A 115,343-nucleotide genomic window follows, 5' to 3' on the forward strand; every position below is an offset into this window, starting at 1 on the left:
GATGTGTAGGAAACCGTCTCCTACTTTTACTTCTACACGCTCATTATCTAATGCGCCTGCAATTGATGGTAAGTATTGTTTAGAGTACTCAATTACTTTTCCATCGATTTCAACAAGAGTTGCTTTCTTTACACTTGGGTGTTTTAACACTTCACGAATAACACCGCCATCGCCACCACCTACAACTAATACGTTTTCAGGGTTTGGATGTGTAAATAAAGGTACGTGCGCTACCATTTCATGATAAACGAACTCATCTTTTTCTGTTGTCATAACCATGCCATCTAAAATAAGCATGTTTCCGAACTCTTCCGTTTCAACCATATCAAGTTTTTGGAATTCTGTTTGCTCCGTATGTAATGTGCGGTTAATACGCGCAGTAATCCCAAAATGTTTTGTTTGTTTTTCAGTGAACCATAGTTCCATCGTACAATCACGCCTTTCAATGCAAATTTATAATAGGGACATCATTAATGTCCCCTAACAAAAATAAAACAAAACATCCAAAAAGTATAGTTAAAAGTACAAAAATACCGAAAATATATTTTAGTCAGAGGGTTCTAACATATATGTATAAAGAAAACCCTTTCTTAAGAAAGGGCTTTTCTCTCTACTTCTACCGGTTTTCGAATCGGAATTAAAATCATTACACAACCGACTAACACGACAATTCCACCAACTAAAAACGGACTTTGTGGTGAAACAGTGTGGCCGATGATTCCTGATAAGATTGGAGCAATTGCGCCACCTAACCAACGAACGAAGTTATAAACACCTGATGTAACAGATCTTTCATAAGGTGAAATATCCATTACATAACTTGTAAATAATGCATTATTTAATCCCGACGCTAATCCTGATAGAACAATTAATACAATTTGTAACCACATAACTTTCACAAAGAATAGTGCGATTAAGAAAAGCGCAAATACGAGTAAACTACCCTTCAACAATGCTTTCGGCTCATATTTACCTTCTAGCTTATGAGCTAAAATTGCAGAACCGTAAGCTAACGCTAATCCCCATCCGCAAAATACAAATCCTAATTGAATAGCAGATAAATGCATAATCAGTGGTGAATATGCTAACACAACGAAAAATCCATAGTAGTATAACATTCCTGAAATTGCACCTTGCATAAACGGTTTATATTTCACCAGGTTAAGTAATTCACCTACGCCTGCCGCTTTACGCTTCACTTTTCGCTCCGGCTCTTTTACAAAAAAGAAAACTAAAATAAATGCTAAGAAAATTAAAATACTCGTCGCAAAAAATGGGTAACGCCAAGAATGTCCACCTAATATCCCGCCTAATAGTGGTCCGCCTGCCATCCCTAAACCGATAGCTGCTTCATATAATCCTACTGCTTCATGAACTTCTTTACTTAATGCAATCAATAATGTCATCGCCGTTGCGAAAAACATCGCATTTCCTAATCCCCATCCCGCACGGAAAAGAGATAATTGAGCAATCGTTTGCGATATACCACATATAAACGCAAATACAGTTACGATCGCAAGACCAATCGTCATCATTCGTTTATCACCAAATCTCGATGCGAATATTCCAGCTGGTAACATCATAATTGCCATCGTTAAAATATATGCTGTAAATAACATCTCTACTTGCCAATGCGATGCACCAATTTGCTCAGCGATGCTTGGTAAGATTGGGTCGACTACCCCTATACCCGAAAAGGCAAGGAAGGTAGCCACCACTGTAATCAATCTCCCTAGTTTTTGTTTGCTCTCCATTTTGATTACTCTCCTTTTGTATTCTCTAAAAATATAACTGCTCGATTTAAACTTTCTTGTAACTCTGCCTTCACACGCTGCATTTGCTCCATTTTCTCGTCTAGCGTTTGCACTTGTTTTTCAAGCATCTCTTTAATTTCTTGAATCACTTCACGGTCACGGGGATTCTCACTATTTCTTCTTTGCTCCATTCTTTCTTTTAATGATAAGAAATGTTGCATTTCTTGAAGCGTAATCCCTAACACTTCTTTCGCTTCCACAATTCTTTTAATTCTAGCTATATCCTCGTCTGTATACAGGCGAATGTTCCCCTCACTACGTTCAGGGGGATGAATTAAACCAATTTCCTCATAATAACGAAGTGTACGTTTTGTTAAACCAACTTGCTTTGTGACTTCATCAATTTTATACATGTTTATTCCTCCCTTCACTCGATTATTACATTTTACGTTAACGTTAACTTTTGTGCAACTGTTAGACTTTTGTAAATGTTTATCCCATTCAATTGTATTTTTCCAAAAGCAGTTTCATAATGAAAGAAAAGAAACGATAAGGAGATTTCCGTATGAATAAACCACTTATTTTCGCTCACCGCGGGGTAAAAGGAACACATCCAGAAAATACGATGATTGCCTTCCAAGAAGCAGAACGCGTTGGTGCCCATGGAATTGAACTTGATGTCCACCTATCAAAAGATGGTGAACTTGTCGTAATTCACGATGAAACGGTAGATCGCACAACAAATGGCATCGGTCTTGTTTCTGAAAAAACGGTAGCGGAATTACAAGCTTTAGATGCTGGCAGCCATAAAGACCCTTCTTTCCATGAAGCAAAAATCCCAACATTACGCGAAGTATTCATTTGGCTATCTACAACAAGTTTACAACTCAATATTGAATTAAAAACAGACGTGATTCACTATCCAAATATTGAAGAAAAAGTTGTGGCTCTTGTTCGAGAATATCATCTATCAAATCAAATTGTATTCTCCTCATTTAACCACGAATCTGTTTCATTATTAGCAGAGATTGCTCCTGAGATCCCAAGAGCGATTTTATATGATACACCACTTGCTGATGCTATCGCTGAAGCAAAAACTAGAGAAACAACTGGTTTACACCCAAACTTTCAACTGCTAACAAAGGAATTTGTTCAACTAGCGCAAAAACAAGGGTACGTTTTCCGCCCTTATACAATTAACGAATACAAAGATTTACAAACTATGATTGACTATGGCGTAGATGTCATTATTACCGATTGGCCAGCACGTGCTTTTGAGCTCCTTTCTTAATTGAAGGAGCTTTTTGTTTTCGAAATTTCATTGTTTAAAATAATCGAAAACCCTCAATACTAATACAATAATGTTTGTATTAGTATTGAGGGGCTGAAAAAGATGGATCAAACTATGAATCCGAAACTTAAAAAATATAAACGTCTTTTCTTCACCGTAATGTTTTCTTCTGTTCTTTTTTTCGTTTTTTCCTTTTTTGTTATTATTATAGTTGCAAAAATTATGGGACCTCCTCCTGTTGCTGTCCCGCAAACAAGTGTCTTTTACGCTAATGATGACACTGTTATCGGACAAAGTAATGAAATGCAAAAACGTTACAATGTATCTCTCAATGAAATCTCTCCTTATGTAAAAGAGGCGACACTATCTATCGAAGATCAACGATTCTACAAACATCATGGCTTTGACATGAAACGTATTGCTGGTGCTATTGTTGCCGATTTAAAAGCGATGGCAAAAGTCCAAGGTGCTAGTACGATTACACAACAGTATGCTCGTAACCTATACTTAGATCATGATAAAACGTGGAAACGTAAACTATTAGAAGCGATGTACACAATTCGCCTTGAAGTGAACTATAATAAAAATCATATTTTAGAAGGATATTTAAATACAATTTATTACGGGCATGGTGCTTACGGAATCGAAGCTGCGTCTCGTCTATATTTCGATAAAACAGCAAAAGAACTAACATTAGCTGAAGCTAGTATGCTCGCAGGTATTCCGAAAGGACCTAGTGTCTACTCTCCCTTTTTAAAAGAGGATCGCGCGAAAGGACGACAATCTCTCATATTAGATGAAATGGTAGAACAAGGTTACATTACAAAGAAACAAGCAACTTCAGCGAAGAAAGAGGCACTAACTTTCGCCTCATTGGATACGAAAAAAGTGGCAGAGGTCGCACCTTATTTCCAAGATGCTGTACAAGCTTCTCTTCTTCGTGATATCGGATTAGATGAACAAGCATTACAAAAAGGTGGTTTGCGTATTTATACAACGCTAGACCCTAAATTACAATCGGTCGCAGAGCAAGCTGTAAAAGATCACATACCCGACACAACAAACATACAAACTGCGCTCGTCTCTATGAATCCAAAAACAGGTGAAGTAGCTGCCCTTGTTGGTGGAACTGATTATAATACAAGTCAATTTAACAGGGCTACACAGGCTGCTCGACAGCCCGGCTCTACGTTTAAGCCATTCCTGTATTACGCGGCATTAGAACGAGGATTCACCCCTGCTACGCGCTTAAAAAGCGAATATACCGTATTTACTTTAGGTGACGGTGTTTCCAAGTATAAACCGAAAAACTATAAAGACTATTATGCAGACGATTTTGTAACAATGGCGCAAGCTCTTGCGGTCTCTGATAACGTATATGCCGTGAAGACCAATTTATTTTTAGGCGAAGACATTCTTACAAAGACAGCGAAGCAATTCGGTATTACTACCGCATTAAAAGATGTTCCGTCTCTTGCTCTCGGTACATCTCCTGTAAAACCAATTGAAATGGTTAACGCTTATAGCATGTTCGCAAACGGTGGAAAAGAAGTAAAACCAGTGTTTATTCGCCGCATTATGGACCATGAAGGAAATATGTTATACGATGCTCATTTGGAAAGTAAGCAAATTCTTGATAAGAGCAAAGCGTTTGTGATGGAAGAAATGATGACGGGCATGTTTAATAAAAAACTAAGCAGTTACGCTGCTGTAACTGGTCAATCGATGCTATCAAAGCTATCAAGAACATATGCTGGAAAGTCTGGTTCTACTGAAACAGATAGTTGGATGATTGGATTTACCCCGCAAATCGTCACTGGTGTATGGGTTGGATACGATCAACCTAAATCAATTTCAAATGTAGCAGAACAAGGCTACGCAAAAAGAATATGGACCGATACGATGGAAAAAGGCTTAGATGGACAACCTAAAAAAGAGTTTAAACAACCAAGTGACGTCGTTGCAGTCAATATTAACCCTGAAAACGGAAAAATTGCTACAAAAAACTGTCCCATTTCAGTTAAAATGTATTTCGCAAAAGGTACAGAACCAACTGAATATTGTATGGATCATGTTGATGATAAAGAAGAATTTGAAAAGACAACTGAAGAAAAGAAAAAAACAAGTTGGTGGAAAAAATATCTTCCTTGGTAAAAAAAATAGCTGACGGGCATCCGTCAGCTATTTTTTATTCACTTAATAATGCACGGCGCAATTCTTCACTAGATTCGTTCCAAATTGCTTCATTATGTTCTTTCAAGAACGTACCAAGTACTTTTTTAGATGATTCATCCATATGGTCAACCATAATGTGACGCTTCATTGATTTATCCATTTTGTTTACGTGCTCTGGAAGTGATTTATATCCGCGGCGAATTTCACGGTCAACTGTCATTTCACAAGCTGTTACACCTGCATAATAAGCACCTGTCGCCGTTCTTTCAATCGTTACCCACACAAGCCAAAATGGTTTTCCGTTCGGAACTTCATCTTTATTTGTTAAAAACTTAATACCTTTTTCGACTGTACTACGCGCATGCATCGCACCGATATCAACAAATGCTGTTTTCTCTAGTACATCGACAAATACAGGTGAAATGTTTTCTAGACTTAATGCCCCAACGCCAAAACCACCATGTCCATCTGTTGAATCATTTTTCACGATATTAAAACCGATTTTTTTCTTTTTCTCTGTCATATGTAAAGTCCTCCTCGCTTACTGATTAGAAAAGCCTGAAAATAGGCGCAATGATATTTTGTAAAAACATTAATACATGCGGAATAACTACTTGGAAAATAGGTTGGATTGTGTAATTGCTAAGCGGTGTAATAACGAGAATTAATAACGCAATTGCTCCATATTTTTCATATTGCGTCATTTTCGCACGAATATTTGCTGGCGCTAAATCCTCCACGACGCGATATCCATCAAGTGGTGGGATTGGTAATAAGTTGAATACAAGTAAAACAATATTTAACATTATAAAGAGTTCAAAGAATCTCTCTAATGTATCAGCTACTGCAACTGGAATTGCATCAAATATTCCGAATACTATTAAGCTATACAAAATAATTAAACCAATCGCACTTAAAATTAAATTACTAATTGGCCCTGCAATCGAAACTAATATTCCCGCAAGACGTGGTCTTTTAAAATTATACGGATTAACTGGTACCGGTCTTGCCCAACCGAAACCGAGAATTAATACAGCAATCATCCCGATAGGATCTAAGTGTGCCATCGGTGATAAAGTTAAACGGCCTTGCCTCTTTGCTGTATCGTCTCCAAATTTATATGCAACATATGCATGCGCAAATTCATGCACTGATAATGCAATAATAATCGCCATTGCTACCAACGGGATTTCTTGCAATGGATATCTAAATAACTGATCCATACTCCAACTCCTCTTCAATATGTCCAAAAAAGAAAATATTTGTTTTTTCGATTGTTCTTCCCCATAATCCGCTATAATAAGAGTGTAACTTACATAAAAGGAGCGATTATATATGCCATACGTAACAGTGAAAATGCTAGAAGGACGCACAGAAGAACAAAAGAAAGCTCTTGCTGAGAAAGTAACAGCAGCAGTAAGCGAAACAACTGGTGCTCCTGAAGAAAACATCGTTGTTTTCATCGAAGAAATGTCTAAAAATCATTATGCAGTTGGCGGAAAACGCTTAAGCGACAAATAATTTCAAGTTCTTTCATAAGAAGCAGCTCTTAGCTGCTTCTTATTTTTTTCCTTCTAGTAACTCGATGATTCTCTCTTTATATTTTCCTTTTCTTCCATCTTCATAGATTAAATCATGCGGATAGAATAATTTTTGATCTCTTCTCTTCTTGCCAGTAATTGCTTCAACAATATCCGATTCACGTGAAAGCTCTCTAAGCTCCCCATTTGGCATAAGAAGTAAGATTGGCAGACGTTCTTCTTCTTCACCAGCACGGTAAAAATCATACGGTAAGTCGGATGTTGAATCAACTACTAAATAGTATTCTGGATCAAGCCCAATCTTTTTAAATAAACTACTTAATTCCATCCAATTATCTAAACCGTGCTGATCTGTAAACTCTACATATTTAAATAAGTTTCGATTCATAAAACGACGACATAAATCACTTAAAATTGGATCTTCTTCGTCTTGCCATACTTGGAAGTAATAATACATAACGTTCTCGTCTAACTTTAAATAATCCTCTACTGTTACTTCTTCTTCAAATAAAGAATAGAAATGAACCGGATGATTTTTAAATGTATAATACTTCTCGTGCAATGATTTTGCACGGTGTAAAATCTTTGTTAAAATAACTTCGGCACTGCGCGTTACCGGGTGGAAATATACTTGCCAATACATTTGATAACGACTCATAATATAATGCTCAACAGCATGCATACCACTATTTTTAATAACTACTTGATTGCCGTATGGACGCATGACACGCAGTATACGTTCCATATCAAAATTTCCATACTTTACGCCAGTGAAATACGCATCTCTTAATAAATAGTCCATACGATCCGCATCAATTTGACTGGAAATCATGCTAATCGCTAATTTATTAGTAGATGTTTTTGCGATTACATCGGCCACCTTTTGTGGAAAGTCTTTATCCACACGACTTAATACGCGATTAATTTCCGTATCTCCAACGATAATTTTTTGCGTAAATTTCTCATGATCTAATGAAAATACTTTTTCAAACGAGTGAGAAAATGGGCCGTGACCGACATCATGAAGTAAGGATGCACATAAACATAACAATCTATCTTCAGCATTCCAGTTCGGTCTGCCATCAAACACATCATCAATCATACGACGAATAATTTCATATACACCTAACGAATGAGTAAAGCGACTATGCTCTGCACCGTGAAATGTAAAAAATGTCGTTCCAAGCTGCTTAATACGGCGCAAGCGTTGAAATTCTTTCGTTCCGATTAAATCCCAAATAACACGATCGCGCACGTGCACATATTTATGTACCGGGTCTTTAAACACTTTTGTTTCGCTGAGTTTGTCGTTTAAATATACCACCTTCCGACATCCCCCTTTCTTTACTGCATTCTTACTATATATTATAAACGAAATAGGAAACAGAAAGAAATGAAAGACTATATTAATTGCCCTTATATAAAGAAAAAATCACTTTTACCGAAGTAAAAGTGATTTTTTCTTTATACATTATTTCCCTAAAACGAATTCAGCAACTTCATCTAAGATCATTTCTTTACCTAGAGGGAAGTAACCTTTGTTTAAGTCTTCGTTTTTAATTGTAAATACGTGGTTGTTTTTAACAGCATTCATATTTTTCCAAATTGATTCTTCTTGGAATTCTTTTAGACGCTGAGAACCGTCACCAGTTGTAAATACAAATAGGTAATCTGGGTTGTAATCGATTAAAGCTTCTTTTTGTACTTGTACTAATGGTTTATCCGTTGGTGTACCTTTAACTGCTGGTAATTTCAAGTCATTAAAGATTACGCTACCGTAACCGTAGTCACCGTATACACGGAAAGCATTTGGATATGCAGCCATTTTCATGAATGTTGCATCGCCAGTTTTCGCAACGATTTTGTCATGTAATTTGCTTGCTTTTTCATCATACTGTTTGAACCATTCTTTTGTTTCTTTCTCTTTACCGAAGATCTGACCTACTTCTTCAAATTTTGGACGCCATTGGTCTAATGGAGTTTTTAACATAACTGTTGGTGCAATTTTAGATAATTGATCATAGATCTTTTCTTGACGATTGTTTACAAGAATTAAGTCTGGCTTTGCAGCAGCTACTGCTTCGATGTTAATTTTATCGCCCCAAGCAGAGCCAACTGGTTTTACGTCTTTTAATTTCTTTTCAATATGTGCATCAATTTTTTCTTGAGATGTATTAGCAGTAATAATTGGTTTCATACCAAAAATTAATAATTCTTCTGTTGAACCACTAAGGTCAGCAATTTTCTTTGGATTTGCAGGGATTTTAATTTCCCCTTTTACATGTTGTACAGTGCGCTCTTCAGTTTTCGCATCCTTCGCATCTGCTTTCTTCGCTTCTTCTTTGTTAGAACAAGCTGCAAATAGTACAGAAGTAACGACTAGTACCATTGCTAATAGTGCCATTTTAAAATTCTTCATGTTCCCACTCCTTCTAGCTGTATTTCTCTTATAAGTTACAATGAACTATAAGAAACGAGGATAACATTCAATCAATATATACTTATTAATTGTTGTTATTGACCCATTCTAAAGGGCGTTCAACTTCCCATTCGTATATAAGAAGCTCAACGTCCATTAGAAGTCCCCCTCTCTATGAGGGGGGTCTAATTATGCTTTTTTACGTAATTGATTATTAATCATCATTAAATCGTATGTTAAACAAATTGGCTTACAATTTACTGGACATGGAACGATTTGAGCTTCAATCTCAAATACGTTACGAAGTGTTTCACTCGTCATCACTTCGTCTGGCGTTCCTTGTTTCATTAACTTACCTGCTTTTAATGCAATCATATGATCTGAAAAACGAGAAGCATGGTTTAAATCATGGATAACCATAACAATCGTTCTACCTTCTTCTTCATTTAACTTTTTCAATAAGTTTAATACTTCTAATTGATGCGCCATATCTAAGTACGTTGTCGGTTCATCTAATACAAGTAATTCTGTTCCTTGTGCAAGAGCCATCGCAATCCATACGCGTTGACGTTGCCCACCTGATAACGCCTCTGCTGGACGATTTGCGAATTCTGTCATTCCCGTCACTTCAAGTGCCCAATGAATGTAACGATAATCCTCTTCTTTCAACGTTCCAAATCCTTTTTGATGAGGAAAGCGTCCATATGAAACAAGCTCAAACACAGTAAGGCCAGTTGGCACTTCTGCAGTCTGTGGTAAAATCGCCATTTTCTTTGCGATTTCTTTCGTTGGTTGTTTCTCAATTGCTTTTCCGTCAAGGTAAACAGTACCTTTTTTCGCCTTCAAAATACGAGAAGCCGTTTTTAATAATGTGGACTTCCCACAACCATTTGGTCCAATAATTGTTGTAATTTTCCCTTCCGGAATTTCAACTGTTAATCCATCAATAATTAACCCTTCATTATAGCCAACAGATACCGCATCAACCGCTAAAGTTGCCATACAAAAAGCCTCCCTTTATTTTGTCCTCATAAGTAAGTATATGAAATATGGTGCACCAATTACAGAAATAACAAGACCGACCGGTATTTCTGAAGTTGTTAACACACTTCTTGAAATTACGTCTGCGAATAAAAGTAAAAACGTCCCTATTAGTGCAGCAGTAGGCAGCATAATTTGATGTTTACCACCAACAAGACGCCTCGCCAAATGCGGAGCCATTAAACCGATAAAACCAATTCCTCCGGCAACAGCGACAGATGCACCAGCTAAACAAACTGCAATAAATAATAATTTACGTCTTTCTTTTTCTACATTTACACCAAGGCCAACAGCTGTAGAGTCGCCTAGGTTCATTACATTTAATATGTGCGCCTTACTAATAGCAAGTGGCAAGAAAATAACCATCCATGGAAGTACACTTAGCACGAACTTCCAATCTGTGCCCCACAAACTTCCTGCTAACCAAATCGTCGCAAAACGGAAATCGTTAGATGTCATCTTCATAGAAAAAATTAAACTAACAGCACCAAACCCAGCTGCAACAGCGATACCAACTAGTATTAATCTCGTTGATGAAACGCCGTCTTTCCATGCTAGTAAATAAATAATAACTGCTGCTAATATCGCACCAACTAACGCGAAGAATGGAAGGATAAATACAGATAAAAATGTACCAGTCCCAACTTTCCCGAAGAAAAAGTAGACGAATATAACAACTGTTAATCCCGCTCCAGCGTTAATACCGATAATACCTGGATCAGCAAGTGGATTTCGTGATAACCCTTGCAAAATCGCACCTGACATCGCTAAAGCAGATCCGACTAATATAGCAATAACCATGCGTGGCATACGGAATTCAAATAAAATAACAGACTGATCGTCAGCCCCAAGTCCAACCAATGACTTCAATACGTCCATTGGTGGTATTTTAAATGTCCCTGTATTTAAACTTACTAAAAATACAGTAACGATTAATCCTACTAAAATTGTTAAAACCGAAACGTTCTTTTTTGTTAAGACACTTGTCCTCACATTTTCCCTCTCCCTTCGTTACGTGCTAAGTAGAGGAAGAATGGAACCCCAATTAGCGCTGTAATTGCTCCAATTGGCGTTTCAAACGGCGGATTAATAACGCGAGATAACATATCTGCACATTCAATTAACAGTCCGCCTAAGACCGCAGAACATGGAATAACCCATCTATAGTCTGAGCCTACGAGGAAACGAGTCATATGTGGGATTACAAGACCAACAAATCCAACCGATCCTGCCATAGAAACTGCAGAACCTGTTAACACAAGAACAAGTACTGTTCCGATAAATTTAATTAATGTCGTATTTTGACCAAGTCCAATCGCAATTTCTTCACCGAAGCTTAAAATTGTAATATACCTCGACATTATAATCGCAATAAAGAGACAAACAAGACCAATCGGTACTAACATATTAATACTTTCCCATTTCACTCCAGCAACTCCGCCTGCATTCCACATACTCACCTCTTGGGCAAGGTTGAAATATAACGCAATTCCAGATGAAATGGCCCCTAATAAAGCACTAATTGCCGCTCCTGCTAAAGCTAACTTCACAGGCGTTAATCCACCTGGTGAAGAAGACCCAACACCATATACAATGGCCGCTCCAAACGCTGCTCCAATAAAAGATGCGATAACGAACATTAAATAAGGTGAATTAGGGAAGAATGCATACATAATTGCAATCCCAAATACAGCCCCATCTGTAATCCCCATTAATGATGGAGAAGCAAGTGGATTTCGCGTCATACCTTGCATAATTGCCCCCGATACCGCTAAAAAGGCACCTGCAACTACGCCCCCTATTGCTCTAGGCATGCGAAGTTCTTGAATTACGTTATGATGCGTAATAGAACCGTCAAACTGAAACACAGCTTGCCATACAGTCTTTAAACTAATATCTGCCGCTCCAAACGAAATAGAAACTGCCATGCTTAAAGCTAACAAAATTGTACCTACTATTAAAATAATAGAAGCAATGAGCGGTCTGCTCTTAATCTCTTTAACATTCACATCTTGCTGTTCTATACTCCTTGCGCTCGCTTCCATCCCTCAACCATCCTAACCAACAACATATATTTAATGAAATGAAATTTATTCTCAAATAGTAATAAAAAAATTAGATGAATTGTTCTTTTCCTGATAATGATTCTCAGAATCAGACACCTTCTATTCTACCTATCGCTTTAAAAGACTGTCAACCATTATTTTGAAATACAAATTTATATAAATTGAAATTTGAATGAATAGATAATGCCCCTCCTTCATTGAATGTTAATCTACTCAATTGTATTTTCGTAGAATAACTCATTCCTCTTATGGGCATAAAAAAAGAAGAGTAATCTGTTCACTCTTCTTTTTCTTACTTATTTAGCTTTGCTTCAATTTTTACAATTAATTCATCTTCCGTTGGAGCCGCAACTGGACGATTATTTACAAATGCGAATGATTTTTTACGACCAGGGCCACAGTAAGACTGACACGCAACTTCAATCGTTGCACATGAATCTACTTTTTTCAACTTCGGAATCAATGTTTTAACGTTCGTTGCCTGACAATCATCACACACACGAAATTCGTTCCCCATTATATAACACTTCCTCTATTTTAAACTTTTCTCAAGTACATTTAAAAATAAACACTAAATGGTATTTTACCGCTCTTTGAAGCTCGTTGCAAGTTTCCCTATAAAGCTCTTTCTTCATATAATGCTACATATTTATATGTTCTCCTACAGAAGCTTACGTCATTCTTGGCAAAATTTATACCTTTCATCGAAATCTACCATATTTTTAAAAGCTTTGTATAAAAGCTCATTTTTTTGCCCATTATAAAAATAGGAAGTTCATAAAAAGAAAGGGAGTTGAATCTATGAAAGTAAGACAAGATGCTTGGACAGATGAGGATGATTTATTACTTGCTGAAACCGTACTTCGTCACGTTCGAGAAGGAAGTACTCAATTAAATGCATTTGAAGAAGTGGGTGATCAATTAAATCGTACATCGGCTGCCTGTGGTTTCCGTTGGAATGCTGTTGTTCGCTATAGCTATGAACAAGCTCTTCAACTAGCAAAAAAACATCGTAAAGATAAAATGCGTGCTGCAAGCGGTGAACAAGCTAAAAAACGTTTACTTTATACACCACCAGCTTCAGATTCGATAACTGACTATGAAGAATTCGTGCAAGAGGAATCAATTGTACAATATAAAGAAGCTATTCCATATCAAGAACCTACTGTTCCTGCTGCAAAAGGCTCTATGACAATGCAAGATGTTATTTATTTTTTACAAACAGTCGGATCTTCAAATATAAAAGTAACAGCTCTTGAAAACGAGAATACGAGATTGAAACAAGAAATTAAATCACAAATCCTTCGAAATGAAGAACTAGAAAAGAAACTAGAAAAATTAGAAGCACAATCTCATACTGTACAAGAAGATTACGAAACACTTATGAACATTATGAACCGCGCTCGTAAGTTGGCAGTCATGGATGACGAAGAACGTTCTCAAACATCTTTCCGAATGGATCGAAACGGTAATTTAGAAAAAATCGCAGAATAAAAAGGATGCATTACATGCATCCTTTTTATTATTTCACTTCCACCATATGTGCTTCTTCTATGTTAGAACCTTTCTTTATATCTGGGAAAATCTTTTCCTTTGGATTTTCTTTAAAGGCTGCTAATCCAATCGTTTTTACCGGTTCATTTATCTTTGTATATTCGGCATCACTAACAACCGCATACATATCTGTATATTTACGTGCATCACCGATTACTACATTACCTTCATACTTCATTTTCTTTCCATCAATTACTACATCTTTTTGTTCCTCTTTAGCGAATACTACTCCCACTTCATCTGAAACAGATGGCAATGCTTTAATTGGTTCCACATCTTCTTTTACTACCTTTTTCAGCATGTTTTCTTTTACCATTTTTTCAGCTGTTGTTTTATTCATAATTAAAACCTTTTTCTCATTGACAGTACCTAGTTTTGCTTCAAATTTACTTTGGGATTCAATTTTATCTTTATATTGATCCATTGTTTTTTGAACGCCAGTTTCATCTCCGTACATAACAACGCCCTTTGCTTGTGGTGCAATCATATCCATAATAGAACAACCACTAAATACAGCAGCTGACATAATCGCTACGAGTCCTAATTTCACTTTTTTCATTTGTATTCCTCCTGAAATCATAATTACATTTCTTAGTTTAACCACCGCAGCTAGTTTAACCAATTCACTTTCCTTACAACAACCTTACAATTCAGTAAGGTTCCCTCTTAAAAACTAATTTCATTATTTTTTGCTATAATAGAGATTGTCATTTTAAAGATAAGGGGTTAGTTATATGAGCAATTCCCGTTCCATTTTATCTCAGCCAGAGTGGCGTATTGTAGATCAGTCTAGTTTGGGACCAACATTCCATGCATTGCAGTCATTCGCAATGGATGACACACTGTGCACAAGCATTGGAAATGGTCAATCAGCTGCAACAATGCGTTCTTGGGTTCATCACAATACAATTGTTCTTGGCATTCAAGATTCACGCCTACCACACTTGGAAGAAGGTATTTCCTTTTTACAAGAAAACAACTTCAATGTTATCGTTCGTAATTCCGGTGGACTTGCAGTCGTACTTGATGAAGGGGTTTTAAACGTATCACTTTTATTCCAAGAGACGGAAAAAGGTATCGATATTGATCTTGGATACGATACAATGTGGCATTTAATTAAGGAAATGTTAAACGATTACGATGTTACAATCGAGGCAAAAGAAATTGTTGGTTCTTACTGTCCTGGTAGCTATGACTTAAGTATTCGCAATCAAAAATTTGCTGGCATTTCACAGCGCCGTATTCGCGGCGGTGTCGCTGTCCAAATTTATCTTTGTGCTACAGGAAGTGGCTCTGAACGTGCCTCACTCGTTCGTGATTTCTACAACCTAGCAATCCAAGGAGAAGAAACACGCTTTACGTATCCTGAAATTGTACCGAGTACGATGGCTTCACTTTCAGAATTACTTGGCGAAACCATTACAGTACAAGATTTAATGATGCGCCTTTTAAAAACACTGCAGCAATTCGCTCCAAAGTTAACACCATCTCAATTAACAGTAGATGAAGTTCCTTTATATGAGACGAATTTACAACGTATTATTGATCGTAACAATAAAGCACTTGGCTTAGAAAAATAAAGACCGTCGCTATAATAGCGACGGTCTTTATTTCAATTCATTATAGAATTAAAGTGCTTGAGCTGCTGTAATTAAAGCTAACTTGTACACTTCTTCTTCGTTACATCCGCGAGACAGGTCATTTACAGGCATATTTAAACCTTGTAAGATTGGTCCTACTGCTTCGAAGTTACCTAAACGTTGAGCAATTTTGTAGCCAATATTACCAGCTTCTAAGCTTGGGAATACGAATACGTTAGCATCACCTTGAATTGTAGAACCTGGAGCTTTTTTCTCAGCTACAGATGGTACGAATGCAGCATCGAATTGGAATTCTCCATCTAAAGTTAATTCAGGAGCCATTTCTTTTGCAATGCGAGTTGCTTCTACAACTTTTTCTGTTTCTGGAGATTTCGCAGAACCTTTTGTAGAGAAGCTTAACATAGCAACGCGTGGATCAATACCGAATAGTTCAGCAGTTTTCGCACTTTCGATACCAATTTCAGCTAAATCTTGGCTGTTTGGTGCAATGTTAATTGCACAATCAGCGAATACATATTTCTCCTCTTCACGTACCATGATGAATACGCCAGAAGTTTTTGTAACGCCTGGTTTTGTTTTAATGATTTGAAGTGCTGGACGAACTGTATCAGCTGTAGAATGAGCTGCACCACTTACTAAACCGTGTGCTTTGCCCATGTATACAAGCATTGTACCGAAGTAGTTTTCGTCTTTAAGGATTTTGCGAGCGTCTTCTTCAGTTGCTTTACCTTTACGGCGTTCAACGAAAGATGCTACCATTGCATCCATTTCTTCGTATGTAGCTGGGTCGTAAATATCAACGCCTGCTAATGTTAAATTCATGCTAGCAGCTTTTGCGCTAATTTCTTCTTTATTACCAACTAAGATTGGTTTTACTAACTCTTCTTTTGCTAAACGCTCTGCAGCGCCTAAAATTCTTTCATCAGTTCCTTCAGGAAGTACGATAGAAATGCCTTTTCCTTGAACTTTTTCTTTTACTGTTGTAAATAAGTTGCTCACGAATAAACCCTCCTACATATGTTAAAAAACTCTATCTTTAAGAATACTGCTTTTCCTCTATATTTTAAACTTATAGCTCCCAAAAAATAGATAAAATGAAAATGATTATATTTTCATAAAATTCAGCCTAAAAATAAAGTCCCTTTAAGCCTTGTCTCCTCCTATTTTAAAGCAAATTTAAATGTGACAATTTTATGCGCCAAGGTTTTATATAGATGATTTTAAAACTATATATGCTATAGTTAACGTGTAAAACTATCATTAACTGAGGTGAATAGAATGAGTGAAGCAACAACAACGTTAGATGGCTGGTATTGTTTACATGATTTACGTTCTATTGATTGGGCTGCATGGAAAACATTATCTAGCGACGAACGCGGACAAGCTGTGTCTGAATTTTTAAATGTCGTTGAAAAATGGAACAAAGTATCTACTGCGAAAAAAGGCAGTCATGCAATGTATACTGTTGTTGGCCAAAAAGCTGATATTATGCTTATGATTTTACGTCCAACAATGGAAGAGTTAAATGAAATTGAGACAGAATTGAATAAAACAACATTAGCTGAATATATGGTTCCTGCATACTCTTACGTATCTGTTGTTGAACTAAGCAACTACCTTCCAGCTGATGAAGATCCATATCAAAACCCACAAATCTTAGCTCGCTTATATCCAGAACTACCAAAGGCAAATCACATTTGCTTCTATCCAATGGACAAGCGCCGCCAAGGTGATGATAACTGGTACATGCTTCCTATGGAAGAACGTAAAAAAATGATGTACAGTCATAGTAAAATCGGTCGCCAGTACGCAGGTAAAGTACGCCAAGTTATTTCAGGATCAGTTGGATTCGATGATTTTGAGTGGGGCGTAACATTATTCGCTGACGATGTTCTTCAATTTAAAAAACTTATATATGAAATGCGCTTCGATGAAGTAAGTGCTCGTTATGGTGAATTCGGAACATTTTTCGTTGGGAACATTTTACCAGACGAAAAGGTAGAGAAATTTTTACACATATAAAGTGAAACTTTAATCAGCCCTCACCAATCGGGCTTTTACGGGCAGTTGATACCCCTCCTAACTTCTTTGCTTTCACTGAATTGCGAGGTAGGAATCTTACTGCCCGTTAATGCGGAGTAAATCGTAAAAAGGGAACGAATTTCGTTCCTTTTTTTATTATCCTCTATATTTCTCCTCAAAAAACTTCTTTCCTCTGCAAATTTGAACAAAAATCGACAAATCCCTTTCAAATTCCTTACAAAATTGTAACCTTTCTATATCCAAATTTATGCTAAAATGGTACGAGCTACATGCTAATAACGATGCGAAGGTGATAATCTATATGAAGAAAATCTTGTCTATTTTACTAGTACTTTTATTGTCAATTTCTTCCTTAGGAGTAACAACATCCCATGCGGAAGAAAAAATAAACATTGAGGCAGCCGCTGCACTTCTATTTGATGCAGATACAGGAAAAATACTGCATGAACAAAATCCAGATGAATTACTAGCTATCGCTAGTATGTCAAAATTAATTGTTGTTTATGCTGTATTAGAAGCAATTAAAGAAGGAAAAACCACTTGGGATACAAAGGTAAACATTTCTGATTACGCGTATGAAGTTTCACGTAATAATGAATTCTCTAACGTTCCGTTTGAAAAGGGACGTCAATATACTGTAAGAGAATTATATCATTCTATCGTTATCTTCTCTGCAAACGGATCTAGTATTGCCTTAGCAGAACTTCTTGCAGGAAGTGAGAAAAACTTCTTAAATCTTGCAAATGAACATGCAAAAAAACTAGGGTTAAAGAAATATAAATTTGTAAACGCTACTGGGTTAAATAACGCTGACTTAAAGGGAAAACATCCTGAAGGAACGGATCCGAATGGAGAAAATTCCATGTCAGCTCGCGATATGGGTATGCTTTCAAAAGCAATAATTACAAAGTATCCAGAAATGCTAGAGGATACAAAACAAAGATTTAGAAACTTCCCAGATAATCATCCGAAACCAATTCGTATGGAAAACTGGAACTGGATGTTACCAGGTGCCGCTTTCTCTTATGAAGGAACAGATGGTTTAAAAACAGGAAGTTCTGATACAGCTGGATACGGATTTACTATTACTGCTAAACGTGGTGATGTACGTCTTATTTCAGTTATTATTAAAACAAAATCAATGGATGAGCGCTTCACAGAATCTCGTGAATTAATCGAATACGGGTTTAATAATTTCGAAAAACAAAAGCTAAAAGTGAATAAAAACAATACAATTTCTGTAGTAAAAGGGAAAGAAGATCAAGTAACTGTTGCACCGGAAAAAGAAATAACAGTAATTGCAAAAAAAGGTAGCAAAGATCCTTATAAAATTGGGACTGAAGTAGATAAATCTCTTGCTGAAGATGGACATTTAGTTGCTCCTATTAAGAAAGGTGCCAAAGTAGGCTCAATTACTTTAGAATCAACTGATAAGTATGGTTTCTTAGACGGTAGTAAAAGTATGAAAGTTACTGCAAAAACGACAGAAGAAGTTGAAAAAGCAAATTGGTTCGTATTAACAATGCGCTCTATTGGTGATTTCTTCTCAAACTTATGGTCTAAAGTATTTTAATGATGAAAAGCTAGCTCACGCTAGCTTTCTTTATTTTCCTCTCTCCATGTAAAACTTCGTTTGGTTGTCATATCTGAGTCCTTTTCCTCATACGTATGAACTAGTAATTGTTACACACTTCATCTAGAGATAAACCTCTTTCCACAAGGTATTCCAAAAAGAGAGGTGACACATAATGGGCGTTATTGCTTATAACGAAGAAGATGTAAAGTTATTAGCTAGACTGATGCGTGCTGAAGCCGAAGGAGAAGGGCAACAAGGAATGTTGATGGTCGGAAACGTTGGGGTAAATCGTGTCCGCGGAAATTGTTTAGATTTTAAAAAAATACGTAATTTACGTCAAATGGTTTATCAAAACCCTGGAGGTTTTGAGGCAACGCAAAAAGGGTATTTTTATCAACGTGCAAGAGAACAAGATATCGCATTAGCAAGGCGAACGATTCAAGGACAACGTTTTTGGCCTGCCAACTTTTCCTTATGGTTTTTTAGACCTGAAGGCCCTTGTCCACCAACTTGGTATAATCAACAAAACTCTGGTCGCTTCAAAAAGCACTGCTTCTTCCAGCCATCTGGCGAGGATTGTCCTGGCGTATATTAAGGATTGATAATGAGGAGGGATTTTTGAATGGCACAGCAACAAAATCCGTATTACGGAACAGGTTTCTATCAACCATCTGGAACTTACGTACAACCGCAACAAATGACCCCACAGCAACAGCAACAACAGCAAGCAATGCAACAACAAGCTGCGCAAGCACAATATGCTGTTTCTCAAGGCATGCTACCTCTAGAACAGTCATATATTGAAAATATTCTTCGCTTGAACAAGGGCAAGCAAGCCACAGTTGTAATGACTTATGAGCGTGGTAGTTCACTCGGTACACAATCTTATACAGGTATTATCGAAGCAGCTGGTCGTGATCATATCGTAATTAGTGAGCCACAATCAGGGAAACGTTATTTACTATTAATGATTTACTTAGATTATGTAGAATTCCCAGAAGAAATTGCGTATTTACCTAGTCAACAAGCAAGTTATGCTCCAAGACCATAAAAAAAAGCTGGCGTATGCCAGCTTTTGTTTTTTATAATCCTTTTACAACTGCAGTTCCGACTAAGATCCATGCCACAATAAACGCTACACCACCAAGAGGTGTAATTGGGCCAAAGAACTTAATACCTGTCGTACTTAATGCATACAGACTACCTGAAAACATAATAATCCCGGCTACCATAAGCCAGCCAGCAGTAGTTAAAAGTGATGATTGAATTTTATCCATCAATAAAGCAACTACGAATAGTCCACCTGCATGAAACATTTGATATGTAACGCCTGTTTTCCAAACTTCTAACATTTTTGCAGAAACTTTATTTTCTAAACCGTGTGCTCCAAAAGCCCCTAACGCAACAGATAGCCCTGCCGCAATACAACCTAGTAAAAAGAAAATTTTCATCTTAATTCCCCTTTTTATTTTTATAATAAGCAATTTTCACATATAATCCAAACGATTTAATCCTTAAAAATCAAATAATGAATTACCATTTGCACCTTCTTCTTTTATATATACAGGTTCTCCAGAAACCGGCATAACTGGTTGAACTGTCGTCATAGGCTGAGATCCAATTACTTGTGATTGAACCTCAGGTTCTCTATACATAGAAGGCTCAGCTTGTTCATCTAATAATAAATCACATAACGCTCGCACAACTAATAAATGCGCCTTTGATTGTTGTCCTTCACTGCTTTTTGCCTTTGCAATTTCATTCGCCATTTTATTTAAAATCTTATCGCTCGATATTTGCATTCCTTATCACCTCTTACTTTGTAGTTCTTTCTCAAATTGTCCCAGCTTCTCTACTGAACCAAATACTATTATCATATCATGTTCTTGTAGTTTTTCCTGCCCCGTTGGATTATGTATAACATCCCCGTTTCTCAAAATCGCTAAAATTGTTACATCAAATTGATTTCTCACATCACTCTCTAGTAACGATTTACTAGCTAAAATAGAACCTTTTCCGACTGCAATTTCTTCAATTACAAATGACTGCTCCACGCCATACAGTACTGTATCAATATAATGAACTGTTAGCGGATTCGCAATACCTTTTGCAATGTGAATTCCTGCCATGCTAGATGGATTAATCACCTTATTTGCCCCAGCACGCTTTAACTTGTCTTCAGTTTCTGGTTTTTCTGCTCTTGCCACAATTTTAATTGCATCGTTTAATCCCCTTGCCGTTAATGTAATAAATACATTTTCAGCATCATTTGCTACGATAGCAACTAAACCAGCTGCCTTTGAAATTCCAGCATGATGTAACACTTGGTCTTCCGTTGCATCTCCGTGTACAAATAAAAGCTTTTCCTGCTCCAATATACTCTCATCTTTATCAACAACGACAAATGGGATTTTCTTTTCTTGCAATTCATGTACAACTTGAAGCCCCACTCTACCGCAACCACATACGATAATATGATTTTTCAACTGCGCTATTTGTTTATCCATCTTCTTCCTCCGTACTGCATGAAATAAATTCCCTTCAATAATCATAGCTGCCACTACCCCAATTGCATACGTAACAATACCGACGCCAACAGGTATAATAAGGAGTGCAAATACTTTCCCCGCTTGCGTTACAGGAACGGCATCTCCGTATCCAACAGTCAATACAGTAATCATCGTCATCCAAAATGCTTGAAACAAACTAATCTCTTCAATCATCATAAATCCTAGCGTTCCTAGAATTACAACAAAAGTCATACATATAACTGCTATCCATAATTGCTTACGTGCATTCATATCGCGCTTCAACTCTTTTCTCTATCTACAATCTTTGCCAGTAGAAATGAAATACATATATACTAGATACGGAATCTATGAAAGAGGTTGATATAATGAAAACATTTCTTTCCGCCTTACAATGGGCGCTATTTATTTTAGCTGGGAGCCTTATTGTACCAATTAGCGTCGCAACTAGTTATGGCCTCGATGGTGCTGAAGCTATTGCATTCGTACAAAGGACATTATTTGTTCTTGGCTTTGCTGGTCTACTGCAAGCTATATTTGGACATAAACTTCCTATTCAAGAAGGTCCTGCAGGCCTTTGGTGGGGAATTTTCTCCCTTTATGCAAGTTTAGGTGTCGTATTATTTGGATCCAGCAATGAAACGCTTAAAGTCCTTCAGTACGCCTTCCTATTAAGTGGTATCATTTGTATTATTCTTAGTGTTTTTGGACTCATCGATAAACTAGTCCGCTATTTTACACCGACAGTCATTGGAACATATTTATTTCTTCTTGTCGCGCAACTTAGCGGGTCCTTCTTAAAGGGAATGTTCGGCCTTGACGGACAACATACAGAAGTACAAGCTGACGTATTTATTCTTTCACTCATTGTTATTTTACTATCCTTTTTCATCATGAAGCTACCTATTATTGGACAATATTCCGTTCTTTTCAGTATCGTCTGCGGCTGGATATTATTCGCATGCTTCGGATTATCTAATCCAGTAACGCCTGTGACAGATATAATCCGTTTTCCATCTCTATTTGTTTTCGGAACGCCTCGCATTGAATGGAACATGGCAATTACGGTAGTTTTCGTTACACTATTACTTCTAACAAATATGTTAGCAAGTATTCGTGTTGTGCAAAAGATTGTCTCTAAGTATGAAGAGGATGCCGCACCAGATCGTTTCAAACAAGCCGGCATTATAACAGGAATCAATCAATTATTAGGCGGTCTATTCTCAGCTATTGGACCTGTTGCTATTTCTGGATCAGCAGGGTTTATTGCAACGACTAATATTTATAAGCGACTCCCATTTATGTTAGGATCAAGCTTTATTATTGCCGTTAGTATATTCCCACAGATCACTTCATTCTTTGCAGCAATCCCAGTTGCAGTTGGTTATGCTGCTATTTATCCTGTATTTGCAAGTATGATTGGTCTAGCTTTCCGTGAATACGACACAGTACAAAATAAAGAACGATTATTTAAAGTAGCGGGTCTTTCCATCTTTACAGGAGTCGGAGTTATGTTTGTTCCCGCAGGAGCATTTTCTACGCTCCCACCATTTTTAGCATCATTTTTAAGTAACGGGCTCGTTCTTGGGTCTGTAATGGCAATTTTGCTCGAAATACTATTTTCTCGTTCTACAGAAAAACAACCATCGTAAATTGGAAAACTTCCATTATTGCACTCTATCTTTAGAGTTGTTACGATAATGATAAAGTGAGAGCTAATCAAGCGTTAGCCGTATAAATTATCATGGGCAACATGCTCATGGTAATTTATACTAACAATAAAGAACTTCTCCTAGCTTCACATAAAGAAGTTCGATGTCTTACTATATATTCCCCAATATCTTCATAAAACTTTATTTCTATTTCAACAAAGAGAGGAATTTTCAATATGACTTATAAAATGATTGTTTTAGATTTAGATGATACTTTATTACGTGACGACCATACTATTTCACCTCGTACGAAAGAGGCTCTAATGACTGCACAAGAGCAAGGTATAAAAGTTGTACTTGCTTCTGGGCGTCCAACTTTTGGTATGCGCAATGTAGCGAAAGAACTTCGTTTAGAAGAATACGGTAGCTTCATTCTGTCCTTTAATGGTGCAAAAATTATTAACTGTAAAACAAATGAAGAAATCTTTAGTAGTACACTGTCTCCTGAAATCGTTCACAACCTATTTGAAATTAGTAAAACTGAAGATGTATGGATTCATACTTACATTGGTGATGATATCGTAACTGAAGAAAATAATCCTTATACTGAAATTGAGGGCGATATTACTGGTATGCCAATTGTTGTAGTAGATAACTTTAAAGCTGCTGTTAAAGAGCCTGTAGTAAAAGTATTAATGAATAAAGAAGCTGAACGCCTTGTTGAAGTTGAAAAGAAACTACAAAAACAACTAGAAGGCCAATTAAGCGTTATGCGTTCTAAACCATTCTTCTTAGAATTTACTGAAGCTGGTGTTACAAAAGGAACAAGCTTAAACCAACTAATCCAAAAACTTGGAATTAAGCGTGAAGAAGTTATCGCAATGGGCGATAGCTATAACGACCAGGCGATGATCGAATTCGCTGGTCTTGGTGTTGCAATGGGCAATGCACCAGATGATATTAAAGAAATTGCAAACTACGTAACAGATACAAATATGAACGATGGCGTTGCAAAAGTCGTAGAGAAATTTGTACTAAAAAACGAAGTACTTGTTTAATATTTCCACTCACAAAACCTATTTGAAGTCAAACACTTCAAATAGGTTTTTATTTAAATTACCATGCTTTTGTGACTATATTTTGAACTTTGCACTATTCTCGTAGTGTAAACTTTCTTTTTGTATATAATGAAACAAAATAGACTATTTTATTTTGAAAAAGAATACAAATTTACTATATACAAGCACACATTAAAGGAGGCTACTTCATGTTATCTACACCAATCGGACGATTAAGAGCAATTGGACTTGTTGAGGGGATTTCTTTCCTACTACTATTATTTGTAGCAATGCCATTAAAATATTTTGCAGGATTTGCAACAGCCGTTAAAATTACAGGCATGGCTCATGGTGTTTTATTTATTCTATTTATCTTTGCGGTAATTCAAGTAACAATCGTACACCGTAAATCAATTTTATGGGCACTTGGAGCATTCGTTTCATCAGTTATCCCATTCGGTACGTTTGTACTAGATGCAAAATTAAAGAACGAACAACAATAATAACAAAAAGGTAGTTAACGACTGGTTAACTACCTTTTCTATTTATAGGTTTGGAATTTCCCAATCAATTTCTCTCTCGCCCATATTAGCTAAAATCGTATTTACTTTAGAGTATGGCTTACTACCAAAGAAACCACGTCTTGCCGATAGTGGGCTTGGATGTACAGACTCGATAATATGATGCTTCGTATTCGTAATTAATTTTTTCTTCGCCTGTGCATGACGTCCCCACAATATGAAAATAACCGATTTTTCACGTTCATTTAATAGCTCAATTACACGATCTGTGAAATACTCCCAACCTTTTCCCTTATGAGAATTGGCTTCACCTTGTCGAACTGTTAATACAGTATTTAATAATAAAACTCCTTGCTCTGCCCACTTTACTAAATAACCGTTATTCGGGATTTCATAACCATATTCATCTCGAAGTTCTTTATACATATTTAGCAATGATGGTGGCGTTTTAATGCCGGGCTGTACCGAAAAGCTTAAACCATGTGCTTGATCCGGTCCATGATATGGATCTTGCCCTAAAATAACGACCTTTGTATTTTCATAACTTGTATACTCTAGAGCGCTAAAAATATCTTCTATCCTTGGATAAACAACATGGGTACTGTACTCTTCTTTCAAAAAATCAGCCAGCTTGCGATAATATTCTTTCTCAAATTCTGGTGCCAATAATGGCTCCCAATCATTTTTTAAAACATTTTTCATGCTTTCACTTCCCGTCCAATTAATTCACCATATCCTGCTTTGTAAATACTACAAATGAAATAATAAGGGACACAACTGCCCATACCGTTAAATTCATTAAAGAGAACCCCATCGATAAGCCTTGTAATGCAGGTAATTTTCCTGATAGATAATCTGTTAATGATAAATTCACACTAAAAATATATTTCGCGCCTTCCCACGATGTTGCGAACGAGCTTAAAATGCCACCTGCGATTAATGCGGCTAACATAACGCCCATACCGGCTGGTGTATTTCGAATTAAAACCGAAACCATAAATGATATAGTTCCAACAACGATAGCAACAAACCAAGCTAACCCATACGCCATCAAGACGTATTGCCACTGCGGAATAAGATGTACAAAATTCGTATTTAACGTTTCCTTATCAATAACAAACCCAGTTAAAACGGGTAAATTCCATCCCGAGTATCCAAATACAAGCCCAGATAATATGTAAGCAAACAAACCGACAAGAAGCAGTATGAGTGAAATGAAAAATAGCATCGTCATGTACTTACTAAGGAGTATTTTCCAGCGTCGGATCGGCCGTGTAAGTAACATCTTCATCGTCCCATCACTTCGTTCTCCTGAAACAATATCAATAGCGACAATCATTACGAGAAGCGGAATAAACAATGTAATTCCTTGCTCAATAAACGCCCTTACAAAAGTTGGTGCGCCCGGTGCCATCGGGTTAATATCGTGATCTAAATAATATTGTTGTTGCTCCACTCTTACCTTTAGCCAATCACGCCATTCTTCTGGCAACCTAGAGTTATTTAACCGATTCTGAGAATCAACAATTTGTTGTTGCAGTGACACTTTCCAATCAGTTGTCCCAAGTCGTTTTTGTGTCGTTTCTATTTCACGATACTGCGCATATACGAAAAGTGGGATCAAGATTGCTAAAATAAGCATGACAACAAAAATACGTTTCTTACGATAAATCTTTTCTGATTCATTCAAAACTAGATTCGCAAATTCACGCATGCTGCTCACCCCTTGTGAGTTCAATAAATAAATCTTCTAACGTAAATACAAGCTCCTTAACACTATGCACATCTATCTCGTTTTCTACAAAACGTTTATTCCAACTACTTATAGATACAATATCCATGCGACATAGTAATCGATTACCTTCTATACTCACTTCTCTTACTTCCTCAGCATCTTCTAGCATATCTTTCGCCTTAGAAATTGGTGTAACAATCCATTCTACACGATCACTTGCTGTTTTAATTAACTCTTCAACCTTGGCAACTGTTATCATTTTTCCTTTATGAATAATCGCAACCCGATCACATATCATTTGTACTTCGCTTAGTAAGTGACTTGAAATAAACACACTCATATTTTCTTCTTTCACAAGCTTATGTATAAATTCCCTTAGTTCTCTAATTCCAGCTGGGTCTAAACCATTTGTTGGCTCATCTAATATGAGCAACTTGGGATTTCCAAGAAGCGCTTGCGCAATGCCAAGGCGCTGTTTCATACCGAGTGAGTATGTTTTTACCTTATCGTGAATTCTTTCATCCAAATGAACCATTTGAGCAATTTCAATAATACGTTCATCTGATATACCACCTAGCATACGGGCAAATTGTTTTAAATTTTCCCAGCCCGTTAAATATGTATACAGTTCTGGGTTTTCAACGATACTCCCAATTTGACGCATCGCTTCTCTGAAATTTTCCTTAATAGAATAACCACCAATAGAAATCGTACCTTCTGTTTCTTTAATCAATCCAACTAACATTCGAATGGTAGTTGTTTTTCCGGCACCATTCGGTCCTAGGAAGCCAAACACTTCTCCTTGTTTTACATCGAAGGAAATATTCTCTACAATTGTCTTCTTTCCAATTACCTTCTTCACGTCTCGTACGGAAAGTATCGTCGTCATTTTACCCCTCCTTGTTCTAGTTTTAATTTACTCGCAATATTTTGAACTAATCGGTCCGCCATATATGTATACCCTACTTCATTCGGATGGAAATGATCGGAGTATAATAAATCTTTCCCACGGTTTTGGAATAAATCAAATGTCGGTGTAATATACACATTTTTATCATTTACCGCCAGTTTTTCTAAAGATGCATTCCAGTCTACAACAATGTTTGAAGACCCTTTTAAATCTTCTACATCTTCAAAAGGGTTATATAAACCTAGCCAAAAAATAGGGCTATCTGTATTTAACTTACGAATTTCTTCTATAATTTTCTTCGCTTCATTCTGGAATGTTTCTGTATCAGGACGATATGTTTCTAAATCTATCTTTCCAAGCGATTCCCAGCCCGGAAATAAATCATTTCCTCCAATCGTTAAGACGATTACATCTGCTTGCTTAATTGAATATTGAGCGCCACTACTCTCAATTTGTTTTAATAAGTCAGGCATTTTCGCACCACTAACCGCTAAGTTAGTCAAAGCAACCTTTTGCTTATAATCTTTTTGTAAATCTTCCTTCACCCGTCCAATATAGCCAATTCCTTCTTTATCACCAACACCACGTGTTAATGAATCACCTAAACTAACGATTTGTAACGTTCCCGTTTTCTTTTTCTCTTTTGCCACTACATCGGTCTTTTTAATTAAATTTGAAGCTTTCGGATTTAATACATCATTTACACCTGAAACAAAACCATATGCAAATAAACAGAAAGATGCAATTGTAATGAGTAGAATTACTTTTACTACTTTTGATCTCATATCAAAACCCCTTTTAGCCCTCATAGATTGTCCATAATTATACCAAACGCAATTTTGAAAAGCGATTTTCACAACTTCTCTATTATGTTGTTTCCCTATGTACTAATTCTGGTGATAACTCTACATGCTTTACATTTATATTCTCATCATTAATCTTTTCATATAATAATTCAAATGCCTTCACGCCAACATTTTTACTAGAATATGAAATCGTCGTAATGCCTAAAATATCTGCCACATCTTGATCATCACAACCGATAATCGTAATATCTTCCGGAATACGAATTCCTTGTTTTTTTGCTTCCGTTACCATCCCCGCCGCAATATGATTGCAAGATACAAGAAACGCAGTTGGTTTCACTGACATACAGACCCATTCCCTGATTACATTACGTCCATCTTCCACCGTAAAACAACCCTTAAACTTCCAGGCCTCTATCGGTGTTACAGCAATTGGTTGAAGCGAATCCTCATATGCTTGTTTTCTTCTCTGACTATTAATACTATTACTTCTTCCAATGCAATACCCAATACTTGTATGGCCGGCATCTATTAAGCTCTTCATCCCGCGCGAAAAGACTTTATAGTAATCAATATGCACACTTGAAATGAAATTCGATTCTATTTCTTCACACATAACAATTGGGCCAAATTTCGTATATTCTTCAAGCTTTTCCTTACTATTTGCCCGCGAACATATAATAACTCCATCAAGCTTTTTCATTTTTAACATATTCAAAATTTCTAATTCTCTTTCCTCACTATAGTTCGTCTGACAAAGCATCATATTATAATTGTTCTTTGCTGTTTCCTTTGATATTCCCTCGATAATAGCGCTATAATATTGATCATTTACGTGCGGTAATAAAACGCCAATGACATTCGTTTTTCCTTTCACTAAATGAATTGCATTCACATTTTGCGTATAATTTAATTCTTCTATAATTGCTAAAATTTCTTTTCGTTTCTGTTCATTCACATATGGATGATTATTCAGTACACGTGAAACAGTTGAAACAGATACCCCAGCAAGTTCAGCAATCTTTCTTATATTCGTCATCTCTCTTTCCCCTTCTCACAAAAATTCTCCCTTGACCTGGTAAGCTTTCCACAATATATCCTTGCCTAGCAAATACATTTTGAAAGGATATACAACTATGCTTCGATTCAAATTAGAATATATATTTTTCATTGGCGGTCTACTCATTCTCGCCATCGGTATTAATATGATGACGACAATTACTTCTTTTGGACTTAGCCCTTATGATTCCTTCTTTATTGCACTATATCAAAATTTCGGGATAAGTATCGGTTTTTGGATTTTCATGATTAACTTAGCTTTTACCTTTATCGTACTCTTTTGGAATAAAAAACAAATAACAATTGGTACAATCGTAACAATGGTTCTTATTTCTCTTTTTGTTGACTGGGTCGGTTCCATTACAACTATTATGGACGCTATCCGCTCTCTTCCAAAATATATAACACTTATTTGCGGAAATCTATTCGTTGGAGCTGGGATTGGTCTTTACGTCTCTACAAACCTTTGCGCAGCACCTCAAGAAGCTTTCGTTTTAACGGTTGCTGAAAAAAAGAAATGGACATTTAGAAGAACAGAAATTTCGTTAGCGTTTTTATTTTTAACATTAAGCTTCCTATTAGATGGACCTATCTATTTTGGAACAATCATCTTATCCTTTACAACAGGCTGGATTATCCAAGCATTTATTCAAATTGGTACGAAGATTTTAAATAGAAAAGAGCCTATTAAGCAAGCTGCTTAATAGGCTCTTTCTGTTTTACGATAAGGGATACTACTTAGCATCTCCTTCAATCCGATAATTTGCCTTCACACAATCTATTTCTTCATACCCCTGCAACGTATGTAGAATATACTCATAATCAGCAAGAGACGCACGATGCGTTACAATTACAATTTCAGCTTTTCCTTTCTCTTCAAGTGGCATTTGAATAATCTTTTCAAAGCTAACACCACGCTCAGAGAACAATGAAGTAATTTTTGCAAATACACCAATTTCATCTTTTACATGAAGTCTTAAAAATTTCTTCACAACAATTTCGTCTGGCTCTTTTAATACTTTTTTATACTGCGGGGATACCGCACTATTTCCGTTTACACCTAATCGAATATTTTGCATTACAGCTACTAAATCTGAAACAACAGCTGTTGCTGTTGGTAAACTTCCTGCACCTGGTCCATAAAACATCGTTTCTCCGACCGCTTCGCCATACACATATACAGCATTATATTCGTTTTGCACGGCCGCGAGAGGATGTGTATTTGGAAGTAGTGTCGGTTCAACTGTAACCTCTAATTTTTCACCATCTCGCTTCGCAAGACCGATTAATTTGATCGTGTATCCTAAACTCTTACTGTATTCAATATCTTCTTCTGTAATAGATGTAATCCCTTTTACCTTCACATCTCCAAGCTCTACATTTGTAGAGAAACCAAGGGTAGCCAAAATCGTCATTTTTCTTGCTGCATCTAAACCTTCCACATCTGATGTTGGATCTGCTTCTGCAAATCCAAGTTGTTGGGCTTCTTTTAACACGTCGTTATATGCTCTCCCTTCATCTGACATTTTCGTCAAAATAAAATTTGTCGTTCCATTTACAATTCCCATTACTTTCGTAATAAGATCTGAAGAAAGTCCTTCTACAATGCTTCGTAAAATCGGAATCCCTCCGGCTACACTTGCTTCATAAAACAAATCAGCTTTATTATCTTTTGCTACTGCTAAGAGTTCCGCACCGTGCAACGCCATTAAATCTTTATTGGCAGTCACAACATGCTTCCCACTTTGTAAAGCTTGCAAAATATATGCTTTTGCATCATCAATGCCACCCATCACTTCGATGACAACGTCAATATTTGGATTATCTAAAATTTCATTTGCATCTTGTGTTAATAGAGTAGAAGGTACCTCTATCTCTCTCTCTTTTTCAATATTTTGTACTAGTACTTTCGTTACTTTCACAGGACAACCTACTTGGTGTATAAGTCGCTCTTGATGATCTGTAATGATACGAACTACACCGCTACCAACTGTCCCAAGACCTAATAAACCAACTTGAATTTCTTTCATAATACTGTCCACCCCTCAAAAATTGTGTTTAGATGAAATTATATGAGTAAAAAATCTGAAAAACAATGTTTTTCGAACATTCGGAAAAATATAAGTTAATCTTTACAAAGAAAACGTTGCCACGTGTTACACAATCTTTTTTTATAATACATAAGGGGTTTCTTGATACACGTAATAATTTAGCCAATTAGAGAATAATAAGTTCCCATGACTCCTCCACCGTACAAGCGGTTTCTCATTTGGATTATTATGCTTAAAATAATTTTTTGGCACATCAATATTTAACCCTTTTTGGCGGTCTCGTTCGTATTCTTGCTTTAACGTATCACAACTATATTCACTATGCCCGAGCGCAAATACTTGTCTCCCTTCTTGCCCGATAACAAGATGAACACCTGCTTCTTCAGAGTTCGCCAACAATGTTAATTCTTTCACCTCTCTAATATCACTCTCTCGTACTTCTGTATGACGAGAATGCGGGGCGAAAAATAATTCATCAAACCCTTGTAACAATTTCACATGTTGCTCACGGACTTCATGTTCAAATACGCCAAACATTTTTTCCTTCAGAGGATACTTTGGAACGCCATAATGATGATACAAACCAGCTTGTGCTCCCCAGCAAATGTGAAGCGTAGATGTTACATTCGTTTTTGAATACTCCATAATACGCCCAAGCTCTTCCCAATAATCTACCTCTTCAAAAGAAAGGGTTTCAACTGGTGCTCCTGTAATAATAAGTCCATCAAACCTCTCATTCTCAATATCACGGAATGTTTTATAGAAACTCGTTAAATGTTCCTGTGCTACATTACGAGACAAATGTGATTCCATATGAAGTAAATGAACATCTAATTGCAACGGTGTATTGCCAACTAAACGAAGTAATTGCGCTTCCGTTTCTTGCTTTGTAGGCATTAAATTTAATATAGCAATTTTCAAGGCCCGTATATCTTGTGTTTCTGCTCGTTCCTTCGTCATTACAAAAATATTTTCTTCCTGCAACACTTTGCGAGCTGGTAAATCTTTGTCAATTATGATCGGCATGTTCTTTGCCTCCGACTAGCGCTGCTTCTAAATCTGCAATAATATCAGAAACATCTTCTATACCAACCGATAAGCGAATTAAATCTGATGTAACGCCAGCTAAACGCTGATCCTCAGCACTTAATTGTCTATGAGTTGTACTAGCTGGATGTATCACGCAAGTTCGTGCATCCGCTACATGCGTTACGAGAGTTGCTAATTTTACATTTGCGATAAATTCTTTCGCTGCTTCTAATCCTCCCTTAATGCCGAATGTTAACACACCACTAGCACCTTTTTTCAAATACTTTTGTGCTAACGAGTAATTTTCATTATTATCTAATCCCGGATAATTCACCCATTCAATACGTTCATGGTTAGCAAGCCACTTAGCAACTGCAAGAGCATTTTCACTATGACGTTCCATTCTTAAATGCAGCGTTTCTAAGCCAATATTGCTAATGTACGCATTGAATGGGCTCATACAGTTTCCGTAGTCTCTTAATAATTGAACACGCGCCTTCACAATATAAGCTGCTGCACCAAAATTTTGAACATAACTTACGCCGTGATAACTTGGATCTGGTTCGACAAGTTCAGGATATTTCCCATTTGTCCAATCGAAGTTGCCTCCATCAATGACAATGCCACCTAAAGAACTTGCATGACCATCAATATATTTCGTCGTAGAATGAACGATAACATTTGCTCCATGTTCAAATGCTTGGCATAAATAAGGAGTTGCTAATGTATTATCCACGATAAAAGGCACTTCCAACTCTTTCGCTGCATCTGAAAATTCTTTGAAATTTAAAACGTTCATCGCCGGATTTCCTAACGATTCTGCATAAACAAGTTTCGTCTTATCATTAGCAAGGGCCACAATTTCATCAGCAGTTAAATTCGGATTAAAGAAGGTAACATCAATACCAAGCTTACGCAAACTCACTCCAAATAAATTAAACGTTCCGCCGTAAACTGTGGAAGAACAAAGTAAGTGGTCTCCGCTACTACAAATATTCAAAACGGCAAGCATAATAGCAGCCTGCCCAGAAGCCGTTGCAACAGCTCCTACACCGCCTTCTAAATCTGATAACTTTTGCTCAAATGCAGCTAAAGTAGGATTTCCAATACGCGTATATATATATCCTTCTGCCTCTAAATTAAATAGCGCTGCTAAATCATCCGAAGTATCGTATTTATACGTCGTACTTTGATAAAGCGGTAAAACACGTGGTTCACCATTCTTTGGTGTATAGCCACCTTGCACACAAATTGTTCCTTTTCCCCATGATTCTCCCATCTCTCATTCTCCTTTCTTTTATACAAAATAAAAAACTGCTCCTTTCCTGAAAACAAGAAAGGAGCAGTTTGAAAACACGCTCTAAAGGCTCTTTCTTATCTTTCAGGATTATTACCTGCAGGATTTGGCACAATTCCGTTATACGGCTGTTGCCAAGGTTTCATCGGGCCTGTCCCTCCACCTTTTCTTGATAAGACTATGCAATTACCGTTGATTTTATAGCAATAATTTCCTAGTGTCAATTGGTTTTTCTGAATGTTCTAAATTAACCGCAAGGGATTTGACATGCATAACAAAAGAAATATATTCCATATCTATTTGAAAAAGACCTTTTAAAACCCTCGATTACTATATAAAATTAAGTGAGTAGTTTAACTGTATACATTTCAAATTCTCACGAGACCTCAATATATTGAATAAGCCAACCTCTCAAAAAGATACTATACATATTCATTTCATTTCACAGTAGCATATTTAATTTTTTCGACATTAAAAATCACATAAAGGAGGTATAACATGAGAAATACAAAAGACATGCACTATATGCTCGTCCTATATGGCATTCTTTTAGGCTCTATAGTAGGAGCAACAGTCTGGTTATTTTTAGTTACAATAAATATCGGCATTCACTTTATTTGGGGATACTTACCTACTATTTTCTCTTCTCCCCCGTATTACACTATTTGTGTAACAACTATCGGTGGGATTCTCGTTGGTTTAACCCAAAAATACTTCGGCACATATCCACGTCTTATGCCGGAAGTGATGGGTGAATATAAAAAAACAGGTAGAATTGAATACCGTTTTGTACATAAAGCTACTTTAACTGCGATTATCGTTTTAATATTTGGAGCTAGCTTAGGTCCAGAAGCAGCACTTGTTGGAATTATCGGTGGACTTTGTACATGGGTAGGGGATCGCTTTACATTCGCCTTAAAAGGAATGAATGAACTAACAGAGGTTGGAATTGGTGCTACTTTAAGTATAATTTTTAATGCGCCATTATTCGGTTATTTAGCTCCAAATGAAAATGAGGGTGAGCAAATTAACGAATTTTCTAAAGGGAAAAAAGCAATTGTATATTTAGCTACCACTTTCGCTGGTTTTTCCGTTTATTTATTACTTAGTAAATTCGATAATCGTGGATCCTTTATCGTTGATTTCGGAGAAGGTTCCCTTTCTCTCAATGAATGGATTGCCTTTCTACCACTTGCTAGTATTGGTGCTATAGTTGGTTTCTTTTATTTCAAATTAGAATTCACATTAGAAAAGTTCATTCATCCTTTTAAGGAATACAAACTTACACTTGGAATTATCGGTGGTATTTTATTAGGAGTTACAGGAACTTTTCTCCCGTACACATTATTCTCAGGAGAACATCAATTAAAAGATTTAGTCGTTGAATGGAGCCACCTATCCTTCTGGGTACTACTTCTTTCAGGGGTTTTAAAATTATGTATTACTGCCATTTGTTTAAATACAGGTTGGCGCGGTGGACATATTTTCCCAATTATATTTGCTGGATCTAGTATCGGATATGCTATAGCGTCCATTATCCCGATAGATCCAATTGCTTCGGTAGCCATCGTCACGACAGCAATTTCAAGCTACGCATTAAGAAAACCAATTGCTATAACATTACTATTACTCATGTTTTTCCCGCTCAATTTACTATTACCGATGCTTGGAGCGGCAGCGATTGGTAATGCATTTCCACTTCCTAAAAATAACGAAGCTACAAACGAATAAAAATAGGCAGTAGGGACAAAAGTTCCACTGCCTATTTTTATTACACATGTTGCTTCAATAGTGCGTATAACTCTTCAAAATTTCGCACTTCATATGTTGGCACAATCTCGCTTTTATTTGATTTATTTGCTGGATTAAACCAACAAGTATCAATTCCCGCTACATATCCACCTTTCATATCAGCACTTAACGAATCCCCAATAATGAGCCCTTTTTCAGGGGAAAAATTAGGAATCCGTTCAAAAACATAATCAAAATACTCTTTCATCGGCTTTTGGAATCCTGTATCTTCAGAAACGAAAATATCTTTAAACAAGGCATGTAATCCTGCATTACGTAAACGTTTATCTTGCGTCTTAGAAATACCATTTGTCACTATATATAAATCATACTCACTTTGAATTTGATTTATAAATTCAAACGCACCTTGCATAAGTTGGTCTCCTTCTTCTAAGTAACTGCGATAATTATTTTCGAATAATACCCCATCTACTTCTTCCCCGTACTCTTTAAACAAAATCGAAAACCGTGTATTTACAACCTCATCACGGTTTATTTCACCTTCCTCAAAAGCATCCCAAAGACTTTTATTAATTTTTTTATAGTGCCCTTCAACCTCGCTAGTTAGAGGAATCCCTTTCTCTTCAAACAGCATACGTAACGCCACTTTCTCCGCCTTCTGAAAATCTAACAATGTATCATCTACATCAAATAAAAGTGTTTTATATTTTCTCATAAACCCTTCACACTCTCTTTTCTACAAAAACAAATTTACATAAATCGTATCATTCTTTCTTGTAAAAATAATAGGAGATATCTCATACTAAACATGAGGTGAAAATATGAAAGTTAGCAAAAATAGCGAAGAAATCTCTCATTACATGCAAACTTCCAACTTCCATACTCTTTTTTCTTTTAATGTCTTACCGTATGCTGAACTACATTCTTTTAAAAAGAAAGAAAGGATATGTACTGAAGGAGTTGATGTTCCTTATCTTTATTACTTAATTTCCGGGCAGGCGAAAATATATATGAGTCATAAAAATGGAAGAGTCTCCTTAATTAACTTTATTCAAGCACCTTCTTTCATTGGAGAATTAGGGTTAATTGGTGTGGAATCCGTTACGAAAACAGTGGAAGTGATCGAAGATTGTATGTGCTTAGCGCTCCCTCTTAAAGATTGTCGGCATCTTTTGTTGCAAGATGCTACCTTTCTACAGAAACTATGTAAATTTATCGGCGAAAAAACAATTAGCCGAACGGAAAGTTACGCCAAAAACAATAGTTATCCGTTCGAAAACCGATTAGCGGCGTTTATTCTATTAACAGAACAAAATAACAGTTATACAGAAAAACATACCGAGGCCTCGGAATACTTAAATGTCAGCTACCGCCATCTTTTATATGTATTAAACCAGTTTTGCCAACAAAATTACTTAAAAAAAGACGGAAGAACCTATTATATACAAGATCGGATTCAATTAGAAAAACTGGCTGACGAACTTAAAATATAAAAAAAGTAGCATTAGCGTTTACCTGCTAATGCTACTTTTTTCGAGTGACGATTCTATTTTCAATTAAAATTTGCTTGCTACTTTAGCCGCTTCTTCAAGACCAGCTGCAATGATTTCTTCTGCTTTATCTGGGAATTGGTTATGCCCTTCGATAACTACTGTTTCCATATTTGTTGCACCGAAGAAGCCCATCATGCTTGCTACATATTTAACAGCCATTTCTACTTCAGCTGCTGGACCTTCAGAATATACGCCGCCGCGCGCGTTTAATAATGCAATCTTCTTATCCCCGATTAGGCCAACTGGACCTTCTGGTGTATATTTGAACGTTTTACCAGCACGGTTTAAATAATCAATATATGTGTGTAGCACTGCTGGAATCGTTAAGTTCCATAATGGGAAGCCGAAAACAACTTTATCAGCTTCTAGGAATTGATTTAAATACTTATCAGCAACTGCTACTGCTTTTGCTTCCTCTTCAGTTAAATCAAATCCTTTACCTGCTTTGAATGTACCATTAATCATATCTACGCCTACATATGGTAATTCTTCTTTATATAAATCAAGTTCTACTACTGTATCATTTGGATGTGCTTCTTTATAGTTTGCTAAAAATGCCTCGTATAATTTCACACTAACTGCTTGTTCCGCTGGACGGTTGTTTGCTTTTACAAATAAAACTGTTGCCATTGTTTTTCCTCCTAGTACTCACTCTTCTGTTGTTATATGCTTTCAAAAAAGGTATCCCTTGTAATTGTCGTTTTGTTGCTTACAAACATATTTTATATTTATATCAAGACAATTTCGTCCTCACATAGACGTATTTTTCCATAAAAAAAGTCCACCTCCTAAAGGCGAACTAGGTCTTACGACTTTTGTCTTATACAATTCCATTTTTCACTGCATATAATGCCGCTTGTGTGCGATCAGATAAATTCAACTTACTCAAAATACTACTTACATGAGCTTTTACCGTTTTTTCTGTAATAACTAAAACGGAAGCGATTTCTTTATTACTCATCCCTTTCGCTAATAACTGCAACACTTCATTTTCTCTCGCTGTTAACACATCCACTTGAATGGAAGGTTCTTCTTCTTTTTCTTCCACAGGTAATGTTTGAGAGAGGAGAGCATTTGCTATATCTGGATGTAATTGAATATTACCTTTATATGCGCTTCGAATAGCTTCAACAAGCTGATCCGGTTCTACATCTTTTAAAATATAGCCGCTTGCCCCCGCCCTTAGCGCCGGTAAAACATGCGCCTGATCAGAAAAGCTAGTTAATACAATTACTTTCACATTTGGATATTCTTTTTTGATGCACGCCGTCGCCTCGACACCATTCATTTCGGGCATGTATAAATCCATTAGTACCACATCAGGATTCGTCTCCCCTACTTTCACTAATGCCTCTTTCCCATTATTTGCTTCTCCAACTAACGCTAAATCTTCCTGTGTACTTAAAAAAAATGCTAATCCTTTTAAAACGACTGTATGATCATCAACTAACAATACTTTTATTTTCACAAACTTCCCTCATTTTCACATCATAATGGTACGTTTACTTTTACACTTGTTCTTTTCTTATCACTTATAATTTTAATTGTTCCACCAACTAATTCTACTCTTTCACGCATCGTAGTCATACCGAGTGATTTCTTCTCTTTTATATTCTTTTCTACAAAGACGTTTCCTTGATCGACTATTTCTAATGATACATTCTTCTCCGTCACTTTGAAATAAATCGCCGCTTCTCTGACATTCGCATGTTTACTTACGTTATTTAAAGCTTCTTGTCCAATTCGCCATAGCGCTTCCTCTACTACGCGCGGTAAATCACGAACACCTGTAACTTGTTCCCGAATTTTCAATCCCAAACTTTCACCATATTGTTTTAAAGCTGGTAATAGTCCTTTCTCTAATCCTGCTGGACGTAGTTGCCAAATTAACGTCCTCATTTCTTTTAAAGCTCCTTGTGCTAGTTCACGCATCTCATGCAAAGATCGATCCACCTTTTCATTTTGACCTTTTAAAACTGCCTCAGCGCCTTTTGTCATAAAGGTTAACGAAAATAGCTTTTGTGAGACAGAGTCATGTAAATCCCTCGCTAACCTATTTCTCTCTTCCATTCGTACAAGTTCACGTCGTTGCTCATTTAACCTTAAATTTTCTATCACGAAAGAAATATGATTTGTTATTGCTTGAAGTACATCTATCGTATTCACATCAAATTCACCATTATTTGAACTAACACATAAAACACCAAATATATGACTTTGAATCTGTATTGGTGTAGCGATAACTGTCCTATTAGAGGCTATCTTATGACTAATTTGATGGTTTAATAAAATAGGTTCACCTTTTTCTAACGCTTCTTTCGCAGCTTCTTTTATATCCTCTGGCAATTCTTCCTCGCAATAAGATGCCCGCAAGGATAATTCTTTCTCTTCCCTAATAAAGAATGCGACTTGATTCCAGTAAAACACTTCACCTAATTGATTTACAACTTTTTCAGGCAATAGATTAAATTGATGAATCGTCCTTAAAACTTGAATGAACCGTTCTAATTTCACATAATAATGCGCTCTTCGCTTTTCATTTTCATATAACTTTGCTCGTTTTAAAGCCGTTCCAATTTGGAAGGCAACTGATTGAAGCAATACTAATTCTTCTTCTGAAAAATGTGTTTTACCTGGGCTTGCCACATTTAACAAACCAAATTTTTCTCCTCCAGCTTTTAAAGGAACCGTAGCATGATGAAGAATCCCTTCCGTATCACCCCAATTATATTCAATTGCATTATTAATTCTTTTACATTCAATAATATTAACAGCTCGCTCTAATTTCCCATCCACAAAGCCACGTAAACACCAACATTCACCTTCACACATCGGACGTTTGTTTTCATATGTAAGTGCCTCTGGTAACTGGTAATCAATTAATTTTGTGTATCTCCCATTTTCATCCGCAAGAAAAATCCATCCTGTCGTTAAACCTGTTACACTAAGTAATTTTTCTAACACTGCTTGCAATACATGATATGTATCATTTGATGTATTTAGCGTTTCTGCAATTTCTTTTAATATAACTAATTCATTTGTACGATTATCTCGAAACATACCTAATCTCCTACATACAAGATTTTAAATCGCCCCTCAAGTAAATCATCTACTTTTCACTTTGTACTTATTCGTAACATTGATATAATGGTGAAAACATAGTTTTCATTATATCACTTGAGGGGGATTTCATAATGACATTAAATAAAGCACTTACTATCGCTGGTTCTGACACAAGTGGTGGTGCTGGTATACAAGCAGATTTAAAAACATTCCAAGAACTTGGTGTATACGGAATGACATCTCTTACGACAATCGTAACGATGGATCCACATAACGGTTGGGCACATAACGTATTTCCAATCCCAGCTTCTACATTAAAACCACAATTAGAAACGACAATTGAAGGTGTTGGAGTAGATGCTTTAAAAACAGGTATGCTTGGATCAGTAGAAATTATTGAAATGGTTGCTGAAACAATCGAAAAACATGATTTCAAAAATGTAGTAGTTGACCCTGTTATGGTATGTAAAGGTGCTGATGAAGCATTACACCCTGAAACGAATGATTGCCTACGTGACGTTCTTGTTCCAAAGGCATTAGTTGTAACACCAAACTTATTTGAAGCTTATCAATTAAGTGGCGTAAAGATTAATTCTCTTGAAGACATGAAAGAAGCAGCGAAAAAAATCCACGCTTTAGGCGCGAAATACGTTCTAATTAAAGGCGGTAGCAAGCTTGGTACGGAAACAGCAATCGACGTCCTATATGATGGAGAAACATTCGATCTTCTAGAATCAGAAAAAATTGATACGACAAATACACACGGCGCAGGTTGCACATATTCTGCTGCAATTACAGCAGAACTTGCAAAAGGAAAACCTGTGAAAGAAGCAGTAAAGACTGCTAAAGATTTTATCACAGCTGCTATCCGTTATTCATTCAAAATCAACGAATACGTAGGTCCAACACACCACGGTGCATATCGTAAATTCGTTGCATCAAAAGAACTTGTCTAACATATAAATGAAAACACCCACAGAGTTTATATATTTCCTCTCTGTGGGTGTTTTTTTATAAGTACTTCTGGTCATCCTATCTTTAAGATGCAGAACTAACCTGATTTCTACCATTTCTTTTGGAGTAATATAATGCATCATCAGCAGCTTGAATAAATCGCTCTGGTGATTCTTCATACACTGAAATTCCTACTGAAACTGTAATTTTTATTTTTGTTCCATTTAGCAATTGAAATGGATGGTTTTCAACAGCCGTGCGAACTTGTTCCCCCATACGCATTCCATAAGCTAATCCCTTCTTTGGTATCAAAAGCGCGAACTCTTCTCCACCCTTTCGAAAAGTCAAATCCGGAAACATTGAAACTTCTCGTAAAATATGCCCCATTTGTTTTAATACTTCATCTCCCGCAGGATGCCCATACGTATCATTTACACACTTAAAATGATCAATATCTATAAGTAGTAAACAAAGTGAATCATTTTTCATGCGCTTATTACCAATATGACGATTCATCTCTAAATCAAACTGTCTTACGTTTCCTAGACCTGTCAATGCGTCTATCGTTGCATATTGCTTCATCGTTTGAAATAACTCATTGGATTGTAAAACGTAATTTGCACTTATGAATGTTATGTAGCCTGTAATAATACTAGAAATTAAATATAATCCCACGATGGTAATATCTTTAATTAACCATATATATAGTGAGGGGATTAGAATAGATAAAATATATGTATGTAACCATGCCCACTTTTCTCCTAGAGAAAGATTTAGACGTGAAATAAAAATACTACCTACTCCTATCGCAACAATTGTATAAAAAGCTACTTGAGAAGCTAATGAATAATCCATAAATAATAACCTAGTTACTAAAATCATACTAACAGCTATAGTACTTGCTATTGGACCTCCAATTATAACGGCTAGAATAACAGCTAAGTAGCGCAAATCCAATAGGATGGTACCAACATGAACACCAAAATACATTAGTAATATACCTAATATTCCAGTAAGAATACCTACTACACATTTCTGCCAAAAAGAGAACCCTTCTTTTAACGGTTTATCTCTTAAGAGCTGACCTCCAACAAAAATAAAGGAAAGAATAATTGTCGTGTTTACAAATAAGTCCCTTAACATAAAATAATCTCCCTACTTTTCTATCTATCCCTTTCCTTATTTTATTGTATACGAGATACCTATAATTCCCAAAGCTTTTTATTTTTTGCTGTTCCACGTGAAACAGCAAAAAATAAAAAAGGACGAAAATTCGCCCTTTTTATTAACAACAGCGTGATATCTTTCCGCCCTTTGCATTAAATCTAGCCTCTTGCGCTTCTGCAAAAAATTGTTTTTGACAGACAACCTCTTCTTCTGGATGATGCTTTTTCATATGCTCTACATATGTTTCATAACTTGGTACCCCAACAAGTAAACTAATAAAGTGTTTTCTTTGTCCCCATACTTTCCATAGTCGTTTAAGCATAATAGTTCCTCGACTCACTTTCATCTCTAGAAATATATGGCGCCTCTTTTAGCGGCATCGGCTTATTTCTTAATACTTGAATCCAAATTCGAATTGCAGAAATTAATACAGCGATTACAACTATCATAAAAATCCCGCAAAGCGCTGCATCAATATAATCATTGAAAATAATTTGCTTCATTTGAGCGATATTTTTAGCTGGTGCTAACACTTTTCCTTCATCTAATGCTCCCTGAAACACCTTTGCATGAGATAGAAATCCTATTTTAGGATTTTCATGAAATAGCTTTTGATACCCCGCCGTCATCGTTACAATAAGCAATCCGACAGTTGGAATAAGTGTTACCCAAACATATGCCTTTTTCCCCATTTTGAATAAAATTGTCGTTCCAAGTAATAATGCAATCCCTGCTAACATTTGATTTGCAATACCGAAAAGTGGCCATAATGTATTAATTCCACCAAGCGGATCTACTACCCCTTGGTATAAGAAATAACCCCATCCTAATACACATAACGTTGTAGCTATCACATTCGCTAATGTAGAATCCGTTTTCCCAAATGGCTTATATACATGCCCTAAAATATCTTGAATCATAAATCGGCCTACACGCGTTCCAGCATCAATCGTTGTTAAAATGAATAGCGCTTCAAAGAGAATCGCAAAATGATACCAAAAGGCCATCATGGCCGTTCCACCTATTACTTGTGAGAAAATATATGCCATACCTATCGCTAACGTTGGTGCACCACCTGTGCGTGATAAAATTGTTTGTTCTCCAACGTTTACAGCAAGATCTTTTAGTTCATTTGGTGTAATAGCAAATCCCCATGAAGAAATAACTTGAGCTGCCTGCGAGACATCCGTACCGATAAGTGCTGCGGGACTATTAATTGCAAAATACGTTCCTGGTGTTAATACACAAGCTGCAATCATCGCCATCGCCGCTACAAATGACTCCATTAACATTGCCCCATAACCGATTGGCTGTGCATGTCCCTCTTGTTCGATCATTTTTGGCGTCGTACCTGATGAAACGAGAGCATGGAATCCAGACACCGCACCACAAGCAATTGTAATAAATAAGAATGGGAATAAGTTTCCAGAGAAAACAGGACCTGTTCCATCGATAAATTTCGAAACTGCTGGCATTTGTAAATCTGGTGCTACAATTAAAATACCGATTGCTAATCCAACAATTGTTCCAACTTTTAAAAATGTGCTTAAATAATCACGTGGTGCTAAAAGCATCCAAACTGGTAAGGCCGATGCGATAAATCCATATACAATAAGCATAATAGCAATCGTTTCACCGCTAAACGTGAACATGCTTGCAAGCGTTGGATGTTCTGCTACATACTGTCCTCCAATAAGAGACAGTATAAGTAGAATAATTCCGATTACTGACCCTTCACCAACCCGGCCAGGCCTAATGTAGCGCATATACACTCCCATTAAAATAGCGATAGGAATCGTTGCTGCTATTGTAAACATTCCCCACGGACTTCCGACAAGCGCCTTTACTACTACTAATGCTAATACCGCTAATAAAATAATCATAATGCCTAAAATGCCTATCATTGCAATAAGCCCTGTAACAGGACCGATCTCATCTTTAATCATTTCTCCCAAAGATTTACCATTCCGTCTCATCGAAGCAAATAAAATTACAAAATCTTGTACAGCTCCAGCGACAACTACCCCAACAATAATCCATATTGTCCCTGGTAAATATCCCATTTGCGCTGCCAAAATAGGTCCTACTAAAGGGCCTGCCCCAGCAATTGCTGCAAAATGGTGCCCAAATAATACCCACTTATTTGTCGGAACATAATCTTTTCCATCGTTTAATGTATGGGCTGGCGTTTGCCGATTATTATCTAAACCAAATACCTTTCTCGCTATAAATCTACTATAAAATCGATAAGCAACTGCATACACACATACCGCAGCTACTAAGAGCCACACGGCATTAATGGTTTCACCTTGTGATAAAGCTATTACACCAAAAGCACCTGCGCCTACTGCTGCAATAACTCCCCATAGTAAAATCGACTTCAATGTTTTCACATACAATCCCCCCAATACTATTGCTTAGTGGGATTGTACTAAATTTTCTGAATATTTAATTTGAATCCTCCTTATCATGAAGGATTTTTAGTTTATCATGTTAAAAATTTCGCATTATCTACTATAATTCTATTTTATTTCGAAGTTTTTTCACGTAATTCCGACTAACTGGAATCGGTTGCTCATCATATTTATCTAAATACAAATTATATGTGCCATTATAATAAGGTTTTAGTTCTTGTACATATGACATATTAATTAAATAACTTTTATGTACGCGTAAAAAATCATATGCATTTAACTTATTTTCCAGCTCCTGCAGTGTATATGTTGAAATATACTGATTATTCGTTGTATAAATTGAAACCGTTTTGTTTTCCTTATTTTTGCTTATATATACAATATCTTCAGGGAAAATATATCTAATCCCCTCTTGACCTTCTATCGGTAGTTTTCGCAAATAACTCTTTGCTTTCTCGCCTTGCTCTTTACACATTCTATATAAAAGGAATTGCAAATCTTCCTCACGAAATGGGCGTAGTAAATAATAGAATGCTTGAAAACGAAATGCCGTAATCGACTCTTCTATATCTTCACCCATAAAAATCAATTTCGTATAACAATTTACTTCCCGTAATAAACTCGCATATTCAAAACCAGTTCCATCTAATAATTTTGAATTCAAGAAAACAAAATCTGGTGTATGCTTTTTCATGATAAATAATGATTCTGTTCCCGTATTCGCTTCAAAACATTCTACATTCTTTATATTTTCAGTGAATTTCTCAGCTAAACTTCTTCGCTCTTCTACTTCTTCCATGATCAGTAAAATTTTCATTTCTTCAACCACCTAATTCTTTTGTCCATATGTCCTGTTGTATACATTCGCTTTTATAAGAAACATTCCCTTTTTCTTACTATACCATTATTTATCTAAAAAAACAGAAAAAAGGAAACCACGACGGTTCCCCCTGCCCTTTTATTCCATTATTTGTAGGTAATAAAACTCACTGAATGCGAAATTTTACTGCCCCAAAAACGCAATTGGTGCTGGCTAATAATCAGTGAGAGATACCCCCTCACCTTATGCTAATTCTCGCTGCTTCGTTTCTTGCCCAAGCGCAATTACAGCAACTACACCAATTAAAATTGATCCACAGAAAATCGTAAATATTAGTGATAATGAAGCCTGTGAAGCAACTAAATATCCTACTAATAGCGGCCCAAGAATACCACCAATACGACCGAATGCTGCTGCCATCCCTGCACCTGTACCACGAATAACCGTTGGATACTGTTCCGGTGTATAAGCGTATAATGCACCCCAAGCACCTAAATTAAAGAAGGATAGTAACATGCCTGCTACGATTAATACTGTTAATGACTCCGCCACACCAAACAAGTAAGCACTACACGCTGTACCGATTAAATACGTAACTAAAACAAACTTACGACCAAGTCGTTCAATAAACCAAGCCGCTGTGAAATATCCTGGCAATTGAGCTAACGTCATGATAAGTACATACTGGAAACTTTTTATTAAACTAAATCCTTTTAATACCATTACACTAGGTAACCAAAGGAACATCCCATAATAAGAAAAGACAACAGAAAACCATAGAATCCATAACATAATTGTTGCCCTACGATATTCCCCAGACCAAACTGACTTTATATTTTCAATAACGGATGGTCTTTTTTCAACCTTTTGGAATCTCGGTGAATCCGGTAAATTCCATCTTAAATATAAAGCATATAGTGCCGGAACCGCGCTCAACACCATTGCAACTTCCCAACCATATTTCGGAATTACAAAATACGAGATAAGAGCTGCAATTAACCATCCACCCGCCCAAAAGCTTTCTAATAGCACAACTATTTTGCCACGTTCATGTGCTTCAACACTCTCTGATACTAATGTAGAAGCAACTGGAAGCTCTCCGCCAAGCCCCATACCAATTAAAAATCGTAACACAAGGAACATCGCAAATGTCGTCGTTAAAGCAGTTAAACCACTACCGATAGAAAATAGTAATAATGTAATAATAAAGACTGATTTCCGCCCTATTTTATCTGATAGTATTCCAAAAACGAGTGCTCCGACAGCCATACCAATTGAATTAACGCTGCCTATCCATCCCATTTCTTGCGTACTTAATCCCCAATCTTTTTGCAATGCTACCATTACAAATGAAAGCATTCCAACATCCATTGCATCAAATAACCAACCAAGCCCTGCTATACCAAGTAGCTTTCGCTTCGAAATTTCTTTCACCTTGCCCATAAGAAGTCCTCCTTACACAGCTGTCTTTACACATCATTTTACATGTGTGAATTGTATAAGTAAAATACTTTCGTACAAAAAAATTCTCCTTCATCATTCCCAAAAAGTAAAATACTTATCCCACTATTTGAGGGCAGTAAGACTCCCATCTCAAAATTCAGCTGAAGCAAAGAGGTTAGATAGAAGATCAACTGCCGTTAAACATCCGATTGGTGAGGGATAACGATCAGTGGTGGATGAGCAAAACCTCGTTTTATTAAAAATGACCAAATAAAAAAGTAGCGATATTTCGCTACTTTTTCGAACGCATGACTTCTTTTAAAAATTCCGCTAATACTAACTGACGACGCCAGCGCGTCGGATTACTACACAATCTATAAAACCACTCTAAGTTAATCGCTTGAATCCATTTTGGTGCACGTTTTACCTCTCCAGCCCATACATCTAAACTTCCGCCCACTCCAACAGCCATCTTCGTTTCTAAACGATGCTTATTAGTTTGGATAAAGTTCTCTTGTCTTGGGAAACCAAGCGCGACAAGTAATAAATCTGGTTTTGCTTCTTGAATACGAGAAACGATATTCTCTTCTTCTTCTTGTTTAAAGTACCCATCTTGTGTACCCACAATAGATACAGCTGAATACGTCTTCTTTAAATGATCTGCTGCAGCTTGTACAACATGCGGTTTTGCACCAAGTAAGAACACAGATACCGGTTTCTTCTCTTCTGATAGCTTCGCAAATAGATTACACATTAAATCAAAACCTGCTACACGTTCCTTTACGGGTGTACCAAGTAGACCACTTGCTTTTACAACTCCAATACCGTCAGGTGTAATTAAATCTGTATTTAATAATGTTTTATGGAATGTTTCATCCTTTTTTGCACACATAACAATTTCAGGATTTGCTGTTACTACCTGAAAAGTATGAGTTCGCTCTAATTCTAGTTGTCCCTTCAAATATTGGATCGTTTCATCCATTGTCATTGTAGAAAAAGGAACACCTAGAATATCAACCGTTTTTACTTCCATGATTAACTATCCTCTCTATTTCAGTAAAAGTTTTTTATATGCATTATAAGTATCTTCATACAAATTCTTTAGCGAGAAATGAGTAGATGCATGATTATATAAACGATTTCCCATCGCTTCTAATTCACCATTCAACCATTTTTCATAAGCATTTTCTAACGCGCTTGCTAACGAATTCGCATCACCGATCGGTACAATCCATCCATACGTATCATCAACTATTAACTTTTTCATATCACCTACATTTGTTGCAATAGATGTTAAGCGTTGATTAGCTGCTTCTAATAAAACAAGAGGGAAGCTTTCGCTATAAGAGGTTAATAAATTAATGTGTGCAGATGCATATAATTCTTTTGAATCTGTACGAAAACCTAGAAAAATCACCTTATCCTCTAAGCCCTTTTGTTTCACCATCTCTTTTAATTCTGCTTCTATAGGCCCATCACCAAGCAAGAGCACCTTTATATTTGGAATTTTAATTTTTTGCAACGCTTCAAATAAAATATCGTGACCTTTAACAGGATGAAGACGCGCTACTTGAACCGCTGTAAATACTCCTTCATCGATACCAAATTCACTTTTATCATAAGGTTTTGCTGGAGTATTATCATACTCGATTCCATTATAAACCGTACAAATCTTCTCTTCTGGTACACCTAGTTTTATTATGTTTCTCTTAAAATTTTCCGTAATTGCAAAGAATAAATCTACCTTCCTGAAAGAACGTAAATTTAACTTCGTAAATACCCATCCTTTTAATCCCCTCTTCATAAAATCCAAAGTTGGATCACTGTGGACAGTCATTATCCATTTCGCTTTTATACCTTTTTTCAAGAGGGAGAGATAGAAATTTGCTCGTGCGCCATGTGTATGCACAATGTCAAATTGATTTTCATTAATAAATGCTTTTATTTTTGAAAGAATTGATAGGTCGTACCGAGATGATTGGGTAAAAACATGCACTTGAATACCAAGGTTTCTCGCCTCTCTAGCAATCGCACCTTCTTCAAATACCATTAATTCCACTTCTTCCTTTGAAAATTGAGATAAAAGTGAAATAATATGTGTTTTCCCCCCACCTTCTTCTGCACCAGCATTCATATGCAACACTTTCATTTCTTACATCCCCCATTTTTTCTTTTTATTTACTATAACAAAATAAAAGCTAACATATGCTAGCTTTTATTTTTCTATCATTCAATTTCCAAGTCAACTATTAAATATGCCATGATTAATACTAAGTAGAAACTCACTCCAGGTGCAATTAAAATATGACCAGCCATGAATGAAATACCTAATCCAAGAAGTATTGCTGCAATCATCATTGCATATTTCACTGTGAATATTTGTTTAAATTTAGTAAATATACATGCAATAAATTTAATACCAAAGTATAAGAATGGAATTACAAGTAAAATGAACCCTATGATTCCGAAAGAATAGAACCAGTCATGGAAGTCACGTTCAATTAATTTCGGCTGTTCTTTATAGTTACCAGCATAACCCATTCCTAATAATTTTTGAGACATTGGGGCTTCATTATAGAAATCTTTATACATCTGTTCAAATAATTGACGCCCACTAAAAATAAGAGCTTGCGTTTCTTCTTTCTTCTCCGCTACTTTTTCTTTTGCTTTTTCTTTCTCTTTTTCTTGCTCTGTCACAGGAGGTTTGTGCTCTTTAGCTTCCTCCTTCTTTTTCTCTTCCTTTTTCGCACTCTGTTCTTGTTCAATTAATTGGAAATGGAATCCCATATTTTTCATAAACGGTGAAAAAGGTGTATATGCCAATATGCCTACAAATACAGTTATTGCAAGAAAACCATTTAATAAATAGGCATGTTTCTTTCCATCTTTACGCTGTGTAAATGCTTGAATAAAGCACATAACAACTGCGATAGCCATTGATCCAAAGATTGCTCCTACGCCAACCTTTGTCCCAATTGCAAATAGTGAATAAACAACTAAAATTGAAGGAATCCAATAGTATGCTTTACCTATACTTTTTGTTTTTTCGATTGAATACAAAATAACAATTGGACACATAATGGCTAAAATAGATCCTAGCTCGTTACCTGCATAAAACCAACCGCGTGATCCTAACTTTACCCATTCATAACTATTATAATCTGTTCCAGTAGTAATCGAAGCTACCATTACTACTCCTATAATTAGCGATGCATACGTAATATAGTCACGCATTTTTGAATTTGAATGGCTTTTTTCTTTTAAAGACTTAAATACAAACACATAACAAGTAAGCATAACAAACGGATATAATGCTTTTGCTATAAACTTAATTTCCTCTGTAAGTACCATAGGATCTTTTGTAAACTTATTATTTACCAATCCGATGGTGAAGACTATTCCTACTAAAATTATATACAATATATATTTTATATTTCCTTGTTTCTTCGTTTGAATTAAAATATATATCCCGCTTAGGAACATAACGAATAAGCGTGTAATAACTCCAATGGTCGTATCAATTTTTAAAACCATTATACAGAATGCCGTGAGCAAATCTAAAATTGGTTGCAACAAAATAAAGATTAATAGAAAATTTTCAAATTTATTACTTTTACTATTTTCGCTTAACATCTAGAACCTCCATAACTATTACCTAATTTCAATCTATACTGTTAATATTTTTTTCTTATCTCAAATATTTATTATAACATATATTTTTTAATTAAACGTCTCACATTTCTCCCCAATCTTACCTTATAGAAAAAAGCATATTTGCATTTTCAAGCGCTTTCTTTCCTCATTTTTTCTTTTTTTCTACATGTAAAGAAAATGCATTGTTATTTACATAACTTTAGTGTATATTTTTTCTCTGGAACATCTTTAGGAGGAAGGGATTACAGCAATGTTATTAATCGACATATTTACGTTTCTTGGCATTATCGCCGCTGCTATTTCCGGTACATTAGTTGGTTTAAAAAAAGATTTAGATTTATTCGGTGTCCTTTGTTTAGCTGTAGCTACTGCGCTCGGCGGCGGTATTATTCGTGATATTATGATCGGTAACCTGCCTCCTGTCGCATTTGTTAAACCCATTTACTTTTTCGTAAGCGTATTATCAGCATTATTCACTTGTATGTTTTTTGAGCGTATCAATAAACTGCAAGTCGTTATTATGCTTTCTGATGCTGTTGGCCTAGGTGTTTTTACAGCCATTGGTGCAAATGCGGCAATGTCACATCATGTTGACGCCTCATTCCTAGTTGTTTCAATGGGAGTCATTACAGGTATTGGAGGCGGTATTTTGCGTGACATTTGTGCTCAAGATATCCCTTACGTATTCCGAAAAGAGATTTACGCAATCGCTTCTATTTTAGGAGCAATTAGTTTCCTAATCACATATGCAATGGGGGCACACGTATTAGCTTTCTATGTTTGTTTATTAGTAACATTCACTATTCGTGTTGTCACTGTAATATATAATGTACATTTCCCAGTTTTCTTTAAAACACATGCTAAAATTAATAAAGGCCATTAAGAGAATTCTACATAGAATTCTCTTAATTTATATACTATTCTACACACTAATGTAGAGTAATTGTATATAAAAATATATAATTATAATATAACTAAAAATGAAAACGCTTTATATACAGGAGGGAAGAACGATGCTTGGGGTTTTTAAAAAACATACAAATAAAACACACGCCAGTATACTTGAATTAAGTAAGGATCAACAAATCACTTTTAACGTGCCTACTAATTCTGAATTGAAAATTCAAATGGATATGCTACATATTTCAAAGGAAGATTTACAAATCGTAAAGATACTACAGCCCTTTATTTATGAAGAAATTGATTGGATTACGGAAAAATTCTATGCCAATATTACAAAACAGCCAAATTTAATTACTATTATTGAACGTTATAGTTCTATTCCAAAACTAAAGCAAACTTTAAAAACACATATAAAAGAATTATTCAGCGGAGATATGCATGAAGATTTTATTGAACAACGTGTTCGAATTGCAAAAAGACATGTACAAATTGGCTTACATAGAAAATGGTATACTGCCGCTTATCAAGAATTATTCCGCTCTATCATGAAGATATTGCAAACAAGATTTAAAACAATTGACGACTTTTCACATTCTATAAACGTGATAAATAAATTATTCACCCTTGAACAAGAACTCGTTATTTCGGCTTATGAATCTGAATATGAAAGAATGCAAAAAGAACATGAAAAAGAAAAAGAAATAACCGCTATGACCATTACGCATATTGCCACAGAACTAGCATCTGTATCTGAAAAAACGAGCGCTTCTATTCAACAGTTAACCGCTAAATCTGAAACTATTGTAGAAATTGCCAAAACAGGTACTTCATTAGCTACAACATCGGAAGAAAAAGCGAATAAAGGGAAAGAGCAATTAAATCAGCAAAATAAACGAATGGAATACATTCAAACGAACATGGAAACGATCATTACAGATACTCATGAACTTCTCAATATTTCTAACAAAATTAATGAAATCATAGATATTGTAAAATCAATTGCAGAGCAAACAAATTTACTCGCACTAAATGCTGCTATTGAATCTGCTCGTGCTGGGGAATTTGGTAAGGGCTTCTCTGTTGTAGCTGGAGAAATTCGCAAGTTATCGGAGCAAACGAAAGAATCTATATTCAACGTTACAAAGCTCGTTGAAAAAACAAATGAACAAATTATTCGTGTCTCTTCTTCAGTGAAACAAATCAGCTCCCTCGTATCTGAAGGAACGGATGGTATGTCTGCAACAGATCAATACTTCCAAGAAATTGTAAAAGACATGTCTAACTCGAAAGAACAGAATAAAAAAATTGAAAATGAGTTAGAAACCATTTCACAAGTAATGAAAGGAATTCAAGACGATTCCTCAAAAATGGCTCTAACAGCTGATAGTTTACAACTGGAACTAAACCGATAGAGTGAAACTTATGTCAGTAGAGATTCTTTATCTCCGCTAACTCTTAGTCTTCATCTTCCATCCATAAAAAAAGAATCCAAACTGGATTCTTTTTATTTTCTAAAGAATATTTTTTGACAATACACATAACTCATATACACACCAAAGCTTTGCAAAATAAACAAGGCTGGCACGATAAGATTGTAATATGCCATATCTACTTGGAAGAGCCTTAACAATACGTATCCGCCAATTAACAAAACGAACAACATATACCCTTCGTTTTGTTGTTTCTTAATAAGAAAGTGTAATAAAGCTATAGACATAAATAATGTTACCGCTATGTATATAAGTTTTTCACATTTAAATAGAATAGAATGTATTCCCTCACCTGAGAATTGATTAATTACTGGCTTTAAAAGTTTAAATCTTTCTTCTTCAATCTCTTTTAGCTTTTGATCAATATGCTCTGTTACGCTTTGATTCTTTGTTGTTTTTTCCTCATTTTTACTTTTCCCAATTAAAACAGATTGAACATACGTCTCATTTGAAATTGTATATTGTGACATTCCCATTGTCTGAATTCCATAACTCACACCAAAATGAACACTATAAAATAGAATAAGTATCCCTATCATCTTTAATAGTACTTTTTGCTTCGTTGCTGATTGAAAGAGTTCAATTAACAACACATATACAGCAATAAAAATAGGAAGAAATAACCCCATTGGGAAAATCATATTACTACATGCAAATAAAATTGCTGAAAGTACCCACATATAAGGATGATCTAAACCTTTATATAAAAGTATGTAACAAGCCAAATAAAATAAAAATATTGCGAGCGATTCTGATGTTAATAAGGAACTCATAAATATATTCGGAATATATAAAGCGTAAAATACAGAGGCAATACGGCCGCATTCTTCTCCAAAAACCATTGCTGCAATACGATAAATGAAAAATGCAGTCCCTGTGCAAAATAAAATATTAAATAACTGCAATGCGAATACTGTATCGCCAAATACACGAATAATAATTGATTCATAAATAATAAAGGGCAACTGCGCTATGTTCTCTACGTTATTACCAATTGCAATCTGCTTTGCAGACTCAAACATAGCTTTCATATCACCAATTATTGGAACATCTACAAATAGAACCATACTAAGCCTAACAATTATAGATGTACTTATAAGAAAAACAAGAAATTGTTTTTCTGTAAAACGATACTGTAAAATCGATGCTACTAACAGCATGAGAATAACAAAAATAACCAATACGATTGTTACACTTGTTGTACTGTCGCCAAAAAATTGTTTACTTGTTTCAAATGCTGACCAACAACTATAAACAAAAAATGCGAGCATCGCACCAATCATTATTTTACTGAAAAAAGACGAAAAATTTGTTTGTATATGATTCATATGTCCATTGCACCTCTATTTCCATTCATAACAAAACGATTCTATCATGAATAGGTACACAGCTGATAGGGAATTTCTATGACAAATACAGGGTCCTAATTTTTTCACTTGCAATGTAAGCGAATCCTCTTTTACACTACACTTTATATAGTAATAAATTTTCTTTCAGTTACATGAATACAAATACAGAAGTTTTACTAACCCTCTTCTGGAATTCTTTACTTCATTAAATATCTATCGATTTTTAATTTTTTGTACTCCACTTACAATACATGGAATTCTGATTGAAAACAGGAAATAGGGGCTGACCATATGGAAAAGAAATTTATGCGAGAATCCAAAGCAATTAAAACAACACGTGTTTTTCCAAACGATTTAAATAATCATCAAACACTTTTCGGAGGAAAATTATTAGCAGAAATTGATAGTATCGCTTCAATTGCAGCTGCAAGACATAGCCGGAAACATTGCGTAACGGCATCTATCGATTCTGTTGATTTTTTAACTCCAATTCACCAAGCTGATTCTGTTTGTTACGAAGCATTCGTATGTTATACAGGAAAGTCTTCAATGGAAGTGTTCGTAAAAGTAATTGCAGAGAATTTATTAGCTGGCGAACGTAGAATAGCTGCAACATGTTTCATTACATTCGTTGCATTAAAAGATGGAAAACCTTCATCTGTCCCACAAGTACTACCGGAAACTGAAGAAGAACATTGGCTACACACAACTGGTTCTGAGCGTGCAGAAAACAGGAAAAAAGGACGTGTAAAAAGCAAGGAAATGGCTGAAGTTTTAACTTTAAGTAAACCTTGGAGTATATAGACTTTCACCATTAAAACATCTTCTGAGCGAATAGCTATCACATATTCGCTCATTTTTTATAAACAATTCCACACCTTCATACAACCATTACTCCTTTTCACACATATTATGTAATATTTTTATACATACCCGCTCACTATTAACTTTTTCTAATTGATAAAATCTCATTTATCCCGCTATTTTCGAGCTGTAAAACTCCCATCTTAAAATTCGGCAGGAGCCCCGTTTCCCGTAAATGCCCGATTGGTGAGGGCTGATAATCAACGTGAGATGAACAAAACCCCACTGATTAAAGTTTCACTTTATAATACGCTTCTATCCCATCAACAGTTGCTTTACAAAGTTTATGTAGGGTACACTTATACGGGTGGTCAACAAAACAATTTAAGGATTTGTAAACAGTGTAGAAAACACCTTACACTTCATTATATTGAGAGAATTAACTCTAGTAAAAAAACCTTACTATGACATAGCAAGTATTTTAATGAAACTGGATTATTTTAATGGAAAGGTGAAATTATGCAGAAATCAATTGCTTCAAATATTTTTTATAAAATACTGCTCAACACGTTTAATATTATACTTCCAATTTTAGTTGGTCCTTACGCATATCGAACGTTAGGAGCAAGTTCAATCGGCACCGTTAATCTTGCTGAAACTTTTTTCAATTACTTCTTCGTGTTCGCCGTATTTGGTGTATATCAATATGGTTTACGTGAAATTAGCTTAATTAAAAACGATAAAAAGAAAGTTTCTAAATTATTTACAAGTCTCTATGTAATTAATTTCACAACTAGTATTTTGGCTTTATCAGGCTTTGTGCTCTTTAGTTATATTGGATACGGACATGAAAGTCTATTTCCTGTTCTTCTTATTTTCGGTTTTAACTTTATATCTAATATGTTTTATGTGGAATGGTTCAATGAAGCATATGAAAATTATGACTTCATCACTAAAAAAACAGTTATCGTTCGATTAATCTATGTCGTACTTCTTTTCTCTTTCATTCATGGGGTCGACGATTACAAAACATATGCTGGTTTATTAGTATTATCGACATTTTTAAACCACTCTATTAGCTTTATATATGTGAAACGCCAAGTGAAATTTGATTTTTCCGACTTAACGATTATTCCTCATTTGAAACCGTTACTATTAGTCTTAATTTTTTCAAATGCTAATATTTTATATACTCAATTAGATCGTCTTGTTTTAGGGGTATATGTTGGAAAAGAAGAAGTTGCATATTACGTAATGGCTTTTCAAATTATGATGATTATTAATACACTTATGTTAAGTGTTGTACAAGTAACCGTTCCAAGACTGTCTTACTTATCAGGGAACGCATCTGAAATGGAATACGAATCATTATTAAACAAAATTTCAAAAGTATATTTCATTACCCTATTCCCTGCCTCAATTGGTTTAATGCTCATTGCTCATGGAGCTGTTGTTATTTACGGTGGACAACAATTTGCTGAGGCTGGTAATACATTAATTGTTTTCGCCTTCTATATGATTACAGTCGGTATTGAGTCCATTTTATCGAATCAAATTATTTATGTGAAAAAGAAAGAAAGCATTTTAGTGCGATTTTTATTCATTTGTGGATTTATCAACTTAGCATCCAATATTGCACTAATATACTTCCATGTACTTACACCAACAACCGCAATTTTCACAACAACAATTGCGAATTGTTTCTTAATCACATTTGAATATATTTATGTGAAAAAGAAATTAAAAGTGAATTATACGTTATTCGATATACAAAAACTTAAATATCTATTTTATTCACTAACATTTGTACCGATAGCATTCGTTATTGATATGCTCGTATCCGGACAAATACTACAAGTTATCCTAGTAATAATGACGTGTGGATTAACATATGCTCTCATCCTCTTTATAACAAAGGATGAAATTCTCTTTTCACTACTTGAAAAGATACTGGCACGATTCAAAAAAGCTTAAACGCAATCTCTAAAAGGAGCTGTTAAACTTGAAATTTTCTTTAATCATGGCTACTTGTGGCAGACGTGATGATATTCTTGACTTACTAAAATCACTTGAACAACAAACTTACAAAAACTTTGAACTTATCGTAGTAGATCAAAATGATACGCCAATCTCTGATTTATTTGATGAATATAAAGATAAATTTTCTATTCACTACATTTATACACCTATTAAAGGCCTATCGAGAGCTCGAAATGCAGGCTTAAAAGTAGCAGATGGTGATTTCATCGCTTTTCCAGATGATGATTGTATTTATGAAACAAATGTTTTAGAGAGTATATTAGAAACTTTCAACTCTAATAAAGATGTTCATTTCATCTCAACAAACACTACAAATGTGGAAGGAACGGGTTCTTTAATACACGCACCGGATACAGACATTATTTTAAATAATAAGTATGGATTCATGGGACCTTCTTTCACGCTATTCTTCACAAAGCAATTTGTACAAGATGTAGGTACATTTGATGAAGATTTAGGTGTTGGTTCTGGCACGATTTATGGAGCTGGTGAAGAAACTGACTTTGTGCTACGTGGAATGAAACAAAATTACACTGGTTTATTTAGAAAAGATCTGTTCGTATACCATCCTGTAAAAGAGGAAATTATTAATGAACAATCATTAAAACGTGCTATTTCTTATGCTGGTGGTTTTGGTAGGGTTATTCGCTTACACTATGGATTCCCTTATTTCTTACGTGCTGTCGCTGCCGCAACATTCCGTATGACACAAAACATTTCTAATGATAAGCGTAAATTCCACGCAAATCGCTTACGCGGTATTGTTCGTGGATATTTAAAATAAAAAAACAAGGTGTAACCACTTTTATTAAATGGTTACACCTTATTTTTTATTTCTCTTGACCGCTTATTTCTGGAAAAGCAACCCATCATTCTTTGTAATTGCATCCCCCGCTGGTCAATTACATTATATATTTTTGAAATGATAGCATTATATCGAAGAATTTAGTATCATGATTCAAGACACTATTTAGAATTGAACGGAGGACATTATGAGCTTATTAACTGTTGAAAAATTAGGCCATACATTTGGTGATCGTACATTATTTAAAGATGTATCCATGCGCTTACTCGCAGGAGAACACGTTGGATTAGTTGGAGCAAACGGTGTTGGTAAATCAACATTTATGAATATAATTACTGGTCAACTTATCCATGATGAAGGCCGAGTTGAATGGACACCTGGTACAAATTATGGTTACTTAGACCAACATACAATTTTAACACCTGGCCGCACAATTCGTGACATATTAGCAGATGCATTTTTACCTTTATTTGAAAAAGAAAAAGCTTTAAATGAAGTTACAGAAAAAATGGGAACTGCTACACCTGAAGAATTAGAAGAGCTTCTTGAGCAAATGGCAGAAATACAAGATGCTCTTGAAGCAGGCGGTTTCTATTTATTAGATATGAAAATTGAGGAAGCAGCGCGCGGTCTTGGAATTGACGCAATTGGTTTAGATCGTGATGTTGCCGCATTAAGTGGCGGACAACGTACAAAAGTGTTACTTGCAAAGTTACTACTTGAACAACCAGAAGTATTACTATTAGATGAGCCTACCAACTATCTAGACGTTGAACATATTCATTGGTTAACAAATTATTTAAAAGAATATCCACATGCATTCCTATTAATTTCCCATGATACGGAATTTATGAATAAATGTGTCGATGTTATTTTCCATCTAGAGTTTACAAAAATGACGCGTTATACAGCGACATATGAAAAATTCCTAGAACTAGCAGAAATTAATAAAAATCAACATATTAATGCTTACGAAAAACAAAAAGAATTTATTAAAAAGCAAGAAGATTTTATTGCAAAAAATAAAGCCCGTTACTCAACTACAGGCCGTGCGAAGAGCCGTCAAAAACAACTTGATCGCATGGAGCGTATCGATCGTCCTGAAACAGCTATTAAGCCTGAGTTCTCCTTTAAAGAAAGTCGCGCAAGTAGTCGATTTGTCTTCGAAGGGGAAAATGTAGAGATTGGATATACACATGCGTTATTACCAAAATTAACAATGACAATTGAACGTGGTGAAAAAATTGCAATTGTTGGATGTAATGGTGTCGGTAAGTCAACACTATTAAAAACGATTTTAGGTAAAATTAAACCATTAAGCGGAAAAACAAGTCTTGGTGACTTCTTAAACCCATCATACTTCGAGCAAGAAGTAAAAGCTGATAATATAACACCAATTGATGATGTTTGGAATACATTCCCTAGCTTAGACCAACATCAAGTACGTGCAATGTTAGCGAAATGCGGTTTAAAAAACGAACATATCTCTCGTCCACTGAATCAATTAAGCGGTGGCGAACAAGCAAAAGTTCGTTTATGTAAACTAATGGGCGAAGAAAGTAACTGGCTACTCTTTGATGAGCCAACAAACCACCTTGATGTTACGGCAAAAGATGAGCTGAAAAAAGCGATGAAAGCATACAAAGGAACAATTCTTCTTGTATGCCACGAACCAGAATTTTATGAAGATTGGATAACAAAAACTTGGGATGTAGAAAAATGGGCCCAAGAAAATTCTTAATCCCCTAAAAAATATCCCTTTACACTGCTATTTAGCGTGCAAAGGGATTTCGTTTTAAAATACCATAAAGTTTGATAAGGAGTTTTTATATATAATGCAAAGTACATTTTTTCTAAAACTCAATACATTTTTTGTGAAATGTTTATTAGTACTATGTCTAATTATTTCTGCAGCTATTACATTGGACTCAATATCCGTGGTTAGAGCACAGGCCGACACTCGTTTACTTATTATAATCCCAAGTATCATTTTAATAGGCCTTCTATTTATATTTATTGGCTATATTGCCAATAAATATATGTCAAAACTACTATTCACTATTTCGCTTATCATTTTAGCCTTCTCTATTCGATTCATCTGGTTTCTTAATATCCAAACTCCCATCGAATCCGATTTTGCTATGATGTACAATGGAGCCGTGCAAGCAACTAAAGGCGATTTTAGTTTTGCTCAAAGCATATATTATACTTCTTGGGTTTATCAGCTTGGATTTACAATGTACCAAGCTTTGATTATTAATGTATTCGGTGAGGGGACTTTCTTTCTAAAGTTCTTAAATGTGTTATATTGCACAGGAACAACATTATTAGTTTACAAAATAACTTCTCACATATTTAATGAGTGGACTGGACGCGTGGCGGGATTAATATATGCATTATATATCCCAAGTATTGTATTAAGCTCAGTCCTAACAAATCAGCACCTTGCCACATTCCTATTTTACCTTGGATTTTATTTATTAATTACAAAAGGCTTAAGCCATAAATATATGTGGATTTTTATAGGGATATCGCTTTCTTTAGGGGACATTATGCGCCCACTTGGTGGCATCATCCTAATTGCAGTAACTATTTATTTCTTTTTACACGGTATGTTAGGGAAATCGAAACGAGATATTTTCACTTCTATTAAAAAACTTTGTGGGATTTTCGTCGTATTTTACCTTGTTCATTACATTATAAGTTATTCATTTATATCTGCCGGAATTACACAATACCCACTATCCAACCGTGATCCTCTCTGGAAATTCACAGTAGGACTTAATCATGAAACAAAAGGTGGTTATTCTACAACAGATGCAGAATATATGATGTCCTTTGAGATTGGCGAAGAACGAAAAGCCGCTGAAAAGAAACTGATTCAAGAGCGACTAGCTGATCCACAGAAGGTTTTATCGTTATTCGGTGATAAGTTTACACTCATGTGGGCAGATTACGACTCCGCTCCATCATGGAGTCTACTAACACTGGGGAATACAGATAATAATATGATTACTTTACAAAATGACCTTACGAAATATGAAAAGTATATGTATATGACAGCTATGCTATTTGGTACGCTAGCACTTCTATATCTCATATTTACTAAGCAAAACAACACGCATTACACAATATTTTTACTATTAATAATTGGTTATGTAACTGTTCACTTCTTGATTGAATACCAAACAAGATATCGATACTTTATCATTCCTAGCTTTACAATCATTCAAAGTTATGGACTATATTTGTGCTATCGATTTATATCAGACAGAAAAATCTCCAAAGTACAAAATTAAACTTTAACCAGTGAAGAGTTAATCATCAAAACACATTAAAACGAACTAAAAAGGCATGAGCCCGGTGCAATACCGTGCTCATGCCTTTTCATGTATATCTATATTTTCTTTTTTATTGTAAGCATGATTTATACCAAATGCAGCCAAAATGATCATTGAAATGGTGGCTGAATAATGATATCTTGATGCCACTTCTACTAACAACTGTGCCATTATTAATCCTATCGCGTATAAGCAAATAATAAATAGAGACGATTTGTTTTTATTTTTAATAGCCACCAATACACCTACTAATGAAGTAACAATTAAGAAGTAATAAAACATATTAGATGCTACTGTATATCGTACTATATGATCTAATGCAGAATCAGCATAGGAAACTGCTGCACTATCCTCACCTAAAAGCTCAAAGAATTTATTGGAGAATAATTTCACAAAATCAATATTATCATTTTTTATCCTCTCTTTTGCTTCTTCTAGCATTTTCTGTTGAGCATCATTCGCATTCCATCCTGGTTTATTACTATAATGAAACAATAGTTCAGCATCGGGTCGATTCCATTTCCCCGAGCTTTCTTCATTAAATCCTACATAAATGTTATACCCTGGGGTTGACGCTATCTCTTCACCTAAACGTACTGTTATATACTGATTTATTACTGAGGAAAAAATAAGGTATCCTACAACAATAACTCCTACATACGTTATCTTATTTAACCATATTTTTTTATTCCCTATATGCTTTGTATCTATAATAAAAAACCATATCAATAGAGCAATAATTGGAACTGCTGCAATTGGTCGCACCATATTCATAAATGCAAGTAACGCTGCTATTAAAACGGAATAAACAAGTAATCGTTTTATATTTATATTGGCGATTTTTTCATGAGTCATTATCATAATAAGCCAAATCAACAACAGTACTGTACAATAGAGCGGTTCTGACATTGCAAACATATTATAAATCGTTTGAGAAGGTAACGCTATCCATAAAACACTTGCTGTTATTGCAGTTTTAACCCCACCAATTTTTCTAGATATAGCATATATTAATCCCATTGATATTGTAGTTAAAATAACATTTAAAATAGGTGGTATCATATAACTAGACCCAAAGATTTTCATGAAAACACTTAAAAACGAAGCATATCCAAAAATATGTGGAAATAATGCGATGTATCTATTATCAATGACAAAGTTTTCACTTAGTGCTTCTGCAGTATAATAAAACGTAGCATAATCAACCAATGGTTGAATTTGGTACCTAAGCACCCACGCTAATTTGAATGTAAAACAAACGATTACTAAAACAAAAAAGCATTTTTTTTCACTTAATTTTTCTAGATATAGCGAACTTTTTCTAAGGATAAAACTTCCCACTGTAGATAATAATAAAACACCCACTAATAATGTTACATAATTATACTTTTGAATATCTGAAAAATAATTAATAAGTAATACTAAAGTAAAAAAAACGTATATAACATATACCGCACGTGTAGAAAAATTAGACATATCTTTAAAAAATAATTTCAAAACAATTTACTCCTTTAAAGATTAGTATTCAAAATAACGTTATCTCCATTACAAAAACATAATGAAAATTTAGGACTATTCATTTTTACCACAAAACAAAAAATACACATATTATTTTTGTTCGCACTATACTTTTTAATTGTCGGTGGTACGTAAAGCATATCATATATTTATCTATATTTTGTATATAATACCTATTTTTTCTAATTATTAAAAAAATCACTCTAATCAAAATAAATAACGTTTCATCATAAAATATGCTATAATAAGTATTTGTTATGTACGAATAACCTTTCTACATTTCCTGTTTTATTTATATATTTTATAAAGATGAGGATACTATTATGGAGAAACTCTTAAAGTTTGGTTTAGTAGGAATCTTTAATACGCTCATTACAATTATTAGCTTTTGGATATTGTTAAAATTTGGGATGAACTACCTGATTGCGAATACCATTGCCTATTCAATTGGTGTTGCCAATAGCTACTATTGGAATAAAAATTGGGTGTTTAAACCTAATAATAAAAGCACGTCAATGTTCTTTAAATTTCTAACTGTAAATTTAATTGTATTTGCTTTTAATACATTATGTTTATTTATATTAGTAGATAAACTTACCCTTAATGCGTTAATTGCACAGATTTTCGCAATTGGTGTCGGAATGGTTATCAATTTTGTCCTTAATAAAATTTGGACATTCAACCAAACTGAAAAGGCTACTAATTAAACTTAAACAACTTATTAAAACTACGGAGGATACAACATGCAAAAATTAATTTCGGTTGTAGTTCCTATGTACTTCGAGGAAGAAGTAGCGCAGGAATGTTATAACCGTCTAAAGTCCGTTATGCTTCAAAATGATATTAATTACGAATTTGTCTTTGTAAACGACGGTAGTACAGACCGTACAATGGAAATCTTATCTGAGATTGCAGCAAATGATTACCGTACAAAAATCGTCAATTTCGCACGTAACTTTGGACACCAAATAGCCGTTACAGCTGGAATTGCTGCTGCAAAAGGGGACGCTATTGTAATTATCGATGCAGACTTACAAGATCCACCTGAAGTTATTCCTGAACTTATTGCAAAATGGGAAGAAGGATATGAAGTTGTTTATGCGAAACGTAAACAACGTAAAGGTGAAACTTGGTTTAAACTTTTAACAGCTAAATATTTCTATAAATTCTTAAACTATATGTCTGATATCGATATCCCAAAAGATACTGGTGATTTCAGAATCATCGATCGCAAAGTAGCTGATGTTTTCAATCAAATGACTGAACGAAATCGCTTCATCCGCGGTATGATGTCTTGGGTTGGCTTCCGTCAAACGTATGTTGAATATGAACGTGATGAGCGCTTTGCTGGTGAAACAAAATATCCATTGAAGAAAATGATTAAATTTGCATCTGATGGCATTATTGCATTTTCGACAAAACCATTACGCATCGTTATGTCTTTAGGTTTATTATCAGTTCTTATTTCAATAATTGTCTTACTATATACAATTACTGTGAAAATTATTGGCACTGGTACGCAAACAGGTTGGGCATCTATTATGGTTGCTATTACATTCTTTAGCGGTATTCAGTTACTTGGTCTTGGAATCGTTGGCCAATATATTGCTCGTATTTATGACGAGAGTAAAAACCGTCCGATTTATATCGTAAAAGAAACAATCAATATTGAGCAAGAAGAGACTACACGAACAAAAGAAAAAGTGAATGCATAATAAAAAAGGTAACAATGAAAACTATCATTGTTACCTTTTTATATTGTAATACCCCATAAGCCTCAAACGAAATTCTTTTAAATTTGGATATACCTCTAAATTAGATAACATCCCTTGAATGACCGGAATTCTTGGATTTTGCAATCTCATTTCTGCCTCCAAAACATCTAATGTCACAAGTAATTCCTCATCTTCTAATTGATCAGCTAATGTACGTTTAAAAACGATAATTTCTTTTAAAAAGTGTTCCTTAACCTGCTCCTTAATAAGCTCTGATTTGCAAAGAAATTCTCCAAGCTTTTCTTCATGTAACACAGGTTCTTCCGAAGATCCTACCAATCCATCTACTAAATCATCTACTCTTTTCAAAATAAAAGCAGAAACATAAGATAAGTCAATTTCTGACGCTTGTAAAATAATTAACTCTAAATATCCACGGCATATGCCTTCTACCATAATGACTAAATCTAATAAATAAGGCATAACCTTTTCACCATAAATAGACAATAAACTATTCCGATAAAATGCGTGAGACTCTAACTTCATCCTCATCATAAACTCTTCTACTTCTTTATTAAAAGGTATAGCATTTTCCCTCGCATGCATAATAATAAATTCTTTATGCTTTTGTATATCGTTAAACTGGCAATGCAATTGTTTTGCAAATTTTTCACGTGGTAATAATGATTCTTTTTCAATATCCATCATTTTTTTTTGAATCTTGTCATAGTAATATCGAAGTGTTGCTAATAAAAGCTCATCTTTCGATTTAAAGTATAAATAGAAAGCTCCCTTAGATATGCCACAAGCTGTCACAATTTCCTGTACTGATGTCGCATTTACACCCTTAGTCGCAAATAACTTCATAGCCATCTCTATAATTAAACGCTCTTTTTCTTTCATATCATGTCTCTCCTAAATTTAATCTCGCATCTTATTATGAATTTATTATACCATCCCTTTTCATTGACGGCTGACCAATCAGTCAGTTATATTATGTATTAGACTGACCAGTTGGTCAATACAATACAAAGGGAGCGCAAACATGAACAAAATCATTAATTTCTCGTTAAAAAATAAGTTCGCAGTTTGGCTACTAACCATTATTGTTACCATTGCAGGTATTTATTCTGGGCTGAATATGAAGCTGGAAACAATTCCTGATATTACAACACCGGTTGTAACAGTAACTACGGTTTATCCTGGTGCTACACCAGAAGAAGTAGCTGACAAAGTTTCAAAACCGATGGAAGAGCAACTACAAAATTTAAGTGGTGTAAATGTTGTTAGCTCATCATCTTTTCAAAACGCATCTTCTATTCAGGTAGAATATGATTTTGATAAAAACATGGAAAAAGCTGAAACAGAAATTAAAGAAGCTCTCGCAAACGTGAAGATGCCAGAAGGCGTAAAGGACCCTAAGGTTTCACGTGTAAACTTCAATGCCTTTCCAGTGATTTCGTTAAGCGTAGCAAGTAAAAATGAATCTTTAGCTACCTTAACTGAGAATGTAGAAAAGAATGTTGTTCCAGGTTTAAAAGGACTTGATGGAGTCGCATCTGTTCAAATTTCAGGTCAACAAGTAGATGAAGTACAACTTGTCTTCAAAAAAGATAAGATGAAAGAATTAGGTTTAAGTGAAGATACTGTAAAAAATGTGATTAAAGGATCGGATGTATCTTTACCACTTGGCTTATATACATTTAAAGACACGGAAAAATCAGTTATTGTAGATGGAAATATTACAACAATTAAAGCATTAAAAGAGCTAAAAATCCCAGCTGTACCTTCAGCCCCTAGCGCTCAAGGTAGTCAAAATGCTGGAGCTAGTGCACAAACGCCGCAAATGAATCCAGCCGCTATGAATGGAATTCCAACCGTTACATTAGACGAAATTGCTGACATTAAAGAAGTTGGGAAAGCAGAATCTATTTCTCGAACGAATGGAAAAGAAGCAATTGGAATTCAAATTGTGAAGGCCGCTGATGCAAATACGGTTGATGTTGTAAATGCAGTGAAAGATAAAGTAAAAGACCTTGAGAAAAAATATAAAGACTTAGAAATCATCTCAACATTCGACCAAGGTGCACCTATTGAGAAATCAGTAGAAACAATGCTGAGCAAAGCCATTTTCGGGGCTATCTTTGCGATTGTTATTATTATGTTGTTCCTACGAAATATCCGAACAACATTAATCTCTGTCGTTTCTATACCACTTTCTTTATTAATTGCTGTATTAGTCATAAAGCAAATGGATATTACGCTTAACATTATGACACTTGGAGCGATGACAGTCGCTATCGGGCGTGTTGTTGATGACTCCATTGTTGTTATTGAAAATATTTACCGACGTATGTCGTTATCAGAAGAGAAACTGCGCGGAAAAGATTTAATTCGTGAAGCTACGAAGGAAATGTTTGTCCCAATTATGTCTTCTACTATCGTAACCATTGCTGTATTCTTACCGCTTGGGCTAGTAAAAGGTATGATTGGTGAAATGTTCTTACCATTTGCCTTAACTATTGTCTTCGCTTTATTAGCATCATTACTAGTAGCAGTTACAATCGTACCAATGCTAGCTCACTCTTTATTTAAGAAAGAGAGCATGAGGGAAAAAGAAGTACATCATGAAGAAAAACCAAGTAAATTAGCAAACGGGTATAAACGCATACTTGCATGGGCTTTAAATCACAAAATTATTACATCAAGTATCGCTGTCCTTCTATTAGTTGGTAGTCTTGCACTAGTGCCAATTATCGGTGTAAGTTTCTTACCATCTGAAGAAGAAAAGATGATCATTACAACATACAACCCTGAACCAGGGCAAACGTTAGAAGACGTTGAAAAAATTGCAACGAAAGCTGAGAAGCACTTCCAAGATAATAAAGACGTCAAAACAATTCAATTCTCATTAGGTGGCGAAAACCCAATGAGTCCTGGTCAATCCAACCAGGCAATGTTCTTCGTGCAATATGATAACGACACGAAAAACTTCGAAAAAGAGAAAGAACAAGTCGTTAAAGATTTACAGAAGATGTCTGGAAAAGGCGAATGGAAAAACCAAGATTTCGGAGCAAGTGGCGGTAGTAATGAAATTAAACTATACGTTTACGGAGATAGCTCGGAAGACATTAAGCCTGTCGTAAAAGATATTCAAACTATCATGAAAAAAAATAAAGACTTAAAAGATATAGACTCCAGTATTGCAAAAACGTACGCAGAGTATACTTTAGTCGCAGATCAAGAAAAACTAAGTAAAATGGGTCTAACGGCTGCACAAATTGGAATGGGACTCTCTAATCAACATGATCGCCCTGTTCTGACAACAATTAAAAAAGACGGTAAAGATGTCAATGTATATGTAGAAGCTGAAAAACAAAATTATGAAACAATCGATGACTTAACAAATCGAAAAATTACAACACCACTTGGTACTGAAGTGGCTGTGAAAGATGTTATGACTGTAAAAGAAGGTGAAACTTCTAATACAGTGAAACACCGCGATGGCCGCGTTTATGCGGAAGTAAGCGCAAAACTAATATCTGATGACGTTTCAAAAGCATCTGCCGCTGTTCAAAAAGAAGTAGATAAAATGGCTCTTCCTTCGGGCGTAGATGTTTCTATGGGCGGCGTTACAAAAGATATTGAAGAATCATTCAAGCAACTTGGCTTAGCGATGTTAGCTGCGATTGCCATTGTATACTTCGTTCTTGTCGTTACATTTGGCGGTGCTCTTGCACCATTCGCAATTTTATTCTCGCTACCATTTACAATTATCGGAGCTCTTGTTGCCTTATTAATCTCTGGTGAAACGTTAAGTGTATCTGCAATGATTGGTGCGCTTATGTTAATCGGTATTGTTGTAACAAACGCAATCGTGCTTATCGACCGCGTTATTCATAAAGAAAATGAAGGTCTATCAACACGTGAAGCTTTATTAGAGGCTGGTGCTACACGCCTTCGCCCTATTTTAATGACTGCAATTGCAACAATCGGGGCTCTTATCCCGCTTGCATTAGGATTTGAAGGTAGCGGCTTAATTTCTAAAGGCCTTGGTGTAACAGTAATTGGTGGATTAACAAGTTCAACGTTATTAACACTTCTTATTGTTCCAATCGTTTATGAAGTATTAAGCAAGTTCAAAAAGAAAAAAGCAAAATAACAAAAAAATAACCTCGCTAACTGCGAGGTTATTTTTTATTTCCAAACAAGATTAGAAAATCACCATAACCTTCTTTTTCTAATTCCTCTTTTGGAATAAATCGAAGAGCTGCGGAATTAATACAGTAACGAAGACCATCTGGTCCTGGACCGTCTGGAAATACGTGCCCCAGATGTGAGTCTCCTTCCTTACTTCTCACTTCTGTACGCGTCATATTATGACTCACATCCATTTTTTCTTTCACACTTGCTGACATAACTGGCTTCATAAAACTAGGCCATCCACACCCGCTATCAAATTTATCTATAGAAGTAAACAAAGGCTCACCTGAAACGATGTCTACATAAAGACCTTCTTCTTTATGATTCCAATACTCATTTCGAAATGGTGGTTCTGTACCATTTTCCTGTGTTACATAAAACTGCATCTCATTGAGTTCTTCTTTTAAATGAGCATTATCTTTTGGCCAATGTTGTTTAATAAACGCATCTCGCCCTGAACCCTTACGGTATAACTCGTAACGAAATGTGTTTTTCTTATGATATCCTTGGTGATATTCCTCAGCCGGATAAAACGTAGTAGCTGATAATATTTGAGTCGCAATCGGCTTTGAAAAGCGTCCACTCTTTGCAAGCTCTTCTTTTGAAGCCTCTGCTTTTTTATGTTGTTCTTCATTATGATAAAAAATCACCGTTTCGTAAGACTGTCCGCGATCGTGGAATTGTCCACCTATATCAGTCGGATCAATTTGTCTCCAATATATATTTAATAACTCTTCATACGGCATTTTATTTGCGTCAAATGTAATTTGTACTACCTCATAGTGTCCCGTCGTTTCTGAACATACTTCTTTATACGTTGGATTCTCTTTATGACCACCTGTATAGCCAGAAACAACCTTTATAATCCCTTCCATCTCTTCAAATGGCGAAACCATACACCAGAAGCATCCTCCAGCAAATGTAGCTAACTCTACCTTTTCATTTACAGCCATTATTTCACCCCTATTCTATCTTCTGCTTACAGTATGGCATAAAAAACATCATGTTATAAAAGAAAAAGCATCGAACATCGATGCTTTTTCTTTACTTCACCTTGTTTTTTTCCAAGTCCTGCTCCATTTCATCACTTGTTACATCTAAAACATCTAATAAGAAAATGAAGATTGGAATACCGATAATTAGTCCCCATACACCTAAGAAGTGTTCTGAGAAGATTAATACCATAAATGTATAGAAAATCGGTAAATTTGTTTTTTGCGACATAAACTTCGGATTTAGCACGTAACTTTCAAGTGCATGAATTACTGTTACGATAATTAAAATATAAACAACGTACATAATACCGCCGATATTGTAAGCAATCATACAAAGCGGGAATAACGAAATGATAACCCCAGCTACTGGAATTAAACCGAGCAAGAAGATCATTAACGCTAAACCTAATAATTGCGGAAATCCTAATATCCATAGTGCAATAACGGATAAAACACAGTTAACAACTGCAATTAAAAATTGTGCTTCGATTACTTTTCCGAATGAACGTGCAAATTTCTTACCGAAGTACTCAATTTCAGTATAGAAAATTGCAAGTCGGCTTTCTTTAAACTTTGCAGTAAAAGCAACAATACGAGCTTTCTCCAATAAGAAAAATAAACTTAAAATTAAAGAAAGTAACACTTGAAGGCCAAATTTCCCAACATTCGTAATCGATTTATACAAAATGTCAACGCCTTGTCCTACATATTTCGAAAGTTCCATATGATTAACAGCATTAACTGCATACTTAATTAATTCACTATCCGGTGGGTTTCTTAAAAATACGTTAAATTGATAAATCAATTGTGAAATTTGTATCGTTAATACTGGTAAATATTTAAATAGCGTAATAGCAATTCCACCAATTAACATTACATATAGAAATGCTATAATAATTTTTCGGTTAATGGGCATGAAATGATCTAATTTGCGGGAAATAAACTTTTGGAATCGATCCATTAAATACGTGAGAATAAACGTAATTAAAATTAAATTCAACATACTTTGCAGCCCGTATAACACGAGAGCAAGTATTACTAATACGAGAAACCTCTGAAATCCTTTGCTTTGAAACAGGTTTTTTATTTGCATAATCGACGAGTACTCTCTCCTGTCCTATAAAGTAAAACGTTAATAAGTAGATTTTTTCTCTCTTCTCTACCTTTAATTATTTATTCATATAAAGATTTTTACAAGCTTATTATAGATCTCCCTTAGCAGATCCTATAGTAGCTTACTTCTTATTTTACAATACAATGACCTAATTCAAAACGTATTCTACACAGTATTAATGAAGATTTAAGGAAACTTACATTTTATTAAAATAGGTCTTACCACTACTGTAACATAAAAAGCAAGCTATCAGTAGAAATCTGTCCTACAAATAGCTTGCTTTTCTCATTTTTTAAGTAAGTTTTACTAGCCAATGAATGGCATAAACATCGGTATGACAACTACAGTTACAACCCCCACTACTGTTACAGCAATACTTGCCATAGCTGCCTCTACTTCACCCATTTCAATTCCTACTGCCACTCCTAATGCGTGACCCGCTGTTCCAAGTGCTAAACCTTTTGCAATTGGATGCTTTACTCTAAATGTTTTTAAGAATAATGCTCCTAATGCGTATACAATAACCGCGTTAAAAATAACTGCAAACGATGTAATTGCTGGTATACCACCAATACTTTCAGAGATCGGTAACGCAATTGCTGTTGTTGCTGCTTGTGGTAACATTGAATTCATTACCGCTGTATCTAGACCAATTGCTTTTGCAACAATGAACACGACAATTACTGAGCAAATAGATCCAACCACAATAGCCGATAAAATTTGCCACCAATATTTTTTTAACTTGTCCACTTGTTTATATAATGGAATTGCAAACGCGATTGTTGCTGGTTCTAAGAAGAAACTAATCATTTTTCCGCCAGTATTATATTCTTCAAAAGTAAAGTTACCTACTTTTAGAAAGACAATCCCTAATACCATAGCTACGAATAATGGTGTGAATAAGAAGAATCCTTTTGAATGCTTAAATAATAATGTTCCGATTCCGTATGCAATTAATGAAACTACGATTCCGAAATATGGAGTCATTGTGCTTGCCATGTTCATTCCCTCCTAACAATATATACTGAATTGGTTACGCAACTTTTCCGTGCTTGCGTCCTTTATTTACTACTTTCAATTCTTTCGTATCTTCTATTTCTTTGTCATCTTTTCCTAAAATGAATTGTGCAAATAACCCTGTTACAGCGAGTAAAATAATTGTTGCAACAACAATTACAGTTAAAATTTGTACAAAATATTGTCCCATTACACCGAGAGAATTAATAACCGAAATACCTGATGGAACGAAAAGGAATCCGATAATACCTGTTAAAGCTGTTCCGAGTGATTCAACTTGTTCCAATTTAATAACTTTTAAACATAATAAGCTAAATAGAATAACTAATCCGATCACTGATGAAGGCATCGGAATTGGTAAATGTGTTGCAATAATATTAGAAACTAACATAATAGCTGAAAATATGAATGCTTGTGATAAGAAACTATATACTTTTTTCGTACTCATTTTGGCCACCTCTTTCGATTTGGTACCTTAATTGTATAAGATACAAACAAAACTGTAAGCGTTTACATAACAGAACGTCAAATATACAAAATTAGTTACAGAAATAGGCAGATGAAATACAAAAAGCTACTTCTTAAATACGAAGTAGCTTTTTGAGTTCTTTTGCATATGTACGGCTAACAGGTACTTTTGATCCTTCTTTCATAATTAAATTATATGTAGAATTGAACCATGGTTGTATTTCTGTAATATGATTAATATTTGCAATAAAACTACGATGGACACGCATAAAACTTGCTTGCGGCAACTTTTTTTCCAAAATGACAAGTGTATCGTGTGTTACATATGTTTCTCTCGTCGTTTTTACTGTCACCTTTCCGTCTACAAGTCCTACATATATAATATCTTCAATATTCACAAGTACAATCGATTCTTCAATTGGTAATGCTAATTTATGCATCTCGGTCGTTACGTCTATACTCTTTACTTCTTGTTTTGTTTCTAATTTTATTTGTTTTTGCTTTTTATATTTCTTTAATGTCTGTACGATACGTTCTTCATCAAATGGCTTTAAAATGTAGTCTAACGCATCTACTTCAAATGCTTGCAATGCATATTGATCATAGGCAGTAGCAAAGACAATTGCAGGGGGATTTTTCATCTTCTTTAATATATTTGCGATTTCAAATCCGTTATCATCAGATAATTGAATGTCTAGGAACACAATATCTGGCTTGTTTCTCATTAATTCCTCTAATGCATCCTCTACACAATCCGCCTCACCAATTATCTCTACTTCTTTCGTTTGCTCTAATAAATATTTCAATTCATCACGCGCTAACATTTCATCATCAACTACTAATACTTTTAACACTCCGTTTTTCCTCCCCTACTTTTTTCGGAATTACAAAGAGGATCTTTGTCCCTTGCTCTAATTCACTTTCAATTTGAAGCATTGTCTCTTTCCCAAATAACCCGATAAGTCGTTCATTAATATTATATAAAGCCGTTCCAGTCCCTTTCTGTGATGGAACTACCATTTTTCCTAATTGTCCGAGACGTTCACTCTCAATCCCTTGTCCATTATCTTGGACTTCAAAATGCACCATCCCCTCCTTTTCAAACACATGTACCTCAACTTCGCACACTGGCTGCTTTTTCGGAAAAGCATGGCGCAATGCATTTTCAACTAATAGCTGCAGTACAAATGGTGGAACTAAAGTCGTCTTTAACTCTTCCTCAATGTACATCTTCACTTCATACTTATTTGGGAACCGTGCTTGTTCCAATGATAAATATGCATGTACATGGTTTAATTCTTGTTCTAGCGGAATCAATAACTGACGTGCCCCTTGTAAATTACAACGAAAATACACGCTAAGCTGTAATAATAACTTCCTTGCTTTTTCTACATCTGTTCGGCATAAAGCTGATACTGTATTAATCGCATTAAATAAAAAGTGCGGGTTAATTTGTGCTTGTAATGCCTTTATCTCTGCATCTTGTAATAATTTGCTTTGCAACTCAGCTTCACCTAATTCAAGCTGCGTGGAAAATATTTTTGCTAACCCTTCTGCTAGCTCCTCTTCAACACGACTTAACTGGTTAGGGTTCTTGAAATACAGTTTTAATGTCCCTATCGTATTTTCATGTGACGTTAATGGAATAACAATAGCTGCTTGCAGAGGACAGCCTTCATGTTGGCAATTAATAACCTCACGTGATTTCGCTTTCATTATTTTCCCTGTATGTAAAACCTCTTTCGATAAACCTGTTATTAAACTGTGAGAAGGAATATGATGATCTGATGCTAATCCAACGTGAGCTAATATTTTCTCTGTATCTGTTAAGGATACCGCATCCGTTCCCGTAAAGCGGTGAATAATTTGTGCCACATGTTTACAAGACTCTTCTGTTAATCCTTGGCGAAAATATGGTAATGTCTTATCAGCAATTCGTAATACCTTATGTGTTTGCAAAGCTTTCGCATTCTCTTCCTGGCGCAAAATAGCTTGTATCATAGAAAGTAAAATAAAACTTCCGAAACTATTTACAAGGATCATTGGTATCGCAATTGTTTTCACGATACTAATTCCATCCTCTACGATTAATAGGATCATAATCATTTCTAAAGAAACGATAAACACGCTTAAAACCGCCGAAAACTTAGGCGTAATTGTACGATTATATTTTTTAAAAATGTATCCAATATACCCCGTTATAACACCTGCTAAAATTGACGAAATTGCACAACTTAGCGCTGTCGTCCCGCCAAGCATATAACGGTGAATACCAGCAATCGATCCTACTCCAATTCCGACGATAGGACCACCAAGCAATCCACTAATCCCAACACCCATAATACGTGTATTCGCAATTGTACTCGATGATGAAACACCTTGTAGCCAATTTTCATTCATAATTGTATTCCCTGCAATTTCAATTCCCGTGTAATTACTTACAATTGTAAACACTGAAAAAATACAAATAAGCTTAAGCTTATCTACATACCCATCTTGTCTATGAAGAAGGCGCCTGAACGTTTTAATATGAGAAAGTAAAAACCCTAAAATAACAATAAGTCCGACACGTTCAATCATCATAAGTACTAAATTTAGCATCTGTGATTCATTCCTTTTTATATGAGTTAGTTTTATTATGGGAAAATAATGAAGTGGGCGTCAAGGAGAATGAAGTATCTTTTGAAATATTTTACACATAACAATACACTCTTTATTTGACAATCTAATAGAAGAGTGCTAAAAATAAGGTAATATAATACAGTCCTTTAACCCAACCCCGTGAGGTTGAGAAGGAAGTCGGAATATACTATACGTATGGTCTTTTTTAGGGATACGTATGCTTTTTTGGCCTTCTCATCATATCAGGTGAGAAGGCCTTTTGTTATTCTTCCATAGCGACTGTAGAAGAAAATAAGGAGGAGTAATGATGAACGTCACTACCGATGTACAATCAACAACAGAGGAGACGAAAGAGAAAAGATATAAAACATTATTTGGCTCTGCGCTAGGATATGCAGCAGAAGGTTTAGATATGTTGCTCTTATCTTTCGTACTCGTCTACATTTTAAAAGAATTTCATTTAAGCCCTGTTGAAGGTGGAAACTTAACATTAGCTACCACAATAGGAATGCTGATCGGGTCTTATTTATTTGGATTTATTGCTGATTTATTTGGGCGTATCCGTACGATGGCCTTTACAATCTTACTATTCTCACTAGCAACAGCACTTATTTATTTCGCAACAGATTATTGGCAATTATTAATTCTTCGCTTTTTAGTTGGAATGGGAGTTGGTGGTGAATTCGGGATTGGGATGGCCATCGTAACTGAAACATGGTCTAAAGAAATGCGTGCTAAGGCGACATCCGTTGTTGCACTTGGATGGCAATTTGGCGTACTAGTCGCTTCACTCCTTCCAGCATTTATCGTCCCGCATTTCGGATGGAGAGCTGTTTTCTTATTTGGACTCATTCCCGCTTTACTAGCTGTCTATGTTCGCAAAAGTTTAAGTGAACCGAAAATATGGGAACAAAAACAACGATACAAAAAAGAATTGTTACAAAAAGAAGCTGAAGGCAATTTAACAACTACTGAGGCAGAACAACTAAAGCAAATGAAAAAGTTCCCACTTCGAAAGTTATTTGCCAATAAAAAAGTAACGATAACAACAATTGGTCTTATTATTATGTCATTCATCCAGAACTTCGGATATTATGGAATTTTCACATGGATGCCAACTATTTTAGCAAATAAATATAACTACACTTTAGCAAAAGCGAGCGGTTGGATGTTCATCTCTACGATCGGCATGCTAATTGGAATTGCGACTTTTGGTATTCTAGCCGATAAAATTGGTCGCCGTAAAACTTTTACAATCTATTATGTCGGTGGTACTATATACTGTCTCATTTACTTCTTCTTATTCACAGACTCAACATCATTGTTATGGGGAAGTGCATTGCTTGGATTCTTTGCCAATGGCATGATGGGAGGATTCGGAGCAGTTTTAGCTGAAAACTATCCTGCTGAAGCTCGCTCGACAGCAGAGAACTTTATTTTCGGAACAGGACGCGGTTTAGCTGGATTTGGGCCTGTTATTATCGGCTTACTTGCTGCAGGTGGAAATTTAATGGGAGCACTATCTCTCATCTTCATTATTTATCCAATCGGTTTAGTTACAATGCTACTATGTGTCCCAGAGACGAAAGATAAAGTATTAGAATAGATTGAAACTGTACAGAATATGATCCCCTTCGAGAAAAGTAGTTAAATAAATAGTAAAGAGGAAGCATCTCAAATGAAATGCTCCCTCTTTTTATATAACTACAATTATTTATTTTGATTTACTAGCTTTTTGGAACAAGAAGGAAGTTTTCTCTTCTTCTTTTACAATACCTTGTTTTAAGGCTAATTCCCCTGCAACTTTAGGCGCTAGCCATAGCATTGGGAATAACAGAATGGATACCGGGACAGCTGTTACTACGATGAATGATTGTAATGCATTAATACTTCCCTCACCCATGTATAAAAGAATCGCTGCAACTGTTCCCATAATAAGTGACCAAAATACTCGCAAGCTAATTCTAGGATCTCCATCTCCAGTCACTGCCATTGAAATCGAATAAGCCATTGAATCTCCTGTTGTCACTACAAATAAGATTGTTAATAAAAGAAATGCAGGTCCAATAATATTAGATAGTGGCAGTTGCTCTGTAATTGCAATCATAGCCGCTGGCATACCAGATTCACTTAATGCGGTCGAGATAGAACCAGGCTTCATTAACTCATAAAATACACCTGATCCCCCTAGTATAGTAAACCAAAACGTTGTAATAATAGGTGCAATAATTCCAATTGCAACAATGATTTCTCGGATTGTTCTCCCTCTTGAAATACGGCTCACTAAAATTGCCATCATCGGTCCATATCCAATAAACCATCCCCAGAAAAAGATTGTCCACGACCCTAACCAACCTGTATCACCACGATATGTGCTCATTGGAATAAATTCATTTATATAAAATCCAAACGAAGAAACAAATGAATCAATAATAAACCCACCTGGTCCAAACAGTAATACGAATACCATTAATAAAACTGCTAACCTAACATTTAAATTACTTATAATTTGAATCCCTTTATCAATTCCCGTTACCGCAGATATAGTAGAAACAGCTACTACACAAACAATAATGGCTAATTGAGTAGTAAACACATCAGGAATGTTAAACAATGCTTGTAACCCATAACTTGCTTGTAGTCCTAAAAATCCGATTGGACCAATTGTACCTGCAGCTACCGCAATAATAGCAAATACATCGATCATTGTTCCAAGCCAACTCTTTCGCAATTTCTCTCCAAAAATAGGATATAAAAGTGTTCGAGGTTTTAACGGCATACCTTTATGATAATGTCCGTACATCATAACTACCGCACTAATTGTACCTAAAATCGTCCAAGCGAGGAAACCCCAGTGCATATAGCTTTGTGCTAAAGCAGGCATTACCGCTTCTTTCGTTCCAGCAGTTATACCTTCATGTATTGGTGGCACCGTCATCAAATGGTACATCGGCTCTGCAGCTGCCCAAAAAACGCCACCTCCGGCAAGTAATGTAGACATAATAATAGCGAGCCATTTTGTCGTACTAATCTCAGGTTTTTCTAGCCCCCCAAGTTTAACTCTCCCATATTTCGAAAACGCCATACACATTGCCACAATAAATGTACCAATTAATAAAACCTGCCAAAAGGCACCAAAATATTTAATTGAAGCTGCAAAACTGCTATTAATGACTCCCTCTACGTAACTTTTATTTAAAATAACTGCAATTACAAATAATAAAAGTGAGCCACCACTAATAAGAAATACAGGCCAATCCGTTTTTCGACTCTTCATTCTCATTTACACTTCCTCCTTCCTCAGCAATCTAAAAAAACAACTTTATTATGTTTTATCGTTTACACCCAAAACATAATGATTATATAAGCATAACAATTCATCGATTTTCTACACACTTATGTTGTCCCTAAAAATATGCTAAATCCCTTATTTAAAAGAAAATTTCTATTCCTATTACATAAAAAAGCAAAACAAAAGACCTTATATTTCTATAAGGTCTTCGAAACAGAAATTTGATTATAACATAAGGAACTCCTTGGTTCAAAAAGCTCCTTCCAAAAATAACCGAGAGTAAAGGCTTCCATTTGCTACGTAACAGTAATTAAAAAAAATTATATTTTGCATAAAAAACTATACTAAATATCATTTATGAAAGAAATTCGGCTTCAAAATTTCATTTGGATACGGTTTATGATAAATATGAGTGGTAGCTGGTGACAACGGTGGAATGAGCCACACCCAATTGCCTGTTACAACCCGTCCACATGCTGCTTCTTGCTTCTCGAATTGTTGAAATTGTTGTGCAGCTGTATGGTGATCTACAATACTAACTCCTTGTTTTTTGAAGGAATGTAAAACAGCTACGTTTAATTCAATTAACGCCTTATCTTTCCATAACGTACCGTTTCTCGATGTATCTAACTCCATCATCTCCGCAACAGCTGGAAGTAAATTATAACGATCATGATCCGCTAAGTTACGAGCCCCGATCTCCGTTCCCATATACCATCCATTGAACGGAGCTGCCGTATAGGAAATACCTCCAATTTCTAAGCGCATATCTGAAATCATTGGAACCCCATACCATTTTACTCCAAGCGACGAAATCGGGTATTCTGGATGTTCAATTGGTACTTCTTTCACTTCTTCTTTTGGAATATCTTTATATACAGTTGCATTTCTATCTATAGAAAACACAAGTGGTAATACATCGAAATTCGTACCTTCTCCTTGCCAGCCAAGTTCCTGACAAAAATCCGTAAATGCAGCGGCATGAGAGTCACCGATTACTCCCATTTCTGTTTTATATCCTGCATATCGAATCAATTGGTGATTATAAATTCGTATATTATTTTCTTCACCTTGATATTGCTTAAAAATCGTAATTGTCGGTTTAACTTTTCCGTCGTTCGTTGCATATTTAATATGATGAATTAATGCATTATAAACACCTTCCTCATCATTTACTTCACGTGCATCTAATATGTGCATCTTACTCCAAAATAGTCTTCCGATACATCGATTACTATTGCGCCATGCCATTCGAGATCCATGAACAAGCTCTTCAAATGTATGCTCATACGTACCAGTTTTCTCTATCTCAACTTGAATTTCTTTCATGCGCTCTTCTATGAATTGTTCTTTATTCAGCTCTTTATAGCAAATCGTAATAAAATGACTCGCTTCCTTTATTAATTGTTTCGTTTTACTCATAAACGATCTCCTTCTATTTCAACAAAACGTTACTACTTTACAGTATAAGCAAAAAGAATAAGAGTCACAAATGAAAGTCGAAGTGTTACTTTTATTGTAATATTTTTCAGAAAATTAAAGAGATTACTATTGACTTGTATGAAAAACAGGTGTATTTTTGACTCAGGTAAAGTATTTTTACCTAGACCAACTTTTAGAAGGAAGGAGGGAATGTTATGTCTTCATTTCAATTGCCAAAGCTTTCATATGACTATGATGAACTAGAGCCATATATCGATAGCAACACGCTTTCTATTCATCATGGGAAGCACCATGCGACATACGTAAATAATTTGAATGCCGCTTTAGAAAACTATACGGAATTACATAATAAATCTTTAGAAGAATTACTATGTAATTTAGACACTTTACCAAAAGAAATTGTTACAGCTATCAGAAATAACGGTGGTGGACATTATTGTCATAGTCTTTTTTGGGAAGTAATGAGCCCGCGAGGTGGCGGCGATCCTAATGGAGACGTTGCAAAAGTAATTGATTATTATTTCAATACCTTTGACAACTTAAAAAATCAGCTGTCCAAAGCAGCTATTAGTCGTTTTGGAAGTGGATATGGATGGCTTGTCCTTGATGGTGAAGAACTTACTGTTATGAGTACACCTAATCAAGATACACCTTTGCAAGAAGGTAAAATTCCATTACTCGTCATCGACGTATGGGAACATGCCTATTATTTAAAGTATCAAAATCGGCGTCCAGAATTTGTTACCAACTGGTGGCATACAGTGAACTGGGACCGGGTAAATGAAAAGTATTTGCAAGCAATTCAATCACAAAAACATTAGTCGTGCGTATAAGGTAAGTTTGGTAATGTAAAATTAGTATTGTCGAAATCCTCCAGAATCCCCCGGATTGCCACCGGGGGATTTATGATTATTCCATTGCATGTATGTAATAACGTAATACTTGTTCTATTTCTATTTTCAACTCTCGGAACCGGTATCCTAATTCACTAGCTTTTCCATTATGTAATGTACAATTAATAACTTCATTATACGGCGCTACATTATCTCCTACTTCTTGAACGAGTGCTTTTATTCCCGTATTTTCTTCTATGAAATGAATAATTTCTCCAGTAGAAACTATCCCGTTGCTACAAGCATTAATTGGTCCTTCTATGCTTTCTGTCCCGCACCAGGCTAAAAATCCCCCTGCTGCTTCTTCATGTATAAATGACAACTCTCCATCTACATGAGTCACCGCGACAGGTTCTTGCCTCACAATATGTTCAACGTAAAATTGTAACCTTTTCGTATAATCGTTTTCTCCAATAACAACTGGAAAACGCACTGCAACGACTGGGAATGTTGCTTGTTGAAATAAAACCGATTCGGCTAATCGCTTGCCTTCGCTATAATTGAAGTCATTTCTATCTCCATACGTAATAGCATACTCGTACGGATTAAAGTTCTCTTCTAACAAGCCTATCGCTGGCTCGTAAACAGCCATTGAAGATGTCATAATATACTTCTTTGTTTTTCCTTGTAACACTTCACATATTATCTTCGCTGCATTCGAGCTATAGCATAAATTATCGTATACGATATCATAACTTTTATCTTCTAGACGCTCTGCTAGTTGTTTTTCGTCTTCTCTATCTACAATAAATCTTTTTACCGTACTTCCAAAAGAATCTTCCGTAATTCCTCTCGTCGCGATCGTTACATCGTGTCCATCTTGCAAAAGAGCTTCTACTAAATGTTTACCAAAAAATCTTGTTCCCCCTAGTACCAATACTTTTTTCAACTTCATCATCCCCATTTTGATAAATTGTAAAATACTACCTCTATATTATAAATGCTAATATATAAAAAGCATGGAATTAGTTTAACGATTCCATGCTTTTCTACAGAAAATATATTAACGTACTCGATATTTATAAATACAATAACAGAAGTATAAAATGGAAATTACGGATACATAAACCCATAGTTCATATACGAATCCCTCTCCCCATACTCCCATAAAATAAAAGAGTGAAGGCAATGTCAATGTTACCCATGATTGTACAAAAGCAATTCTGCCAAGGTATTGATTAATATTCTTTTTTTGCGCATTTAACACAAAGAATAAATACCAAAGTAATGCCCACATAAACCATGTTAACGCATTAACAATATCATGGAATTGAACAAATGAAACGACCATATAGAATAAAGCAATAATTGCTACCCACATACAGAACCAGCCTAGCCCACTACTATCCATTCCTTTAATAAACGTAACGCCTACATATAAATAAGTTAAACCAAATAAAAAAGTAGCTGCATATGAATATACCGTCCAATTACTTTGATCAGAAATCATAATTAAATAAAACGGTATAATAATTTGTAATGCCCCTACAAATAAATTAAAAACACCTGCGCTTTTCATCTCTATTTTTCCCAATATAACAAGACTATTTAAAAATAAAGCTGCACCTGAAAGTAATAATCCTACGTAACCCATATATCCTCATGTGAAAACCTTACATTTTCACACTGTCCCTCCCCATCTTGTAAAAATTATACTATTCCTTATTCTCTTTCTTACTTACAACTACATACAAAGTTTTTTCGAAAATAAGTCAGACTTCCTACCTTAAAAAACGATAAAAAAATCCCTTCGATACATGTCATACAGTAATCATGTCCATCGAAATGTATCACATAATAAAAACGCTTTCAATAATGCGTAACGCAATCAGAAAGCTAATAGGATTATTTGATTATAAACGCACTTTACCAATGATACAAGTACTGGAATATTATTCAATATTTCATTTTTTATTTCTATAAAAAATTACTAGAATAATGCATTTTCCCTATCTCATTCTATCAATGATCTGCATAGAATATTGTACAATCATATTAAATTAGAAAGGTCTGATATTTATGCCTCTTCATTATCCACATCAATCTGTTATTCATTCAACAGGTGTATTAACAAGAGAGCCTGCAACAGTTTCAGCAGTAATAAACATTGTAAATTTAGATGCATATTACGCACACTACGTAAATATAGAAGTGTGGGATTGGTCTAACTATTCTAATCCTGTAAAATTACCTGTACTAATTGGTGAAGATACAGTAGTAGAATTCCCCTACCTTTTACAAGGCAACAACCTAGCAGTATTTTATGCTAATTTAGATGAAGCTATTAATTTGTATGAAATTCGTATTTCTTATCCTACTCACTCCAATATTATTGCAAATTGTTTCGGACGAAGCGTACCGCCTTATACAAGCCAAGAAGGTAATACAGTATATCATAAACAACTTGTTCGCATTCATTAAAGGTCTCTTTTTCCTATCAACAATTTATAAATACATTCAATAGAGATGATTCTATTGAAATACTATGGTCAGTAATATTTCATTCATTTCTCTTTCCTAAAATGAGCATATTACTGACCTCAGGTAACATCATAAAAAACAGAATTCATTATATACATACAATAAAAATAAAGTATCCTATAAAAGAATACTTTACTAACTACCCTAAATCATTTGATAGCCATTTTTATTATTTACTTGCCATCTCCAAGAATCTACACACATCTCTTCTAACCCATATTCCGCTTCCCATCCTAATTCTCGTTTCGCTTTAGATACATCAGCGAAACAGATTGCTACATCACCAGGACGACGCCCTATCACTTTATAAGGTATTTTTTTACCCGAAACCTTCTCAAAAGCCTTTACCATCTCCAATACACTATACCCTTTACCTGTGCCAAGATTATATGCCTCTATTCCTTTCGTCTCAAGTACTTTTTTAAGTGCCTTTACATGTCCTTTTGCAAGGTCAACAACGTGAATATAATCACGGACACCTGTCCCGTCTTTTGTTGGATAATCATTTCCGAATATATTTAACTCATTTAACTTACCTACCGCCACCTGCGTTACATATGGCATTAAATTATTCGGAATCCCATTTGGATCTTCTCCAATACGGCCACTTTTATGTGCTCCAAATGGATTGAAATAACGAAGTAACGCAATACTCCATTCATCATCAGCTTTTGCTACATCACGCATAATTTGCTCAATCATTAATTTTGTTTGCCCATACGGATTTGTCACACTTAGCGGAAATTCCTCTGTAATTGGTGATGTTTTTGGAACTCCATATACAGTTGCAGATGAACTAAAAATAAATTTTTTAACATGATGTTTCTGCATCACATCACATAGTATAATCGCACTTATTATATTATTATAATAATATGTAATAGGAATTGCAGTCGATTCCCCTACTGCTTTAAATCCAGCAAAGTGTATAACCGCTTCAATGTTATTTTCCAAAAAAATCTCATTCATTTTTTCACGATTTAAAACACTTTCTTTATAAAATTTAAATTGTTTTCCTGTTATTTCTTTTACTCGGTTTAAAGACTCGATTGAACTATTTGAAAGATTATCTACGACTATAATTTTATAATTATTATTTAATAATTCTATACACGTATGACTACCAATATACCCTGCTCCACCCGTTATAAGTATCGCCATATATAGAGTCCCCCACTTATTATTAATTATAAAATTTTATAACCTCAATACACATCTATCCTACCACAAAAAAGACTGATAATTTTAAAAATTTTTAAATTATTTTTTATATAAAAAAGAGCCACATAACCTTTACGTTATGTAACTCTTCAACATACATATGTGTCTATATATTTATTTATTAATCAAGAAAAATAAAAATCACTCGGAAATTTCATATGGTTAAATTACGTAGCAATATACACTTAAAAAGTGGGCAAGGCTTCCCAATAACACGAACACGTGAAAAATTTCATGATGCCCCATATGCTTAAACTCTAACCATTTTGGCTTTGTTCCATAAATAAATCCACCAATTGTATAAAGAATACCTCCAAACACTAGAAGCACGATACCTCCTGCACTTAAGTTAGCAGCCAACGGTGCAAAGAACAGAACAATTAACCAGCCCATTGTAATATAAATTGCTGTTGATAACCATCTCGGGCAACTAAACCAAAACATTTTAAAAACAATACCACAAATGGCAGTTGCATAAACTAAACAAAATAATAATAAACCGTTTGCGGAATGTAATGTAATTAAACAAAATGGTGCATATGTACCTGCAATCAATATAAAAATCATAGAGTGATCAAGCTTCCGAAAGAAATAAATAACACGTTCACTGGCTACAACGCTATGATATACAGCTGATGCTGTATACAGAACCATCATTCCGATGCCAAACAAAATAACAGCTGTAATTGCCGCAAAAGATGGCGTCTTAATAGAAACTTTTACAAGCATAGCTAATAATGCAATAAATGATAATACAGCTCCTCCCAAGTGGGTAAAAGCATTAACCGGTTCTCTTATATAAGCATTCATATATACACCCCTCATATAATTACATGTAGTTTTAATAACTACATGTAATTATATACGCATTATTATTAGAGGTCAACATTTACAATTCATTTGTTTCGTAATACCATATTTAGAGATAAACTAAACATTATGCTCCACTAAGTTATAAAAGTGAGGGGTTCTACGTGGAAAATATAAATAAATTGCTTGAAACATTACATTTAGAAAAAAATATTACGCTTGAGGATATTCCAAATGTCGACTTGTATGTAGACCAGGTTGTCCAATTATTTGAAAATACTTATGCAGATACAACAAGAACCGATGATGAAAAAGTATTAACAAAAACAATGATTAACAATTACGCAAAAGGTAAACTGTTTATTCCAATCAAAAATAAAAAATACTCAAAAGAGCATATGATTTTAATTAGCTTAATTTATCAATTAAAGGGGGCCCTTTCCATTAACGACATAAAAAGCTCCTTAGCAAATATAAATGAATCCTTATTAAGCGATGATTCATTCGAATTAAATACGCTATATAAAGATTATCTTTCCCTTACCGAAAACAACGTCGAAAGCTTTACACAAGACGTAAATAACCGTATTTCAGAAGTAAGTGAGATTTCTTCCTTAGAAGATCAGAACCTAGAGAAATTTTTATTACTAACATCATTTGTGTCGATGAGTAATATGTATAGACGCTTAGCTGAGAAATTGATCGATGATTTAGAAGAAGCCTAATAACTATAAAACGCTACCTACTTTTAGGTAGCGTTTTATAGTTATTAGAATGAACTTCAACTATCCGAATGATTGTAGTATTTTAGAAGTTATATTTTCTAAGTATCCTCTCCTGTTTATTTTTTCTATTGGGATTTTACTATTTCAATAGAAAAAAGCACATTCTGCATATTAGCAAAATGTACCTCCCCTTAAAATTATAATTTTTACTGTTTCTTTATTAGCAATTCAAAGCGATCATAATACTCTTTTACTAATAATTTACACATAGCGTAGAAAATGAAAACATTAATAATAACAATGAACATTCCCATATTCGTATTAGATCCCGCATACAGAACCATTACTATATTTAAAAAGATTGTTAACGTTAATCCTAGTGCTATTCCTGTCCACTTCATTTCATATATCAGTAAAAAGATGACAAATACTAATGCTGGGAAAGCATATCTCTCATGCATTTGCGTAGGTAACATAAAGAACGCAAAACTTATAAAAGTCGCTGCTTTTAATAGAACTGCCGTATTCATCTGACGATGGAAAAAGACATATAAACAAGTTAATGCCGCCGCAATAGACAAGAGTATTAATCCAACTGTTTTCAATGTAATATGCGGTAAAATTTGAATAGTATCCACTGTATTAGGATCCGTACCAATCGCGTAATACCAAATATTCATAGCAAATACAGTTACTGTTGGGAATGTACCCACCGCATTTAAATATGCTTGTTTTAACATCGTGATAAATGTTCCATGCGCTGCGAAATACAGGCCGAATATTAATAAAGGAATACAGAACCCGATTACAAATTTGGTTAATTGCTTGCCCTCTTTTTTTTCCCAAATGATTTTTAAGAAATACATAGCAAACACAGGCGCAATTACGATTGATTGGAATTTAGCTAGTAATGCTATAGCGTAAATAGCACCAGACCAAGTTGGCTTAGACATTAGTAATAAAATAGAACTAACCATCAATATACTATGTAGCATATCTACTTGACCCCAAATAGTCCCATCCACTATAACCGCTGGGCTAAATGCAAAAAATGTTACTAATGCTGCTCTCATAATCGAATTGTCTATCCTTTTAGAAACTATAGCAAAAATAATTATAGCTACTACTTCAAATACAATGGATGGGACTCGAATTAAAACACCAGCAGCATCCACGTATATATTAAAAAATGACAATATTACTCCATAAATACCTAAAAGAGCTAAGAAAAACGGCGGGTAGTTTACTAAATCTCCATGTGCATACACATCACCTAATCCATATTTACCTACCGTATTCATCCAATCCACAAAAAATAGTTGATCTCGTTCATATCCTTCTAAATGAAATGCTAAATATATACGTAATAACAGAGATGCAACAACTACTACAATCAAATAAAAATGAAGCCATTTCAAACTCCACCTATCTTGAGTAAAATTCATTTAATAAACACCGTCCTTACTTTTTATAGCTTACAACAATTAAATTAAAAATTGATTTACTTATATAGAAATATACCCCTAAATGAATTAACAATTTCCCCATTCAATGGTAGAAAAAATTAAATGAAAATACTAACATACAAAAAAATAATCGTCAATCACGTATTAGTTAAAGTCCATTCAAATTGTCCGCTCTATAAGTAATCCTCAAAAAAATATCCACCTTTAAAGTGGATATTTTCATTTATTTAATTGCTTCATGAACTTTTAATTGTTTACCTTTTATCGTTGTATTTCTCATAACCTTTAAAACAAGTGGCCCTTTTCCGTTTAATATTTCAACATACGAAACATTATCTTGTATTGTAATAATACCTATATCATCAGCAGAAACACCTTGAATTTTAGCAATTGTACCAACAAAATCTACCGCCCTAATTTTCTTTTTCTTTCCGCCATTAAAGTACAATTTCATAATGCCTTTGTTTAGGTCTGCATTTTTATCTTTCTTTATAATTGGTTTAGCATATATCTTTTCTTCAAATACTGCTTTCCCTTTTATAACTTCTTCTTTTGAAGGTGCCAGTTCCTTTGGAATTTCAAATCCGATATACTCCTCAATCTCTTCTAAAAATCTATTTTCATAAGGCGTTATAAATGTAATAGCTTTTCCATTATTACCAGCTCTTCCTGTTCTTCCAGTACGGTGCACATAGCTTTCTTTTTCTAATGGAATATCGTAATTAATAACATGTGTAATATTATCAATATCAATTCCTCTCGCAGCTACATCAGTTGCTACTAAATAACGGAACTTTCCTTTTCTAAAATCATCCATAACTTCAAAACGATCTTCCTGTACCATACCACCGTGTATTTTGTCACAAGGATAATTAACTCGTTTTAGCTGTCTATATACATGGTCTACGTTTTCTTGTGTACGACAAAAAATAATACAACTGTCTGGATTTTCAATCATAGTTACATCCTTAAGAAGTGAAAGCTTCTCTTCTTCCCTAACTTCAAAAAGGGTATGTTCGATTTTATCTGTTGTAATCCCAGCTGCTTTAATTTCAATATGAGTTGGTGCATTCATATATGTACGAGATAACTTTTCAACGTCTTTCGGTAGGGTTGCTGAAAATAGCATTGTCATTCTTTTTGTAGGTAATTCATCAATAATTGCCTCTACTTGATCAATAAAGCCCATATTTAGCATTTCATCTGCTTCATCAATCACTAAATATTTCAATCGCTCTAAAGAAAGGGTCCCTTTTTCAATATGATCCAACACACGTCCTGGGGTCCCCACTACAATATGCGTCTTTTGCTTTAACTCTAATTTTTGACGTGCAAATGGAGATTTACCATAAATTGCAGCAGCTTTAATTCTTTTGAATCGTCCTATATTCGTAATATCTTCTTTCACTTGAACAGCAAGTTCCCTCGTTGGTGTTAAAACTAATGCTTGTGGTTTATTCTCTTCCCACTCTACCATTTCACAAAGTGGTATTCCGAACGAAGCCGTTTTTCCACTTCCCGTTTGCGACTTTACAACAAGATCCTTCTTTTGCAATGCAACTGGAATAACCTCTCCTTGCACTTCTGTTGGATGCTCATATCCTAAACCAGTAAGTGCTCGTCTTACTTCTTTACTTAATGCATAATTACTAAAGCTTTTTTTACTCATATATTAACCTCATTTGATTTTTATATTTAACCTATTATGTTCTTCATACCTCACTTTAGACTATAGTAAGATACTATATTAATCCACTGTTTTCAATTCGTTTCAATCTAAATTTATCTAAGTATAACTTTAAAATAGGAAAGGGCAGCCTTAATAATAAGTCTGCCCCTTCTATACTATATTCATTTTTTACGGAACTAATTTTTTCACAACTGGTATTCTTTGCAATACTAACGTGATTATCAGACTAAGAACAATTGTAATCGTTACATTAATAGGTATTGCCAATATTGCATGTACACGCTCATTTACCTTAGGGAAAACCATGTACAACAAGTTATTTAACAAGAAGAAGTGAAGAATATAGATTCCAAGGCTTGCTTGATTTATAAAACGGAATAACAATGGTAATTCTCGTTCTGACTTTTGGAAAGCATATTTGAAAAATACAAATAATCCAATTGCCATCAGTACAACACCTGGTGCGAAATATCCGTACCAAAACTGCTCTAACTGTCCATTTGCTTTTACTGTATAGTAATATGTAATAAAGAATGTACTAATAAACCCTACAAGTCCTCCAACGTAAGAAATATTTCTCCATTTTTTTGAAATATCGTAATTAGATAAATAATAACCAAGTAAGAAATACCCTACATAATTTGTAACGTAAAATAATTCAATGTTAAAGTTGATAGGATAATAATATTTCACTAAATTGACTACAACAGACGCATATAGCCATAAAATTAAAAAGTACTCTATCTCTCTTTTTTTAGCATTCTTCACAAATATTTTCAGTAAAGGTGTAATTAAATATATCCCTACAATCATGTATAAGAACCATAAATGTCCACCAATAGTATCCGTTAAAAAATGCTTTATCCCTTGCTTTAAAGATGCCGGGAAATATCCTGCATATGCTCCATATGCATAAAATATAGCGCTCCAAGCTACAAAAGGTATAATCACTTTACTTGCACGCTTCTGTAAAAATTCCCCGACTGAAATATCTTTCGTTCCTTTTAACAATAAGGCTCCACTAATCATCACAAAAATCGGGACACTCGCACGTGAAATCGATTCAAATAAGTTACCAGCCATCCAGCGTGATACGTTATTTGCATCTAACATAGAAACATAACCAGCAGAAACGTGAATTGTAACCACTGCGATTGTTGCTAATACACGCAACCAATCCATATATACTAAGCGCTTCATTAACAGCCCTCCTAAATTTACCTATTTAACTTTTCTTTTCCAAACATAATTTTACATCAAATAATGCTATGTTTAAACACATTTTAGTTATATGAACTTACAACATAGGCGGCTAAATTTTAATTTTTAAATATAAACATGAAAACCTTTGACTTATGAGTGAAAATAATGTAAATTATCTTTTGGACGAACATTTTTAAACAAACTGAATAAAATATTCGTATTTTAGGGGTGTAAATGATGGAAAACGTATTCGACTATGAAGATATTCAATTAATTCCTGCAAAATGTATTGTAAACAGCCGCTCTGAATGTGATACAACTGTCACTTTAGGTAAACATAAATTTAAATTACCTGTCGTACCTGCAAATATGCAAACGATTATCGATGAAAGAATCGCAACTTATTTAGCTGAAAACAATTACTTCTATATCATGCATCGTTTCCAACCAGAGAAACGTATCTCATTCATTAGAGATATGCAATCACGTGGATTAATCGCTTCTATTAGCGTTGGTGTAAAAGAGGACGAGTATGAATTCGTACAACAATTAGCTGCTGAACAGCTTACACCTGAATACATCACGATTGATATTGCACACGGCCATTCTAATGCTGTAATCAACATGATTCAACATATTAAAAAGCATTTACCAGAAAGCTTCGTTATTGCTGGAAACGTTGGAACTCCAGAAGCGGTAAGAGAATTAGAAAACGCTGGTGCTGACGCAACAAAAGTTGGTATTGGACCTGGTAAAGTTTGTATTACTAAAATTAAAACAGGCTTTGGTACTGGTGGCTGGCAACTAGCTGCACTTCGCTGGTGCGCAAAAGCTGCAAGTAAGCCAATTATCGCTGACGGTGGTATTCGTACACACGGCGACGTAGCTAAATCTATTCGATTTGGGGCGACTATGGTTATGGTCGGTTCTCTATTCGCTGGTCATGAAGAGTCTCCAGGGGAAACAATCGAAAAAGACGGCAAACTTTATAAAGAGTACTTCGGTTCAGCTTCTGAATTCCAAAAAGGCGAGAAGAAAAACGTTGAAGGTAAGAAAATGTTCGTTGAGCATAAAGGTTCTTTAGAAGATACTTTAATCGAAATGGAACAAGATCTTCAATCTTCTATCTCTTATGCTGGTGGAACAAAATTAGATTCAATTCGTACTGTAGATTATGTAGTCGTGAAAAACTCTATTTTCAACGGTGATAAAGTATATTAATTTTAAAATTTAACTCGAAGGACAAGCATTTTTATGCTTGTCCTTCTTTTCATATATAGAAATATAAAATCTTTTCATTTTACTGAATTTTCTAGTATCATGTTTTTAGATACTTATAATGAGGGGGATATAACAAATGAAAAATGTAATTGAGAAACGCCATATTCGCGCAGAAGTCCCTACTGAACTAACATGGGACCTCTCTGATTTATTCGAATCTGATAAAGATTGGGAAACTGCATTACGTGTATTAACAGACAATATAAAAAAACTTGATGCGTTTAAAGGACAATTACATACTAGCCCCACTACCTTATTACATTGCCTACTTTTAGAAGAAGAGCTTTTAATGAAGTTAACAAAACTATACTCCTATGCAAATTTAAAAGAATCAACTGATCGTACAAATCCAGTTATTCAAGCGAACTCTTCCAAAATTTCTGCTTTATGGACGAAAGTACATACTGCACTATCCTTTATCCATAATGAAATCCTCTCATTCGATGAAGGAACAATTGAAAAGTATTTACAAGAAGAAACAAAACTCGAACCTTTCCGTAAATCATTACTAGACATACTCAAAAAAAGGCAGCACACGCTCTCTCCTGAAACAGAAGAAGCCCTTGCTGCACTTGGCGAAGTACATAATTCTCCATACAAAATTTACGGTATGACTAAATTAGCCGATATGGATTTTACCTCCATACAAGATGAACAAGGAAACGAACTCCCTGTATCATTTGCATTATTTGAAAGCAAATATGAGTTCTCTCCAAGCGCAGACATACGTAGACAAGCATACTCATCATTTGTCTCCACCTTGAAACGATATAAAAATACAGTGGCAACAACATATGCGACTGAAGTAAAAAAACAAGTAACACTCTCTCGTTTACGCAAATTTGAATCTGTTACTCATATGCTTTTAGAACCTCAAAAAGTTCCACTTGAAATGTATAACAATCAACTTGATATCATTTATAAAGAATTAGCGCCTCATATGCGCCGTTTTGCAGATTTAAAAAAGACAGTATTAGGACTCGATCAAATGCTGTTCTGCGACTTACATGCGCCTTTAGATCCTGAATTTAATCCAACCATCACATACGAAGAGGCTGGAAAACTCATTCAAGACTCTTTACAAGTATTGGGCGATGAATATGGTTCCATTATCGAAAAAGGATTTAAAGAGAGATGGGTCGATCTTGCAGATAATGTAGGGAAATCAACAGGGGCATTTTGTTCAAGTCCATATGGTTCCCATCCATACATTTTAATTACATGGCAAAATACGATGCGTGGATGCTTCACATTAGCCCATGAATTTGGGCATGCTGGTCATTTTTATTTAGCAAATAAAAACCAGCGTATTATGAATGTACGTCCATCTATGTACTTCGTTGAAGCACCATCTACGATGAACGAATTACTATTAGCCCAGCATTTATTAGCGACAACTGACGATAAGAGAATGCGTAGATGGGTAATTCTGCAACTACTCGGCACATATTATCATAACTTCGTTACTCACTTACTTGAGGGAGAATATCAAAGAAGAGTATACACGCTGGCAGAAGAAGGCGGAGCACTTACAGCTACAACTTTAACTGAAATAAAAACAAATGTACTTTCTACATTCTGGGGAAATTCTGTAGAAATTGACGAAGGCGCTGGCTTAACTTGGATGCGTCAACCTCATTACTATATGGGCTTATATTCTTACACCTATTCCGCAGGCCTCACTGCATCTACTGCGGTAGCTCAAATGATTAAAGAGGAAGGGCAACCTGCCGTTAATCGCTGGTTAGATGTACTTCGCGCTGGTGGTACAATGAAACCACTTGAATTAATGAAACATGCCGGAGTAGATATGTCAAAACCAGATGCAATCCGTAAAGCTGTTTCTTACGTTGGTTCCTTAATTGATGAATTAGAACGCTCTTATCAAGAATAAAAAATAAGCCCTCGCTTTATGAGGGCTTGTTTCATATTTATTTTCCAAATCTTTTACGGTATCCACATTTCCTGCATAGCTCTTCGACTGCAACTCTTTTCGAAAATCCATCGACAATATTTGTTGCTCTTTCACCTTCTATAATATTAGAAAATGAGTCATTATTAATATTCCCAAGGTTAATAATCCCCTCACCATCTAAACAACAAGGAATAACCGTTCCGTTCGCTAAAATACCTGCTTGATTTCGAAGACCATGACAGAATCCTTTTCCATCATCCTCTTCTTCATGTAATGCCGGCCACTGGAATTCATAGTCTTGATTAATAAAGACACGTTCCGCAATTTTTATACCTTTTCCTGGTGTAAGCTTCTCTTCGATTTGATAAGATAGACCAAACTCATTTTCAATGATGGATAATAAATCTCTATTTTTCTGGATTTCAGCATTCGTTTTATTATCCTGAGTTAAATTCCATAACCGTAGTGAAACAATTAAATCCGATTGACTTGTCGCCTCTCTAATAAAGGAAAGTATACTTCTTACATAACCCTCTTTATCTTGCGAACCTGGATGTCCATCAAAACTGTGCAGTGAAAAATTCATTTGTCTTAACGCAGGTTTATTTAACAGTCTATGCCTTCTCTTATTAATTAACGTTCCGTTCGTTGTAATATTAACTTTAAACCCTTTTTCATGGCTTAAATCTAACAATTGATCTATTTTTGGATGGAGCAATGGCTCACCCTTCACGTGCAAATAAATGTAGTCTGTGTGAGGTTTAATTTGGTCTAATCTTTTCGCAAAATCCTCCACAGAAATGAATTGCTTCTGCCTTTCCGTCGGCGGACAAAAGCTGCACGCAAGATTACATACACTCGTAATCTCCAAGTAAAACTTTTTAAACTTCTTCACCTTTAATTCCTCACTTCTATGACTACTTATACTTTTTTCCTCTTCATATTACATCACACTTTTTTAGAAATAGAAACATACTTATTTCAGGAAATAAAAGTTTACTACATAAAATACTTCTTTAACCTCTTTTTAATTTCCAGAAGTTGCATATAACTATCATGTTTTCTATCTTTAATCTCTTGAATACCTCTCTCAAGGATTTCTTTCGCTTTCTCTTCTTGCCCTGACATCATATAAAAATCACATACTTTTTCATAAAAAATAATCGGACTTCTTGTAGCATACTCTGCCGCAGTATTCCAATCATCAATTTGCGAATAATAGGGAATCCCAATATTCATTACATTCCCTACAAACACACTAAATTCCGTTTTATCACATTCTGAATTCGTGAGCTTCCAGTACTGGGCCTTCCCTTTCCATCCTGGAATATTCCACTCTGCATCTCCAGCTATTGCATCATTGACTGGTCTATCTCCCCATTGGTCTTTATACCATTTTGCATACTTTTTTGACGTAACATCCCACATAGTCCAAAACTCACAATAATTTTCAGATTTCCATGTACTGAGCGGAAAGCTAAAGTTTAGTTCAAAGTCACCTTGTTTACGAGAAAATTTAGGTACACTCTTAGCATAACGAAAGCCCCATCTTTCTAGTTCATCCACTAAAAATTTTTCTATATGTAAACTTAGTAGTTGTTTTGGCTTCATACAGTTCCCCTATTACATATTATGAAATATAGAAAACGGCCACATCTGTAGCCGTTTGAATGTACTATTACTATTTATGATACGGTTCACCACGATTAATACGAAATGCCCTATACACTTGCTCAAGCAATACTAATCGCATTAATTGGTGTGGTAATGTCATCTTTGAAAAAGAAAGAGATTCATTTGAGCGCTTCATTACTTCTGAACTTAGTCCAAGTGATCCTCCAATTACAAAGGCAACTTTACTCTTTCCATATGTAGCAAGACGATCTAAGCTTACTGCAAATTCTTCTGATGATTTTTGCTTTCCTTCTATCGCTAACGCAATCACATGCGTATCATCAGAAATTTTATCCAGTATACGTATACCTTCTTTTTCTTTTACAATTAACATTTCTGCTTCACTTAAATTTTCTGGTGCCTTTTCATCTGGCAATTCAATTACTTCTACTTTTGCGTAAGAAGATAATCGTTTTAAATATTCTGCTATACCTTGTTTTAAGTACTTTTCTTTTAATTTCCCAATTGAAATAATCGAGATATTCACATTTATTCCCCACCTTACAAACACGTTATCCACAGGACTTATCCACATATCCACAAATGTTACCCACATATTGTGTGAGAATCTGTGTTCGATACAACATATGTCGCCTCGTTTTGACAAAATTCACATGTTTTTTTCTCTTTTTTTGAGTTATCCACATTGTTGATAACCGGCGCGACTTCACACTCATCCACAATAATATCTAAAGCTAACTCAACATGCTCTAAACAACAAGGTAAATTCATATTCTTCACCTCACTTTTCTACAATAGAAAACAGGAGGTAGGCCCTCCTGTTTTTAATACTTTTGAATGCCTAGTTTAACCGTTGTTGTTGCTCGTTTTGTACCACGATAAAACGTAAGAGTCATTTTATCATTAATTTTTTTATCATATAAGGCCGTACGGAATCCGATAATATCGCGAACCGGTTTTCCATCTACTGCTACAATCACATCGTGTTCTCGTAAACCAGCATCTACACCCGGCGAAGGACTTTTCACATCTAAAATGCAAACTCCCTCTGTTACATTGCCTGGTAGATGCAATGTTTTTGCCCAATGGTAATTTGGAATCTCATTTAACGATCTAAGTTCAATTCCAATATACGGTCTCCTTACTTTTCCGTACTTCTCTAATTCATTCATAATTGGAACAGCTCTAGTAACTGGAATAGCTAGCCCAATTCCTTCTACTTCTTTTGCTGCAATTTTCATTGAGTTAATGCCAATTAATTGACCTGCCGCATTTACAAGCGCACCACCACTATTACCTGGATTAATTGCTGCGTCTGTTTGCAATACTTCTACTTGCCAATCGTAATGTCCATCTTGATCCAAATCTACAGGAACAATACGTTCCTTAGCCGAAATAATGCCTTGTGTGACGGTTCCAGAAAATTGCAGCCCGAGTGGGTTTCCAATCGCAATGACCGGTTCTCCTCTACGAACAGTATTAGAATCGCCAATCTCAATTATTTTTTTCACATGCTTTGCATCTATTTCTAGTACAGCCAAATCTGTGACTACATCGGTTCCTAATACTTTTCCCGGAACCTTCTTACCATCACTTAAACTTACTTCAATACGATTTGCTCCAGCAACAACATGATTATTCGTTACAATATAAGCTTGGCCATCTGCTTTTTTATAAATTACACCCGATCCTGTACCAGCTTCTGAATCTGCCTCTGAAAAATTATCTCGTTGAATATTAATAACACCAACAACAGCTTCAGATGCACGATCAACAGCATCAACAAAGCTAATCTGTTTAATTCCTTGAGCTTCGGCCATATTACTTCCACTTGCTTCAGCTTGCGGAAGCGCGCCCCCATCATTTGCAAATAAAGGAGCTCCAAATGCAAATAACGAAGCTCCTACAATTGTTCCTGCTATGCTAGAAATAACAATACCTTTATGCTTCTTTTTCCCTGCACGTTTCATACGATAATTTTCTTCATCAATAAAGGACATATTTGTTCACCCATCTTCCTGAAAACAACTATATTCACCTTTATTGTTTACTAAAATGAAGAATTATACGTATTGAATTTTTGTAGGCATTTTTGGATCTGTATCATGGATTTCAAAGGCTTCTCCTACTCCGAACCCTTTTTCCTCTAACACTTGTGATACTGACATACGCGCTAGTTCCTTCATGTTATTATCTAAACTTAAATGGGCTAAATAAATATGTTTTGTCTCATCTGTAATTACATCTGCCATCGCTAATGCAGCGTCTTCATTACAAACGTGCCCCACATCACTTAAAATACGTCGCTTAATACTCCACGGATAACGTCCCATACGAAGCATTTCCACGTCATGATTACTTTCAAACACGAAAGCATTAGCCCCCTTAATCACACCTTTCATACGGTCACTCACGTATCCCGTATCTGTAATAAGGGCTAACTTTCTATTATTGTTATGAAAAGCATAGAACATCGGCTCTGCCGCATCATGAGAAACTCCAAATGATTCAACCTCAATATCACCGAATGTTTTCACATCCCCAACTGAGAAAATAAACTTTTGCTCAGTTGGGATATTTCCTATTAAATGTTCCATTGCATTCCATGTTTTCTCATTTGCATAAATAGGTAAATCATATTTACGTGCCAATACACCTAAACCTTTAATATGATCACTATGTTCATGTGTTACAAGAATACCTGATACATCATTTATATTTAGTTCTGCCTGTTTAAATAAAGCCTCTGTTGCTTTACCACTTAAACCTGCATCGACAAGTAATTTTTTTTCATCTGTTCCTACATATAGCATATTCCCTGTACTTCCACTTGCAAGTACGCTAAAGTGCAAACCCATTCTTTCTCACTCCAGTATGTTCATCAAACACTTGATTTTCCCTTTCCCCTAATTCCATAATTTGTCCTTCAATTGCATTTACAAAGAAGTCCTGCTTCTGCTCCGTTTTTAAATTCCATGTTGGAGCGAGCACTTGATTATTAGAAGTAGATGCGGTAAGGGTCGCATAACCAATTTGTGCTTCTTTTACATGTGTATTCCCATGAACTTTATTTTTTAAATACAGATTTTCTAAAGCCGTTTGGGCAGTAATAATTTCTTGCTGTTTCGTTTTTTCACTTTCGCCCATTTCTTTTAAATCAGTTAGCATCGTCTGCGTGTACGACACAAGTTCATTTTTTTCATTTAAGTCCACAACAATCATTGCCTGATCGTTATAGAAAATAGGCTTATCTTTATATTTTTGGAAGAAGTAAATTTTGGAGTCTTTCATCGCCCCATACTCATACTTTTGTCCATCCAATACATAGTTCTTCAAAAAATCACTATACTTATCTTTAGATAATGATTTTGTATTTAAAAAGGGCTCTTTTAGCTTACTTTCTATCTTGTACATATTTTGTATATGCGCCGTTTGATTCTTTAAAGACTGTACATCTTCTTCTTTAAATGCCTTGTTTTCCGCTCTAATAAATGACTCTTTTTTCGGTTCTTTAGGGAAATTACCCATAGTAATTTTGTTTGCTTTTAATTCTTGATCTATCTTTGTTTCTGCAATAAGCTCCAATTGATTACTATCTTGCTTTTGAATGAATTGAAAAATGAGAAAGAGGTCCAAAACAAAAAAGGTCACAATAAATATGGTTTTAATCCGATCCCAATCCATTTAGTCCTCCCTCACTCCACTCATATATTTTTTGTTTGCCAGCTTCATCTTCAACAAACTTTACATACCAAATTGGCTGTAGTCGAGCTACCTGCCCATCTAGTGATAATTTGTATCCAATACCAACGTCTTTAATGAATCGTTTATCTACCGCGGCATTATTTTCTAAGGATGCTATTACAACGTGACCTGATGGAAGAGTAACCTTCTGTTCTATGCCTTTCGTATTTAAAGACAACAACGGTCTTTCATATTCCATTACTTCTTCTGATCCCCATACTTGTCTCAGTTCAGCTAATCCATCTGTATTGAATACGGAGTATCCATCTTCGTGTAAACGGAATACCGTCTGTCCTTTATTCATATAGTCCAAACGATATGAATTCAAACTCCCACTGTGACCATTTACAAAATCAAAGCTTTTTTGTAAAAGCATTAAATTATCTGTCGTTTTCTCACTTGAAACAGAAGAATTTTTATACTTTAACATATGCTGATCGTTTTCAATCTCCATGGACCTAATACCATCTGTAAATGTTTCTTTTGATTTCTCAGTAATAGGGCTTAAATAACGTGGGTCACTAAAAAGGGCATTCTTAAATGTATCCACCGCTAAATTAGATGAAATATATGTTATATTACTTAATTCTGTCGTTCCATCTGGTAAAAATAGCTTTTTCATATCATTAATTTGATAGTCAAAATAAGGTTTTGCCGATACTATAAATTGATTTTGTGCATTTACAATATCTTTTAAATACACACCACTTAATTTTGCTTCATATATTCTAGAGTTATCACCATCAGAAACAAAATTAATTTTAATTTCTTGATCTCTACTTCTAGACGGGTCAAGAATAATCCGATTAAAATGTTTAGGTTTATCTATACTTTTTGCTTTCATATTAAACATAGATTTAACTGCATCAAATGGGATGTTGGTAGGAAAAATAAGTTCAATTTTCCCTTCACCATGCACATAAGAAAGGAAATCAGCTTTAGCAATCGATATCTCTTTGAAATCATATAATTCCCCTGCTTCCAAAGGTTTATAGATTGATTCTATATCTCCCTCTCTTTTGCTCCCGTAATGATTTTTATCTTTATGCACGATGATAGAAGTAGGGCGGACAACATCAGCGATTTTAGTTTGAGTAGTTCCTTCATTCCCCTGCACAAATTTTGCGTTTTGCATGGACGTGGAATCTGGCACATACGTCCATAAGTTAAAAGTAAGAAATAGACTAATTACAACTAAATTAATTAAAACTATCGTTTTAACATTTTCCATACTCATTCCCAATCGTCCTCTTCATCCGCTGCCATTGGCAATGTGAAGTAAATAGTTGTCCCTTTTCCTTCCTCACTCTTTGCCCAAATCGAACCACCATGTGCCTCAATCATTTCTTTCGCAATTGCTAATCCAAGTCCTGTACCACCCATTTGTCTTGAACGTGCTTTATCTACGCGATAAAAACGTTCAAAGATTTTATCGACGTTTTCTTTTGGAATACCCATTCCTTGGTCACTTACACTAATCTCTAATAATTCCCCGCGATCACGTAAGCGATATGTTACTGTTCCACCTTCTGGTGAATACTTTAATGCATTCGAAATAATGTTATACAAAACTTGCGTAATTTTATCCGTATCCATATCAATAAATCGGGATTTCTTAGAGAAAGATCGTTTAAAACTTACGTTTTGCTCTTTAGACATTTCAAAACGATCAATAATGTTATTAAAGAAGTCAGTAAAGTCGACCCATTCTTTCATTAAACGATGCTCTGTACTATCGAGTTTAGAAAGTTGCAATAACGCATTTACAAGTCTAATCATTCTTTCAGTTTCTTCTTGTGTAACTGTTAAAAATTGCGGTGCAATATTCGGATCTTGCCACGCGCCATCCGTAAGTGCCTCTAAGTAACTACGCATCGTTGTTAATGGCGTTCTTAATTCATGGGAAACGTTTGCTACAAACTCACGGCGTTCCCTTTCTATACGCTCCTGCTCAGTTACGTCATATAATACGGCTATTAAACCATTTGCTTTCCCTGTCTCTTTTTGAATAACAGAGAAACTAGCACGTAAAATATATGGTTCATTTCTCGTACTAAAATCTAACAAAACAGAATCAGGCTCTTCGTATAAATGATCGAGCGTAAACTCTTCTTGTATCCCTAATACTTCTAAAACAGATTGATCGAGCGCCGTTTCACGCGAAACATTTAGCATCTTTTCCGCAGGATCATTTAATAAAATAATGTCCCCTTTTCGGTCAGTAGCAATCACTCCATCTGTCATATGTGATAAAACGGATGATAATTTACGTCTTTCACTTTCCGTTGAAGAACGAGCTTGTTGTAATTTTTTTGATAAATTATTGAAAGATAATGCTAATTGTCCAATTTCATCATGGCTATGCACTTTTACTTTTCTTGAATAATTCCCTTTTGCCATTTCAATCGCTTGTCTTCGCATATCTGAGATTGGTCTCGTAATCGTTTGAGCTAACAAAATTCCAAGTACAGCTGTTACGAGTAATGCAATAACAGTTCCAGTCGCAAAAATTTGATTAATATCCTTCATCTGTTTATAGACATCTTCCATAGATGCAACAATGTAAATAACACCAAGTGCATCTTTGCCGTTATCATCTATAATAGGCGTAAGCATAACTTGTACACGATGGCCTGTACGACCATCCTTCTCAATTTTCACTTCTGGCTTTTTCTGTACCAATACCCGCTGAACAGCTATATCAGTTGATGTTCTATTTACCTTGTTTTGCTTTGACTCATCTGAAATAGCAAGTAACTTTCTATTCGAATCAAATACTCTTACCTCTTGGATATCTTTCTTTCGATCAGAGGCAAATTTTCGAATTGAATTTTTAATCGTTTCATCTGTTGATTCTGTTTCTGCTTTTGTATGACTTTTTTTAAACTCTTGTTTCAAGTTATACGCTAATAAGTTCGTTTGCTGCGTTAAAGAATCCCTAAAGCCCTGTACAAGACTCTTTTCTAACTCCCTTACGAAATATACCCCAATAACTTGCATAGCTATTAATATTAATAGCATATATATGAGTACAAATTTTAAATGAATAGATTGAAAAAAACCAACTTTCTTCATATACTATTCCTGCTCTGGGTCACGCAAGTAATACCCTACTCCACGTCTAGTTACAATTAAAGTGGGGTGACTTGGATTATCTTCAATTTTTTCACGTAAACGACGCACTGTTACATCCACTGTACGTACATCTCCAAAATAGTCATAACCCCAAACTGTTTGCAATAAATGTTCACGAGTCATAACTTGTCCTAAATGTTTTGCTAAATAATGTAGTAGCTCAAATTCACGATGTGTAAGTTCAATATTTTCCTCACGTTTCGTTACACTATACGCATTTGGATTGATAACTATTGGTCCAATAACCATTTCCGTATTTTCTTCTTTTTCTGCAGCACCACCTTGTTGATGGCGACGTAAATTCGCCTTCACACGAGCAAGTAATTCCCTCGTACTAAATGGCTTTGTTACATAATCATCTGCTCCAAGCTCAAGCCCTAATACTTTATCAATTTCAGAGTCCTTTGCTGTAAGCATAATAATCGGCATTTCTGAGCTTTTACGTATTTCACGGCAAACCTCTAAGCCATCCTTACCTGGTAGCATAATATCTAATAAAACCATATCTGGCTGCTCTTCATTCGCTTTTTCAATCGCTTCATCACCATCATGCGCCATTACAATTTCAAAACCTTCTTTTTCTAGGTTGAACTTCAAAATATCCGCAATCGGCTTTTCATCATCAACTACTAAAATTTTCTTTCCCATCATCGTCTATTTCCTCCTTATAAAGTGAAACTTTAATCGGTGGTGGGGGCTTCTTCATCCCCCACTGATTATTAGCCCGCATCAATCGGGCATTTACGGGCAGTTGATCCCGCACCTAACTTCTTTACCACCGCTGAATTTTAAGTTAGGGTCTTACTGCCCGTTGATGCGGTTGAAAAATATGGTCAATATCCCTAAACACATTGATGTCTACATAGTATGTCCCCATATGACCGCATCTTTTGCTTAAGTACTTTCTCCTCTATTCTCACAGACTCATGTATAATCCACTTTTACACGGAATCCTATACGATCTATAGAAAAACCTCTAGCTTCAACTGCTAGAGGCTCCTCGTTCTATTTTAAAATAACTACTCAGTTTTGTAAAATTACATAAATAAAAAGGATATTAAGTGGGCCCACTTAATATCCTGAGAGTGGCTCGGGACGGAATCGAACCGCCGACACGAGGATTTTCAGTCCTCTGCTCTACCGACTGAGCTACCGAGCCAAAACTATATATAAAACCACTAATGGTGGTATAAACAAAAGTGGCGGTCCCGACCGGGGTCGAACCGGCGATCTCCTGCGTGACAGGCAGGCATGTTAACCACTACACCACGGGACCAAAAATAAGCATAAAAAAACATGACCCGTACGGGATTCGAACCCGTGTTACCGCCGTGAAAGGGCGGTGTCTTAACCACTTGACCAACGGGCCACGAAAAATAAAATGGTGAGCCATGAAGGATTCGAACCTTCGACCCTCTGATTAAAAGTCAGATGCTCTACCAACTGAGCTAATGGCTCATACTCACCAACGTCATATTTTCGTGACGACAAGATGTATCATAACATGTTTTCTTTATTTTTTGCAACATCTTTTTTTATTTTTTTTATAAAAGATAAGAAAAAACTCATGCGGACATGAGTTTTTTCTCAAAAATATCAATTAAGCTTCGTATACGTTACGAACGATATTTGTTTGGTTACGATCTGGTCCAACTGAGAACATAGATAATTGAATTCCTGTTAACTCAGAAACACGTTCTACGTATTTGCGTGCATTTTCAGGAAGCTCGTCTAATGATTTTACACCAGTAATATCTTCTGTCCAACCTGGAAGTTCTTCGTATACAGGCTCACATTTTGCTAAAATGTTTAAGTTTGCTGGAACTTCATCGATAACTTCGCCATTGCATTTGTAAGCAACACAAATTTTAAGAGTCGGAATACCCGTTAGAACGTCGATAGAATTTAACGATAGATCTGTTAAACCACTAACACGACGTGCATGTCTTACAACAACGCTATCGAACCAACCTACGCGGCGTGGACGACCAGTTGTTGTTCCGTACTCACGGCCAACTTCACGAATTTGATGACCAATTTCATCATTAAGTTCAGTAGGGAATGGACCGTCACCTACGCGGCTTGTATATGCTTTACATACACCTACAACGCGAGTAACTTTCGCAGGGCCAACCCCAGTTCCAACTGTTACACCACCAGCAATCGGGTTAGAAGATGTAACAAATGGGTACGTACCGTGGTCGATATCAAGCATAACACCTTGTGCACCTTCAAATAATACACGGTGATTGTTATCTAGTGCATCATTTAATACAACAGATGTATCGCATACATATTGTGCGATTTGTTGTCCGTACTCGAAGTACTCTTCGAAGATTTCTTCTACACTGAAACCTTCTGTATCGTACATTTTTTCAAATAAACGATTTTTTTCTACTAAATTGCGCTCAAGCTTTTCTTTAAATGCTTCACGGTCTAAAAGATCAGCCATACGAATACCAATACGAGCAGCTTTATCCATATATGCAGGACCGATACCTTTTTTCGTTGTACCGATTTTGTTATCACCTTTACTCGCTTCTTCTAACTCATCTTGTTTTAAGTGATAAGGTAAAATAACGTGCGCACGGTTACTTACACGTAAATTATCAGTACTTACACCACGATCATGTAAGTATTTTAACTCTTCAAGTAATGCTTTCGGATCTACTACTAAGCCATTTCCGATTACACAAATTTTCTCTTTATAGAAAATACCAGATGGAATTAAGTGTAATTTATATTTAACTCCGCCGAAAACAATTGTATGTCCCGCGTTATTTCCACCTTGATATCTTGCAACTACTTCCGCATGCTCAGAAAGAAAATCAGTGATTTTACCTTTTCCTTCGTCGCCCCATTGTGTTCCTACAACTACTACTGAAGACATTATTAAAGCACCTCCGCGATTTTCAAACGATCTATTCAAACAATATAATTGTACCAAAACCGAAAGAGAAGTCAACCAAAAAGCGAACATTTTTTTATTAAAAATCATTTTCGTTCGTAAGAATTATATTTTCACCTTATGAAAGCCTTATCTTTACCCCATAAAAAAAGAAACACATCTTATTATAAGAAATGCGTTTCTTTTTTATACTGCCTTTATGCCCCATCCTCAAAGCGTCGTTCTAAATTGACGAATTTATTAAATTCTTTAACAAACGCAAGCTCTACTGAACCTACCGGACCATTACGTTGTTTTGCAATGATAATTTCAATCGTATTTTTATTTTCCGTTTCACGGTCATAGTAATCTTCACGATATAGGAAAGCTACAATATCAGCATCCTGCTCAATACTTCCAGATTCACGAATATCAGACATCATCGGGCGTTTATCCTGACGAGATTCTACACCACGAGATAACTGTGATAAGGCAATAACAGGCACTTGCAATTCACGCGCAATCCCTTTTAATGTACGAGAAATCTCAGATACTTCCTGCTGACGGTTTTCTCCTGATTTCCCACTTCCTTGAATAAGCTGTAAATAGTCAATCAAAACCATCCCAAGACCTTGTTCTTGTTTTAATCTACGACATTTCGCCCGAATCTCATTTACTTTAATCCCTGGTGTATCATCAATATAGATACCAGCATTAGAAAGGCTACCCATCGCCATCGTTAATTTCGCCCAATCATCAGAAGTCAATGAACCGGTACGAAGTCTTTGTGCATCAATATTTCCTTCTGCACAAAGCATACGCATAACAAGTTGATCAGAGCCCATCTCTAGACTAAAAATCGCTACATTTTCATCCGTTTTCGTCGCTACGTTTTGTGCGATATTTAATGAAAATGCAGTTTTCCCTACTGAGGGACGTGCCGCTACGATGATTAAATCATTTCGCTGGAAACCTGCGGTCATCTTATCTAATTCAGTAAATCCAGTTGGTATCCCAGTAACTTCACCTTTTTGATTATGCAAAAGTTCAATTTTATCGTAAGCATCTACAAGAACATCTTTAATGTTTTGGAATGCTTTTGCATTCGTTTGGTGAGATACTTCTAATATTTTTTTCTCAGCCTCATTTAAAAGGCCATCCACGTCATCTTCTCTCTCATACCCATCAGACACGATATGAGTCGCTGTTCGAATCAAACGACGTAACAGCGCCTTTTCAGCGATGATTCGTGCATAATATTCTACGTTAGCAGCGGTTGGAACAACTTCTGCTAATTCTGCTAAATAAGACACTCCACCAACTTCTTCTAGTAATCCTTGATCAGCCATCGCTGATGTCATTATTACTAAGTCGATCGGTTCTCCTTTATCAGATAACCCAAGCATGACTTCAAAAATCTTTTGATGTTTCGTTCGATAGAATGAATCAGGTACCAATAACTCCGATGCTGACGTTAACGCATCTTGATCAATTAATATGGCCCCTAAAACCGCCTGCTCGGCCTCTATATTATGCGGAGGGGTACGATCAGCCATTACATCACTCATACGCAATCCTCCTTGCTTAACTTATTTTTATTGTTCACTAACATGAACTTTTACTGTTGCTGTTACTTGCGGATGCAATTTCACAGTAACGTTTGTATAGCCTAATGCACGAATTGCATCATCCATTTCAAATTTACGTTTATCAAGTTTAATTTTATGTGATTTTTGCATTGCATCTACAATTTGTTTACTTGTGATTGAACCAAATAGACGGCCACCTTCTCCAGATTTCGCCTTTACTTCTACAGTTAGTTTCTCTAACGTTTCTTTCAATTCTTTTGCATTTTCAACCTCTGCTGCTGCATCTTTTTCTTCTTTTCGCTTTTGAGCTTCTAAAGTTTTCATACTGCTATTTGTCGCTTCAGCAGCTAATCCTTGTTTTAGTAAGAAGTTATTTGCATAGCCATCTGGTACGTTTTTTATTTCCCCTTTTTTCCCTTTACCTTTTACGTCTTTTAGAAAAATTACTTTCATGATTGTGTGCCTCCCTGTAAATAGTCATCAATAACAAATCGAAGCTTCTCCTCAGCTTCATCTACTGTAACATTTTTCATTTGTGTGGCTGCATTCGTTAAATGCCCGCCACCACCTAAATTTTCCATAATTAGCTGCACGTTCACTTCACCTAAAGACCTGCCGCTAATTCCAATGAAATTCTCGCCACGTTTTGCAATAACAAATGATGCAATAATTCCTGTCATCGTTAATAATGTGTCCGCTGATTGCGCAATAAGCACTTGATCGTAGTAATCATCACTATCAACTTTCGCAATCGCAATTCCATTTGTATAAATGTACGCATTTTTAATAGCTTTTGCAACCCGCAAGTACTGATCCATATCTTCTTTTAAAAGCTCTTGTACAAGTACAGTATCTGCACCATGTGAGCGTAAATAAGAAGCAGCATCAAAAGTACGAGCACCTGTCCGGAATGTAAAGCTTTTCGTATCAACAATAATACCCGCTAACAATGCTGTTGCTTCTAACATTGTCATTTTTAAATTTTTTGGCTGGTATTCAAGTAATTCTGTAACAAGTTCCGCCGTAGAAGAAGCATATGGCTCCATGTAAACAAGCAATGGATCTTCAATAAAATCTTCTCCTCGGCGATGATGGTCAATAACAACTACATTTTCAATTTTGTGTAACAGCTTTTCTTCCATCACCATTGAAGGTTTATGCGTATCAACAACAACAAGTAAAGAATCATCATTTGCAAATTCCATCGCTTGTCCTGGTGTAATAAAGTGAGACCATAACTCTTCGTTTTGTTTCACTTTATCCATCAAACGCTTAATTCCCTTATCAGAATCATTTTCATCTAACACAATATATCCTTTGCGCTCATTTAATTGCGCTACCTTTAAAATACCAATCGCAGCACCAATTGCGTCCATATCAGGAGCCCTATGCCCCATTATAATGACGTTACTACTTTCTAACACTAAATCCTTTAATGCATGCGAAATAACTCTGGCACGTACACGAGTACGTTTTTCAACTGGATTTGTCTTACCACCATAAAACTTAACTTTACCTGTCGCTTGTTTAATAGCTACTTGATCTCCACCACGGCCAAGCGCAAGGTCTAAACCGGACTGAGCCATTGCTCCAAGCTCTGATAAAGGTAAATCACCTGATCCAACACCTACACTTAAGGTGAGTGGTATATTCCTTTTGGATGTTTCCTCACGCACCTGATCTAAAATACTAAATTTACCTTTCTCCATTTGTGCTAAAATACTCTCATTTAGTACAACGAAGAATCTTTCTGAAGATGCACGTTTTAAATATGCCCCATACTTAACGGCCCATTCATTTAATCGTGACGTTACAAGACTTGTTATATTCGTACGTAATTGATCATCTAGCCCTTGTGTAACTTCATCATAATTATCTAAATAAATGACAGCTAAAACAGTGCGTTGATCCTCGTACATTTTTTCAATCTCTGTTTGTTCCGTTACATCAAAGAAATAAATTAACTTTTCTTCTTTCCTTACAAAAACGCGAAACTTTCGGTTATTTAAAGAAACTATATCGTCGGAAGTTTCTCCCTTAATAAAAAGAAGTAACGTTTCTGATACATCATAAAGGTGCCATCCAGCTAATGCATGCTGTCCTAGACATGAAGATAAATAAGGATTCGCCCAATCAATCCCATAATCCTTATTGTATAACAAAATACCAATCGGCATTTGGTTAAATGCTTCATTACTCACTTTCTTTACTCTTGTAATCATATCTGTCGTATACTTTTCGAAATTCCTTTGAAAGGTCAGTTCAAAGCGTATAACAACAAAAAGTACAATGCAAAAAATAAAAAATGTGGATATCCCCATAATTAAATGAAAATAACAGAGGATCGCAATGAGCACAAACACGAAAAATGCCAATACATAAACAGGATATAAAAACCACTGTTTCTTATAAAATTCAGGCATGTATACAACTCCTATAAAGTAAAACTAACTCTCCTTCCAGTTAGTTAAACAGATTAAAATAGTATAAGGAATATTACTTTATCCTCCTATTTTAGAACGCAATGAAATCCCTAAATCAATTATACCTAAGATTGTCACAAGAGGAAACAGCATCGGAATAAACATGCAGACAATAAAACTAATAATAGGAACCCCTTTCGTAAAACCTTTGCTATGCGCTATAAAAGCGATAAATGTCAGACCTTGCAGTACTAGTAGTAAAGCAAATATGACATATAGGTTAGAAAATACCATATGTAAATATGATGTCGGTTCTACTTTTATAAAAGTTGATAGCAAAATAAATATAACGTAATACCAAACAATACTCTTTGGTAATTGTATATCTTTAAATTTAGGCCAAGGTATAACATCATGCTTTAGTTTTCTCAAAACACTACCTGATATCATAACTGTAATCCAAGAAAAACATACCGAGAGCATTACAAGCAAACTTGGGAATAACGTTTGTAACACATCATTAAATTGTGCAAATAATTCTTTTTGCTCTTTACTAATAGGCATACCAGCAGCAGTGACTATCTTTTCACTTTGCGCCATACTTTCAGTAAGCATATTTTGCATTTGCTTCATTAAATCTATGTTAAAAAACTTTATACTTGCAACATAAATGAGCATAATACCAATTAAGTACGCAAGTGTCCCCGCCATCAAAATTTCTACCGGTTTTTTTTGTTTTTTATACATATATCCTAAAACGATACCTATCAATCCAAACATAGTTGTCTTCACTAGGTTCATCGGTTGACTGACAATAACAGTAATAAAAAGCGCCGCCGTAAAAATTACAAAGGCGTTAGATAATCTATATCTTATCGTTAGCAATATAAACGGCAATGGCAATGCAAACGTTACAACTGTACCTAAAATTGGAACATACATAGATATAAGTAATAACATTGCATATATCGCTAACAGCGCTGCACCCTCAGTAATAAATTTCGTATTTTTCATCATCTAACCTCTCTTTCAAAAAAGAAAAGCATAGCAAAATGCACAGTAGAGTCCGACTCTACTGTGCATTTCATACGCTATTATTCACCAACATATGGTAAAAGTGCCATTTGACGAGCACGTTTAATTGCAACTGTAAGTTTGCGTTGGTATTTTGCGCTTGTTCCTGTTACACGACGAGGTAAAATTTTACCACGCTCAGAAACGAAACGTTTTAATAAATCAACATCTTTATAGTCAATGCGAGTGATGCCGTTAGATGTGAAGAAACACACCTTACGACGCTTCGCACGTCCACCTTTGCGTCCTGCCATGTCTATTCCCTCCATTCTTTGTTAAAACTAACTAATTTACTGTATTAGAACGGTAAATCGTCGTCGGAAATGTCGATCGGTTGACCTACATTTGAAAATGGATCGTCATTCTTCGTAAATCCAGAGTTACCTTGGTTACCTTGGTTACCTTGGTTGCCTGAATTACTAGATTGACCAAATGGGTTAGAGCTTTGGTTACCGAAACCAGCTCCTGATGGTTGCTGATTAAATGAACCACGTTGCTCCCCACCGCCATTACGCGGCTCTAAAAATTGTACGCTTTCCGCAAGAACTTCTGTTACATATACACGTTTACCATCTTGTCCATCGTAATTACGAGTTTGAAGACGTCCATCTACGCCTGCTAAGCTACCTTTTTTCAAATAATTTGCTACGTTTTCTGCTTGTTTACGCCATATTACACAATTAATAAAGTCAGCTTCACGCTCACCTTGTTGATTCGCAAATGCGCGATTCACAGCTAACGTAAAAGTAGCTACTGCAACACCATTGGGCGTGTAACGTAAGTCAGGGTCCTTAGTTAAACGACCAACGAGGATAACACGATTCATCAATCGAACCACTCTCCCTTATATATCAATTATTTTTCTTCTTCTTTAACAACGATATGACGAAGGATGTCTTCGTTGATCTTAGCTAAACGGTCGAATTCGTTAATCGCTTCTGCGTTAGAGTTCACGTTTAAGATCATGTAGAAACCTTCACGTAAGTCGTTGATTTCGTAAGCTAAACGACGCTTACCCCACTCTTTCGTGTTAATGATTTCTGCACCATTGTTTGTTAAAACACCTGCGAAACGTTCAACTAAAGCTTTTTGAGCTTCTTCTTCAACGCCAGGACGAATGATGTACATAATTTCGTACTTTCTCATTACACTTTCACCTCCTTTTGGTCTAAACGGCCCATAATGGGCAAGGAGCAATTAATTTATAGTAATTACTCACGAGTTTAGATTATATCATAGTAAGTTAGATGAATCAACTCACCCATGCATAAAAAACTTGGCAAACACATAATATATTCGCCAAGCTCATATCTTTATTTTTCCTAGGAAATATTAAATTAAACGTTGAAGCGGAAGTGCATAACGTCTCCGTCTTTTACGATATACTCTTTTCCTTCTAAACGAACTTTACCAGCTTCTTTTGCAGCTGTCATAGAACCGTTTGTCATTAAGTCTTCGTAAGAAACTGTTTCTGCACGAATAAATCCACGCTCAAAGTCTGTATGAATTACGCCCGCACATTGTGGTGCTTTCATACCTTGTTTAAACGTCCATGCACGTACTTCTTGCACACCTGCTGTGAAGTAAGTAGCAAGTCCTAATAAATCATATGCAGCACGAATTAATTGATCTAAACCAGATTCTTCAATGCCTAGTTCTTCAAGGAATACTTTTTTCTCTTCCTCGTCTAGCTCAGCGATTTCTTCTTCGATTTTTGCACATACAACGATTACTTGAGAATTTTCATTTGCAGCAAATTCTTTTACCATTTGTACGTATTTGTTTTCAGAAGGATCGATAATATCGTCCTCACTTACGTTTGCTACGTACAACATTTCTTTCGTTGTAAGTAAATGAAGACCTTTGACAATCTTCATTTGCTCTTCTGTAAATTCAACAGTACGAGCTGGTTTTCCCTCTTCAAAAGCTTCTTTTAAGCGAACTAAAATTTCATGCTCATATACTGCTTCTTTATCTTTTTGTCTTGCTAATTTCGCAACACGTTCGATACGTTTATCAACAGATTCTAAATCCGCTAAGATTAGCTCTAAGTTGATTGTTTCAATATCATCGATTGGATCTACTTTCCCTGAAACGTGTGTAATATTTTCGTCTTCAAAACAACGAACAACTTGGCAAATTGCATCTACTTGGCGAATGTGAGATAAGAATTTATTACCTAAACCTTCACCTTTACTAGCACCTTTTACGATACCTGCAATATCAGTAAACTCAAATACAGTCGGAACAGTTTTTTTCGGTTCTACTAATTCCGTTAATTTATTTAAACGCTCATCTGGTACTTCTACAATTCCTACGTTTGGATCAATTGTACAGAATGGATAGTTTGCAGATTCTGCTCCTGCTTGTGTAATTGCATTAAATAAAGTGGACTTCCCTACGTTAGGTAATCCAACAATCCCAGCCGTTAATCCCATATTTTTCACTCCTATGTCTTAATCTTTCATCATTATAGATAGTAACGAAAAAAATGACAAGTTTCCTCCAAACGAAAAAAAGTAACAGCTACCCACTGCAACTGTTACTTTCTCTCTATTCTTCGTGCTTCACAAGTATTTTTTTCACCTTACGATCAAACTCTCTTCGAGGAATCATTACTGAATGGTCACATCCCTCGCACTTAATGCGGATATCCATTCCCATACGAATAATCTTCCAGCGATTCTCACCACATGGGTGGGCTTTCTTCATTTCCACAACATCGTACAAGTTATACTGCTTTTGCTCCATTCTCCAAACCCCTCTCCATACTAAAGTGCTTTTCCACTCACCAATTCTTCACGATTATATAAAACCATACGTGGATATGGAATTTCAATACCATGTAAATCTAGACGATTTTTAATTTCTTTACGAAGTGCTCTTGCAATAACTGCATGTTGCATCGGTTCTACCTCAGCAATAACACGTAATACAACTTCCGATGCAGCTAATGTTTGCACACCTAATAGTTGAGGCGTCGTTATCATTTTCTCGTATTTTTCAGGTAATTCTACTAATAAATCTTCAATAACTTGCTCTGCTTTTGCTATGTCACCTTCATACGAAATAGATACATCAACAAATGCTACACTATTACTAACTGAATAGTTCGTAACTTGAATGATACTTCCGTTTGGTAAAGTATGAATTTCGCCTGTCCAGCTCTTTACTTTTGTTGTACGAAGTCCAATTTCTAGAACGACACCTTCAAACTGACCAATTTTTACATAGTCACCTACTGAAAATTGATCTTCTAGCAAAATAAATAACCCCGTAATAACATCTTTCACTAAACTTTGAGCACCAAATCCGACTGCTAAACCAATTACCCCCGCACCCGCTAATAAACCAGATGCATTAATATTAAACACACCCAAAATCGCAATTAACATAATGAACATAACAACGTATGCCACAATATTTTCAAGTAACTTCGCTACTGTAACTGTACGACGTTCTGAAATTTGAATTGGCGAACGGCTTCCCATACGAAACGCATTTCGTACAATTGCACGCGCAACTCGCACAATAATTGCACCAAGTATTAAAATAACGACTATTTTTAGTGATTTCACACCTATATTCGTCCAATCAATGGACTCAAACCATTTCAACGCTAAATCCATGTACCTCTACCTCTCCAGCTAAAATTCCTTTTTAATTATCCTTCTCATTGTATCAGAAGTCACCCTGATTTCCGCAAAGTTTTTATGACTTTAATTGTATTTGTTAACTTCTGTGCAGGTATAAAATGGAACGAATATATATATACTAGTACTATTATTTCCGTTTTCACTCAAGTTTTACAGGAAATACGCACTTATAGTTTTCCATTTTACTCACCATATAACATATTTTGAAAATTTATTAAAAGGATGGATGCTTCATGAATATTGGAAGTTTTCGCTTACCCTTTTTCGAAAAAGAAACTCAAAATGTTATGCACCAAGACGTAGAAGCCTCCGAGACAATTAGTAACTTCTTACTTTCCCATATCCCTATTAAAACAACTATACCGATTATTCTCGTTTGTATCGGAACAGATCGTTCTACAGGCGATGCACTCGGTCCGTTAGTCGGTACGAAACTAGAACAAGTAGGAATTACAAACTTCCAAGTGTTCGGCACACTAGATGAGCCAGTGCATGCGCTAAATTTAGAAGAAAGAATTCAGAATATACAGAAAGATAATCCTACTTCATTTATAATTGCGGTTGATGCCTGTTTAGGAAAGTCTCAAAGTATCGGTTCCATCACTACCGGAATGGGGCCTAGTAAACCTGGAGCTGCTATGAATAAAAAATTACCTGCAGTTGGTGATTTACATATTCATGGCATCGTAAATCTAAATGGTTTTATGGAGTTTTTCGTCCTGCAAAATACAAGATTAAGTTTAGTCATGAAAATGGCTGATGTAATTGCACAAAGTATAAAAGAAACAGACCAAAAATTATCTGTATTAAAAAAAGCAAACCATCTATAAATAATAAGATGGTTTGCTTTTTAGTTTTTCTGCGCTAATAATTCTAAAATACGATTTAAATCTTCTTTATTGAAAAATTCAATTTCGATTTTACCTTTTTCTCTTTTTGTTTCTTTAATTTTCACATCTGTGCCAAACTTTTCTCTTAAGAACGTTTCGCGTTCTACAAAAAATATGTTTCTCTCTTTTTTCACTTGTTTTGTTTCACGTGAAACGCGTTGATTAATCTCCTGAACAATTTTCTCTAATTGACGAACATTTAATCCTTCTTTTTCGATTCGTTTCAATAAAGATTTCAATTGTTCTTCATCTTTTATCGTAAGCAAAGTTCTCCCATGAGCCATTGAAAGTTGCCCATTTGCAATCATATCTTGCACAAATGGAGGGAGGCTTAATAAACGCGTATAATTTGCAATGTAAGGTCTGCTCTTACCAAGACGTTTTGCTAATTGTTCTTGCGTTACATTTAGCTCATTCATTAACATTTGATATGCCATTGCTTCTTCCATTGGGTTTAAATCTTCTCGTTGTAAGTTTTCAAGCAATGCAAACTCCATCATTTGCTGCTCATTTAATTGTCTTACAACGGCAGGTACCTTCTCGAGCCCCGCCTCTTTGGCAGCACGATATCTTCTTTCACCTGCAACAATTTCATATCCTTTAATACTCTTCCTAGCAATTAACGGTTGCAATATGCCATGCTCTTTAATAGAAGCCGATAATTCTTGAATTGCCTCTTTATTAAAGTGTTTACGTGGTTGATATGGATTCGGTCTTAATTCAGTTATCATAATCTCCTGAATTGCCTCTTCTTCTTTCACATCTAAATCAGGAAAAAACACATTAATTCCTCTTCCTAATCCTTTAGCCACCTGCAATCACTTCCTCTGCTAAATCTATATATACTTCTGCCCCTCTTGATTTAGCGTCATACTGCATAATTGGTTTCCCATGACTTGGCGCTTCACTTAAACGAACATTACGAGGAATAATCGAACGGTATACTTTATCCCTAAAGTATTTTTTCACTTCATCTATA

General features: G+C 35.4%; 110 protein-coding genes, 4 tRNA genes, 1 pseudogene and 1 riboswitch (2 of these 116 cut by a window edge). Of the genes and pseudogenes, 34 read left to right on the forward strand and 81 right to left on the reverse strand.

What is annotated here, in order from left to right; translation table 11 throughout:
• The 3 genes from speE to KZZ19_RS26325 form a co-directional block, all read right to left on the reverse strand.
• A protein-coding gene (gene speE, locus KZZ19_RS26315) for a polyamine aminopropyltransferase (RefSeq protein WP_000424696.1) crosses the window boundary here: on the reverse strand, positions 1-426 show its 5' portion. The gene continues 402 nt to the left of window position 1, outside the view; only the first 426 of its 828 coding nucleotides appear in the window; its start codon is at positions 424-426; the stop codon falls past the left edge of the window.
• 164 nt (positions 427-590) lie between these two features.
• Positions 591-1,754, reverse strand: coding sequence for an MFS transporter (locus tag KZZ19_RS26320; RefSeq protein ID WP_088098533.1), 1,164 nt, complete (start codon positions 1,752-1,754; stop codon positions 591-593).
• A gap of 5 nt (positions 1,755-1,759) precedes the next feature.
• Positions 1,760-2,167, reverse strand: coding sequence for a MerR family transcriptional regulator (locus KZZ19_RS26325; protein WP_088098534.1), 408 nt, complete (start codon positions 2,165-2,167; stop codon positions 1,760-1,762).
• A 152-nt stretch (positions 2,168-2,319) separates the two neighbouring features.
• Between KZZ19_RS26325 and KZZ19_RS26330 the strand changes: the two genes are divergently transcribed.
• Entirely contained in the window at positions 2,320-3,045 is a 726-nt protein-coding gene (locus KZZ19_RS26330; protein ID WP_237981188.1) for a glycerophosphodiester phosphodiesterase, read from the forward strand.
• 102 nt (positions 3,046-3,147) lie between these two features.
• Complete coding sequence (locus KZZ19_RS26335) at positions 3,148-5,199, forward strand: transglycosylase domain-containing protein (protein WP_237981187.1); 2,052 nt, start codon at positions 3,148-3,150, stop codon at positions 5,197-5,199.
• A gap of 34 nt (positions 5,200-5,233) precedes the next feature.
• Here the strand turns inward: KZZ19_RS26335 and KZZ19_RS26340 are convergent, their stop codons facing one another.
• The gene (locus KZZ19_RS26340) at positions 5,234-5,743 is read right to left on the reverse strand and encodes a YwhD family protein (protein ID WP_000136683.1); all 510 of its coding nucleotides are present in this window, start codon (positions 5,741-5,743) and stop codon (positions 5,234-5,236) included.
• A gap of 25 nt (positions 5,744-5,768) precedes the next feature.
• Positions 5,769-6,443 (reverse strand): site-2 protease family protein, encoded by a 675-nt coding sequence (locus tag KZZ19_RS26345; protein ID WP_088098537.1) that lies wholly within the window; start codon positions 6,441-6,443, stop codon positions 5,769-5,771.
• Between the two features lie 112 nt (positions 6,444-6,555).
• Between KZZ19_RS26345 and KZZ19_RS26350 the strand changes: the two genes are divergently transcribed.
• A complete protein-coding gene (locus KZZ19_RS26350; protein WP_001147171.1) occupies positions 6,556-6,741 on the forward strand; it encodes a 2-hydroxymuconate tautomerase in 186 nt (61 codons plus the stop codon).
• 39 nt (positions 6,742-6,780) lie between these two features.
• Here KZZ19_RS26350 and KZZ19_RS26355 read toward each other — a convergent pair whose 3' ends face one another.
• The 6 genes from KZZ19_RS26355 to KZZ19_RS26380 form a co-directional block, all read right to left on the reverse strand.
• A complete protein-coding gene (locus tag KZZ19_RS26355) occupies positions 6,781-8,085 on the reverse strand; it encodes an HD domain-containing protein (protein WP_088098538.1) in 1,305 nt (434 codons plus the stop codon).
• A gap of 147 nt (positions 8,086-8,232) precedes the next feature.
• Positions 8,233-9,180, reverse strand: a complete 948-nt coding sequence (locus tag KZZ19_RS26360; protein ID WP_237981186.1) for an ABC transporter substrate-binding protein — start codon at positions 9,178-9,180, stop codon at positions 8,233-8,235.
• Positions 9,181-9,369: 189 nt separating this feature from the next.
• Entirely contained in the window at positions 9,370-10,182 is an 813-nt protein-coding gene (locus KZZ19_RS26365; RefSeq protein ID WP_000212061.1) for an ABC transporter ATP-binding protein, read from the reverse strand.
• 15 nt (positions 10,183-10,197) lie between these two features.
• Positions 10,198-11,214 (reverse strand): FecCD family ABC transporter permease, encoded by a 1,017-nt coding sequence (locus KZZ19_RS26370; protein ID WP_237981185.1) that lies wholly within the window; start codon positions 11,212-11,214, stop codon positions 10,198-10,200.
• Positions 11,211-12,266, reverse strand: coding sequence for a FecCD family ABC transporter permease (locus tag KZZ19_RS26375; RefSeq protein WP_061680058.1), 1,056 nt, complete (start codon positions 12,264-12,266; stop codon positions 11,211-11,213). The genes KZZ19_RS26370 and KZZ19_RS26375 overlap by 4 nt, the downstream gene beginning before the upstream one ends.
• Positions 12,267-12,579: 313 nt before the next feature.
• A complete protein-coding gene (locus KZZ19_RS26380) occupies positions 12,580-12,804 on the reverse strand; it encodes a DUF1450 domain-containing protein (protein WP_000526075.1) in 225 nt (74 codons plus the stop codon).
• A gap of 284 nt (positions 12,805-13,088) precedes the next feature.
• Here KZZ19_RS26380 and KZZ19_RS26385 point away from each other — a divergent pair, with 284 nt between their 5' ends.
• A complete protein-coding gene (locus tag KZZ19_RS26385) occupies positions 13,089-13,781 on the forward strand; it encodes an RsfA family transcriptional regulator (protein WP_098342295.1) in 693 nt (230 codons plus the stop codon).
• 28 nt (positions 13,782-13,809) lie between these two features.
• Here KZZ19_RS26385 and KZZ19_RS26390 read toward each other — a convergent pair whose 3' ends face one another.
• Entirely contained in the window at positions 13,810-14,400 is a 591-nt protein-coding gene (locus KZZ19_RS26390) for a lipoprotein BA_5634 family protein (protein ID WP_237981184.1), read from the reverse strand.
• Between the two features lie 175 nt (positions 14,401-14,575).
• Here KZZ19_RS26390 and KZZ19_RS26395 point away from each other — a divergent pair, with 175 nt between their 5' ends.
• On the forward strand, positions 14,576-15,421 hold the full coding sequence (locus KZZ19_RS26395) for a lipoate--protein ligase family protein (protein WP_237981183.1): 846 nt from the start codon (positions 14,576-14,578) through the stop codon (positions 15,419-15,421).
• Between the two features lie 48 nt (positions 15,422-15,469).
• Here KZZ19_RS26395 and pta read toward each other — a convergent pair whose 3' ends face one another.
• The gene (gene pta, locus KZZ19_RS26400; RefSeq protein ID WP_000067216.1) at positions 15,470-16,441 is read right to left on the reverse strand and encodes a phosphate acetyltransferase; all 972 of its coding nucleotides are present in this window, start codon (positions 16,439-16,441) and stop codon (positions 15,470-15,472) included.
• A gap of 279 nt (positions 16,442-16,720) precedes the next feature.
• On the opposite strand from pta, the gene hemQ reads away from it, so the two are divergent.
• From hemQ to gerQ, 4 genes are all read left to right on the forward strand, one after another.
• Entirely contained in the window at positions 16,721-17,464 is a 744-nt protein-coding gene (gene hemQ / locus KZZ19_RS26405) for a hydrogen peroxide-dependent heme synthase (RefSeq protein WP_088098544.1), read from the forward strand.
• 322 nt (positions 17,465-17,786) lie between these two features.
• Positions 17,787-19,058: a serine hydrolase gene (locus KZZ19_RS26410; protein WP_237981182.1), complete on the forward strand. Its 1,272-nt coding sequence runs from the start codon at positions 17,787-17,789 to the stop codon at positions 19,056-19,058.
• A gap of 175 nt (positions 19,059-19,233) precedes the next feature.
• Positions 19,234-19,656 carry a cell wall hydrolase CwlJ gene (gene cwlJ / locus KZZ19_RS26415; protein ID WP_000538163.1) on the forward strand — a complete coding sequence of 141 codons (423 nt, stop codon included), beginning with the start codon at positions 19,234-19,236 and terminating at the stop codon, positions 19,654-19,656.
• A gap of 27 nt (positions 19,657-19,683) precedes the next feature.
• Positions 19,684-20,112 (forward strand): spore coat protein GerQ, encoded by a 429-nt coding sequence (gene gerQ / locus KZZ19_RS26420; RefSeq protein WP_088098546.1) that lies wholly within the window; start codon positions 19,684-19,686, stop codon positions 20,110-20,112.
• A gap of 31 nt (positions 20,113-20,143) precedes the next feature.
• On the opposite strand, the gene KZZ19_RS26425 is transcribed toward gerQ, so the two are convergent.
• From KZZ19_RS26425 to KZZ19_RS26435, 3 genes are all read right to left on the reverse strand, one after another.
• Positions 20,144-20,512, reverse strand: coding sequence for a DUF423 domain-containing protein (locus tag KZZ19_RS26425; RefSeq protein WP_000688322.1), 369 nt, complete (start codon positions 20,510-20,512; stop codon positions 20,144-20,146).
• Positions 20,513-20,575: 63 nt separating this feature from the next.
• The gene (locus tag KZZ19_RS26430) at positions 20,576-20,863 is read right to left on the reverse strand and encodes a YwdI family protein (RefSeq protein WP_088098547.1); all 288 of its coding nucleotides are present in this window, start codon (positions 20,861-20,863) and stop codon (positions 20,576-20,578) included.
• Between the two features lie 6 nt (positions 20,864-20,869).
• Positions 20,870-21,862 (reverse strand): potassium channel family protein, encoded by a 993-nt coding sequence (locus tag KZZ19_RS26435; RefSeq protein ID WP_237981329.1) that lies wholly within the window; start codon positions 21,860-21,862, stop codon positions 20,870-20,872.
• Positions 21,863-21,957: 95 nt separating this feature from the next.
• On the opposite strand from KZZ19_RS26435, the gene KZZ19_RS26440 reads away from it, so the two are divergent.
• The 3 genes from KZZ19_RS26440 to KZZ19_RS26450 all read left to right on the forward strand — a co-directional run bounded on the left by KZZ19_RS26440 (position 21,958) and on the right by KZZ19_RS26450 (position 24,802).
• A complete protein-coding gene (locus tag KZZ19_RS26440; RefSeq protein WP_237981181.1) occupies positions 21,958-23,241 on the forward strand; it encodes a purine/pyrimidine permease in 1,284 nt (427 codons plus the stop codon).
• A gap of 236 nt (positions 23,242-23,477) precedes the next feature.
• A complete protein-coding gene (locus KZZ19_RS26445; RefSeq protein WP_226545826.1) occupies positions 23,478-24,299 on the forward strand; it encodes a Cof-type HAD-IIB family hydrolase in 822 nt (273 codons plus the stop codon).
• A gap of 209 nt (positions 24,300-24,508) precedes the next feature.
• The gene (locus KZZ19_RS26450; RefSeq protein WP_000953396.1) at positions 24,509-24,802 is read left to right on the forward strand and encodes a DUF3817 domain-containing protein; all 294 of its coding nucleotides are present in this window, start codon (positions 24,509-24,511) and stop codon (positions 24,800-24,802) included.
• A gap of 42 nt (positions 24,803-24,844) precedes the next feature.
• Here KZZ19_RS26450 and KZZ19_RS26455 read toward each other — a convergent pair whose 3' ends face one another.
• From KZZ19_RS26455 to KZZ19_RS26475, 5 genes are read right to left on the reverse strand one after another with little or no spacing between them, the layout of a single operon-like run.
• Positions 24,845-25,522 (reverse strand): uracil-DNA glycosylase, encoded by a 678-nt coding sequence (locus KZZ19_RS26455; protein ID WP_088098551.1) that lies wholly within the window; start codon positions 25,520-25,522, stop codon positions 24,845-24,847.
• Positions 25,523-25,541: 19 nt separating this feature from the next.
• Positions 25,542-26,534 (reverse strand): ABC transporter permease subunit, encoded by a 993-nt coding sequence (locus KZZ19_RS26460; RefSeq protein WP_237981180.1) that lies wholly within the window; start codon positions 26,532-26,534, stop codon positions 25,542-25,544.
• Complete coding sequence (locus KZZ19_RS26465) at positions 26,527-27,444, reverse strand: ABC transporter ATP-binding protein (protein WP_088079990.1); 918 nt, start codon at positions 27,442-27,444, stop codon at positions 26,527-26,529. The genes KZZ19_RS26460 and KZZ19_RS26465 overlap by 8 nt, the downstream gene beginning before the upstream one ends.
• The gene (locus KZZ19_RS26470; RefSeq protein WP_237981179.1) at positions 27,441-28,322 is read right to left on the reverse strand and encodes an SGNH/GDSL hydrolase family protein; all 882 of its coding nucleotides are present in this window, start codon (positions 28,320-28,322) and stop codon (positions 27,441-27,443) included. The genes KZZ19_RS26465 and KZZ19_RS26470 overlap by 4 nt, the downstream gene beginning before the upstream one ends.
• A gap of 10 nt (positions 28,323-28,332) precedes the next feature.
• Positions 28,333-29,310: a LacI family DNA-binding transcriptional regulator gene (locus KZZ19_RS26475; protein WP_088098554.1), complete on the reverse strand. Its 978-nt coding sequence runs from the start codon at positions 29,308-29,310 to the stop codon at positions 28,333-28,335.
• A gap of 97 nt (positions 29,311-29,407) precedes the next feature.
• Here KZZ19_RS26475 and KZZ19_RS26480 point away from each other — a divergent pair, with 97 nt between their 5' ends.
• Positions 29,408-30,034 (forward strand): YczE/YyaS/YitT family protein, encoded by a 627-nt coding sequence (locus KZZ19_RS26480; RefSeq protein WP_088098555.1) that lies wholly within the window; start codon positions 29,408-29,410, stop codon positions 30,032-30,034.
• Between the two features lie 30 nt (positions 30,035-30,064).
• Here KZZ19_RS26480 and KZZ19_RS26485 read toward each other — a convergent pair whose 3' ends face one another.
• From KZZ19_RS26485 to KZZ19_RS26495, 3 genes are all read right to left on the reverse strand, one after another.
• Positions 30,065-31,360, reverse strand: coding sequence for a homoserine dehydrogenase (locus tag KZZ19_RS26485; protein ID WP_237981178.1), 1,296 nt, complete (start codon positions 31,358-31,360; stop codon positions 30,065-30,067).
• A 141-nt stretch (positions 31,361-31,501) separates the two neighbouring features.
• A complete protein-coding gene (gene metA, locus KZZ19_RS26490) occupies positions 31,502-32,407 on the reverse strand; it encodes a homoserine O-acetyltransferase MetA (RefSeq protein ID WP_098342288.1) in 906 nt (301 codons plus the stop codon).
• Positions 32,391-33,689, reverse strand: a complete 1,299-nt coding sequence (locus tag KZZ19_RS26495; protein ID WP_237981177.1) for a bifunctional O-acetylhomoserine aminocarboxypropyltransferase/cysteine synthase — start codon at positions 33,687-33,689, stop codon at positions 32,391-32,393. The genes metA and KZZ19_RS26495 overlap by 17 nt, the downstream gene beginning before the upstream one ends.
• A 92-nt stretch (positions 33,690-33,781) precedes the next feature.
• A riboswitch (SAM riboswitch) is annotated at positions 33,782-33,886 on the reverse strand.
• Between the two features lie 319 nt (positions 33,887-34,205).
• On the opposite strand from KZZ19_RS26495, the gene KZZ19_RS26500 reads away from it, so the two are divergent.
• Complete coding sequence (locus KZZ19_RS26500) at positions 34,206-35,438, forward strand: chloride channel protein (protein ID WP_237981176.1); 1,233 nt, start codon at positions 34,206-34,208, stop codon at positions 35,436-35,438.
• 40 nt (positions 35,439-35,478) lie between these two features.
• Here KZZ19_RS26500 and KZZ19_RS26505 read toward each other — a convergent pair whose 3' ends face one another.
• The gene (locus KZZ19_RS26505) at positions 35,479-36,174 is read right to left on the reverse strand and encodes a YjjG family noncanonical pyrimidine nucleotidase (protein ID WP_237981175.1); all 696 of its coding nucleotides are present in this window, start codon (positions 36,172-36,174) and stop codon (positions 35,479-35,481) included.
• Between the two features lie 106 nt (positions 36,175-36,280).
• Between KZZ19_RS26505 and KZZ19_RS26510 the strand changes: the two genes are divergently transcribed.
• Positions 36,281-36,952: a transcriptional regulator YeiL gene (locus KZZ19_RS26510; RefSeq protein ID WP_237981174.1), complete on the forward strand. Its 672-nt coding sequence runs from the start codon at positions 36,281-36,283 to the stop codon at positions 36,950-36,952.
• A gap of 63 nt (positions 36,953-37,015) precedes the next feature.
• Here KZZ19_RS26510 and KZZ19_RS26515 read toward each other — a convergent pair whose 3' ends face one another.
• From KZZ19_RS26515 to KZZ19_RS26525, 3 genes are all read right to left on the reverse strand, one after another.
• Positions 37,016-37,642 carry an FMN-dependent NADH-azoreductase gene (locus KZZ19_RS26515; protein ID WP_000246724.1) on the reverse strand — a complete coding sequence of 209 codons (627 nt, stop codon included), beginning with the start codon at positions 37,640-37,642 and terminating at the stop codon, positions 37,016-37,018.
• 190 nt (positions 37,643-37,832) lie between these two features.
• Positions 37,833-38,480 carry a response regulator gene (locus tag KZZ19_RS26520; RefSeq protein WP_237981173.1) on the reverse strand — a complete coding sequence of 216 codons (648 nt, stop codon included), beginning with the start codon at positions 38,478-38,480 and terminating at the stop codon, positions 37,833-37,835.
• Between the two features lie 20 nt (positions 38,481-38,500).
• Positions 38,501-40,072, reverse strand: coding sequence for a GAF domain-containing sensor histidine kinase (locus KZZ19_RS26525; protein WP_237981172.1), 1,572 nt, complete (start codon positions 40,070-40,072; stop codon positions 38,501-38,503).
• A 134-nt stretch (positions 40,073-40,206) separates the two neighbouring features.
• On the opposite strand from KZZ19_RS26525, the gene pdxK reads away from it, so the two are divergent.
• A complete protein-coding gene (gene pdxK, locus KZZ19_RS26530) occupies positions 40,207-41,031 on the forward strand; it encodes a pyridoxine/pyridoxal/pyridoxamine kinase (RefSeq protein ID WP_237981171.1) in 825 nt (274 codons plus the stop codon).
• Between the two features lie 82 nt (positions 41,032-41,113).
• On the opposite strand, the gene KZZ19_RS26535 is transcribed toward pdxK, so the two are convergent.
• The 8 genes from KZZ19_RS26535 to KZZ19_RS26570 form a co-directional block, all read right to left on the reverse strand.
• Positions 41,114-42,172, reverse strand: coding sequence for a GGDEF domain-containing protein (locus KZZ19_RS26535; RefSeq protein ID WP_237981170.1), 1,059 nt, complete (start codon positions 42,170-42,172; stop codon positions 41,114-41,116).
• Between the two features lie 142 nt (positions 42,173-42,314).
• Complete coding sequence (locus KZZ19_RS26540; protein ID WP_063223950.1) at positions 42,315-42,518, reverse strand: YbdD/YjiX family protein; 204 nt, start codon at positions 42,516-42,518, stop codon at positions 42,315-42,317.
• Entirely contained in the window at positions 42,511-44,589 is a 2,079-nt protein-coding gene (gene cstA / locus KZZ19_RS26545; protein WP_237981169.1) for a carbon starvation CstA family protein, read from the reverse strand. Before cstA ends, KZZ19_RS26540 begins: the two co-directional genes overlap by 8 nt.
• A gap of 121 nt (positions 44,590-44,710) precedes the next feature.
• Entirely contained in the window at positions 44,711-45,427 is a 717-nt protein-coding gene (locus KZZ19_RS26550; RefSeq protein WP_088098565.1) for a LytR/AlgR family response regulator transcription factor, read from the reverse strand.
• A 246-nt stretch (positions 45,428-45,673) separates the two neighbouring features.
• The gene (locus KZZ19_RS26555) at positions 45,674-46,873 is read right to left on the reverse strand and encodes an MFS transporter (protein WP_237981168.1); all 1,200 of its coding nucleotides are present in this window, start codon (positions 46,871-46,873) and stop codon (positions 45,674-45,676) included.
• A gap of 292 nt (positions 46,874-47,165) precedes the next feature.
• Positions 47,166-47,906, reverse strand: a complete 741-nt coding sequence (locus tag KZZ19_RS26560) for a WecB/TagA/CpsF family glycosyltransferase (RefSeq protein WP_348638017.1) — start codon at positions 47,904-47,906, stop codon at positions 47,166-47,168.
• 15 nt (positions 47,907-47,921) lie between these two features.
• On the reverse strand, positions 47,922-49,022 hold the full coding sequence (locus tag KZZ19_RS26565) for a glycosyltransferase family 4 protein (protein ID WP_237981167.1): 1,101 nt from the start codon (positions 49,020-49,022) through the stop codon (positions 47,922-47,924).
• A gap of 77 nt (positions 49,023-49,099) precedes the next feature.
• Entirely contained in the window at positions 49,100-50,506 is a 1,407-nt protein-coding gene (locus KZZ19_RS26570; RefSeq protein WP_237981166.1) for an O-antigen ligase family protein, read from the reverse strand.
• 271 nt (positions 50,507-50,777) lie between these two features.
• On the opposite strand from KZZ19_RS26570, the gene KZZ19_RS26575 reads away from it, so the two are divergent.
• From KZZ19_RS26575 to KZZ19_RS31235, 3 genes and pseudogenes are all read left to right on the forward strand, one after another.
• A complete protein-coding gene (locus KZZ19_RS26575; RefSeq protein WP_088098570.1) occupies positions 50,778-51,410 on the forward strand; it encodes a trimeric intracellular cation channel family protein in 633 nt (210 codons plus the stop codon).
• Positions 51,411-51,660: 250 nt separating this feature from the next.
• A pseudogene (locus KZZ19_RS31230) lies at positions 51,661-52,038 on the forward strand (protoglobin family protein); the annotation flags it as partial.
• On the forward strand, positions 52,033-52,842 hold the full coding sequence (locus KZZ19_RS31235; RefSeq protein ID WP_432442731.1) for a methyl-accepting chemotaxis protein: 810 nt from the start codon (positions 52,033-52,035) through the stop codon (positions 52,840-52,842). The pseudogene KZZ19_RS31230 and the gene KZZ19_RS31235, both read left to right, overlap by 6 nt.
• Before the next feature lie 92 nt (positions 52,843-52,934).
• On the opposite strand, the gene KZZ19_RS26585 is transcribed toward KZZ19_RS31235, so the two are convergent.
• Positions 52,935-54,248 (reverse strand): ArnT family glycosyltransferase, encoded by a 1,314-nt coding sequence (locus tag KZZ19_RS26585; RefSeq protein ID WP_088098572.1) that lies wholly within the window; start codon positions 54,246-54,248, stop codon positions 52,935-52,937.
• 312 nt (positions 54,249-54,560) lie between these two features.
• Between KZZ19_RS26585 and KZZ19_RS26590 the strand changes: the two genes are divergently transcribed.
• From KZZ19_RS26590 to KZZ19_RS26610, 5 genes are all read left to right on the forward strand, one after another.
• Positions 54,561-55,073: an acyl-CoA thioesterase gene (locus tag KZZ19_RS26590; protein WP_048560471.1), complete on the forward strand. Its 513-nt coding sequence runs from the start codon at positions 54,561-54,563 to the stop codon at positions 55,071-55,073.
• A gap of 519 nt (positions 55,074-55,592) precedes the next feature.
• Complete coding sequence (locus tag KZZ19_RS26595) at positions 55,593-57,047, forward strand: oligosaccharide flippase family protein (protein ID WP_001172393.1); 1,455 nt, start codon at positions 55,593-55,595, stop codon at positions 57,045-57,047.
• Between the two features lie 28 nt (positions 57,048-57,075).
• A complete protein-coding gene (locus KZZ19_RS26600; RefSeq protein ID WP_088098574.1) occupies positions 57,076-57,897 on the forward strand; it encodes a glycosyltransferase family 2 protein in 822 nt (273 codons plus the stop codon).
• 208 nt (positions 57,898-58,105) lie between these two features.
• Positions 58,106-59,659 (forward strand): ABC-F family ATP-binding cassette domain-containing protein, encoded by a 1,554-nt coding sequence (locus KZZ19_RS26605; RefSeq protein ID WP_098342277.1) that lies wholly within the window; start codon positions 58,106-58,108, stop codon positions 59,657-59,659.
• A gap of 94 nt (positions 59,660-59,753) precedes the next feature.
• Positions 59,754-61,217, forward strand: a complete 1,464-nt coding sequence (locus KZZ19_RS26610; protein WP_237981164.1) for an ArnT family glycosyltransferase — start codon at positions 59,754-59,756, stop codon at positions 61,215-61,217.
• A 78-nt stretch (positions 61,218-61,295) separates the two neighbouring features.
• On the opposite strand, the gene KZZ19_RS26615 is transcribed toward KZZ19_RS26610, so the two are convergent.
• Positions 61,296-62,756, reverse strand: coding sequence for a glycosyltransferase family 39 protein (locus tag KZZ19_RS26615; protein WP_237981163.1), 1,461 nt, complete (start codon positions 62,754-62,756; stop codon positions 61,296-61,298).
• 344 nt (positions 62,757-63,100) lie between these two features.
• On the opposite strand from KZZ19_RS26615, the gene KZZ19_RS26620 reads away from it, so the two are divergent.
• Both KZZ19_RS26620 and KZZ19_RS26625 read left to right on the forward strand, forming a co-directional pair.
• Positions 63,101-63,484 (forward strand): GtrA family protein, encoded by a 384-nt coding sequence (locus KZZ19_RS26620; protein ID WP_237981162.1) that lies wholly within the window; start codon positions 63,101-63,103, stop codon positions 63,482-63,484.
• Between the two features lie 36 nt (positions 63,485-63,520).
• Positions 63,521-64,492: a glycosyltransferase family 2 protein gene (locus KZZ19_RS26625; RefSeq protein ID WP_237981161.1), complete on the forward strand. Its 972-nt coding sequence runs from the start codon at positions 63,521-63,523 to the stop codon at positions 64,490-64,492.
• A 30-nt stretch (positions 64,493-64,522) separates the two neighbouring features.
• On the opposite strand, the gene KZZ19_RS26630 is transcribed toward KZZ19_RS26625, so the two are convergent.
• Positions 64,523-65,395: a TetR/AcrR family transcriptional regulator gene (locus KZZ19_RS26630; RefSeq protein WP_088098577.1), complete on the reverse strand. Its 873-nt coding sequence runs from the start codon at positions 65,393-65,395 to the stop codon at positions 64,523-64,525.
• Positions 65,396-65,537: 142 nt separating this feature from the next.
• Between KZZ19_RS26630 and KZZ19_RS26635 the strand changes: the two genes are divergently transcribed.
• The gene (locus tag KZZ19_RS26635; protein ID WP_237981160.1) at positions 65,538-68,654 is read left to right on the forward strand and encodes an efflux RND transporter permease subunit; all 3,117 of its coding nucleotides are present in this window, start codon (positions 65,538-65,540) and stop codon (positions 68,652-68,654) included.
• Positions 68,655-68,682: 28 nt separating this feature from the next.
• On the opposite strand, the gene msrB is transcribed toward KZZ19_RS26635, so the two are convergent.
• From msrB to lytS, 6 genes are all read right to left on the reverse strand, one after another.
• The gene (msrB, locus tag KZZ19_RS26640) at positions 68,683-69,648 is read right to left on the reverse strand and encodes a peptide-methionine (R)-S-oxide reductase MsrB (RefSeq protein WP_098342275.1); all 966 of its coding nucleotides are present in this window, start codon (positions 69,646-69,648) and stop codon (positions 68,683-68,685) included.
• A gap of 91 nt (positions 69,649-69,739) precedes the next feature.
• A complete protein-coding gene (locus KZZ19_RS26645; protein WP_088098580.1) occupies positions 69,740-70,783 on the reverse strand; it encodes an AI-2E family transporter in 1,044 nt (347 codons plus the stop codon).
• A gap of 327 nt (positions 70,784-71,110) precedes the next feature.
• On the reverse strand, positions 71,111-71,803 hold the full coding sequence (gene lrgB / locus KZZ19_RS26650) for an antiholin-like protein LrgB (RefSeq protein ID WP_000168869.1): 693 nt from the start codon (positions 71,801-71,803) through the stop codon (positions 71,111-71,113).
• Between the two features lie 34 nt (positions 71,804-71,837).
• Positions 71,838-72,269 carry an antiholin-like murein hydrolase modulator LrgA gene (gene lrgA / locus KZZ19_RS26655; protein ID WP_000104908.1) on the reverse strand — a complete coding sequence of 144 codons (432 nt, stop codon included), beginning with the start codon at positions 72,267-72,269 and terminating at the stop codon, positions 71,838-71,840.
• 133 nt (positions 72,270-72,402) lie between these two features.
• Positions 72,403-73,143: a LytR/AlgR family response regulator transcription factor gene (locus tag KZZ19_RS26660; protein ID WP_088098581.1), complete on the reverse strand. Its 741-nt coding sequence runs from the start codon at positions 73,141-73,143 to the stop codon at positions 72,403-72,405.
• A complete protein-coding gene (gene lytS / locus KZZ19_RS26665; RefSeq protein WP_237981159.1) occupies positions 73,121-74,890 on the reverse strand; it encodes a two-component system sensor histidine kinase LytS in 1,770 nt (589 codons plus the stop codon). The genes KZZ19_RS26660 and lytS overlap by 23 nt, the downstream gene beginning before the upstream one ends.
• 328 nt (positions 74,891-75,218) lie before the next feature.
• Here lytS and KZZ19_RS26670 point away from each other — a divergent pair, with 328 nt between their 5' ends.
• Positions 75,219-76,517 carry an MFS transporter gene (locus tag KZZ19_RS26670; RefSeq protein ID WP_088098586.1) on the forward strand — a complete coding sequence of 433 codons (1,299 nt, stop codon included), beginning with the start codon at positions 75,219-75,221 and terminating at the stop codon, positions 76,515-76,517.
• A 108-nt stretch (positions 76,518-76,625) separates the two neighbouring features.
• Here KZZ19_RS26670 and KZZ19_RS26675 read toward each other — a convergent pair whose 3' ends face one another.
• Together KZZ19_RS26675 and KZZ19_RS26680 are read right to left on the reverse strand one after the other, a co-directional pair.
• Complete coding sequence (locus KZZ19_RS26675; protein WP_237982824.1) at positions 76,626-78,194, reverse strand: BCCT family transporter; 1,569 nt, start codon at positions 78,192-78,194, stop codon at positions 76,626-76,628.
• 360 nt (positions 78,195-78,554) lie between these two features.
• A complete protein-coding gene (locus tag KZZ19_RS26680; RefSeq protein WP_237982823.1) occupies positions 78,555-79,625 on the reverse strand; it encodes a nitric oxide synthase oxygenase in 1,071 nt (356 codons plus the stop codon).
• A 215-nt stretch (positions 79,626-79,840) separates the two neighbouring features.
• Here KZZ19_RS26680 and sodA point away from each other — a divergent pair, with 215 nt between their 5' ends.
• Positions 79,841-80,467, forward strand: a complete 627-nt coding sequence (gene sodA / locus KZZ19_RS26685) for a superoxide dismutase [Mn] (RefSeq protein ID WP_088098589.1) — start codon at positions 79,841-79,843, stop codon at positions 80,465-80,467.
• 88 nt (positions 80,468-80,555) lie between these two features.
• Here the strand turns inward: sodA and KZZ19_RS26690 are convergent, their stop codons facing one another.
• Both KZZ19_RS26690 and KZZ19_RS26695 read right to left on the reverse strand, forming a co-directional pair.
• Positions 80,556-81,437 carry an NAD-dependent epimerase/dehydratase family protein gene (locus KZZ19_RS26690; RefSeq protein ID WP_237982822.1) on the reverse strand — a complete coding sequence of 294 codons (882 nt, stop codon included), beginning with the start codon at positions 81,435-81,437 and terminating at the stop codon, positions 80,556-80,558.
• 105 nt (positions 81,438-81,542) lie between these two features.
• Complete coding sequence (locus KZZ19_RS26695; RefSeq protein WP_237982821.1) at positions 81,543-82,133, reverse strand: AmiS/UreI family transporter; 591 nt, start codon at positions 82,131-82,133, stop codon at positions 81,543-81,545.
• Between the two features lie 425 nt (positions 82,134-82,558).
• On the opposite strand from KZZ19_RS26695, the gene KZZ19_RS26700 reads away from it, so the two are divergent.
• Positions 82,559-82,960, forward strand: a complete 402-nt coding sequence (locus KZZ19_RS26700) for a hypothetical protein (protein WP_088098591.1) — start codon at positions 82,559-82,561, stop codon at positions 82,958-82,960.
• Between the two features lie 204 nt (positions 82,961-83,164).
• Here the strand turns inward: KZZ19_RS26700 and galE are convergent, their stop codons facing one another.
• Both galE and trhA read right to left on the reverse strand, forming a co-directional pair.
• Positions 83,165-84,181, reverse strand: coding sequence for a UDP-glucose 4-epimerase GalE (gene galE / locus KZZ19_RS26705; RefSeq protein ID WP_237982820.1), 1,017 nt, complete (start codon positions 84,179-84,181; stop codon positions 83,165-83,167).
• Between the two features lie 222 nt (positions 84,182-84,403).
• On the reverse strand, positions 84,404-85,051 hold the full coding sequence (gene trhA, locus KZZ19_RS26710; protein WP_088098593.1) for a PAQR family membrane homeostasis protein TrhA: 648 nt from the start codon (positions 85,049-85,051) through the stop codon (positions 84,404-84,406).
• Between the two features lie 164 nt (positions 85,052-85,215).
• On the opposite strand from trhA, the gene KZZ19_RS26715 reads away from it, so the two are divergent.
• Positions 85,216-85,776, forward strand: coding sequence for a DUF1836 domain-containing protein (locus tag KZZ19_RS26715; protein ID WP_237982819.1), 561 nt, complete (start codon positions 85,216-85,218; stop codon positions 85,774-85,776).
• Positions 85,777-85,982: 206 nt separating this feature from the next.
• Here the strand turns inward: KZZ19_RS26715 and KZZ19_RS26720 are convergent, their stop codons facing one another.
• The 3 genes from KZZ19_RS26720 to KZZ19_RS26730 all read right to left on the reverse strand — a co-directional run bounded on the left by KZZ19_RS26720 (position 85,983) and on the right by KZZ19_RS26730 (position 90,132).
• Positions 85,983-87,221, reverse strand: a complete 1,239-nt coding sequence (locus tag KZZ19_RS26720; protein WP_237982818.1) for a hypothetical protein — start codon at positions 87,219-87,221, stop codon at positions 85,983-85,985.
• Positions 87,222-87,465: 244 nt separating this feature from the next.
• Complete coding sequence (dbpA, locus tag KZZ19_RS26725) at positions 87,466-88,911, reverse strand: ATP-dependent RNA helicase DbpA (protein ID WP_088098596.1); 1,446 nt, start codon at positions 88,909-88,911, stop codon at positions 87,466-87,468.
• Between the two features lie 189 nt (positions 88,912-89,100).
• Complete coding sequence (locus KZZ19_RS26730; protein WP_237982520.1) at positions 89,101-90,132, reverse strand: acyltransferase; 1,032 nt, start codon at positions 90,130-90,132, stop codon at positions 89,101-89,103.
• Between the two features lie 240 nt (positions 90,133-90,372).
• On the opposite strand from KZZ19_RS26730, the gene guaC reads away from it, so the two are divergent.
• Together guaC and pepF are read left to right on the forward strand one after the other, a co-directional pair.
• Positions 90,373-91,356: a GMP reductase gene (guaC, locus tag KZZ19_RS26735; RefSeq protein ID WP_087983463.1), complete on the forward strand. Its 984-nt coding sequence runs from the start codon at positions 90,373-90,375 to the stop codon at positions 91,354-91,356.
• Positions 91,357-91,492: 136 nt separating this feature from the next.
• On the forward strand, positions 91,493-93,310 hold the full coding sequence (pepF, locus tag KZZ19_RS26740) for an oligoendopeptidase F (RefSeq protein ID WP_237982521.1): 1,818 nt from the start codon (positions 91,493-91,495) through the stop codon (positions 93,308-93,310).
• A gap of 37 nt (positions 93,311-93,347) precedes the next feature.
• Here pepF and KZZ19_RS26745 read toward each other — a convergent pair whose 3' ends face one another.
• The 25 genes from KZZ19_RS26745 to KZZ19_RS26865 form a co-directional block, all read right to left on the reverse strand.
• Entirely contained in the window at positions 93,348-94,226 is an 879-nt protein-coding gene (locus tag KZZ19_RS26745; protein WP_000713629.1) for a radical SAM/SPASM domain-containing protein, read from the reverse strand.
• A 104-nt stretch (positions 94,227-94,330) separates the two neighbouring features.
• Complete coding sequence (locus KZZ19_RS26750; protein ID WP_237982522.1) at positions 94,331-94,942, reverse strand: hypothetical protein; 612 nt, start codon at positions 94,940-94,942, stop codon at positions 94,331-94,333.
• Positions 94,943-95,012: 70 nt separating this feature from the next.
• Positions 95,013-95,492 carry a 23S rRNA (pseudouridine(1915)-N(3))-methyltransferase RlmH gene (gene rlmH / locus KZZ19_RS26755; protein ID WP_237982523.1) on the reverse strand — a complete coding sequence of 160 codons (480 nt, stop codon included), beginning with the start codon at positions 95,490-95,492 and terminating at the stop codon, positions 95,013-95,015.
• Positions 95,493-95,551: 59 nt separating this feature from the next.
• Positions 95,552-95,737 (reverse strand): CxxH/CxxC protein, encoded by a 186-nt coding sequence (locus KZZ19_RS26760; RefSeq protein ID WP_002183021.1) that lies wholly within the window; start codon positions 95,735-95,737, stop codon positions 95,552-95,554.
• 53 nt (positions 95,738-95,790) lie between these two features.
• A complete protein-coding gene (locus KZZ19_RS26765) occupies positions 95,791-96,966 on the reverse strand; it encodes a S1C family serine protease (protein ID WP_088098600.1) in 1,176 nt (391 codons plus the stop codon).
• Positions 96,967-97,029: 63 nt separating this feature from the next.
• Complete coding sequence (locus KZZ19_RS26770; RefSeq protein ID WP_237982524.1) at positions 97,030-97,824, reverse strand: MBL fold metallo-hydrolase; 795 nt, start codon at positions 97,822-97,824, stop codon at positions 97,030-97,032.
• Positions 97,808-98,650: a two-component system regulatory protein YycI gene (locus tag KZZ19_RS26775; RefSeq protein WP_237982525.1), complete on the reverse strand. Its 843-nt coding sequence runs from the start codon at positions 98,648-98,650 to the stop codon at positions 97,808-97,810. Before KZZ19_RS26775 ends, KZZ19_RS26770 begins: the two co-directional genes overlap by 17 nt.
• Positions 98,631-99,947, reverse strand: a complete 1,317-nt coding sequence (locus KZZ19_RS26780; protein WP_237982526.1) for a YycH family regulatory protein — start codon at positions 99,945-99,947, stop codon at positions 98,631-98,633. The genes KZZ19_RS26775 and KZZ19_RS26780 overlap by 20 nt, the downstream gene beginning before the upstream one ends.
• Positions 99,944-101,785 (reverse strand): cell wall metabolism sensor histidine kinase WalK, encoded by a 1,842-nt coding sequence (walK, locus tag KZZ19_RS26785; protein ID WP_088098603.1) that lies wholly within the window; start codon positions 101,783-101,785, stop codon positions 99,944-99,946. Before walK ends, KZZ19_RS26780 begins: the two co-directional genes overlap by 4 nt.
• A gap of 3 nt (positions 101,786-101,788) precedes the next feature.
• Positions 101,789-102,496 (reverse strand): cell wall metabolism DNA-binding response regulator WalR, encoded by a 708-nt coding sequence (gene walR / locus KZZ19_RS26790; protein WP_000971865.1) that lies wholly within the window; start codon positions 102,494-102,496, stop codon positions 101,789-101,791.
• 435 nt (positions 102,497-102,931) lie between these two features.
• Positions 102,932-103,004: transfer RNA gene (locus tag KZZ19_RS26795), tRNA-Phe, on the reverse strand.
• Between the two features lie 41 nt (positions 103,005-103,045).
• Positions 103,046-103,121 (reverse strand) — tRNA-Asp (locus tag KZZ19_RS26800).
• A gap of 21 nt (positions 103,122-103,142) precedes the next feature.
• A tRNA-Glu gene (locus tag KZZ19_RS26805) sits at positions 103,143-103,214 on the reverse strand.
• 13 nt (positions 103,215-103,227) lie between these two features.
• A tRNA-Lys gene (locus tag KZZ19_RS26810) sits at positions 103,228-103,303 on the reverse strand.
• Positions 103,304-103,445: 142 nt separating this feature from the next.
• The gene (locus KZZ19_RS26815; protein ID WP_237982527.1) at positions 103,446-104,735 is read right to left on the reverse strand and encodes an adenylosuccinate synthase; all 1,290 of its coding nucleotides are present in this window, start codon (positions 104,733-104,735) and stop codon (positions 103,446-103,448) included.
• Positions 104,736-104,950: 215 nt separating this feature from the next.
• Complete coding sequence (dnaB, locus tag KZZ19_RS26820; RefSeq protein WP_001286241.1) at positions 104,951-106,300, reverse strand: replicative DNA helicase; 1,350 nt, start codon at positions 106,298-106,300, stop codon at positions 104,951-104,953.
• Positions 106,301-106,327: 27 nt separating this feature from the next.
• Positions 106,328-106,774, reverse strand: a complete 447-nt coding sequence (rplI, locus tag KZZ19_RS26825) for a 50S ribosomal protein L9 (protein ID WP_000864225.1) — start codon at positions 106,772-106,774, stop codon at positions 106,328-106,330.
• A complete protein-coding gene (locus KZZ19_RS26830) occupies positions 106,771-108,744 on the reverse strand; it encodes a DHH family phosphoesterase (RefSeq protein ID WP_001113891.1) in 1,974 nt (657 codons plus the stop codon). Before KZZ19_RS26830 ends, rplI begins: the two co-directional genes overlap by 4 nt.
• Before the next feature lie 78 nt (positions 108,745-108,822).
• On the reverse strand, positions 108,823-109,758 hold the full coding sequence (locus KZZ19_RS26835) for a YybS family protein (RefSeq protein WP_237982528.1): 936 nt from the start codon (positions 109,756-109,758) through the stop codon (positions 108,823-108,825).
• Between the two features lie 80 nt (positions 109,759-109,838).
• Positions 109,839-110,072 (reverse strand): 30S ribosomal protein S18, encoded by a 234-nt coding sequence (rpsR, locus tag KZZ19_RS26840; RefSeq protein ID WP_000918874.1) that lies wholly within the window; start codon positions 110,070-110,072, stop codon positions 109,839-109,841.
• 44 nt (positions 110,073-110,116) lie between these two features.
• Complete coding sequence (gene ssb, locus KZZ19_RS26845) at positions 110,117-110,647, reverse strand: single-stranded DNA-binding protein (protein WP_002108911.1); 531 nt, start codon at positions 110,645-110,647, stop codon at positions 110,117-110,119.
• Between the two features lie 26 nt (positions 110,648-110,673).
• Positions 110,674-110,964: a 30S ribosomal protein S6 gene (gene rpsF / locus KZZ19_RS26850; RefSeq protein WP_001233781.1), complete on the reverse strand. Its 291-nt coding sequence runs from the start codon at positions 110,962-110,964 to the stop codon at positions 110,674-110,676.
• A gap of 191 nt (positions 110,965-111,155) precedes the next feature.
• Positions 111,156-112,256 (reverse strand): redox-regulated ATPase YchF, encoded by a 1,101-nt coding sequence (ychF, locus tag KZZ19_RS26855; protein ID WP_000524656.1) that lies wholly within the window; start codon positions 112,254-112,256, stop codon positions 111,156-111,158.
• Between the two features lie 115 nt (positions 112,257-112,371).
• The gene (locus tag KZZ19_RS26860; protein WP_000436051.1) at positions 112,372-112,569 is read right to left on the reverse strand and encodes a DUF951 domain-containing protein; all 198 of its coding nucleotides are present in this window, start codon (positions 112,567-112,569) and stop codon (positions 112,372-112,374) included.
• 20 nt (positions 112,570-112,589) lie between these two features.
• Entirely contained in the window at positions 112,590-113,447 is an 858-nt protein-coding gene (locus KZZ19_RS26865) for a mechanosensitive ion channel family protein (protein WP_088098605.1), read from the reverse strand.
• 260 nt (positions 113,448-113,707) lie between these two features.
• On the opposite strand from KZZ19_RS26865, the gene yyaC reads away from it, so the two are divergent.
• On the forward strand, positions 113,708-114,304 hold the full coding sequence (gene yyaC / locus KZZ19_RS26870) for a spore protease YyaC (RefSeq protein WP_088098606.1): 597 nt from the start codon (positions 113,708-113,710) through the stop codon (positions 114,302-114,304).
• A 20-nt stretch (positions 114,305-114,324) separates the two neighbouring features.
• On the opposite strand, the gene spo0J is transcribed toward yyaC, so the two are convergent.
• Positions 114,325-115,176: a stage 0 sporulation protein Spo0J gene (spo0J, locus tag KZZ19_RS26875; RefSeq protein ID WP_088098607.1), complete on the reverse strand. Its 852-nt coding sequence runs from the start codon at positions 115,174-115,176 to the stop codon at positions 114,325-114,327.
• Positions 115,169-115,343: the 3' end of a sporulation initiation inhibitor protein Soj gene (gene soj / locus KZZ19_RS26880; RefSeq protein WP_000516117.1), read on the reverse strand. Its footprint extends 587 nt past the window's final position; 175 of the gene's 762 nt are visible here — the last part of the coding sequence; its start codon lies off the right edge, out of view — the gene reads right to left on this strand; its stop codon occupies positions 115,169-115,171. The genes spo0J and soj overlap by 8 nt, the downstream gene beginning before the upstream one ends.

The organism is Bacillus thuringiensis, assembly GCF_022095615.2.
GTDB classification, from domain to species: domain Bacteria; phylum Bacillota; class Bacilli; order Bacillales; family Bacillaceae_G; genus Bacillus_A; species Bacillus_A cereus_AG.

Excerpts from the sequence above, each read along its gene's own strand:
- KZZ19_RS26590 (WP_048560471.1), top strand. The coding sequence starts at position 54,561 with ATGGAAAAGAAATTTATGCGAGAATCCAAAGCAATTAAAACAACACGT.
- KZZ19_RS26585 (WP_088098572.1), bottom strand. The coding sequence starts at position 54,248 with ATGAATCATATACAAACAAATTTTTCGTCTTTTTTCAGTAAAATAATG.
- KZZ19_RS26675 (WP_237982824.1), bottom strand. The coding sequence starts at position 78,194 with ATGAGAATGAAGAGTCGAAAAACGGATTGGCCTGTATTTCTTATTAGT.
- KZZ19_RS26625 (WP_237981161.1), top strand. The coding sequence starts at position 63,521 with ATGCAAAAATTAATTTCGGTTGTAGTTCCTATGTACTTCGAGGAAGAA.
- KZZ19_RS26430 (WP_088098547.1), bottom strand. The coding sequence starts at position 20,863 with ATGCAAATATCGAGCGATAAGATTTTAAATAAAATGGCGAATGAAATT.
- KZZ19_RS26535 (WP_237981170.1), bottom strand. The coding sequence starts at position 42,172 with ATGTTAAGGGACTTATTTGTAAACACGACAATTATTCTTTCCTTTATT.
- KZZ19_RS26760 (WP_002183021.1), bottom strand. The coding sequence starts at position 95,737 with ATGAATTTACCTTGTTGTTTAGAGCATGTTGAGTTAGCTTTAGATATT.
- KZZ19_RS26815 (WP_237982527.1), bottom strand. The coding sequence starts at position 104,735 with ATGTCTTCAGTAGTAGTTGTAGGAACACAATGGGGCGACGAAGGAAAA.
- KZZ19_RS26750 (WP_237982522.1), bottom strand. The coding sequence starts at position 94,942 with ATGAAGCCAAAACAACTACTAAGTTTACATATAGAAAAATTTTTAGTG.
- KZZ19_RS26835 (WP_237982528.1), bottom strand. The coding sequence starts at position 109,758 with ATGAAAAATACGAAATTTATTACTGAGGGTGCAGCGCTGTTAGCGATA.
- KZZ19_RS26330 (WP_237981188.1), top strand. The coding sequence starts at position 2,320 with ATGAATAAACCACTTATTTTCGCTCACCGCGGGGTAAAAGGAACACAT.
- KZZ19_RS26780 (WP_237982526.1), bottom strand. The coding sequence starts at position 99,947 with ATGAGTATGGAAAATGTTAAAACGATAGTTTTAATTAATTTAGTTGTA.
- KZZ19_RS26770 (WP_237982524.1), bottom strand. The coding sequence starts at position 97,824 with ATGGGTTTGCACTTTAGCGTACTTGCAAGTGGAAGTACAGGGAATATG.
- KZZ19_RS26345 (WP_088098537.1), bottom strand. The coding sequence starts at position 6,443 with ATGGATCAGTTATTTAGATATCCATTGCAAGAAATCCCGTTGGTAGCA.
- sodA (WP_088098589.1), top strand. The coding sequence starts at position 79,841 with ATGTCTTCATTTCAATTGCCAAAGCTTTCATATGACTATGATGAACTA.
- KZZ19_RS26380 (WP_000526075.1), bottom strand. The coding sequence starts at position 12,804 with ATGGGGAACGAATTTCGTGTGTGTGATGATTGTCAGGCAACGAACGTT.
- dbpA (WP_088098596.1), bottom strand. The coding sequence starts at position 88,911 with ATGAGTAAAAAAAGCTTTAGTAATTATGCATTAAGTAAAGAAGTAAGA.
- KZZ19_RS26455 (WP_088098551.1), bottom strand. The coding sequence starts at position 25,522 with ATGAAAAATGTTTTAAAAAATGATTGGGAGCCATTATTGGCACCAGAA.
- dnaB (WP_001286241.1), bottom strand. The coding sequence starts at position 106,300 with ATGAGTGATGTAATGGCTGATCGTACCCCTCCGCATAATATAGAGGCC.
- KZZ19_RS26635 (WP_237981160.1), top strand. The coding sequence starts at position 65,538 with ATGAACAAAATCATTAATTTCTCGTTAAAAAATAAGTTCGCAGTTTGG.
- KZZ19_RS26540 (WP_063223950.1), bottom strand. The coding sequence starts at position 42,518 with ATGCTTAAACGACTATGGAAAGTATGGGGACAAAGAAAACACTTTATT.
- cwlJ (WP_000538163.1), top strand. The coding sequence starts at position 19,234 with ATGGGCGTTATTGCTTATAACGAAGAAGATGTAAAGTTATTAGCTAGA.
- KZZ19_RS26390 (WP_237981184.1), bottom strand. The coding sequence starts at position 14,400 with ATGAAAAAAGTGAAATTAGGACTCGTAGCGATTATGTCAGCTGCTGTA.
- KZZ19_RS26365 (WP_000212061.1), bottom strand. The coding sequence starts at position 10,182 with ATGGCAACTTTAGCGGTTGATGCGGTATCTGTTGGCTATAATGAAGGG.
- KZZ19_RS26775 (WP_237982525.1), bottom strand. The coding sequence starts at position 98,650 with ATGGATTGGGATCGGATTAAAACCATATTTATTGTGACCTTTTTTGTT.
- walR (WP_000971865.1), bottom strand. The coding sequence starts at position 102,496 with ATGATGGGAAAGAAAATTTTAGTAGTTGATGATGAAAAGCCGATTGCG.
- KZZ19_RS26440 (WP_237981181.1), top strand. The coding sequence starts at position 21,958 with ATGAAAACATTTCTTTCCGCCTTACAATGGGCGCTATTTATTTTAGCT.
- yyaC (WP_088098606.1), top strand. The coding sequence starts at position 113,708 with ATGAATATTGGAAGTTTTCGCTTACCCTTTTTCGAAAAAGAAACTCAA.
- rplI (WP_000864225.1), bottom strand. The coding sequence starts at position 106,774 with ATGAAAGTAATTTTTCTAAAAGACGTAAAAGGTAAAGGGAAAAAAGGG.
- rpsR (WP_000918874.1), bottom strand. The coding sequence starts at position 110,072 with ATGGCAGGACGCAAAGGTGGACGTGCGAAGCGTCGTAAGGTGTGTTTC.
- KZZ19_RS26575 (WP_088098570.1), top strand. The coding sequence starts at position 50,778 with ATGTTATTAATCGACATATTTACGTTTCTTGGCATTATCGCCGCTGCT.
- KZZ19_RS26360 (WP_237981186.1), bottom strand. The coding sequence starts at position 9,180 with ATGAAGAATTTTAAAATGGCACTATTAGCAATGGTACTAGTCGTTACT.
- lrgB (WP_000168869.1), bottom strand. The coding sequence starts at position 71,803 with ATGGCAAGCACAATGACTCCATATTTCGGAATCGTAGTTTCATTAATT.
- KZZ19_RS26690 (WP_237982822.1), bottom strand. The coding sequence starts at position 81,437 with ATGATGAAGTTGAAAAAAGTATTGGTACTAGGGGGAACAAGATTTTTT.
- KZZ19_RS26565 (WP_237981167.1), bottom strand. The coding sequence starts at position 49,022 with ATGAAAGTGTTGCATATGAATGCTGGTGCAGAAGAAGGTGGGGGGAAA.
- KZZ19_RS26620 (WP_237981162.1), top strand. The coding sequence starts at position 63,101 with ATGGAGAAACTCTTAAAGTTTGGTTTAGTAGGAATCTTTAATACGCTC.
- KZZ19_RS26445 (WP_226545826.1), top strand. The coding sequence starts at position 23,478 with ATGACTTATAAAATGATTGTTTTAGATTTAGATGATACTTTATTACGT.
- KZZ19_RS26340 (WP_000136683.1), bottom strand. The coding sequence starts at position 5,743 with ATGACAGAGAAAAAGAAAAAAATCGGTTTTAATATCGTGAAAAATGAT.
- KZZ19_RS26500 (WP_237981176.1), top strand. The coding sequence starts at position 34,206 with ATGAGAAATACAAAAGACATGCACTATATGCTCGTCCTATATGGCATT.
- KZZ19_RS26610 (WP_237981164.1), top strand. The coding sequence starts at position 59,754 with ATGCAAAGTACATTTTTTCTAAAACTCAATACATTTTTTGTGAAATGT.
- walK (WP_088098603.1), bottom strand. The coding sequence starts at position 101,785 with ATGAAGAAAGTTGGTTTTTTTCAATCTATTCATTTAAAATTTGTACTC.
- KZZ19_RS26325 (WP_088098534.1), bottom strand. The coding sequence starts at position 2,167 with ATGTATAAAATTGATGAAGTCACAAAGCAAGTTGGTTTAACAAAACGT.
- rpsF (WP_001233781.1), bottom strand. The coding sequence starts at position 110,964 with ATGAGAAAGTACGAAATTATGTACATCATTCGTCCTGGCGTTGAAGAA.
- KZZ19_RS26320 (WP_088098533.1), bottom strand. The coding sequence starts at position 1,754 with ATGGAGAGCAAACAAAAACTAGGGAGATTGATTACAGTGGTGGCTACC.
- KZZ19_RS26830 (WP_001113891.1), bottom strand. The coding sequence starts at position 108,744 with ATGCCTGAATTTTATAAGAAACAGTGGTTTTTATATCCTGTTTATGTA.
- msrB (WP_098342275.1), bottom strand. The coding sequence starts at position 69,648 with ATGGCTGTAAATGAAAAGGTAGAGTTAGCTACATTTGCTGGAGGATGC.
- KZZ19_RS26695 (WP_237982821.1), bottom strand. The coding sequence starts at position 82,133 with ATGGGTTACGTAGGATTATTACTTTCAGGTGCAGCTTTATTTTTAAAT.
- KZZ19_RS26550 (WP_088098565.1), bottom strand. The coding sequence starts at position 45,427 with ATGAAAATTTTACTGATCATGGAAGAAGTAGAAGAGCGAAGAAGTTTA.
- KZZ19_RS26485 (WP_237981178.1), bottom strand. The coding sequence starts at position 31,360 with ATGAAAGAAATTCAAGTTGGTTTATTAGGTCTTGGGACAGTTGGTAGC.
- KZZ19_RS26605 (WP_098342277.1), top strand. The coding sequence starts at position 58,106 with ATGAGCTTATTAACTGTTGAAAAATTAGGCCATACATTTGGTGATCGT.
- pepF (WP_237982521.1), top strand. The coding sequence starts at position 91,493 with ATGAAAAATGTAATTGAGAAACGCCATATTCGCGCAGAAGTCCCTACT.
- KZZ19_RS26385 (WP_098342295.1), top strand. The coding sequence starts at position 13,089 with ATGAAAGTAAGACAAGATGCTTGGACAGATGAGGATGATTTATTACTT.
- lrgA (WP_000104908.1), bottom strand. The coding sequence starts at position 72,269 with ATGAGTACGAAAAAAGTATATAGTTTCTTATCACAAGCATTCATATTT.
- KZZ19_RS26860 (WP_000436051.1), bottom strand. The coding sequence starts at position 112,569 with ATGGAGCAAAAGCAGTATAACTTGTACGATGTTGTGGAAATGAAGAAA.
- KZZ19_RS26460 (WP_237981180.1), bottom strand. The coding sequence starts at position 26,534 with ATGCGTGAATTTGCGAATCTAGTTTTGAATGAATCAGAAAAGATTTAT.
- KZZ19_RS26475 (WP_088098554.1), bottom strand. The coding sequence starts at position 29,310 with ATGACGAATATAAGAAAGATTGCTGAACTTGCTGGGGTATCTGTTTCA.
- KZZ19_RS26510 (WP_237981174.1), top strand. The coding sequence starts at position 36,281 with ATGAAAGTTAGCAAAAATAGCGAAGAAATCTCTCATTACATGCAAACT.
- hemQ (WP_088098544.1), top strand. The coding sequence starts at position 16,721 with ATGAGTGAAGCAACAACAACGTTAGATGGCTGGTATTGTTTACATGAT.
- lytS (WP_237981159.1), bottom strand. The coding sequence starts at position 74,890 with ATGCTAAATTTAGTACTTATGATGATTGAACGTGTCGGACTTATTGTT.
- ychF (WP_000524656.1), bottom strand. The coding sequence starts at position 112,256 with ATGGGATTAACGGCTGGGATTGTTGGATTACCTAACGTAGGGAAGTCC.
- KZZ19_RS26560 (WP_348638017.1), bottom strand. The coding sequence starts at position 47,906 with ATGGAAGTAAAAACGGTTGATATTCTAGGTGTTCCTTTTTCTACAATG.
- KZZ19_RS26395 (WP_237981183.1), top strand. The coding sequence starts at position 14,576 with ATGAGCAATTCCCGTTCCATTTTATCTCAGCCAGAGTGGCGTATTGTA.
- KZZ19_RS26670 (WP_088098586.1), top strand. The coding sequence starts at position 75,219 with ATGAACGTCACTACCGATGTACAATCAACAACAGAGGAGACGAAAGAG.
- KZZ19_RS26570 (WP_237981166.1), bottom strand. The coding sequence starts at position 50,506 with ATGTTAAGCGAAAATAGTAAAAGTAATAAATTTGAAAATTTTCTATTA.
- KZZ19_RS26350 (WP_001147171.1), top strand. The coding sequence starts at position 6,556 with ATGCCATACGTAACAGTGAAAATGCTAGAAGGACGCACAGAAGAACAA.
- KZZ19_RS26595 (WP_001172393.1), top strand. The coding sequence starts at position 55,593 with ATGCAGAAATCAATTGCTTCAAATATTTTTTATAAAATACTGCTCAAC.
- KZZ19_RS26335 (WP_237981187.1), top strand. The coding sequence starts at position 3,148 with ATGGATCAAACTATGAATCCGAAACTTAAAAAATATAAACGTCTTTTC.
- guaC (WP_087983463.1), top strand. The coding sequence starts at position 90,373 with ATGGAAAACGTATTCGACTATGAAGATATTCAATTAATTCCTGCAAAA.
- KZZ19_RS26525 (WP_237981172.1), bottom strand. The coding sequence starts at position 40,072 with ATGTTTCGAGATAATCGTACAAATGAATTAGTTATATTAAAAGAAATT.
- KZZ19_RS26645 (WP_088098580.1), bottom strand. The coding sequence starts at position 70,783 with ATGCAAATAAAAAACCTGTTTCAAAGCAAAGGATTTCAGAGGTTTCTC.
- KZZ19_RS26730 (WP_237982520.1), bottom strand. The coding sequence starts at position 90,132 with ATGAAGCGCTTAGTATATATGGATTGGTTGCGTGTATTAGCAACAATC.
- KZZ19_RS26630 (WP_088098577.1), bottom strand. The coding sequence starts at position 65,395 with ATGAAAGAAAAAGAGCGTTTAATTATAGAGATGGCTATGAAGTTATTT.
- KZZ19_RS26515 (WP_000246724.1), bottom strand. The coding sequence starts at position 37,642 with ATGGCAACAGTTTTATTTGTAAAAGCAAACAACCGTCCAGCGGAACAA.
- KZZ19_RS26680 (WP_237982823.1), bottom strand. The coding sequence starts at position 79,625 with ATGAGTAAAACGAAACAATTAATAAAGGAAGCGAGTCATTTTATTACG.
- KZZ19_RS26410 (WP_237981182.1), top strand. The coding sequence starts at position 17,787 with ATGAAGAAAATCTTGTCTATTTTACTAGTACTTTTATTGTCAATTTCT.
- KZZ19_RS26495 (WP_237981177.1), bottom strand. The coding sequence starts at position 33,689 with ATGGGAGAATCATGGGGAAAAGGAACAATTTGTGTGCAAGGTGGCTAT.
- gerQ (WP_088098546.1), top strand. The coding sequence starts at position 19,684 with ATGGCACAGCAACAAAATCCGTATTACGGAACAGGTTTCTATCAACCA.
- pdxK (WP_237981171.1), top strand. The coding sequence starts at position 40,207 with ATGACATTAAATAAAGCACTTACTATCGCTGGTTCTGACACAAGTGGT.
- KZZ19_RS26435 (WP_237981329.1), bottom strand. The coding sequence starts at position 21,862 with ATGAATGCACGTAAGCAATTATGGATAGCAGTTATATGTATGACTTTT.
- galE (WP_237982820.1), bottom strand. The coding sequence starts at position 84,181 with ATGGCGATACTTATAACGGGTGGAGCAGGGTATATTGGTAGTCATACG.
- KZZ19_RS26480 (WP_088098555.1), top strand. The coding sequence starts at position 29,408 with ATGCTTCGATTCAAATTAGAATATATATTTTTCATTGGCGGTCTACTC.
- KZZ19_RS26865 (WP_088098605.1), bottom strand. The coding sequence starts at position 113,447 with ATGGATTTAGCGTTGAAATGGTTTGAGTCCATTGATTGGACGAATATA.
- KZZ19_RS26505 (WP_237981175.1), bottom strand. The coding sequence starts at position 36,174 with ATGAGAAAATATAAAACACTTTTATTTGATGTAGATGATACATTGTTA.
- metA (WP_098342288.1), bottom strand. The coding sequence starts at position 32,407 with ATGCCGATCATAATTGACAAAGATTTACCAGCTCGCAAAGTGTTGCAG.
- KZZ19_RS26450 (WP_000953396.1), top strand. The coding sequence starts at position 24,509 with ATGTTATCTACACCAATCGGACGATTAAGAGCAATTGGACTTGTTGAG.
- KZZ19_RS26765 (WP_088098600.1), bottom strand. The coding sequence starts at position 96,966 with ATGTCCTTTATTGATGAAGAAAATTATCGTATGAAACGTGCAGGGAAA.
- KZZ19_RS26375 (WP_061680058.1), bottom strand. The coding sequence starts at position 12,266 with ATGGAAGCGAGCGCAAGGAGTATAGAACAGCAAGATGTGAATGTTAAA.
- KZZ19_RS26425 (WP_000688322.1), bottom strand. The coding sequence starts at position 20,512 with ATGAAAATTTTCTTTTTACTAGGTTGTATTGCGGCAGGGCTATCTGTT.
- trhA (WP_088098593.1), bottom strand. The coding sequence starts at position 85,051 with ATGAATGCTTATATAAGAGAACCGGTTAATGCTTTTACCCACTTGGGA.
- KZZ19_RS26555 (WP_237981168.1), bottom strand. The coding sequence starts at position 46,873 with ATGGGCAAGGTGAAAGAAATTTCGAAGCGAAAGCTACTTGGTATAGCA.
- KZZ19_RS26700 (WP_088098591.1), top strand. The coding sequence starts at position 82,559 with ATGCCTCTTCATTATCCACATCAATCTGTTATTCATTCAACAGGTGTA.
- KZZ19_RS26720 (WP_237982818.1), bottom strand. The coding sequence starts at position 87,221 with ATGAATTTTACTCAAGATAGGTGGAGTTTGAAATGGCTTCATTTTTAT.
- KZZ19_RS26465 (WP_088079990.1), bottom strand. The coding sequence starts at position 27,444 with ATGACGACGATACTTTCCGTACGAGACGTGAAGAAGGTAATTGGAAAG.